The organism is Gemella sp. 27098_8_155 (genome assembly GCF_041433725.1).
Classification (GTDB): Bacteria; Bacillota; Bacilli; order Staphylococcales; family Gemellaceae; genus Gemella; species Gemella haemolysans_D.
This window is the reverse complement of the sequence record NZ_JAPWCA010000002.1, coordinates 57,672-173,014: the sequence shown is the minus strand read 5'-3', so window position 1 is coordinate 173,014 and position 115,343 is coordinate 57,672. Positions and strand designations below refer to the sequence as shown.

At 29.9% G+C, this 115,343-nt stretch carries 102 protein-coding genes, 2 tRNA genes, 5 pseudogenes, 1 riboswitch and 2 other annotated features (2 of these 112 cut by a window edge); of the genes and pseudogenes, 89 read left to right on the top strand and 20 right to left on the bottom strand.

Features of this window, described 5'->3' with window-relative positions; genetic code table 11:
* The 10 genes from O5Y44_RS01870 to O5Y44_RS01825 form a co-directional block, all read left to right on the top strand.
* Nucleotides 1-144, top strand: partial view of a helix-turn-helix domain-containing protein gene (locus O5Y44_RS01870; RefSeq protein ID WP_371465352.1) — the 3' portion only. Its footprint begins 102 nt before the window's first position; only the last 144 of its 246 coding nucleotides appear in the window; the start codon falls outside the window, past its left edge; it ends in the stop codon at nucleotides 142-144.
* A gap of 57 nt (nucleotides 145-201) precedes the next feature.
* A complete protein-coding gene (locus tag O5Y44_RS01865) occupies nucleotides 202-501 on the top strand; it encodes a hypothetical protein (protein WP_371465350.1) in 300 nt (99 codons plus the stop codon).
* A 1-nt stretch (nucleotide 502) separates the two neighbouring features.
* Nucleotides 503-2,752, top strand: coding sequence for a VapE domain-containing protein (locus O5Y44_RS01860; RefSeq protein WP_371465348.1), 2,250 nt, complete (start codon nucleotides 503-505; stop codon nucleotides 2,750-2,752).
* Nucleotides 2,753-3,272: 520 nt separating this feature from the next.
* Nucleotides 3,273-3,479: a hypothetical protein gene (locus tag O5Y44_RS01855; protein ID WP_371465346.1), complete on the top strand. Its 207-nt coding sequence runs from the start codon at nucleotides 3,273-3,275 to the stop codon at nucleotides 3,477-3,479.
* Between the two features lie 11 nt (nucleotides 3,480-3,490).
* Nucleotides 3,491-4,201 (top strand): hypothetical protein, encoded by a 711-nt coding sequence (locus O5Y44_RS01850; protein ID WP_371465344.1) that lies wholly within the window; start codon nucleotides 3,491-3,493, stop codon nucleotides 4,199-4,201.
* A gap of 97 nt (nucleotides 4,202-4,298) precedes the next feature.
* Nucleotides 4,299-4,748 (top strand): hypothetical protein, encoded by a 450-nt coding sequence (locus tag O5Y44_RS01845; RefSeq protein ID WP_371465342.1) that lies wholly within the window; start codon nucleotides 4,299-4,301, stop codon nucleotides 4,746-4,748.
* A complete protein-coding gene (locus O5Y44_RS01840; protein WP_371465340.1) occupies nucleotides 4,741-4,965 on the top strand; it encodes a hypothetical protein in 225 nt (74 codons plus the stop codon). Before O5Y44_RS01845 ends, O5Y44_RS01840 begins: the two co-directional genes overlap by 8 nt.
* Nucleotides 4,965-5,567, top strand: coding sequence for a hypothetical protein (locus O5Y44_RS01835; protein WP_371465338.1), 603 nt, complete (start codon nucleotides 4,965-4,967; stop codon nucleotides 5,565-5,567). Before O5Y44_RS01840 ends, O5Y44_RS01835 begins: the two co-directional genes overlap by 1 nt.
* A gap of 1,592 nt (nucleotides 5,568-7,159) precedes the next feature.
* A complete protein-coding gene (locus O5Y44_RS01830) occupies nucleotides 7,160-7,681 on the top strand; it encodes a PBECR4 domain-containing protein (RefSeq protein WP_371465336.1) in 522 nt (173 codons plus the stop codon).
* Between the two features lie 458 nt (nucleotides 7,682-8,139).
* Nucleotides 8,140-8,487 carry a nucleotide pyrophosphohydrolase gene (locus O5Y44_RS01825; RefSeq protein ID WP_271965412.1) on the top strand — a complete coding sequence of 116 codons (348 nt, stop codon included), beginning with the start codon at nucleotides 8,140-8,142 and terminating at the stop codon, nucleotides 8,485-8,487.
* A 108-nt stretch (nucleotides 8,488-8,595) separates the two neighbouring features.
* Here the strand turns inward: O5Y44_RS01825 and O5Y44_RS01820 are convergent, their stop codons facing one another.
* Nucleotides 8,596-9,144, bottom strand: coding sequence for a cell wall-binding protein (locus tag O5Y44_RS01820; RefSeq protein WP_271987587.1), 549 nt, complete (start codon nucleotides 9,142-9,144; stop codon nucleotides 8,596-8,598).
* A gap of 374 nt (nucleotides 9,145-9,518) precedes the next feature.
* Between O5Y44_RS01820 and O5Y44_RS01815 the strand changes: the two genes are divergently transcribed.
* The 7 genes from O5Y44_RS01815 to msr(D) all read left to right on the top strand — a co-directional run bounded on the left by O5Y44_RS01815 (nucleotide 9,519) and on the right by msr(D) (nucleotide 16,830).
* Nucleotides 9,519-9,592: transfer RNA gene (locus O5Y44_RS01815), tRNA-Gly, on the top strand.
* Nucleotides 9,593-9,612: 20 nt separating this feature from the next.
* Nucleotides 9,613-9,686 (top strand) — tRNA-Asn (locus O5Y44_RS01810).
* Nucleotides 9,687-9,865: 179 nt separating this feature from the next.
* A complete protein-coding gene (gene obgE / locus O5Y44_RS01805) occupies nucleotides 9,866-11,170 on the top strand; it encodes a GTPase ObgE (RefSeq protein ID WP_271987588.1) in 1,305 nt (434 codons plus the stop codon).
* A 12-nt stretch (nucleotides 11,171-11,182) separates the two neighbouring features.
* Complete coding sequence (locus O5Y44_RS01800; RefSeq protein WP_271965415.1) at nucleotides 11,183-11,629, top strand: ACT domain-containing protein; 447 nt, start codon at nucleotides 11,183-11,185, stop codon at nucleotides 11,627-11,629.
* 91 nt (nucleotides 11,630-11,720) lie between these two features.
* Entirely contained in the window at nucleotides 11,721-13,058 is a 1,338-nt protein-coding gene (rlmD, locus tag O5Y44_RS01795; protein WP_316447148.1) for a 23S rRNA (uracil(1939)-C(5))-methyltransferase RlmD, read from the top strand.
* A gap of 1,070 nt (nucleotides 13,059-14,128) precedes the next feature.
* On the top strand, nucleotides 14,129-15,346 hold the full coding sequence (gene mef(A), locus O5Y44_RS01785; RefSeq protein WP_000417519.1) for a macrolide efflux MFS transporter Mef(A): 1,218 nt from the start codon (nucleotides 14,129-14,131) through the stop codon (nucleotides 15,344-15,346).
* A 20-nt stretch (nucleotides 15,347-15,366) separates the two neighbouring features.
* Nucleotides 15,367-16,830 carry an ABC-F type ribosomal protection protein Msr(D) gene (gene msr(D) / locus O5Y44_RS01780; protein ID WP_000420313.1) on the top strand — a complete coding sequence of 488 codons (1,464 nt, stop codon included), beginning with the start codon at nucleotides 15,367-15,369 and terminating at the stop codon, nucleotides 16,828-16,830.
* A 117-nt stretch (nucleotides 16,831-16,947) separates the two neighbouring features.
* Here the strand turns inward: msr(D) and O5Y44_RS01775 are convergent, their stop codons facing one another.
* Genes O5Y44_RS01775 through O5Y44_RS01760 form a run of 4 tightly spaced genes read right to left on the bottom strand, consistent with a single transcriptional unit; the run spans nucleotide 16,948 to nucleotide 18,192 of the window.
* The gene (locus tag O5Y44_RS01775) at nucleotides 16,948-17,247 is read right to left on the bottom strand and encodes a DUF5960 family protein (RefSeq protein WP_001072467.1); all 300 of its coding nucleotides are present in this window, start codon (nucleotides 17,245-17,247) and stop codon (nucleotides 16,948-16,950) included.
* Nucleotides 17,234-17,602 carry a hypothetical protein gene (locus O5Y44_RS01770; protein WP_316447150.1) on the bottom strand — a complete coding sequence of 123 codons (369 nt, stop codon included), beginning with the start codon at nucleotides 17,600-17,602 and terminating at the stop codon, nucleotides 17,234-17,236. The genes O5Y44_RS01775 and O5Y44_RS01770 overlap by 14 nt, the downstream gene beginning before the upstream one ends.
* A gap of 12 nt (nucleotides 17,603-17,614) precedes the next feature.
* The gene (locus O5Y44_RS01765; RefSeq protein ID WP_000806926.1) at nucleotides 17,615-17,950 is read right to left on the bottom strand and encodes a DinB/UmuC family translesion DNA polymerase; all 336 of its coding nucleotides are present in this window, start codon (nucleotides 17,948-17,950) and stop codon (nucleotides 17,615-17,617) included.
* Nucleotides 17,947-18,192, bottom strand: a complete 246-nt coding sequence (locus O5Y44_RS01760) for a hypothetical protein (RefSeq protein ID WP_001813542.1) — start codon at nucleotides 18,190-18,192, stop codon at nucleotides 17,947-17,949. Before O5Y44_RS01760 ends, O5Y44_RS01765 begins: the two co-directional genes overlap by 4 nt.
* A gap of 655 nt (nucleotides 18,193-18,847) precedes the next feature.
* Between O5Y44_RS01760 and O5Y44_RS01755 the strand changes: the two genes are divergently transcribed.
* The 14 genes and pseudogenes from O5Y44_RS01755 to O5Y44_RS01680 all read left to right on the top strand — a co-directional run bounded on the left by O5Y44_RS01755 (nucleotide 18,848) and on the right by O5Y44_RS01680 (nucleotide 31,798).
* Nucleotides 18,848-19,612, top strand: a complete 765-nt coding sequence (locus O5Y44_RS01755; RefSeq protein WP_316447151.1) for a phospholipase D-like domain-containing protein — start codon at nucleotides 18,848-18,850, stop codon at nucleotides 19,610-19,612.
* A 32-nt stretch (nucleotides 19,613-19,644) separates the two neighbouring features.
* Nucleotides 19,645-20,187, top strand: coding sequence for a GNAT family N-acetyltransferase (locus O5Y44_RS01750; protein ID WP_006703207.1), 543 nt, complete (start codon nucleotides 19,645-19,647; stop codon nucleotides 20,185-20,187).
* Between the two features lie 345 nt (nucleotides 20,188-20,532).
* Complete coding sequence (locus tag O5Y44_RS01745) at nucleotides 20,533-21,132, top strand: hypothetical protein (protein WP_316447152.1); 600 nt, start codon at nucleotides 20,533-20,535, stop codon at nucleotides 21,130-21,132.
* Between the two features lie 284 nt (nucleotides 21,133-21,416).
* A pseudogene (gene tnpA / locus O5Y44_RS01740) lies at nucleotides 21,417-21,880 on the top strand (IS200/IS605 family transposase).
* Between the two features lie 345 nt (nucleotides 21,881-22,225).
* Nucleotides 22,226-22,351: pseudogene (locus O5Y44_RS01730) on the top strand (DNA cytosine methyltransferase); the annotation flags it as partial.
* Nucleotides 22,352-22,598: 247 nt separating this feature from the next.
* Complete coding sequence (locus tag O5Y44_RS01720; protein WP_483299441.1) at nucleotides 22,599-22,745, top strand: DUF1413 domain-containing protein; 147 nt, start codon at nucleotides 22,599-22,601, stop codon at nucleotides 22,743-22,745.
* Between the two features lie 134 nt (nucleotides 22,746-22,879).
* A complete protein-coding gene (locus O5Y44_RS01715; RefSeq protein ID WP_003145044.1) occupies nucleotides 22,880-23,248 on the top strand; it encodes an ArsR/SmtB family transcription factor in 369 nt (122 codons plus the stop codon).
* A 145-nt stretch (nucleotides 23,249-23,393) separates the two neighbouring features.
* Nucleotides 23,394-25,475: pseudogene (locus tag O5Y44_RS01710) on the top strand (heavy metal translocating P-type ATPase).
* A 143-nt stretch (nucleotides 25,476-25,618) separates the two neighbouring features.
* A pseudogene (locus O5Y44_RS01705) lies at nucleotides 25,619-26,098 on the top strand (Csac_0668 family 2Fe-2S cluster-binding (seleno)protein).
* Nucleotides 26,099-26,912: 814 nt separating this feature from the next.
* Nucleotides 26,913-27,387: pseudogene (gene tnpA, locus O5Y44_RS01700) on the top strand (IS200/IS605 family transposase).
* 545 nt (nucleotides 27,388-27,932) lie between these two features.
* Entirely contained in the window at nucleotides 27,933-28,547 is a 615-nt protein-coding gene (locus O5Y44_RS01695; protein WP_483299440.1) for an SAP domain-containing protein, read from the top strand.
* Nucleotides 28,548-28,608: 61 nt separating this feature from the next.
* Nucleotides 28,609-29,373, top strand: a complete 765-nt coding sequence (locus O5Y44_RS01690) for a class I SAM-dependent methyltransferase (protein ID WP_316447154.1) — start codon at nucleotides 28,609-28,611, stop codon at nucleotides 29,371-29,373.
* Between the two features lie 313 nt (nucleotides 29,374-29,686).
* Nucleotides 29,687-29,998, top strand: a complete 312-nt coding sequence (locus tag O5Y44_RS01685) for a hypothetical protein (protein ID WP_316447155.1) — start codon at nucleotides 29,687-29,689, stop codon at nucleotides 29,996-29,998.
* Nucleotides 29,999-30,205: 207 nt separating this feature from the next.
* Entirely contained in the window at nucleotides 30,206-31,798 is a 1,593-nt protein-coding gene (locus tag O5Y44_RS01680; protein ID WP_371465331.1) for a YSIRK-type signal peptide-containing protein, read from the top strand.
* 69 nt (nucleotides 31,799-31,867) lie between these two features.
* Here O5Y44_RS01680 and O5Y44_RS01675 read toward each other — a convergent pair whose 3' ends face one another.
* The 5 genes from O5Y44_RS01675 to O5Y44_RS01655 all read right to left on the bottom strand — a co-directional run bounded on the left by O5Y44_RS01675 (nucleotide 31,868) and on the right by O5Y44_RS01655 (nucleotide 35,824).
* The gene (locus tag O5Y44_RS01675; protein WP_271987927.1) at nucleotides 31,868-32,158 is read right to left on the bottom strand and encodes a DUF5960 family protein; all 291 of its coding nucleotides are present in this window, start codon (nucleotides 32,156-32,158) and stop codon (nucleotides 31,868-31,870) included.
* Nucleotides 32,151-32,507 (bottom strand): hypothetical protein, encoded by a 357-nt coding sequence (locus O5Y44_RS01670; RefSeq protein WP_271987926.1) that lies wholly within the window; start codon nucleotides 32,505-32,507, stop codon nucleotides 32,151-32,153. The genes O5Y44_RS01675 and O5Y44_RS01670 overlap by 8 nt, the downstream gene beginning before the upstream one ends.
* Nucleotides 32,504-33,916 (bottom strand): Y-family DNA polymerase, encoded by a 1,413-nt coding sequence (locus O5Y44_RS01665; RefSeq protein WP_271987924.1) that lies wholly within the window; start codon nucleotides 33,914-33,916, stop codon nucleotides 32,504-32,506. The genes O5Y44_RS01670 and O5Y44_RS01665 overlap by 4 nt, the downstream gene beginning before the upstream one ends.
* Nucleotides 33,917-33,920: 4 nt before the next feature.
* On the bottom strand, nucleotides 33,921-34,577 hold the full coding sequence (locus O5Y44_RS01660) for a LexA family transcriptional regulator (protein WP_271964995.1): 657 nt from the start codon (nucleotides 34,575-34,577) through the stop codon (nucleotides 33,921-33,923).
* Nucleotides 34,578-34,732: 155 nt separating this feature from the next.
* Nucleotides 34,733-35,824 (bottom strand): serine hydrolase, encoded by a 1,092-nt coding sequence (locus O5Y44_RS01655; protein WP_316447157.1) that lies wholly within the window; start codon nucleotides 35,822-35,824, stop codon nucleotides 34,733-34,735.
* A gap of 363 nt (nucleotides 35,825-36,187) precedes the next feature.
* On the opposite strand from O5Y44_RS01655, the gene O5Y44_RS01650 reads away from it, so the two are divergent.
* From O5Y44_RS01650 to O5Y44_RS01585, 14 genes are all read left to right on the top strand, one after another.
* A complete protein-coding gene (locus tag O5Y44_RS01650) occupies nucleotides 36,188-36,790 on the top strand; it encodes a phosphatase PAP2 family protein (RefSeq protein ID WP_316447158.1) in 603 nt (200 codons plus the stop codon).
* Nucleotides 36,791-36,801: 11 nt separating this feature from the next.
* Complete coding sequence (locus O5Y44_RS01645) at nucleotides 36,802-37,896, top strand: MGDG synthase family glycosyltransferase (RefSeq protein WP_316447159.1); 1,095 nt, start codon at nucleotides 36,802-36,804, stop codon at nucleotides 37,894-37,896.
* Between the two features lie 156 nt (nucleotides 37,897-38,052).
* Nucleotides 38,053-38,742, top strand: coding sequence for a pentapeptide repeat-containing protein (locus tag O5Y44_RS01640; protein WP_316447160.1), 690 nt, complete (start codon nucleotides 38,053-38,055; stop codon nucleotides 38,740-38,742).
* 24 nt (nucleotides 38,743-38,766) lie between these two features.
* Nucleotides 38,767-39,564 (top strand): tRNA pseudouridine(38-40) synthase TruA, encoded by a 798-nt coding sequence (truA, locus tag O5Y44_RS01635; RefSeq protein ID WP_316447161.1) that lies wholly within the window; start codon nucleotides 38,767-38,769, stop codon nucleotides 39,562-39,564.
* A gap of 247 nt (nucleotides 39,565-39,811) precedes the next feature.
* Nucleotides 39,812-40,633, top strand: coding sequence for an energy-coupling factor transporter ATPase (locus tag O5Y44_RS01630; protein WP_316447162.1), 822 nt, complete (start codon nucleotides 39,812-39,814; stop codon nucleotides 40,631-40,633).
* Nucleotides 40,618-41,505, top strand: coding sequence for an energy-coupling factor transporter ATPase (locus tag O5Y44_RS01625; RefSeq protein WP_316447163.1), 888 nt, complete (start codon nucleotides 40,618-40,620; stop codon nucleotides 41,503-41,505). The genes O5Y44_RS01630 and O5Y44_RS01625 overlap by 16 nt, the downstream gene beginning before the upstream one ends.
* A complete protein-coding gene (locus O5Y44_RS01620; RefSeq protein ID WP_271965004.1) occupies nucleotides 41,498-42,283 on the top strand; it encodes an energy-coupling factor transporter transmembrane component T family protein in 786 nt (261 codons plus the stop codon). Before O5Y44_RS01625 ends, O5Y44_RS01620 begins: the two co-directional genes overlap by 8 nt.
* Nucleotides 42,284-42,308: 25 nt before the next feature.
* On the top strand, nucleotides 42,309-43,340 hold the full coding sequence (locus O5Y44_RS01615; protein WP_316447164.1) for an L-threonylcarbamoyladenylate synthase: 1,032 nt from the start codon (nucleotides 42,309-42,311) through the stop codon (nucleotides 43,338-43,340).
* A gap of 15 nt (nucleotides 43,341-43,355) precedes the next feature.
* Nucleotides 43,356-44,318, top strand: coding sequence for a glycosyltransferase family 2 protein (locus O5Y44_RS01610; protein ID WP_048803463.1), 963 nt, complete (start codon nucleotides 43,356-43,358; stop codon nucleotides 44,316-44,318).
* Between the two features lie 6 nt (nucleotides 44,319-44,324).
* Complete coding sequence (locus O5Y44_RS01605; RefSeq protein WP_316447187.1) at nucleotides 44,325-45,893, top strand: hypothetical protein; 1,569 nt, start codon at nucleotides 44,325-44,327, stop codon at nucleotides 45,891-45,893.
* Entirely contained in the window at nucleotides 45,874-47,073 is a 1,200-nt protein-coding gene (locus tag O5Y44_RS01600; protein WP_316447165.1) for a leucine-rich repeat domain-containing protein, read from the top strand. The genes O5Y44_RS01605 and O5Y44_RS01600 overlap by 20 nt, the downstream gene beginning before the upstream one ends.
* A 339-nt stretch (nucleotides 47,074-47,412) precedes the next feature.
* Nucleotides 47,413-49,356 carry a threonine--tRNA ligase gene (gene thrS / locus O5Y44_RS01595; RefSeq protein WP_316447166.1) on the top strand — a complete coding sequence of 648 codons (1,944 nt, stop codon included), beginning with the start codon at nucleotides 47,413-47,415 and terminating at the stop codon, nucleotides 49,354-49,356.
* A gap of 57 nt (nucleotides 49,357-49,413) precedes the next feature.
* A complete protein-coding gene (locus O5Y44_RS01590; protein WP_314990948.1) occupies nucleotides 49,414-49,998 on the top strand; it encodes a peptidylprolyl isomerase in 585 nt (194 codons plus the stop codon).
* A gap of 256 nt (nucleotides 49,999-50,254) precedes the next feature.
* Nucleotides 50,255-51,535, top strand: coding sequence for a solute carrier family 23 protein (locus O5Y44_RS01585; RefSeq protein ID WP_271965010.1), 1,281 nt, complete (start codon nucleotides 50,255-50,257; stop codon nucleotides 51,533-51,535).
* Nucleotides 51,536-51,627: 92 nt separating this feature from the next.
* Here the strand turns inward: O5Y44_RS01585 and O5Y44_RS01580 are convergent, their stop codons facing one another.
* Both O5Y44_RS01580 and O5Y44_RS01575 read right to left on the bottom strand, forming a co-directional pair.
* Complete coding sequence (locus O5Y44_RS01580) at nucleotides 51,628-52,857, bottom strand: MFS transporter (RefSeq protein WP_371465329.1); 1,230 nt, start codon at nucleotides 52,855-52,857, stop codon at nucleotides 51,628-51,630.
* A 71-nt stretch (nucleotides 52,858-52,928) separates the two neighbouring features.
* Nucleotides 52,929-53,363 carry an ArsR/SmtB family transcription factor gene (locus O5Y44_RS01575; RefSeq protein ID WP_316447169.1) on the bottom strand — a complete coding sequence of 145 codons (435 nt, stop codon included), beginning with the start codon at nucleotides 53,361-53,363 and terminating at the stop codon, nucleotides 52,929-52,931.
* A gap of 207 nt (nucleotides 53,364-53,570) precedes the next feature.
* Here O5Y44_RS01575 and O5Y44_RS01570 point away from each other — a divergent pair, with 207 nt between their 5' ends.
* From O5Y44_RS01570 to O5Y44_RS01500, 15 genes are all read left to right on the top strand, one after another.
* Nucleotides 53,571-54,464 (top strand): YidC/Oxa1 family membrane protein insertase, encoded by an 894-nt coding sequence (locus tag O5Y44_RS01570; RefSeq protein ID WP_371465327.1) that lies wholly within the window; start codon nucleotides 53,571-53,573, stop codon nucleotides 54,462-54,464.
* 134 nt (nucleotides 54,465-54,598) lie between these two features.
* Nucleotides 54,599-54,670, top strand: a sequence feature (ribosomal protein L21 leader region).
* 20 nt (nucleotides 54,671-54,690) lie between these two features.
* On the top strand, nucleotides 54,691-54,999 hold the full coding sequence (gene rplU / locus O5Y44_RS01565; protein WP_003144981.1) for a 50S ribosomal protein L21: 309 nt from the start codon (nucleotides 54,691-54,693) through the stop codon (nucleotides 54,997-54,999).
* Between the two features lie 2 nt (nucleotides 55,000-55,001).
* Complete coding sequence (locus tag O5Y44_RS01560) at nucleotides 55,002-55,337, top strand: ribosomal-processing cysteine protease Prp (protein ID WP_371465326.1); 336 nt, start codon at nucleotides 55,002-55,004, stop codon at nucleotides 55,335-55,337.
* Nucleotides 55,337-55,618 carry a 50S ribosomal protein L27 gene (gene rpmA / locus O5Y44_RS01555; RefSeq protein WP_003145565.1) on the top strand — a complete coding sequence of 94 codons (282 nt, stop codon included), beginning with the start codon at nucleotides 55,337-55,339 and terminating at the stop codon, nucleotides 55,616-55,618. Before O5Y44_RS01560 ends, rpmA begins: the two co-directional genes overlap by 1 nt.
* 218 nt (nucleotides 55,619-55,836) lie before the next feature.
* On the top strand, nucleotides 55,837-57,471 hold the full coding sequence (locus tag O5Y44_RS01550) for a Na/Pi cotransporter family protein (protein ID WP_371465325.1): 1,635 nt from the start codon (nucleotides 55,837-55,839) through the stop codon (nucleotides 57,469-57,471).
* A 238-nt stretch (nucleotides 57,472-57,709) separates the two neighbouring features.
* On the top strand, nucleotides 57,710-59,797 hold the full coding sequence (gene pnp / locus O5Y44_RS01545; RefSeq protein WP_371465323.1) for a polyribonucleotide nucleotidyltransferase: 2,088 nt from the start codon (nucleotides 57,710-57,712) through the stop codon (nucleotides 59,795-59,797).
* A 9-nt stretch (nucleotides 59,798-59,806) separates the two neighbouring features.
* On the top strand, nucleotides 59,807-60,073 hold the full coding sequence (locus O5Y44_RS01540) for a DUF2129 domain-containing protein (RefSeq protein WP_314990961.1): 267 nt from the start codon (nucleotides 59,807-59,809) through the stop codon (nucleotides 60,071-60,073).
* Nucleotides 60,074-60,165: 92 nt separating this feature from the next.
* Nucleotides 60,166-60,720, top strand: a complete 555-nt coding sequence (rsmD, locus tag O5Y44_RS01535; RefSeq protein ID WP_371465321.1) for a 16S rRNA (guanine(966)-N(2))-methyltransferase RsmD — start codon at nucleotides 60,166-60,168, stop codon at nucleotides 60,718-60,720.
* A gap of 1 nt (nucleotide 60,721) precedes the next feature.
* Nucleotides 60,722-61,213 carry a pantetheine-phosphate adenylyltransferase gene (gene coaD / locus O5Y44_RS01530; protein WP_371465374.1) on the top strand — a complete coding sequence of 164 codons (492 nt, stop codon included), beginning with the start codon at nucleotides 60,722-60,724 and terminating at the stop codon, nucleotides 61,211-61,213.
* A 2-nt stretch (nucleotides 61,214-61,215) separates the two neighbouring features.
* Nucleotides 61,216-62,298, top strand: coding sequence for an undecaprenyldiphospho-muramoylpentapeptide beta-N-acetylglucosaminyltransferase (locus tag O5Y44_RS01525; RefSeq protein WP_371465319.1), 1,083 nt, complete (start codon nucleotides 61,216-61,218; stop codon nucleotides 62,296-62,298).
* 1 nt (nucleotide 62,299) lies between these two features.
* Nucleotides 62,300-62,902 carry a phosphatase PAP2 family protein gene (locus O5Y44_RS01520; protein ID WP_371465317.1) on the top strand — a complete coding sequence of 201 codons (603 nt, stop codon included), beginning with the start codon at nucleotides 62,300-62,302 and terminating at the stop codon, nucleotides 62,900-62,902.
* The gene (locus O5Y44_RS01515) at nucleotides 62,895-63,140 is read left to right on the top strand and encodes a DUF997 family protein (RefSeq protein ID WP_316447175.1); all 246 of its coding nucleotides are present in this window, start codon (nucleotides 62,895-62,897) and stop codon (nucleotides 63,138-63,140) included. Before O5Y44_RS01520 ends, O5Y44_RS01515 begins: the two co-directional genes overlap by 8 nt.
* Nucleotides 63,140-64,594 carry a sodium/pantothenate symporter gene (gene panF / locus O5Y44_RS01510; protein WP_316447176.1) on the top strand — a complete coding sequence of 485 codons (1,455 nt, stop codon included), beginning with the start codon at nucleotides 63,140-63,142 and terminating at the stop codon, nucleotides 64,592-64,594. The genes O5Y44_RS01515 and panF overlap by 1 nt, the downstream gene beginning before the upstream one ends.
* A 45-nt stretch (nucleotides 64,595-64,639) precedes the next feature.
* A complete protein-coding gene (locus tag O5Y44_RS01505; protein WP_003146501.1) occupies nucleotides 64,640-64,816 on the top strand; it encodes a DUF6501 family protein in 177 nt (58 codons plus the stop codon).
* Between the two features lie 16 nt (nucleotides 64,817-64,832).
* Complete coding sequence (locus tag O5Y44_RS01500; protein WP_371465314.1) at nucleotides 64,833-65,324, top strand: LysM peptidoglycan-binding domain-containing protein; 492 nt, start codon at nucleotides 64,833-64,835, stop codon at nucleotides 65,322-65,324.
* 42 nt (nucleotides 65,325-65,366) lie between these two features.
* On the opposite strand, the gene O5Y44_RS01495 is transcribed toward O5Y44_RS01500, so the two are convergent.
* The 5 genes from O5Y44_RS01495 to O5Y44_RS01475 all read right to left on the bottom strand — a co-directional run bounded on the left by O5Y44_RS01495 (nucleotide 65,367) and on the right by O5Y44_RS01475 (nucleotide 70,430).
* Nucleotides 65,367-66,578, bottom strand: a complete 1,212-nt coding sequence (locus O5Y44_RS01495) for an L-lactate MFS transporter (protein WP_371465312.1) — start codon at nucleotides 66,576-66,578, stop codon at nucleotides 65,367-65,369.
* A gap of 111 nt (nucleotides 66,579-66,689) precedes the next feature.
* Nucleotides 66,690-67,871: an aminotransferase class I/II-fold pyridoxal phosphate-dependent enzyme gene (locus O5Y44_RS01490; RefSeq protein WP_371465310.1), complete on the bottom strand. Its 1,182-nt coding sequence runs from the start codon at nucleotides 67,869-67,871 to the stop codon at nucleotides 66,690-66,692.
* 21 nt (nucleotides 67,872-67,892) lie between these two features.
* Nucleotides 67,893-68,720 carry a MetQ/NlpA family ABC transporter substrate-binding protein gene (locus O5Y44_RS01485; RefSeq protein ID WP_316447181.1) on the bottom strand — a complete coding sequence of 276 codons (828 nt, stop codon included), beginning with the start codon at nucleotides 68,718-68,720 and terminating at the stop codon, nucleotides 67,893-67,895.
* A 20-nt stretch (nucleotides 68,721-68,740) separates the two neighbouring features.
* Nucleotides 68,741-69,421 (bottom strand): methionine ABC transporter permease, encoded by a 681-nt coding sequence (locus O5Y44_RS01480; RefSeq protein ID WP_271987873.1) that lies wholly within the window; start codon nucleotides 69,419-69,421, stop codon nucleotides 68,741-68,743.
* Nucleotides 69,411-70,430 carry a methionine ABC transporter ATP-binding protein gene (locus tag O5Y44_RS01475; protein WP_271987871.1) on the bottom strand — a complete coding sequence of 340 codons (1,020 nt, stop codon included), beginning with the start codon at nucleotides 70,428-70,430 and terminating at the stop codon, nucleotides 69,411-69,413. Before O5Y44_RS01475 ends, O5Y44_RS01480 begins: the two co-directional genes overlap by 11 nt.
* A gap of 44 nt (nucleotides 70,431-70,474) precedes the next feature.
* Nucleotides 70,475-70,688: a binding site (T-box leader), on the bottom strand.
* A 257-nt stretch (nucleotides 70,689-70,945) separates the two neighbouring features.
* Between O5Y44_RS01475 and O5Y44_RS01470 the strand changes: the two genes are divergently transcribed.
* The 3 genes from O5Y44_RS01470 to rseP are packed head-to-tail and all read left to right on the top strand — an operon-like array spanning nucleotide 70,946 to nucleotide 73,786.
* Complete coding sequence (locus O5Y44_RS01470; protein ID WP_271965029.1) at nucleotides 70,946-71,710, top strand: undecaprenyl pyrophosphate synthase; 765 nt, start codon at nucleotides 70,946-70,948, stop codon at nucleotides 71,708-71,710.
* On the top strand, nucleotides 71,700-72,473 hold the full coding sequence (locus O5Y44_RS01465; RefSeq protein WP_371465303.1) for a phosphatidate cytidylyltransferase: 774 nt from the start codon (nucleotides 71,700-71,702) through the stop codon (nucleotides 72,471-72,473). Before O5Y44_RS01470 ends, O5Y44_RS01465 begins: the two co-directional genes overlap by 11 nt.
* A gap of 20 nt (nucleotides 72,474-72,493) precedes the next feature.
* Nucleotides 72,494-73,786: an RIP metalloprotease RseP gene (gene rseP / locus O5Y44_RS01460; protein ID WP_371465301.1), complete on the top strand. Its 1,293-nt coding sequence runs from the start codon at nucleotides 72,494-72,496 to the stop codon at nucleotides 73,784-73,786.
* 619 nt (nucleotides 73,787-74,405) lie between these two features.
* Here the strand turns inward: rseP and O5Y44_RS01455 are convergent.
* Nucleotides 74,406-75,041, bottom strand: a complete 636-nt coding sequence (locus O5Y44_RS01455; protein WP_371465299.1) for a hypothetical protein — start codon at nucleotides 75,039-75,041, stop codon at nucleotides 74,406-74,408.
* Between the two features lie 534 nt (nucleotides 75,042-75,575).
* Here O5Y44_RS01455 and O5Y44_RS01450 point away from each other — a divergent pair.
* The 21 genes from O5Y44_RS01450 to O5Y44_RS01350 all read left to right on the top strand — a co-directional run bounded on the left by O5Y44_RS01450 (nucleotide 75,576) and on the right by O5Y44_RS01350 (nucleotide 106,474).
* Nucleotides 75,576-76,715, top strand: coding sequence for an exonuclease SbcCD subunit D (locus O5Y44_RS01450; protein ID WP_371465298.1), 1,140 nt, complete (start codon nucleotides 75,576-75,578; stop codon nucleotides 76,713-76,715).
* Entirely contained in the window at nucleotides 76,702-79,728 is a 3,027-nt protein-coding gene (locus tag O5Y44_RS01445; RefSeq protein WP_371465296.1) for an AAA family ATPase, read from the top strand. The genes O5Y44_RS01450 and O5Y44_RS01445 overlap by 14 nt, the downstream gene beginning before the upstream one ends.
* Nucleotides 79,729-79,756: 28 nt before the next feature.
* Complete coding sequence (locus O5Y44_RS01440; RefSeq protein WP_371465294.1) at nucleotides 79,757-83,599, top strand: PD-(D/E)XK nuclease family protein; 3,843 nt, start codon at nucleotides 79,757-79,759, stop codon at nucleotides 83,597-83,599.
* A 265-nt stretch (nucleotides 83,600-83,864) separates the two neighbouring features.
* Entirely contained in the window at nucleotides 83,865-85,367 is a 1,503-nt protein-coding gene (gene dltA / locus O5Y44_RS01435; protein ID WP_371465292.1) for a D-alanine--poly(phosphoribitol) ligase subunit DltA, read from the top strand.
* 1 nt (nucleotide 85,368) lies between these two features.
* Nucleotides 85,369-86,526: a D-alanyl-lipoteichoic acid biosynthesis protein DltB gene (gene dltB / locus O5Y44_RS01430; protein WP_271965038.1), complete on the top strand. Its 1,158-nt coding sequence runs from the start codon at nucleotides 85,369-85,371 to the stop codon at nucleotides 86,524-86,526.
* A 21-nt stretch (nucleotides 86,527-86,547) separates the two neighbouring features.
* Complete coding sequence (dltC, locus tag O5Y44_RS01425) at nucleotides 86,548-86,781, top strand: D-alanine--poly(phosphoribitol) ligase subunit DltC (RefSeq protein WP_003145008.1); 234 nt, start codon at nucleotides 86,548-86,550, stop codon at nucleotides 86,779-86,781.
* A gap of 2 nt (nucleotides 86,782-86,783) precedes the next feature.
* Nucleotides 86,784-87,950 carry a D-alanyl-lipoteichoic acid biosynthesis protein DltD gene (gene dltD, locus O5Y44_RS01420; RefSeq protein ID WP_271965040.1) on the top strand — a complete coding sequence of 389 codons (1,167 nt, stop codon included), beginning with the start codon at nucleotides 86,784-86,786 and terminating at the stop codon, nucleotides 87,948-87,950.
* A gap of 350 nt (nucleotides 87,951-88,300) precedes the next feature.
* On the top strand, nucleotides 88,301-89,131 hold the full coding sequence (locus O5Y44_RS01415) for an alpha/beta hydrolase (protein ID WP_003146474.1): 831 nt from the start codon (nucleotides 88,301-88,303) through the stop codon (nucleotides 89,129-89,131).
* Nucleotides 89,132-89,163: 32 nt separating this feature from the next.
* Nucleotides 89,164-89,904, top strand: coding sequence for an esterase family protein (locus tag O5Y44_RS01410; RefSeq protein ID WP_003146471.1), 741 nt, complete (start codon nucleotides 89,164-89,166; stop codon nucleotides 89,902-89,904).
* 21 nt (nucleotides 89,905-89,925) lie between these two features.
* Nucleotides 89,926-91,089, top strand: coding sequence for an ATP-grasp domain-containing protein (locus O5Y44_RS01405; RefSeq protein ID WP_048803430.1), 1,164 nt, complete (start codon nucleotides 89,926-89,928; stop codon nucleotides 91,087-91,089).
* Nucleotides 91,090-91,264: 175 nt separating this feature from the next.
* Nucleotides 91,265-93,208, top strand: a complete 1,944-nt coding sequence (locus O5Y44_RS01400) for a fructose-1,6-bisphosphatase (protein WP_316447465.1) — start codon at nucleotides 91,265-91,267, stop codon at nucleotides 93,206-93,208.
* Between the two features lie 210 nt (nucleotides 93,209-93,418).
* Nucleotides 93,419-93,597: riboswitch (Lysine riboswitch) on the top strand.
* A gap of 86 nt (nucleotides 93,598-93,683) precedes the next feature.
* Nucleotides 93,684-95,180, top strand: coding sequence for an amino acid permease (locus tag O5Y44_RS01395; RefSeq protein ID WP_271965043.1), 1,497 nt, complete (start codon nucleotides 93,684-93,686; stop codon nucleotides 95,178-95,180).
* A 239-nt stretch (nucleotides 95,181-95,419) separates the two neighbouring features.
* Nucleotides 95,420-97,597 (top strand): RelA/SpoT family protein, encoded by a 2,178-nt coding sequence (locus O5Y44_RS01390; RefSeq protein WP_271965044.1) that lies wholly within the window; start codon nucleotides 95,420-95,422, stop codon nucleotides 97,595-97,597.
* 8 nt (nucleotides 97,598-97,605) lie between these two features.
* The gene (dtd, locus tag O5Y44_RS01385; protein WP_371465287.1) at nucleotides 97,606-98,058 is read left to right on the top strand and encodes a D-aminoacyl-tRNA deacylase; all 453 of its coding nucleotides are present in this window, start codon (nucleotides 97,606-97,608) and stop codon (nucleotides 98,056-98,058) included.
* A 1-nt stretch (nucleotide 98,059) separates the two neighbouring features.
* On the top strand, nucleotides 98,060-99,505 hold the full coding sequence (locus O5Y44_RS01380) for an N-acetylmuramoyl-L-alanine amidase (RefSeq protein ID WP_271987839.1): 1,446 nt from the start codon (nucleotides 98,060-98,062) through the stop codon (nucleotides 99,503-99,505).
* 156 nt (nucleotides 99,506-99,661) lie between these two features.
* Entirely contained in the window at nucleotides 99,662-100,126 is a 465-nt protein-coding gene (locus tag O5Y44_RS01375; RefSeq protein WP_371465285.1) for a MarR family winged helix-turn-helix transcriptional regulator, read from the top strand.
* The gene (locus tag O5Y44_RS01370; protein ID WP_371465283.1) at nucleotides 100,113-102,266 is read left to right on the top strand and encodes an ABC transporter ATP-binding protein; all 2,154 of its coding nucleotides are present in this window, start codon (nucleotides 100,113-100,115) and stop codon (nucleotides 102,264-102,266) included. Before O5Y44_RS01375 ends, O5Y44_RS01370 begins: the two co-directional genes overlap by 14 nt.
* Nucleotides 102,259-104,049: an ABC transporter ATP-binding protein gene (locus tag O5Y44_RS01365; protein WP_271965049.1), complete on the top strand. Its 1,791-nt coding sequence runs from the start codon at nucleotides 102,259-102,261 to the stop codon at nucleotides 104,047-104,049. Before O5Y44_RS01370 ends, O5Y44_RS01365 begins: the two co-directional genes overlap by 8 nt.
* A gap of 139 nt (nucleotides 104,050-104,188) precedes the next feature.
* Nucleotides 104,189-104,596: a MarR family winged helix-turn-helix transcriptional regulator gene (locus O5Y44_RS01360; protein ID WP_271965050.1), complete on the top strand. Its 408-nt coding sequence runs from the start codon at nucleotides 104,189-104,191 to the stop codon at nucleotides 104,594-104,596.
* A 62-nt stretch (nucleotides 104,597-104,658) separates the two neighbouring features.
* Entirely contained in the window at nucleotides 104,659-105,705 is a 1,047-nt protein-coding gene (locus O5Y44_RS01355) for an LLM class flavin-dependent oxidoreductase (RefSeq protein ID WP_271965051.1), read from the top strand.
* Between the two features lie 85 nt (nucleotides 105,706-105,790).
* Nucleotides 105,791-106,474, top strand: coding sequence for a YjjG family noncanonical pyrimidine nucleotidase (locus tag O5Y44_RS01350; protein ID WP_271965052.1), 684 nt, complete (start codon nucleotides 105,791-105,793; stop codon nucleotides 106,472-106,474).
* Nucleotides 106,475-106,516: 42 nt separating this feature from the next.
* Here O5Y44_RS01350 and O5Y44_RS01345 read toward each other — a convergent pair whose 3' ends face one another.
* Nucleotides 106,517-107,422: a cation diffusion facilitator family transporter gene (locus tag O5Y44_RS01345; protein ID WP_371465279.1), complete on the bottom strand. Its 906-nt coding sequence runs from the start codon at nucleotides 107,420-107,422 to the stop codon at nucleotides 106,517-106,519.
* A gap of 170 nt (nucleotides 107,423-107,592) precedes the next feature.
* Here O5Y44_RS01345 and O5Y44_RS01340 point away from each other — a divergent pair, with 170 nt between their 5' ends.
* Nucleotides 107,593-108,240: a GDSL-type esterase/lipase family protein gene (locus O5Y44_RS01340; protein ID WP_371465278.1), complete on the top strand. Its 648-nt coding sequence runs from the start codon at nucleotides 107,593-107,595 to the stop codon at nucleotides 108,238-108,240.
* 1,185 nt (nucleotides 108,241-109,425) lie between these two features.
* Here O5Y44_RS01340 and O5Y44_RS01335 read toward each other — a convergent pair.
* Nucleotides 109,426-110,742 carry an APC family permease gene (locus tag O5Y44_RS01335; RefSeq protein WP_371465276.1) on the bottom strand — a complete coding sequence of 439 codons (1,317 nt, stop codon included), beginning with the start codon at nucleotides 110,740-110,742 and terminating at the stop codon, nucleotides 109,426-109,428.
* A 357-nt stretch (nucleotides 110,743-111,099) separates the two neighbouring features.
* Here O5Y44_RS01335 and lysS point away from each other — a divergent pair, with 357 nt between their 5' ends.
* The 4 genes from lysS to O5Y44_RS01315 all read left to right on the top strand — a co-directional run.
* A complete protein-coding gene (lysS, locus tag O5Y44_RS01330) occupies nucleotides 111,100-112,599 on the top strand; it encodes a lysine--tRNA ligase (protein ID WP_371465274.1) in 1,500 nt (499 codons plus the stop codon).
* Nucleotides 112,600-112,749: 150 nt separating this feature from the next.
* Nucleotides 112,750-113,814 carry a signal recognition particle-docking protein FtsY gene (gene ftsY / locus O5Y44_RS01325; protein ID WP_271965057.1) on the top strand — a complete coding sequence of 355 codons (1,065 nt, stop codon included), beginning with the start codon at nucleotides 112,750-112,752 and terminating at the stop codon, nucleotides 113,812-113,814.
* A gap of 283 nt (nucleotides 113,815-114,097) precedes the next feature.
* Nucleotides 114,098-114,601: a PTS sugar transporter subunit IIA gene (locus tag O5Y44_RS01320; protein WP_271965058.1), complete on the top strand. Its 504-nt coding sequence runs from the start codon at nucleotides 114,098-114,100 to the stop codon at nucleotides 114,599-114,601.
* A gap of 39 nt (nucleotides 114,602-114,640) precedes the next feature.
* On the top strand, nucleotides 114,641-115,343 hold the beginning of the coding sequence (locus tag O5Y44_RS01315; RefSeq protein WP_371465272.1) for a hypothetical protein. 734 nt of this gene lie beyond the right edge of the window; 703 of the gene's 1,437 nt are visible here — the first part of the coding sequence; its start codon is at nucleotides 114,641-114,643; its stop codon lies beyond the right edge, outside the window.

Genomic DNA, 115,343 nt, shown 5'->3' with positions numbered 1-115,343 from the left:
AAAGAACTATGTGAAACCTTAGGAATTGGAGTTGATACCTTATCAGACTTAAATAAACGTGGTTTAAGACCAACTAAAGTTGGTAGACAATATATTTATCTTGAAAGTGAAGTAAACAAGTTTTTAAGAGAAAATACAATTTAAAACAATGAATATCTAGCACATATCAAAGAAGTTAATAAATGAAAGGAGATAATAAAAATGGATAAAAATGAAATCATAAAAAGTATAGAGGAAATAGAACAAAGGTTGGCAAGTTTACAACTTTCAATGGAGTTATTAGCAACTCATACTACTGTAATAAAGGTGCTTACACCTGAGGAATTTAAAAACATAAATATACCTAATGAAGAATTATATAAGTATTGGGACAAAGTACTAGACGGGGCTAACTTACATACTTTAACTAATGCTATAGCTATAAATACATCAGAAGAATTATCTATTTTATGTTATGAAAAACTAGACAAAGTAAAACAAACATTAAAAGAGGTGGTGTAATTTGATTTACAGACAAATAGGGCTTAATACTAGTAAATTAACAGTAGTTGAGCATAAGCATAGCTCACCTTTAGAAGCCTTAGCAAATACACCATTTACCGTTATAAACAAAGATGAAGATAGCGAAAGTTATAAAAAAAATAAATCTTTGAATTTTTTAAGTGGAGATGTGAAACCTAATAAAGATGGAAGTTATACAAGAATTGATAGCAACGTAAACTCAAGAGATTTAATAGTGATCGATATAGAGAAAACGGGTTTAATATCTCAAGAGGTACAAGACATCATACAAGAGAAGTTAGCAGGCTATAAATATGTTTTATACTCAACTATCTCACATGAGCCAAATAACCCCCGTTTAAGGCTTGCATTAGAACCTAATAGAGAAATAGTCAAAGGTGAATATGAACCCACTATAAAGCACATTATGGCTCTAGTAGGTGTTAATTATGATGATAAAAGTTATGGATGGTCACAACCTCAAGGCTTACCGATTGCAGTTGAGGGAAAAGAAACAGTGAGTATTAAACAATTAGACGGCTTACCTTATCCAGTACAAGAAGCAGTTAGGGAAGAAAAAAAGGTTATTACCACTTATTCTAGTAACTCTATTCAACAATTATTACATGATGAAGCCGTTTCTATTATGGAAAGGTATATTGAAAATGAAAGGAATAACTTATTAGAAAGAAATGATAATTATATATCTTGTTTAATGGTTATAGCTAAAAGCGTGGTTACTGGCGAAATAGAATACGATACAGCCATTGTGTGTATGGAAATGTTGGCATTAGGTAATGGAGAATGGAGAGAAAACAACCTAAAAGAGTTTAACGGAGAATTAAAGCGAGCTAATGGCAATGTAAATTATTTCAAGACCCCGTACACCTTTTTAGGTAAGTTTCAAAATACTCAAAGGACGATAACAACATCTAATGTGATTAAAAACGAAACATTAGTAATTGAAACAGATGAAAATGGTAAGGTAATTCGAAGTTTAGAAAACCTAGAAAAAATGATTTTATCTATTACACCTATTGCATACAATGAGTTAAAAGAAGTTATTGAAATAACAGAAAGTAATGGCCAAGTTATACAAATAGTGAAAAGGCATAAGGAACTACTTAGGTCAGCTATTGAAAAAAAGTATAAAATCAAAGTAAATGGAATAGATATAGAAACGGCTTTAGTAGGCGCCAGTGAGCGATATAGATATCACCCTGTAAAAAGCAAAATACTTAATGCAAAGTGGGACGGAATACCTAGAGCAGAAAGCTTTTTTATAGATGTTTTTGGAGTTGAAGACAATGTTTATAATCGTGAATGTACTAGAAAATGGTTATTAGCTGGAGTATATAGAGTCTTTGAACCTGGAACTAAATTTGATGAAATGTTAATAATACATGGTGAACAAGGTTTAGGGAAGAGTACTACTTTTCTAAAATTATCATTAGGCTGTCATTTAGAAACTACTGAAGAAATCAAAGAGGAATTTATGCGGAAAGCCATACGAAGTTGGATTATAGAATTTTCTGAATTAAGTACAATTAAGCGGACTAATAATGATACTGTTAAAGCATGGTTAAGTACTCCTGTTGATTGTGTAAAAAAACTATATGATAGAGATCCTCAAGATTTTCCAAGAAATTTTATAGTTTGCGGAACTACCAATGATAAAGAAATTTTAAAGGATAGAACAGGAAACAGAAGATATTGGTTAATGTATGGAGAGGTAGCAAGAAGACAAATAGATATTAAGGATGTTAAAAAAGAATACATCTTACAGCTATGGAGTGAGGTGTATCAATGGTACGAAAATAAAGAAACGCTACTTATATCAGATGAAACAAAAATTTATATGGAAAAGCTTTCTAGTGGTGCTTTAGAGTATAACCCATTGGAAGAACGTATTAACAGCATTTTAGAAATGCAAGTACCTAATGATTGGCATACCTTATTGAGTAATAACGCTAGTCGTTTTGAGTATTATAACCATGTAAATGATTATATTTCTTTCGGTGCATACGATGATAAGTTTCCACAAGAAACCCAAATAATGGATATTACTACAGGGGAATTACATTTTCTGTTAGGTGATGGAACAAGTTTCAATAGAGATTTAAGAGGTAATACGTTAGCTAAAGAAATAAATAAGGTTATGAATAACTTAACGAACTGGAAAAAGTCAGAAAGTATAAAACGTTCATATAGTGGAAGAGGTTTGAAAGGATTCGTTAGAAAACTCAAATAACGCTTTTACTCTTTTATACGCTTTAAATTTAAAAATAAAGCGTACCTCTTAAACCCTTGATACAACTAACTTTATACACTACTATACGCTTTACTCTTTATTTAATAATAAAAAGTAATATAAGTAATAAGTATATAAATGTAAGAAGATAATTACATAAAATAATTTAACAATAGATTTTTAAAAAAAGTAACGTGTAAAGCGTAAAATATATTGTAAATGCTGTAAAATCAAGGTTTATAGAGTACGCTTTTTAAAAAATGTAAGGCGATATAAAGGGTGTAAAGCGTAAAAATAGAAGATAAATACTTTAGGTTTCCTTAATGATAAGATAATAAAAATGTATGGTGTACACGATAAAAAATCGTAATTTAAAAAAATATATCTTTTCAGTTTACGGCAATAAATTAGAAAAGAACCAAATAAATTTTAAACAAGCAAAGGGATTCTATTTCAAAGATATTAATTAAGTTTAGACAGTGATTACCAACTAATTTCAATTTTGAAAGGAATTAATTATATGTATAAAATCACTAGAATAAAAGAAATATCAATAGAATTTTCAACTATAGTTGAGGAATTAATAAATAGATACATTGATGAAGAATTACAAGAAGACGAGTTCTTGATTGATGTAAAGTATTTTAAAATAAATTATACAGCTTCAAACCTAAATTTTGAAGATCCATTCAAGGTACATTTAATAATTGGTAAGCTAATACAGTAAGGAGTGAACAAATGCAGTTATCAAAAGAAGAACAAACTAAACTAGATACCATAATCGAGCGTTATATGGACGATACGACCTCTAAAGAAGCAATAGCTATAGAAACCTATCTGAATAAAATAAACAACTTAGAACGTGAATTATTGATAGCTGTATACTTTAATTTTTCACGTAAGGCAACTGATGAAGAAAATAAGGTTATTAATGAACATAAAGTGAAATTATTTAATTTGTTATCTGATAAAGGATATATAAAAGCTAACAATAGCTTACCATTAAAGCGAACGTCTAAATCAGAAAGTGAACACAAGATTAAAAGGCTATCTCAATTCAAAAAACTAACGGAAGTGATAACACTTTTACAAAATAGGTTGTATTCACTAGAGCTAGAGTTGAAAACTTATGATAGTGTAACAACCTCAAGTGTTAATATTGAAAAGGTTAATACATCTAAACAAAGCTATAATTTTGGTAGTTTTAAAATTTCTTCTGAAATAGATGAAGTGAAAGAAATTATACAGAGTAAGACTATCGAGTGGGAGAAAGAGAGAGAGTTTTTAAAAGATGTGTTTGAACAAATTAAAGACGTGAAAGAACAGCATATTTTCTACCTTAGGTATATAAACTGTTTGTCGTGGGATGACATAGCCTTAAAGTTTGATAAATCAGAAGCATGGTGCAAGAAAGTTCACACTAGAAATATTAAGGTACTGAAATTATAGAAAGGACGATTAAAGATGAATGAACGAGAACCACCGGAACTTTGAACCGAGAACTAACCGTGAAAAAAACGTCTAAATAAAGAAAGTGGGAATTAATATGTTTGAAGCTTTCAAAACTAAAGATATAATCAAAGACGAACGCGTCAAAAAGTATTACAGGGTTGAAAAAGTACCTTGTAATTTAGGGGGATATAAATATTATATAAAGTGTTATAAATGCGATAATAAGTGTTTGAAAATGTATATAAGTGAAGATAAAAAACTAGTATGCAGAACCTGTATAGGTTTAAGGAAACAGCAATTAAATAGGAAAGTAACTGATCCTAATAGATATTATAATTTAATGCTTAAACAATGTTATAAAGTAGATAAAAATTTCAATCCTAATGATATACCGCTAAATAACTTTCTAGGGTTTCCGTTTAAACCCTCAAGAATGAAGCAAGAGAAGTATTTTGGGATGTTATCGAAATATATATATTACAGGGAGAAGTACTATTATTATTTGAAAATACAAGAAGAACAAAGAGGTGAAAATCATGATTGATAAATTAAAGCAAGAAATTATAGATGAATTAAATAAACTACATTCAGAGAGGGTTCAAAAAGAACAGCTTGAGAAAGCTAAGAATGAGCAAAGTAAAGTGAAGAAGTTAACAATTACTAGAGATGAACTGAAGAGAATGAAATATACAGAACGACTTAAGTTAAAACAAGAGAACCCAGAGGGTTATAAACAATTAGTAGAGGAGAATTTAAAATAATGGATAAAGTACTAAAAGGACACGAGAAAATAAACGAATTAGTAACAAAGTATCATGAGGTAAAAGCAAGCATTGTTGAGGCTATAGCAGAGGTAAAAGGAAAACAAGAACTATTGGTAAATGAAATAGATACGTTGAAGACAAACTCAACAAATAACGTTGCTGATAAAATTGAAGTTACAAAAGAATTAGTTAAAAAGGAAAAAGATGTTAACATATTATATGAAGTAGAAAATCAATTAAACAAGGAGTTGGAAGAGAAGACAAGACCTATTAAAGATGAATTAGCTAGAGAAATAATCACTAATTGGGACACACCAATGCATATTAACTATAGGGAAGTAAGTCAAGATTATAAGTTATTAGATGAAGAGATACAACAAAAAGTTAAGGAATTAGAGGAGAAACATAATGCTTCAGCTAAGGAGAAGACTTTAATTGTTGGTGATATGTATAAAAAAATACACGAAGTATTAACCGATGAAGATTTGATCCTTTATGAAGACGCAGAGAAAAAACTTTGGGTAACCGATGTAATTCCTATTTCAGGGGTTAACCACAAATTAGTAGATTATATAGATAGAATCAAAGAGGGATACTAATATTTTTAATAAGCTTTATTAATTTAAGGTTTATGAACAATGAAGACATCTATTAATAGGTGTCTTTTTCTTTTCACCTAGAAGTGGTAAAAGGTATAAATTACTAAGGTAGAATGTTAAGAAATGTTAAGGTTTGAAATGTATATAGAGGAAAAACAATAATAATGAACAGTGACTATTTCTTTTTCCTTATGAGCGGTAATATGCAGTTATTAGACCGTTTCTGTATGAAAATAGATATAATTACACTAAATTGAGTTGAAACACGTTAAACAGCTTTTAAACAGCAGTAAGAAAAAGCTACTTTTTACTAACAAAAACTACCATTTTTAGAGGTGAAAATAACGTTATTTTACATAAGATATCGGAAAATATCGGAAAAATAACCTATATATAGAATGTTGAGATAGTAGCTTTTAGTTACATAAAATTCTATAAGGTATAGTGTAAAATACTGGAAAATACGGGAATAAAACTCTATATATAGATAAAATTTAAGAAATATGAGTGTTATTCATGTTGTACGGAATGTTGGTAAATGTTGGTATAAAAACATATATAGATAAAAAAACTTGTCAAAACTTGACAAATAAAACCTATAAATGTTGGCAAATGTTGGCATAAAAATCTATATATCTTTAAAATCGGTAGTTTCGGCAGTCTTAAAGGAGTTTTCAAAAACCTTATAAAACCTTAGATAAAATCCTATATAGATCAAAAAGAAGTTTTAAAAGGGGGGATAGTACCTCTCTACCATGTTGTTCGACCTTCACGCCGTCACTGTACATATTTTTTCGTGCGAAAGTAAAATTGTTGGAAAATGTTGGAATAAAATTCTGTATAAGTGAAAATGTTGGAAAATGTGAGTATAAAACCTATATATAATTACTACAAATTACTACATTGAAAACTATATAGATATTAGTGGCAATTAGTGGCATTTAAAGATATATAGCATTAAAAACCTCAGAAAACCTCAGATTAATTTATATATAGGGGATTGATCTATATTGATATTTGTAATAAGAAGATACTACAAATTACTACATTTATTTTTAAAAGATGAAATAACATACAAAACTTGAAAAAACTTGAAATTTATAACCTATAAAGTAATACCATGAATACCGCTTCTTAATGCAGTAAACATATATAAGTGTTTATTTGCTTTGTAAGAGGTCAAGGGGTATAATTACAAGGGAAAGCAACATCAGAACGCTTAGAACGTAAAATACTGAGAGAGTACAAAAGGGCACAAAAATATTAAGACGTAATAAGGAAAGTTGACAAAAGTATAATGTTGATATAAAATAAATATAGAGACAGTAGGTTATTGATGGATATTCCATCAAATTAGCAATTTTAAGAAATCGTCTCGTCCCATTAACGTTAATTAATCTATAGTGATATAGAGGTGTAATAGAAGCACGTTACACCGCTTGGCAGAGCTTAAGAACTGTTCCCTTGCGACAAGCCTAAGAAGCACAACAGTAGGGAGTTAGTTGTTCCACTATCAACAACTAATCGATTGTCCCGTACGGAGACTACTTCCGTTCCGTGCTTATTTTTTTTATCTTTATAAAGGAGGTTGTATGGATAGTGATGCAACATTACAAAGCACATTAGAAGATTATCAAGAAAAATTCTGTAATAAAAAATGTTTATTAGAGTTGAATTATAAAAAGATGAATGATGTAATGGTTATATTTAATGAAACTGATTTACATCATCTACTAGGACTTCATTATGTTTTACCTAAAGATATTTATGCTAATAAAAGTATAGAAATGATAAAAAATAACGAATTATTAATTTCTGATTTATCTGGACATCAAAATTTTTTCAAGATGTTTTCTAGATTCAAAAATTATAATTTTATTGAGAAAGTATTTTATGGTAAAGAAATAAATATATGTGTCGTAGATAAAGATATACCTAAAAACGGTATGAAATTAAATCTAGTGGTATATGAAACAACTGGAAGAACCGCTATAGTATTAGGGTTAAGAAAAGTAAATAATTCTTATAAACTGGTTACTTTACACGAAAGTGATTCTAGAAAATATAATAAAACTCGCAGAACGACAATTAAAAATATAAAATGGTTAGACTAAGTTGTTATTCTTAGTCTTTTTTTCATCTTAAAAGACGGTTAAAAAACCGTCCCTTAATTCCTTTGATATGTGCTAGATAAATAATAAAAATAATCTTGAGTTGACCCACACTTGACCCACAAATTGAAATATTTACCAACAATATGGATAAATAACTAAATATAAAAATGTTGATATAACAACGTTTAGAGAGTGTTGGGAATTTATAGAAATTATCAAATCAAACAGAGAAACTAAATAATAAAGTAAGAGAAGCCTTAAAGTATCAACGTTTAAGGCTTTTTGTTTTGCCTTTTGACAATGTTTTGACTGTGTTTTGATATTCCTTTGATAGTATAAAGGTACACTTGAATAATATATTTTAATTGTGAGTTGACCCGCACTTGACCCACACATTATAAATATGGATAATGAAATTATCTAAATATAATGTTATAATGAATTCGAGGTGAAGGATAATGAAAGAGACTATAGGAAAAATTAATAAGTTTAGAGATGAGAGAAATTGGAGACAATTCCATAATGAAAAAGATTTAGCAATATCAATATCTCTAGAAGCTAGTGAATTATTAGAACTATTTCAATGGAAAACATCAGAGGTAACTGTATCAGAAAAATTACCACAAATTAAAGAAGAATTGGCAGATGTTTTTATTTATGCTTTTATGCTTGCAGACAATTTAAATCTTGATGTAGAAAAAATTATTACAGATAAGTTAATTAGTAATTCTAATAAGTATCCTATTAAAGAAAGTTTTGGATCAAATAAAAAATATACAGAACTAGAAGTGAAAGAAAAAAACTAGATAAATTTTAACACTTTTTCTTTATTATTAAAAATATTGATAAACTATTAATAAAAAAAGGTTTGATAGATGTAAAATCAAATTACTATATCAAACCTTTTTATTTTATCATTTAGTTACTGGGACTTCGAAAGTGGCATTTTCCATTTTTTTACCATCCTTATCGAATTGTGTAAAAGAAATTTTAATTTTGTCACTTTCTACACTTAAACCGTATCCCATAGCAGATTCTGAAATTGCACCAATTGGAGTAGATTCGGGATATTTTGAAGAATTAACTGGATAAATTCTAGCCTCATTTTCTGCTCCATCAATAACTGTTCTAGGAGCTAAAAATAGATCTTGATATTCATTTTTAAAACCTAAGTTCTCATAAGTATATTTTATGATAACTACTTGTGCTATTTTATCTTTGATATGTTTACTTCTATCTTGAGTAGTTTTAACCTCTGTTATTTTTAATCTCCATTGACCATCTACAATCCATTCTTCATTAAGTCCGTATACTTTATCTGACGAATTTTCATTTTTTGTTGTTGTCGTTTTATTTTCTGCTGTAGATTTACTTTGTCTAATTAGATCTCTTTTAAATAATGAACACCCACTTAGAATTACAGAAGCTGATAATAAAACTGTAAATAGTAATTTAGATTTCATATTTCCTTCTCCTAATCGATAATGTTTAATTTTTATAAAATATCTTGAATTACCTCTATATAAAAAAATTATATAATACTAGAATAGGCTGGTCAATATATGTTAATTACATTTTAAAATTTTAGTGTTGGGATAAAATTTATAGCTTATTGCAAAAATACCTTTACAAATTAAAAGAAAAATATTATACTATATATTATCAATTGAAAAAATTGTTAATTTTTCTATAGATGTTTCTTGTTTTTCAAAATAATTCTTTAGTAAAGCTAACAAAATTAGAAAATTTTAAAAAAATAAAAAAAAATTAAAAAAGTTGTTGACAAACTATAATATCTATTATATAATTAATACATAAGTTAATAACAAATATTTATGCGGGTGTAGTTTAGTGGTAAAACCTCAGTCTTCCAAACTGATGTTGTGAGTTCGATTCTCATCACCCGCTCCATTTTTTTATTTAGAGATTTTTCCACAGTAGCTCAGTTGGTAGTAGCATCTGACTGTTAATCAGAGGGTCGCAGGTTCGAGTCCTGCCTGTGGAGTAAAGTACGGCTGTGTATGCAGCCGTATATTTTTTTGTTTAAAATCTCGCTAAATATTATTATTAAAGGAAAAATTATGTTATAATAGTTCATGGTATATGAACTTTTATCATGTTGAATTTTATATAGTTTAAAAGTTGAAATTTAAGAAAATAAAGAGAATTGTATAGGAGATTTTTATGTTTTTAGATGAGGTAAAAATATTCGTCCGATCAGGTGATGGTGGGAATGGATTAGTAGCATTTAGAAGAGAAAAGTATGTTCCAAAAGGTGGTCCAGCAGGTGGTGACGGTGGACGTGGAGCAAATGTTGTATTTATAGTTGATGAAGGTTTAAGAACTTTCATGGATTATCGTTACCAAAAGAAATTCGTAGCACCTAATGGTGAGAACGGAATGAGTAAAGGTATGCACGGTAGAAAATCTAAAGATTTATACTTAAAAGTACCACCTGGGACTGTAATTCGTGATACAGATACTGGAGAGGTATTAGCAGACTTAGTAGAACACGAGCAAGAAGTAGTAGTAGCTCGTGGAGGACGTGGTGGACGCGGAAACTGTCGTTTCGCAACACCTTCAAACCCAGCGCCAGAAATCGCTGAAAATGGTGAACCAGGAGAAGAAAGAAATCTGACTTTAGAATTAAAACTTATGGCGGATGTAGGTCTTGTTGGATTCCCTTCTGTTGGTAAATCAACATTATTATCAATAACATCAAAAGCAAAACCAAAAATTGCTGATTATCATTTTACAACATTAGCGCCAAATCTTGGAGTAGTAGAAACAAAAGACCACAGAAGTTTTGTTATGGCTGACCTTCCAGGATTAATCGAAGGGGCTAGCCAAGGTGTAGGTCTTGGTCACCAATTTTTACGTCACATCGAAAGAACGAAAGTTATTGTTCACGTAGTAGATATGTCAGCAACTGATGGACGTGATCCATATGAAGATTATAAAATTATTAACCAAGAGTTAGCAGAGTACAACATGAGACTTTTAGAAAGACCTCAAGTAGTGGTAGCTAACAAGATGGATATTCCAGTTGCGAGTGAAAATCTTAAAGAATTTAAAAAACAATTAGAAAATGACGGTGAAGATGTAGATATCGTTGAAATTTCTGCATTTACACGTAGTAATATAGATAATTTACTTTATAAAGTAAGTGATATTCTAGATAACACAGATCCAAATACGTTATATGAACTTGATACTGAAGAAGAAAGTATGGAAAACAGAGTTCTTTATAAACATAAACCTAAGGATGAAACATTCAAGATTACTCGTGATGACACAGGTGCTTATGTAGTAAGTGGACCTGGTATCGAACGTGCATTCTTAATGACTGACTTTAACCGTGATGCTTCTGTTAGACGTTTTGCTCAACAAATGCGTTCTATGGGTGTAGATGATGCTTTACGTGAAAGAGGATGTAAAAACGGTGATACGGTTAAAATTCTTAAAGGTGAGTTTGAATTCGTAGAGTAGGAGATAACCACTGTGGATAAAGAAAAAGTTTATTATATAATTAGAGAAGATGTATTGCCAGAAGCTGTAAAGAAGACGTTGGCGATGAAAAAAGCTTTAGAAGAAGATTCGAAATTATCAATTTTAGAAGCTTCTAAAAGATTTGATTTAAGTAGAAGTGCATTTTATAAATATAAAGATACAATTTTTCCAATTCAAGATGTGAAAAGACAATCAATTCTATCGTTGTCTATTGATGTTGATGATATTCCAGGAATATTAGGTAAAATTTTAGCGGTTGTTAATGAAGAGAAGTGTAGTGTTCTTACTATTCACCAAACAGTACCGATTAATGCAAAAGCTACGATAATTATTTCTTTAGAGCTTAGCTCAGGTGATATAAATATTGAAAAATTAAATAAACGAATTAAAGATCTTGAGTTTGTTAATTCAATTAAAGTAATTGGTTTAAGCATGTAAAGATAGTTTAATAGATATTAAATGTAGGAGAACAGAGTAGGGAAGTCAGTTTCCTATAGCTGTTCTCCTTTTTATTTTAGAAAGGTGAATTATGCAAAAAAATGATATATTCGAAGGGAAAGTTATAGATTATACCCACGATGGTCTTGGTGTAGTTAAAATTGACAATTTTCCGATTTTTATTGAAGATGTTATAGAAGGTGAAGTAATTGAGTTTAAGATAATTAAATTAAAGAAAAATCTTGGTTACGGAAAAGTTCTTAATATTATTGAAAGTTCTAAAAATAGAGTAGATGGTATTCCCAAAACTTCAGGGGCGAATTTAGTTCATATGAACTATGAAGAACAGTTGAAGTTTAAAAAGAAAAAAGTTCAAAATGTTATGGATAAAGCTCTTGGAAAAGATTCTATCGAAGTATTAGATACGCTAGGAATGGAAGATGGATACCATTATCGTAATAAATCTGTGATTCCAGTACAAAAAGTTAATGGCGAGGTTAAGATGGGGTATTATAAACCACGAAGCCATGATGTTGTTAATATAGAAAAATGTTTTATTCAATATGACGAACATAATGTATTGATGAATAAATTACGTAGTCTAATCTCAGAGCTTAACTTATCTGTTTATGATGAAAACAATCACTCAGGTGCTATTAGACATATTATGTTTAGAACAAATACCCTGAAAAGTGAAATTATGGTTGGTATTGTAGCGAAGGAGAAGTTTAATAAACTAGATGAATTTGTTGAAAAAATATCTAAATTAGACGATAGAATTGTTAGTATTATGTTAAATATTAATGACAAGAAGACAAATGTAATCTTTGGTGATAAAACTGAAAAACTTTTTGGTAAAGACTACATAACTGACACGTTAGACGGAATAGAGTTCAAGATTTCACTTCGTTCATTTTATCAAGTGAATCCAGTTCAAACAGAGGTATTATATAGTAAAGCGTTGGAACTTGCAGAATTAAAAGAAACTGATACGATAATTGATGCTTACTGTGGTATTGGAACCATAAGTCTATTCGCAGCTAAGAAAGTTAAGAAAGTATATGGTATTGAAATAGTAGAAGCGGCTGTTTTAGATGCTCGTGAAAATGCTAAAAATAATAATATAACTAATGTAGAGTTTTTACTAGGTAAGAGTGAAGATGTAATTAAAAAATTAATCTCACAAAATGTGAAATTAGATGCAGTTATCGTTGATCCACCACGTAAAGGTTGTGAGGAAAGTTTCTTACGTGATCTTGCAGCTATGAATATAGAAAAAATAGTCTATGTTAGTTGTAATTCAGCAACATTAGCTAGAGATATGGAAATTATGAGAGGTCTAGGTTATAAACTAGGTGCAGTGCAACCTGTAGATATGTTCCCAGGAACGTATCATGTTGAGGCGGTAAGTTTGCTAGTCAAGGAGTAAAACGACGAAGATTAGCATTTACTTCCGCCCATGCGATAGCTGTCCATGATTGACAAGTGCTAGCACGCAGACAGAACGGAGATAGCGAACCGCTGAGTGTGTCGCTCTGCTCGTAAAAGCTTAGAAACCTTTGAACGAAAGGGATAATGAAAGCCTTGATTGCAAGGCTTTTTGCTTTATGGTGGGTAAGTATCAGAGTGAGAAAATTTTTGGAATGAGTAGAAGTGATAGCTAGAAATTATCAGTTTCTATTTCCATTTACCCTGTGGGTACGTGTTTGTTTCCATTGACAAGGAGTTTGTGGGAATAGAAATGTACCCACCTTGTTTGAATCAAGTGAAGTGTAGTTGAAGGAAATCTGTTGAAAGCAATACTTCATTTTACCGAATAAGTAATAATTTAGGCAACTTCAAATCGATTAAAAAAAACTATTTTAAAGGTTAAGAGTAGACAAAAATTGTCCACTCTTTTTTGCAAACTCAATTTATCAATAAATGAAATGAGGGAATGTAAAATGAAATATTTTGAGGTTGAGTTAGAAAATCCTGATGAATTTTTAAAACTACAAACAGAAGATTTTGTGAAAGCTAATCGCTTGCTACTAAGGAAGATAATCCAGAGCGTTACAGTCTATGAAGAAAACTTCGTCATATCCTTTAAATCTGGCATCGAATTGGAAGTATGAGTCTCATTCCATAACTTTTATATTGAACATATCATCTTGTTGTGTTATACTATAAATAGATATAAACAAAGATGTAGGAGGAACCGAAACTATGACAGCCTCAATGCGTTTAAGATAAGCTGGCAATAAAAAAAGCAGAATCTATACCCGATGATAGGCTTTTTTGTTGTGCTTATTTATACGATATTGAGCATTCATTAGTTACGGTGAGGATATTGGTTATTTAACTATACCTTTATTTAACTATGTCTTTAATATGAATGTTTCCAAATTGTATGTATGCAGACCAAAAGCCACATTGTGGGGTTTGGCCTGCATTTTTTATTGCCTAGAATGCTATTCAAAATAGAAATTCAAGCAAAATAATATGCAGGAGATAATATAAATGGAAAAATACAACAATTGGAAACGAAAATTTTATGCAATATGGGCAGGGCAAGCAGTATCATTAATCACTAGTGCCATCCTGCAAATGGCGATTATTTTTTACCTTACAGAAAAAACAGGATCTGCGATGGTCTTGTCTATGGCTTCATTAGTAGGTTTTTTACCCTATGCGATTTTGGGACCTGCCATTGGTGTGCTAGTGGATCGTCATGATAGGAAGAAGATAATGATTGGTGCCGATTTAATTATCGCAGCAGCTGGTGCAGTGCTTGCTATTGTTGCATTCTGTATGGAGCTACCTGTCTGGATGATTATGATAGTATTGTTTATCCGTAGCATTGGAACAGCTTTTCATACCCCAGCACTCAATGCGGTTACACCACTTTTAGTACCAGAAGAACAGCTAACGAAATGCGCAGGCTATAGTCAGTCTTTGCAGTCTATAAGCTATATTGTTAGTCCGGCAGTTGCAGCACTCTTATACTCCGTTTGGGATTTAAATGCTATTATTGCCATCGACGTATTGGGTGCTGTGATTGCATCTATTACGGTAGCAATTGTACGTATACCTAAGCTGGGTAATCAAGTGCAAAGTTTAGAACCAAATTTCATAAGGGAGATGAAAGAAGGAGTTGTGGTTCTGAGACAAAACAAAGGATTGTTTGCCTTATTACTCTTAGGAACACTATATACTTTTGTTTATATGCCAATCAATGCACTATTTCCTTTAATAAGCATGGAACACTTTAATGGAACGCCTGTGCATATTTCTATTACGGAAATTTCCTTTGCATTTGGGATGCTAGCAGGAGGCTTATTATTAGGAAGATTAGGGGGCTTCGAAAAGCATGTATTACTAATAACAAGTTCATTTTTTATAATGGGGACCAGTTTAGCCGTTTCGGGAATACTTCCTCCAAATGGATTTGTAATATTCGTAGTTTGCTGTGCAATAATGGGGCTTTCGGTGCCATTTTATAGCGGTGTGCAAACAGCTCTTTTTCAGGAGAAAATTAAGCCTGAATATTTAGGACGTGTATTTTCTTTGATCGGAAGTATCATGTCACTTGCTATGCCAATTGGGTTAATTCTTTCTGGATTCTTTGCTGATAAAATCGGTGTAAATCATTGGTTTTTACTATCAGGTATTTTAATTATTGGCATTGCTATAGTTTGCCAAATGATAACTGAGGTTAGAAAATTAGATTTAAAATAAACAATATTGGAGGAAATGTTATGGAATTAATATTAAAAGCAAAAGACATTCGTGTGGAATTCAAAGGACGCGATGTTTTAGATATAAATGAATTAGAAGTATATGATTATGACCGTATTGGTTTAGTAGGAGCAAATGGTGCTGGAAAAAGCACTTTACTCAGGGTACTTTTAGGAGAATTAACTCCCCCAGGATGTAAAATGAATCGTCTGGGTGAACTTGCCTATATTCCCCAGTTGGACGAAGTAACTCTGCAGGAGGAAAAAGATTTTGCACTTGTAGGCAAGCTAGGTGTTGAGCAATTAAATATACAGACTATGAGCGGTGGTGAAGAAACAAGGCTTAAAATAGCACAGGCCTTATCGGCACAGGTTCATGGTATTTTAGCGGATGAACCTACGAGCCATTTAGACCGTGAAGGAATTGATTTTCTAATAGGACAGCTAAAATATTTTACAGGTGCACTGTTAGTTATTAGCCATGACCGCTATTTTCTTGATGAAATAGTAGATAAAATATGGGAACTGAAAGATGGCAAAATCACTGAGTATTGGGGAAACTATTCTGATTATCTTCGTCAGAAAGAGGAAGAACGTAAGAGCCAAGCTGCAGAATACGAACAATTTATTGCGGAACGTGCCCGATTGGAAAGGGCTGCGGAGGAAAAGCGAAAACAGGCTCGTAAAATAGAACAGAAGGCAAAAGGTTCTTCAAAGAAAAAAAGTACTGAAGACGGAGGGCGTTTAGCTCATCAAAAATCAATAGGAAGTAAGGAAAAAAAGATGTATAATGCTGCTAAAACCCTAGAGCACAGGATTGCGGCCTTAGGAAAAGTAGAAGCTCCGGAAGGCATTCGCAGAATTCGTTTCAGGCAAAGTAAAGCATTGGAGCTCCATAATCCATACCCTATAGTCGGTGCAGAAATTAATAAAGTATTTGGGGATAAGGCTCTGTTTGAAAATGCATCTTTTCAAATTCCGTTAGGAGCAAAAGTGGCGTTAACTGGTGGTAATGGAATCGGAAAAACAACTTTAATCCAAATGATCTTAAACCATGAAGAAGGAATTTCTATTTCGCCTAAGGCAAAAATAGGTTACTTTGCACAGAATGGTTACAAGTACAACAGTAATCAGAATGTTATGGAGTTTATGCAGAAGGATTGTGACTACAATATATCAGAAATTCGTTCAGTGCTAGCATCTATGGGGTTCAAACAGAACGATATTGGAAAAAGTTTATCTGTTTTAAGCGGTGGAGAAATTATAAAATTGTTGCTTGCTAAAATGCTCATGGGTAGATATAACATCCTAATAATGGATGAACCCAGTAACTTCCTTGACATACCAAGTTTAGAGGCTTTGGAAATACTAATGAAGGAGTACACCGGAACTATCGTGTTTATCACCCACGATAAACGATTACTCGAAAATGTAGCAGATGTAGTTTATGAAATTAGAGATAAGAAAATAAATCTGAAACATTAAATTTAAGGTAGTCGCTGGTCAGTATAGTCTGTTCTGGTTGGCGACTCCATTGTTAAAGAGTATAAAGACTTTAGATTTTATGAATATTAAAAATAGGAACAGTCAATTGAACTGCTCCTATTTTTCTGCTAAATATATTGTAGTTTTCTTATATGTATAATGATAGATTAGCGGATTCTCATCTACGGTACTTACTTCAAATATGAAGAAGTGATCGCGGTTATCTCTGGACTTTTCCTTATTGAGGACAAAGTAATTCTTACGTGAAGTCGCCATTGTTTTTAGGATATCATCAGTTAGGAAGGTCAATGGAATATTCATGTTAGAGTAGCGGTAGAAGTCACGTTCAAAATCTTGGTAGCTCTCGCTATAATAGTCCATTTGTAGGTGATTACGCTGAAACTCAAGCTGATTCATAGAGCACCTCCTCGACAAGTTCAATACTAATAATGTCTTTTAATTTCAAATTGATGTGACCTGTTGTAGTTTTTATCAAAATGAAATCTTTGGTCAGACTTGGTATTGTTCCAGTGTAGGAAACACGCTTGTTTTTTTCAATCACTTGAATGCGTGTGCGTAGCTGCCCGGCGTATACTTGACTGAGGAGTAATAATTTCTTCTCTAGTGATAAGTCAGACATGTACGTTACTTTGTTTGTATCATCAGAGAGTGCTAATGCATGTTCAGATAGGAAAAAGCCCATCCATTTTTGCATCTTTGTATCCTGGTACTCTCTTGCTGATTGAAATGGTAAATATGAACGGTCAATCATATCAAATCCTTTCTATGCAGAGGCAAGGGTATTTTTATCAAATTGAATCGTAAAACCTTGAATTCCCCCACCTGTGTAACATTCTTTAAAGCGATTGATTACCTCAGTATAGATTATCACAGATGAGCTTGTTGGCTTAATGCTAAATGTAAATTCCAATGGTAATCGGTTTTCAGATTTAGCATGTACTAGTCGTATCGATATTTCAGTTGTTTTGAGTTTTCTCTGACGAAGTTTTGAAGTTGCTGTTTCAACGATTCCATGTAAAAATCTTTCAAGCATTTCAATATCATTACATCCTTTGCTACGGATTTCTGAAAATTGTACTGTATTTTTTTCTTGTTTCATTTTAATCCCTCCAATCCACCCGCGGAATGACCACCGATAAGTTTACTGCGTTCAATATTTCTGGAACCTTCAGTTAGGACGGTTCCTTTTTGTATGGCTAAAAAACCAAACTGTTCTCTGACAACATCAATAGCTGTCTGAAGTCTATTATCTTTTTCAATTTGTTCTACATCATCAAAGAGTGATAGTAGAGTATAGCTTTCATCTACGAAGCCACTATAAGATACACCAATTTGTCTCACTGCACCAGAGGTGTATTTTTTCGGAATAATACAAGTACATGACTCACCATTGTTTTGGGGAGATTTGCGGGTTCAATTTTATTCTGAGCATTTATAGATTTTTTCATCTCAGTCCTAGAATAGCCAATATGAATAGAAACGACAGTAGTCAATACTAGGGCTACTGTTCCGTTCCACAGTATCATTTAAAAATCATTTTCACACCCTTTCGTCTATTAGTATAGAAGAAAGCTCTCAGCACATGTTGAGTGTGTAGTATTGATGTCAAGAGTTGCACCCGCTAAGTAAATAAAATATAGAAAATAAAGGCTTATTCTAGGCTATCGTTAAAAGGTATCGATAGCTTAGAGTAAGCCTTATTATTTGAGAGAAAATAAGGTTGAGCGGGAACATATCCATAGCCTAGAGTTGACACTAGAGAATGGATAATAAGAAAAAATGCACCCACTGGCACCCAGCTATAAATTTGACAATTGTAAAATAGCCTAATTAACATTATAATATAACTAAGAAACAAGTATACTAATCCTCTGCATATAGGGATGTGTACCTGGTGCCATAAAGATTGGATTATATTGGGATATTCCTGCAGACGCTGAAAAACCAAATGATAAAAGAACTAAGAGTGGTAAATATATAAAGAGAGGTGATATTAATGGATAGAAGTGCTTTCATTAAGACTCTGATAGAAGTATTGAAATATGATAGAAAATACAGAACAATTGAATCAAGAGACCAACTGTTGAGGTTAATAGGTAGAGCAAGAGTAAATTTTGTTCCACAATATGAATTTGCAAATCATGGGCGTTCCTATCAACATTGGGAGATTGTGGAATTACGAGTTCCGGTTCCTTTGTTAGAAATCGCAGAAGAAAATGAGAAGATTCTAGAAGAGTTAGTAGAGTATGTATATGAGGAGTCTGATGATTATGCTTTACATCACGTTGAAATACGTCCACAGGTAATTGATACACCAGATGAAGTAACAGAGCATAATGTAGTTTTTGATGCAATTCAAGATGAAGTAATTCAGGGAATTAGAGATGCTAAATTTATAATTTGGGCAGCTGTTGCATGGTTTTCTAATGAAGCTATTTATCAAGAGTTATTAGCGAAAAAGAAGCAAGGATTAAATGTAAGAATAATAGTTTCGCAGGAAGACTCAAATATAAATATGATTTCAAAACTGAGAGAGAATAAGTTCGATGTTGTGGTCATTCCGAGATGGGGAAATAAAGGATATAACCGTATGCATGATAAGTTTTGTATCATAGATATGGACTATGTAATGCACGGATCATATAATTGGACACCAACAGCTAATAAAAATGTAGAAACTTTAGTAACTGCACTTGATCATGAACTTGTCAAAAAGTTTGCTAAAGAGTTTATGGAATTATATAATAGGATTTATTTTTAAACAAAGACAAATTTGAATTTAAGGAGGACAAAATGATTTTAGAAACGGAAAGATTGATTCTTCGTCCATGGGAAGAAAGTGATGCAAATGATTTATTTCAGTATGCCAGTAATCCAGAGGTTGGTCCGATTGCAGGTTGGCCTGTACATACCAGTGTTGAAAATAGCAAGGAGATTATAAAAAGTGTTTTTTCAGCACCTGAGACATACGCCATAGTTTTAAAAGAAACGATGCAGCCAGTGGGTAGCATAGGATTGATGATCGGCTCTGTAAGTGATAAAGGTATTCCTGATACTGAGGCGGAGATTGGTTACTGGATAGGAGTTCCGTATTGGGGTCAGGGTCTGATACCAGAAGCAGTTCGTGAGATTATGAGACATGGATTTGATGACCTGAATCTGGAGAAAATGTGGTGCGGTTATTTTGACGGCAATACAAAGTCAAAGAGAGTTCAGGAAAAATGTGGTTTCCGTTATCATCATACAAAAGAAAACGTTCTATGTGCATTTGAAGGTATTCTTCGCACAGAACACATAACCTGTCTATCAAAGGGAGAGTGGCTGTCGACTAAGTAAATCCCAGTTTGTCTAGGTAATACCTTTTAACGATAACCCTACTTATCGTTAAAAGGTTTATAGATATGTTCCCACATACGAACGCAACTACTTGACATACTTAGTGTTCACTCGTTTCATGTTGAGTGTGTAAGCTTGTTAGAGAAACGTTCCTAATAGCTATGAATAAATTATTGAAATGCTTCTTTTACTACCAATATTTTCTGTTCTGAATGTAGTTCAGCATAAGGAACTGAGGTAGATTTATAAGAGACTGTGGCAGGGAAGTTATAGTCTTTTTGAGGTTTTAATGGTATAATAAGATTATAAATGTGTATAATGTTTAAATTATCTGGAGGACGCATAATGTTGAATTTAGTAAAAGGTCACCGAGTTAGCTTGGTAGAAAACCTGTTTGAGTCATTTACAAAGTTAACTGAACATCATTTGATGGCGAATGTACACGCAGAAAAAATATTAGAGGTTTTTCAACACTTTATTGCGATTCATGACGAGCCCTTGTTTTTTATTTTGGAATTGCCTGTTAGTATTGATAGAGAAAAAGTAATAGCAAAGAATATTATCAATGAATCCCATATGGATGTTTATTACATTGATGGTTGTTCAATAGAGGAATGCCTTGTACTGTTGATTAGATACGGTGATTTGCTTGTTAATGATGGATTAAGTAAGTTTGGATTTGGTGGGCATAAAAGTCATGATGAAATTATGCTTGATAGCTATAATGTTATGACAATTTATAGTAAAGAACTATCGAAATTTAATGACTTTTTTGAACCTCATAATATTCAATTTGTAGAAGAACTAGTGACAGCTTGGGAAACTTTTTCTGAGACTTCACCAGGAATTTCTGAAATCTATGAAAGTAACGGTAAAACTGTTTATGATTTGCCTGAAGAATTAGCTGAATGGGGAATATATTTAGCTGAAACTCGAACAGAATAGGCATTTCTATAGATTAGAAAGAAAATATTTCAATCCCTCTGATACTCCAAATTTAACTTTAGTAAATTTTTAGAAGTAACAGAAGTAAATCTGTGTTTAACTGCAACTAGTATGTTGCAGTTTTTTATTAAAGGCTTTAGCCAGTTGAGGAGGCGAAGTCTCCGAAACAAAAAACCACCCGCTATGCGGGTGCGAGATAAAAGTTAAACAATTGAAAAATCATCCTTTCTTGATAAAATAAGAGTAGTTCAAGCTCTAAAATAAAGAAAGGATGATTTTTAATTATGGCAAATAAACATAATAGTTTATTGCATACAAAGTGGTTGTGTAAATACCATATTGTTTTTACACCAAGTATAGACGAAAAATAGAATTTAATCAATACAAACGAAATATAGTAAATATAATAAAAAGGTTATGTAAGTATAAAGGAGTGGAAATAATAGAAGGACATATAATGCCAGATCATATACATTTGCTACTATCAATACCGCCAAAATATAGTGTATCAAGTTTTATAGGATATCTGAAAGGAAAAAGTTCATTAATGATATTTGATATGCATTCAAACTTGAAATACAGATACGGAAATAGAAAGTTTTGGGCAGAAGGATACTATGTAAGTACTGTAGGATTGAATGAAAGTACAATAAGAAAATTTATCAGAGAACAAGAATCGCATGACATTGCGATAGACAAACTGACAACAAAAGAATATAAAAATCCATTTGGAGATAAGAAAAAATAGATAAACCCGTTTAACGGGTAGCGGGCGTTAAAATACAATAGGGCTTGAACGAATGTGAAAGCCAGCGCCTTGAGGTGCGTGTTAGTAACAAAGGGTTATACCCGAAGAAAAAACCACTTAAAGAAAAATAAATATTAGATAATCTTAGACGATAGAAATTAAAAACTCTATTGTCTATTTTTATACTCAAAAGTTGGAGGGTATGATAATGAGGAAAAAATTCTATATTAGGTCAAATAAAAAGCTTTAAGATAGATGACAAAACTAAGTCTAATAAGAAAGACCATAGCAAAGGTGCAGAGAGATAAATATCGGTAGTCTCCGGACTGCCTTTATTTTTTTGAGGTAGTTAGTGTTGTTAGACCGAAGTATTTTGTGCTAGAAAATGTACCCAACATATTAACTGCAAATAACGGACATTTTAAAGACGAAATTTATAGCTTATGTTCCAGTAATGGTTACACGTTATGATGATACCCTAGTAAGGAAGATTATCCAGAATGTTAGTGTTTATGATGACCACTTTGTAATATGCTTTAAATCTGGAATTGAAATGGAAGTATGATTTAATACTAATATAAACCGTCAATTAAGAGTTAGGTTCTCTTGATTGGCGGTTTTTGCATTGACTTTTACATGATTTATACATGTGATATTATCAAAAATGTTGTTTATAAGGTTATTGATAAGGAGTTGACCACATGAGTGATGTAATAAGCTGTTAGATGAAGCTATTAAAGAAACCGAAAACTTGTACGAAGGAGAAGTCTTTATTTTTAAGGAATTGTTTAAAGGATATGTATGGAACAGGATACCGAGAAGGGACTGTACTAATGTCTTAGTAGATGTTTTTGAGATATTTTAAATAATATAAAAAAACACTTGAATAAATGCTCATATAACTATTGACACAAGAGAAAAATAATAATATAATAAATATACAACGTATGAATGATTATTCAAGTAATTAGATGAAATGATTTAAAAAGAGGTAATAATATGACTAAAAAATTTAATTCAATTGAAAGATGTGACTGCAATGTAATTCATGAGGATATTGTAAATCAAGTTAGAGATAAAATGCCTCAAGAAGAAAGCCTTTATGATCTAGCAGAATTATTTAAAGTATTTGGAGATTCAACACGAATCAGGATATTATGGGCTTTACATGAAGCTGAAATGTGTGTTTGTGATATCGCTGTATTACTTAACATGACACAATCAGCAATTTCCCATCAGCTGAGAGTCTTAAAACAAGCTAATTTAGTGAAAAACAGAAAAGAAGGCAAAGTAGTATATTATTCATTAGTTGATGATCATGTAAGAGAAATATTTGACCAAGGTTTAATTCATATCAACGAGAAGTAGTAATGCGGTAGAATAGAATATTTTTTGAAGATATTTGGGCATATATTTAAGTCTTCATTTCAAATGAGCAATGCTTCAAGAAAATTTGAAAAAGACTTGTAGTATTCAAAATAAAATTACAAATAATATTTAGGAGGATTTAATAATGAAAAAGAAATTTATACTTGAAGGTTTAGATTGTGCAAATTGCGCGGCAAAAATGGAAAAGGCTATTAATGAGCTTGATGGAGTGAAAGAAGCTACTGTTAACTTTATGACCACAAAACTCGTTATTGATGGTGAGGATGAAAAAATGCCAACAATAATAGCAGAGGCCGAAAAAATAGTTAAAAAAATCGAACCCGATACAACTATGAAAAAGGCTTAAAGGAGGCTATTTAGTATGACAAAACGACTATGGCGAATAATTATTGGTGCAGCCGTGTTAGCTACAGCAGTATTGCTTAGTTTAAATAACGAATGGTTACAGATTGCTCTCTTTATAATAAGTTACATTATTGTAGGTGGAGATGTTGTAAAAAGAGCTGTAAAAAATATTTTTAAAGGTCAAGTTTTCGATGAAAATTTTTTAATGAGTATTGCAACAATTGGTGCATTTTTTATTGGTGAGTATCCTGAAGGTGTTGCAGTTATGCTGTTTTATCAAGTTGGAGAACTGTTTCAAAGCTATGCAGTTGGCAAGTCGAGAAAGTCAATTGCAAGCCTTATGGATATTCGACCAGATTATGCAAATGTTAAAAAAGGTGATGAACTTGTCAAAGTTGACCCAGATGAAGTACAAATTGGAGATATTATTGTAATTAAAGCAGGAGAAAAAATTCCTCTTGATGGCAAGGTAATTGAGGGAAGTTCAATGATTGATACATCGGCACTAACAGGCGAATCTATTCCTCGTGAAGTAGAAGTTGGAAGTGATATCCTAAGTGGGTGCATCAACATTAATGGGGTTATTACAGCAGAGGTTACCAAGGAATTTGGAGAATCTACTGTAAGTAAAATTCTTGATTTAGTTGAAAATGCAAGTAGTAAAAAATCCAATTCAGAACAATTTATTACGAAGTTTGCGAGATATTATACACCGGTTGTGGTTATAATTGCAGTTTTTCTAGCTATTATACCACCTCTTGTTATAGACGGGGCGACTTTTAGTGATTGGATATATAGAGCACTAGCATTCCTTGTGGTATCCTGTCCGTGTGCTTTAGTTATTTCAATTCCTTTGAGTTTCTTCGGTGGAATAGGTGGAGCCTCAAAAAAAGGTGTTTTAGTCAAGGGTAGTAATTATTTAGAGGCATTAGCAGAAACTGAAATTGTTGTTTTTGATAAAACTGGAACACTAACGAAAGGTGTATTTAATGTACAGGAAATTCATCCAGAAGGAGTTTCCAAAGAAGAGCTATTAGAATTAACTGCACATGCGGAAAGCTATTCCAATCATCCGATTTCACTTTCACTGAAACGTGCATATAGCAAAGAAATAGACAATGGACGTATTTCAGATGTAGAAGAGATATCAGGTCATGGTGTTATTGCAACAGTAGATGGCAAAAAGGTTATGGTAGGAAATATCAAACTTATGAAAATGATGGATATCCCTTATTTCAAGGGAGAGCTGATCGGTACTATTGTACATGTTGCTGTTAATAACAAATATATAGGTTACATTGTAATTGCCGATGAGGTAAAGGAAGATTCAGCACAAGCAATCAAGGAACTTAAGGCAGCTAATATTAAACAAACAGTTATGTTGACAGGTGATAATAAAAGTATTGGTTCAAAAGTTGCTAAAGAGCTTGGTCTTGATAAGGTTTATGCAGAACTGTTGCCAGCAGACAAAGTTGAAAAACTAGAAGAATTATTTTCGCAAAAATCTAAAAAAGGTAAACTTGCCTTTGTTGGTGACGGAATCAATGATGCACCTGTATTAGCTCGTGCAGACATTGGAATAGCAATGGGTGGTTTAGGTTCTGATGCGGCCATTGAAGCTGCTGATGTTGTAATTATGACTGATGAGCCATCGAAAATTGCTACTACAATGAAGATTTCTAAAAAGACACTAAAAATTGCACATCAAAACATAGTATTTGCAATTGGAATAAAAATAATTGTTCTTATTTTGAGTGCTTTTGGAATAACTACTATGTGGGCAGCTATATTTGCAGATGTAGGTGTAACTATCATCGCAGTATTAAATGCTTTTAGAGCTTTGAATGTAAAGAATCTATAAACTATTTTTCCTATTCACCCCTTGAATGATACCGATAATTGACGATACAATCAAGGGGTATTTTTTAATTTAAAAACTATAAATGAAAATTGGTTGGGATTTACCTTGAATTAAATGGTTTTAAAGATATGGAGGTTATGTAATTGAAAGTTATTGATGAATGTTGCTGTGAATGTATCAAATAAAATTTAAATAGAACAAAGGAGAGTTGCCCTGTCTGTAATAATGAAGGAGTAACAGTTAGTAGGATAACCGTTGAACACTTGGTGACAGATGATTATCGTAATGCCGTTGATGGAGATCAATATAAGATATGCATGAATGAGGACTGCGACGTTATTTACTATAACTTAGATAAAGAAATAAAATTCTTAAAAGACCAAGTTAGGGTTCCTATCTAGTTTAAGAAAGATGCAGATCCTAAGTATGCTTGTTATTGCAGAAAAGTCACAGAAGATCAGGTAATTGAAGCAGTTGTAAAGCATGGTGCGAAAACCGTTAAAGAAGTAAATGCCATAACTGGAGCAATGAAAAATTCGCTTTGTAAGGAAAACAATCCTTTGGGGGTATATTGTCATAAGATTATTCAGGAAGCCATTGATAAGGGATTAACTATGAAATGATTTGAGTTGATATGTTCTCACAAACAGACAAAACCGTTGATATCTTCCCACAAACGAGAGCCAATGTTGGATATGTTTCCAACTACTAGTGTGGATATGTTCCCCTTAACCATAGGGGTTGAAGCAGTTGTTTTAATGACAAGAGCGTAGACCGAAGCCGTTAATTACGAATGCTTTATGTGATAGCTGTCGTAGAGGAGTAGTAATACAGTAACAGAGAACCGCTGAGTGCATGGTATTGCTACAGCGAACAAGAGGGTGAAAATCCTGATTTTAAGCTATTTTACAAGCATTTTGTATTTGTAGATAAAGGCGATTTTGACGTTAAAAAAGTCCTAAAAAGGCACATAGATGTAAATGTATTTGTAGATGTCGTTTGCGTATCGAAAAAATGAATACAACAATAAATATTTATCTTAAGAGGGAGTGACTCAAAAATCGTGATTTCAGAGAAATCGATTTTTTTAGAGTCACCCCCGCACAGTTTATTAGATATCTAAAAAGCTTTTATAAAGCGAATTTAGATATCAATAAACCACTGCACCTATGAGTTTTCATATGAACTTTGTTAAATTTTAGGACTTTTGGATCAGCCCCTTTTTTTTATTGGCTGTATAATAAATCCGGGGCATGGAAAAAACCATGCTCCAGATTTTAATTAAGGGCTTTAGCCAGTTGAGGAGGCGAAGTCTCCGAAACAAAAAACCACCCGCTATGCGGGTGCGAGACAAAAGTTAAACAATTGAAAAATCATCCTTTCTTGATAAAATAAGAGTAGTTCAAGCTCTAAAATAAAGAAAGGATGATTTTAATTATGACAAATAAACATAATAGTTTATCGAATACAAAGTGGTTATGTAAATACCATATTGTATTTACACCTAAGTATAGACGAAAAATAGAATTTAATCAATACAAACGAGATATAGTAGATATAATAAAAAGGTTATGTAAGTATAAAGGAGTGGAAATAATAGAAGGACACATAATGCCAGATCATATACATTTGCTACTATCAATACCGCCAAAATATAGTGTATCAAGTTTTATGGGGATTTGAAAGGGAAAAATTCACTGATGATATTTGATATTCATAAAACCTGGAATATAAGTATTGGAATAGAAAGTTTTGAGTAGAAGGATACTATGTAAGTACTGTAGTATTAAATGAAAGTACAATAAGAAAATATATCAGAGAACGATAATCGCATGAGATTACAATAGACAAACTGATAACGAAAGTATATACAAATCCATTTGGAAATAAAAAAATAGATAAACTCGTTTAACGGGTAGCGGGGGTTAAAATACAATAGGGCTTGAACGAATGTGAAAGCCAGCGCCTTGAGGTGCGTGTTAGTAACAAAGGGTTATACTCGAAGAGAAAACCACCCCTTTTCAGGGGGCATTATTGGTATCGTTTCGATATACCCATTTTAAGGCGAAAATAGGTGTTCTACCATTCCTGTGTACAGTGGATATGAAATGCGTTACTCGTTGGAGAACCGAGCTATGTTGAAGCAGTCGTTTTAATGACAAGGGTGTAGGCTGAAGCCATTAATTACGAATACTTTATGAGATAGTTATCGCAGAGCGTTAGTGATGAGGTAACAGTGAATCGATGAGTGTGTAGTATTAATGTCAAAAGTTGTAACTAGTGAATAAATGAAGTGTAGAAAATAAAGGCTTATTCTAAGGTTATCGTTAAAGGATATTGGTAACTTGGAGTAAGTTTTTATTTTAATTTACGAAATCTAAGGAGTATTGTATAATAAAATAAATTAAGTTGATTAAGAGGGAAATATATAATTGAAGTTTCGGAGGTGAATGTGTGATAGAAATTAGACCTAGTTTTAAAGATATAGAATCATTTGAGGAATTTAACAAGTACTATTGGTATCGAGAGGAACTTTCACAAATATGTAAGTCTCTTGGACTAGAGTATAGATGTACAAAGAAAGAATTGAACTATATTATTGAACAATATTTCAAGGGAAATAGAATAGAAAAGTCTACAAGAAAAGTAAACAAAAAACATGCCGAAGTAATATCTTTAAATACACCATTGCTAGAATGTGGTTTTTCTTTTAACCAAAAATTTAGAGATTATTTTTCAGCTGTAACAGGAGTTAGCCCGTTTAAATTCAATGCTGATATGGCAACGGCTTGGAGAAAAGTAAAAAGTGATAACAATAAAGAATTTACAATTCAAGATATGATAAAAATATATTATGGAGAGTCAGATTATGCAAAGTATGATAATTCGACTTGTCAGTGGAATCAATTTCTAAAAGATTTTTGTGCAGATGAACATAGCAATAATTATTCTAACAAGTTAAAAGTTGCAGCTATCCTTTGGAAAGAAGTTAGAAATTCAAAAAATGAAAAAATTTATTCAAAACAACTTCTAAATGAATATGGATTCAAATTAGAGGGGTACCGCAAATAAAAATATATCGGATATTTTTTAACGATAGCTCACATTTGAAAAATTACGAGGAGATTATAAGATGAATAGTTATATAAAGTTAAATGAAGATAGATGGAATAATGTAAAAAATGACTATACCGAGCCGTTGACACACGAACAATTAGAAGAAGCTAGAAATAATCCAATTTCTGTTGCATTAACTGTTGGGAAAAAAGTTCCAAAAGAATGGTTTGAAAAAGCAAACGGGAAAAAGATATTAGGTTTAGCTTGTGGTGGTGGTCAGCAAGGCCCAGTTTTTGCTGTAAAAGGTTATGATGTAACTATAATGGATTTTTCTAAATCACAATTGCAAAGAGATGAAATGGTTGCTAAAAGAGAAGGCTTAAATATCAACACAGTTCAAAGCGATATGACAAAACCATTTCCATTTGAAAATGAAACATTTGATATTATTTTTAATCCAGTTTCAAATGTATATGTAGAAGATTTAGAAAATATATATAAAGAAGCCTCTCGAGTATTGAAAAAGGGTGGATTGTTAATGGTTGGATTTATGAATCCTTGGATATACATGTATGATGTTGACATTGTATGGGACAAACCCGATGAAGAATTACTTTTAAAATTCTCAATACCTTTTAATTCGAGAGAGCTTGAAGAGGAAGGCAAGATAACTATAAACCCAGAATATGGATATGAATTTAGCCATACCTTAGAAACTCAGATTAGAGGACAACTTAAAAATGGTCTTGCTATGTTAGATTTTTATGAATCGTGTGACAAAAGACAAAGACTATCACGTTATGGAAACGACTATATAGCTACACTTTGCATTAAACTATAATGGTATAGAAAATACTTCAGGATAGCAGCCCTTGTTATTTTCCATAAGAGTTAAAATCTAAATCCTAGTCTGTCTAACTCAAATAATCAAATAAAACGCTATAATACAGCAATTTATTAAACGATAAATCAAAAAGATTTACTGTTCAAATTATATAATTTCATATAAAAAATCATTATTTTTAAAATCTAAGTAGTTATTAGTAGATAATATTATAATATTGATAATCTCTATCAGTAGAATATATTTGTTGTTTCCTAACTCTTAGTATATAATCTTTAATTAAGAGATATACATATTTAGGAGAACAAGAATGAAGTTAGAAGATTTTACAGAACAGGAACAAAAACAGATAAAGAAAGGTCTTACTTTTTCGGTAATTAGTGATAAAGAAACTGCTGATAGAATACTTTCATTAGTTCCAGAAGAATTAAAGAAGAAGATTCCATTTTTCGTAAGAAAACATGCTAACACACGTACAGTAAAGAGAATTTCTGTCGAGTATCCAGAACTTTATGCAGCAGCTCAACAAGAAGGTGAATGGCCAGAAAAAGAAAAAGAAGAGCTACGTAAAGTTATTACAAATATTTTTCAAGAGAAAATGAATAAACATCAAATTAGATAATATAGGATTTGAAAATTATAGATATTATTATTATGTACCAGAATCAAAAGAGTAAAGTAGAATACTAAGCTTTTGATTCTGGTATTTTAATATTATAAGTTATTAAAATAGGTTCATACTTGCTCAATTTTAATAGATATAATATAATTATAAAGATAGTATAATGAGTGAATTGTAATTTTTAAACAATTTGATAAGGAGAAAATTATGTTTAGTAAGAGAAAATATTCGATAAGAAAGGTTTCAGTAGGTATTGCTAGTGTATTAATAGGTATTACTGCAGGATCTTTTGGAACAGCTTATGCACACGAAGATGTAAACAATATTGTTGTAAATACTGAAGTTACTCACGATGTTAATTTAGAACATGTAAACAAACCTGTTTTAGAAAAAACAGAAAAAATAAAAACTAAAGCTGACTTAGCTCAAAGTTCTACAGAATCTAATGCACTTAATGTGTGCGAAGATTGTAAACAGGAAGGGAAAATTATAGAACATCATAGTGTAGGTGTAACAGATAAAACTGTTTCAGTTAAATCTAAAACAGAAGAAATTTCTCTTGAAAAAACTTCAAAAACTACAGAACCTGTGGTAACTACACCGACTCCAGTGGTAAAAGTTCACAAAGAAGAGAAATTAGTTGAATCTATTTTAGAAGATAAGGTTGATTGGAATTCAATTGATGAAAAAGAATTTGTAAATTATCTATTAGCTGGTATTAAAGTTGATAAAAAGAAAGAACAGGAAATAAAAACTGTCTGGTTAGTTAAAGTTAAAGAATTGTTAGCAGTTAATCCTAATAATGAAAATCTTAAAAAAGTGAAATCTATTTTAGAAAATACTTTAAAGAATGAACCTTCAGTTGAAAAAGAAGCCAGAAAAGACAACCCTAAAGAAGAAAAAGTTACTGATGATAAAAAAGAAAATAAAGAAGTGACTAAAGAGACTGATAAGAAGGAAACTCCTAAAGAAAACAAAGTTTCTGAGAACAAGAAAGAAAAAAACGAAGTAAAAGAAGATAAAAAAGAAACTCCTAAAGAGCAAGCTCTTCCTGGAGAGAAGAAAGAAGCTCCTAGCAAAGAAACTTCAAAAGTGATTCCAAGTAAACAAGAAGCAACTAATGATAAGAAACAAGAAACTTCAACAAATACTGCTAAGGTAGAAAACCATGTTTTATCAGCGAAACTTTCAGGACGTGATGTAGCTGTATTATTTGATAAAGATAAAATAAAAGCTGATAATGTTTTTGTAGGGTCAATTAATGATGAAAATCTAAATAAAACTATTATCGAAAAATTAGGTAGTGAATATAAAGTTGTGGAAGTATTTGAAATTCATTTTGAAAAAGATGGGAAAAAGCTAGATAGTGATGCAGAACGTACAGTTAAAATGTCTGTTGTAAAAAATGATAATGCAGAACTAGAAGTATATCATATTGCGGAAAATAATGAACTAGAAAAAGTTGAAAGTAGTTTTAGTGAAGGATCTATACAATTTAAAATAAATCATTTTAGTAAATTTACTATTCTAGAGAGAATCAGAGTAGGTGCTAAGGATTTAGAAAGTCGTGTTCAAATAGTGACACCGGTAAAAGCTGAATATAAGCCTGAGAACAAAAAAGAAGAGTCTGATAATAGTAATAAAACGAATAGTAATAAAACTAATAGTGATACAAAAGAAAATAATACAAAAGAAAATGAACAACTACCGAAAACTGGTTTAGAAACAGGACAAACTGTTACTTTTGCGTTATTAGCTTTAGGGGCTGCAATAGCAATTAGAAGGAAACAAAATCAATAAAATCTAAGAAATTATCACACTTAGATATAGAAAATAAACTCGAATTAGGAGCTTATCCTAGTTTCGAGTTTATTTTTGGTTTATAAATTTATGTCCAGTATATTGAAAGATTCTCACCATCTTGTTTTCTAAAGGAGTTTGAACTTTAAAAAAGAAGTAGTGGTCTCTTTTATCTTTTGATTTATTAGCGGTTAATCTGAAAAAATTGCTATTGTTATTTACCATTAAACTTAAAATATCATCTGTTAAAAATGTTAGAGGAATATTTAATGCGGAATATTTATAGAAATCTTTTTCAAATTGATCATAGTTACTGCTAAAATAATCGAATTGTACTTCGTGTTGATTAAGTTTATTCATAGTCTAATTCCTCTGCTAGTGAAACTTTTAGAATATCATTAATTGAAACTTGTAATATGTTTTGTTTAGTAGAAAAATAAATAGTATCTTTGCCACAATCAACAACTTTCCCTAGATATGGTTCACGTTGATTGAGGATATATAAATATGCTAGTCCTTTAAAGAAATATAGCTGATTTAGTAATAATCTTTTTTCATCTTTATCCATATTATTGGAAAAGTCTATGGTGTCACCTTGTGTATTGATTGCGGTAGTATGCTCTGAGATGAAAAATCCCATCCATTTTGCCATACCACGATCAGCATATTCTCTTGCGGATTTATAAGGGAGATAATTTCTGTTTATCATATTATTCCATCCATGCCACCGGCATGTCCTCCTACTAATTTACTTCTTTCTTTAACACGTGAACCTTCCATCAACATACTTCCGTTTTGTACAGAGAGAAATCCATATTTATCACGTATGCTATCTAATGTTTTATCTATTTTTCTTTGTTTTTCAATAGCTTCAATATCATCGAATAGAGAGTATATTGTAAGATTATCATCTACTAAGTTATCGTATCTAACTGCGATAGAACGTACAGCACCACCATCATATTTACTTCTAAAGAGTTCTAAAACATAATCGGTTAGTTGCTTTGTGCTTTGAGTAGGATTAATCTTTTTAGATGCGTTAATAGATTTTTTATTTTCAATTCTACTGTAACTAATATGAATATGTACGGATTTTGCGTTCTTCTTAATTCTTCTTAGTCTTATGGCGACTTGTTCAGCCATTTCAGATAAAACTAATTCTATTTGTGATTTTATTTTATAGTCTTTAGGAAGGACTTGGGAGTTACCTAAACCTTTTGATTTTGGCTTATAAGGTTTTGAGGGCTTACTTTCATCTATACCATTTGCGTGGAACCATAGCTGAACTCCGATAATTCCAAATTCTTTTTTTAGTATATCAGGATTAGCATTTGCTAAATCTTTAACAGAATCTATTTTTAATTTATTTAATCTTTTTTCTGTTCTTTTTCCTATACCCCAAAAATCAGTAAGAGTTGGTATACTCCACACTTTTGTTTCAACATCTTCGTATGACCAATTTGCTCGCATAGTAGGAGTTTTCTTAGCTTCATTATCTAAAGCAAGTTTTGCTAGAAGTGGATTAGAATTGCTCATGCCCACAGTTGAGTATACTCCTGTTTTTTTCCATATATCATGTTGGATTTTCGCACAAATTATGTCCAATTTTTCTTTTCTTGTTTTAGTAGAATCTTTTATGAAGTAATTAAGGGACTGAGTTAAATCGATAAAACCTTCATCAATCGAGTAGGGATGGATATCTTCGTCTGGAACATAATTTTTTAGTACGTTGAGTATTTGTATATTTTTCTCAATATATAGAGTCATTCTTGGGGGGACTATTAATGTTTTCTTAGCCCAAGATTCAATGTGTTTAATATATTCTGGAGTTATTTTAAGCCCTTGTCTTTTTGCATTATAAAACGAAAAACGTCGTGTATTGATATCAAAAGGCAGATCGTAACTTCTTCCAACATTATTTTTTCCGAAAACTTCTTTAAATATAGGAGAGCTGGCTAAGATTAGACCATTAGAATTATCACTTCTACTCATTACACAAAGTGAGGTAGTTAGCGGATTAAGTCCACGTTCTACACATTCGACACTAGCGTAAAAAGATTTCATGTCTATAAACGCTATGTCAGAATGAGGTTCTAATGTGTAGTCAATTATTCCCATGGATTTACACCTCTGTTATTGGTTTGAACGAATCTGTGACTATTCCTACAATATGTACTTCTTCTATAGGAGCCATTATGTCTTTATAACTATCGTTGATAGAAACTAAGCGAACAATATTGCCCTCCAAATAAACTTTTTTTATGTATGTTTCTTCATTGTAGACTACAGCGTAAACTAATCCGTCAAAATCATACCCAGTTTTCTTAATTAGGGCGACATTTCCGCTATGGTATTTAGGTTCCATAGAATCCCCATCAATCCATGAAGCTATATCATAAGGGATATCTTTATCAAAATAAACTGTATCGAAATCATAGTTTTCATAGTAGAAATTTCCTAGTCCAGCTGATAATTTTGCGTGAACTTGATATTTATGTAATTGAGAAATATATAGTTTATTCGCTATAGTCAAAAGTTTCTTTTGATTTATATCGTTTAACTGTAGATATTTATTAACTATTTCGTATTCTGATTCAAAATAGGTAGTTTCTACATTGAAATAAAGAGCTAGTTCTTCTAAATTTTTCTTATTAGGAACATATTTACCTTTTTCCCAACTATTGTAGGCAGCACGAGTAACACCAAGATATTCAGCTACTGCAGTTTGAGAAACTTTTCTTTTAGTACGCAAAGATTTTAATCTATTATTGCAAAACATAACTACCTCCGTTTATAATATTTGTAAAGTTATAACTTTACAAATATTATAAATTAAAAAATAGAATTTGTCAAAGTATAAATAAAAAGAATTGGCTCAGAAATTTTTATTTCTGGCCAATTCTAGATAATTAATTAGCATTAAATATTATTTGATTACATATTCATATTAACACGGTGCCATTCGTTTATAACATATGAAAGTTGTCCAATTTGGTTTAAACCAACAAGATTAATTTCTTGGGTAGCAGGAGTTGTTCCACCTAAACCAGCCGTATATAGAGCAATAATATAAGGTGTTTTTTCATAAACTATTGCATCAACGTTTAGTGCATCATTAACATAACCTGGTTTTTGTTCAATTTGGAGATTTGGTAAATATCGTTTATAGTACTCACCTGGGAATGATTCTCCAATATACCGACGAAGATCCTTATATTTTTCTTTACCATCCCATAGATGTTGAAGAACTTGGATGTAATAATTAGTTGTAGTTTTGTTATCAGTACTGAAAGTTTTTAGTTCTCCTTTAGACTCTCCGTATCTATTATACATTTTATATACTTCACTCATACCGCCTAAGCGGTCACCAAGAGCATATGCTGGAGTATTTTCTGAATAAACTAATGAATACTGTTGCATTTCTGGAATAGTCATAGCCCCATTAAAAGCTCTAACATATGCATCGTGCTCTCCGATATATTCATACTCTGTCTTAGTTATATCATATCGTTCGGTCATTGATAAATTATATTTATCAAAATCATCGACAATTATCATATTAAGTGGAAGTTTGTAAGTTGAACCAGCAGTCATTGGTTGAGTCTCATTCATTTCTATTAGTTCCCCAGTGTTTAAGTTTTTATATGAGAAAGCTACTTGAGAATTTTTAATTCCATTTGCTTTTAGGTAAGCTTGGACAACTTCAGGTAGAGTCATATTTACATAATCAAAATTTAAACCTAGTGATTTTATAGTTGCCGCATCAGCAGCCATCGTAGCTTGTTTTTCTTCTAAAGATTTAACTTTTTTCTCTGGTTCTTTTGCTTCGTCTTTATTATCATTTTGTTCAGCATTAGCTTGTTCGTTTGTATTATCTGTTTTATTAGCATGCCAATAAGATATTATATTATTTAAATTTACAATATGCTTTTTATTTAAATAATAAAGAGCAGCTATGGATATTAAAAATAGAGAAGATAATAATATTATAATTTTTTTAATTTTCGACATAGGTTCCTTCGACATAAATTCTCCTGTTTATATTTATTTCGTTAACCTAATAATTATAAATGATAAAATGCGAAATTTCAAGTAATATCTAAGGGGAATTAGGGTGGATTTTTAAAAATTAAATGTAGTCAAATTTGATAGAGTTATAGAAAAAGAGTAATAAATTATAGCATAATATTAATGTTGAAATAGTTAACGGAAACACATTAATTTTAAAATTTTGAGGAGAATATTATTAGTGGATTGTGTTCGTGTGGAAATTCGAAATGAATTTTATAGAGTTTAAGAGAAAGAGAGAATTTTATTTTACTATCTATATGTATTAAATTATGGTATTATTATAGGAATTATAAAGTAAATTATTTTATAGGTGATAAAATGACAAAAAGAAAACAGGTGAACTTAGTTATATTTTTTATTGGAATATTTATTTTAATGGCTAGTGGGTACAATAGTTTCTTAAAACCTTTAGATAATGCAATTATTAATTTTATTCAAGGATTAGAGAATTCAGTACTTACTAGTATATATTTAAATATGACCAATATAGCAGATATGAAACAAAGTGCAATAATAACAGTTATGATAGTTATAATACTATTCGCAAGAAAGTTTAAAAGAGAGGCTTTATTTTTAACTCTTACAATGGGAACATGTGGTATAGTGATGGCTTTTATTAAAACAATATTTAATCGTCCACACCCGAATATACATCGATTAGTAGAGTTGAATAGTTTAAGTTTTCCTAGTGGGCATTCAACTTCAGCCACAATATTGTATTTATCGTTAGCCTTAATATACATAAAATTGATGAAGAAAACTACATATACTCCAATTCTTGTAGCTACAGCTGGAATTTTATTTATTGTAAGCTCTAGAATTTATTTAGGAGTTCATTATCCAACTGATACGATAGCGGGGGTATCTTTAGGAAGTGCAATAGTGCTAATTTACAATCTAATTTATTATAGTAGGAAGTAAGGTGAAACAGTATGAAGAGAATCTTATTGATAACAGGCTCATTTGGGAACGGGCATCTGCAAGTTTCAAAAAACGTTAGAGAAATATTTGAAAAGTACTATGGTGATAAAGTGACAGTAATAGAGTCTGATTTATTTTTACAGGCACATCCGAATTTAACGTCTGTTTTGAAAAAGTTGTATCTATATAGCTTTTCGTATTTTAGAGATATCTATGGCTATTTATATTATGCTGGTAGGAATCAAAGTGATATCTCTGTCTACAGGTATTTTAGTTATGAGTATTTAAAAAGATTAATGAAAGAAGTTAAACCAGACATTATTATATCTACATTTCCGACACCAGCATTATCTCTGTTAAAAAATAAAAAGATACCAATAGTAAATATAATAACAGATTATCATTTTCATAAAAGTTGGCTAACAAAAGGAGCGTTTCGATACTACGTTGCGACTAATGATACTGAAAAAGAGTTGTTGAAATTAGGGGTAGAAAAAAACAAGATTAAAAAATTTGGTATACCGATTGCAGAAAAATTTGATGATATTCTTGATGTTGATAGTTGGTTAAAAGATAACGGTCTAAGTACTACAAAAAATACAGTTTTATTATCTGCCGGAGCTTTCGGGGTATCTACTGACTTTGCAATGCTTATCGAGCAATTGAAAAAGAAAAGTAACGATGTTCAAGTAGTAGTAATTTGTGGTAAAAATAAGAAGTTGAAAAACGAGTTAGATTATAAATACAGTAGAGATAAAGATGTTAAGATTTTCGGATATACAGAGAATATGTGTGAGTGGATGAAATCTTCTAGTGTACTTATAACAAAGGCTGGGGGAGTAACTATATCTGAAGCGTTAGCGAGTAATATTCCATTAATTCTTTTTAATCCAGTACCAGGTCAGGAGATGGAGAATGCTAGATACTTCAAGAAACATAATATGGCCAAAATTGCTAAAAATCAAGAGGAAGTACTGAAATATGTAGAACAATTATTATCGAAAGATAACATTGAAAAAATGAAGTCCAATATGAGGGGGAATTATTTACCCAAGGCTAGTTACAATATATGTGAAGATATAATGAGTTATTTAGACTCAATATAAAATTATATTTTAGATAATTATAAATATTTAGATACCGACTTAAAAGTTAGAAGAGAATCTAATTTTTGAATCGGTATTTTTTTAAAATATTTTATTCAGATAAAATTTATAGAAAGTCACTGTATATGCTATAATATCATATAGAGGTGTTAATATATGAAAAAAATTTCGTATGAGGAATTTAGTGAACGATTAAAACACGGGGAAAAGAATTTTAATGACTTGATTTTTGAAGATATGAATTTAAAAGGGTTTAATTTATCGAGATTAGATTTTTCTTCTTCAAATTTTATCAATGTAGATTTTGGTAATGTAGATTTTACAGATAGTAATCTAGAAAATTGTCTTCTAGATGATTGTAATATGAAAAATGCTCTTTTTGTTAATTCGAATCTAAAAAAAGCATCGATGAGAAGGGTGAATTTACAAAATGCCAATATTAAGGGTGCCAAGTTATATGCAGCTGTTTTAGAAGGTGCAAATTTAAAAAATATTATTTTTGATAATAAAACGGAGTATTTTAAATTATATTGTCCCGAACAAGGAGCGTTTATTGCTTATAAAAAAGGACTTAATAATAGAATTATAAAGCTTTTGATACCAAGTGATTCAAAAAGAGTATCTTCAACTAGAAACTGTTGCAGATGTGATAAGGCTAAGGTATTAGAAATAAAAAATTTTGAAGGTACTATTTTTTATGACGAAGCATGGTCAACTGTTGCTGAGGACTTTTGTTATAAACTTGGAGAGTGGGTTTATGCAGGAAATTTCAATGAAGATCGATGGTATGATTCAACCGGAGGTATTCATTTTTGGATGACAGAAGAAGAGGCAAAAAAATATTAAAAATAAAAGATGTAGGAGATAAAAGTGAGAATAGCTTTACTTTGTAGATATGATGGTAGCAATTACCATGGATTTCAAATACAACCAAATAATAATACAATTCAAGAAGAAATTGAGAAGAGTTTAAAGAAAATTAATAAAAAAGATGTGCGACTTTATATGAGTGGAAGAACGGACAGTGGTGTTCATGCCTATGGGCAGGTATTACATTTTGATACTGATTTAAATATTCCAGATGTTGCCTGGGTTAAGGCTTTAAATGCTACTATTCCAAAAGATATTAGAATAGTAGGAGCAACGACAGTTTCAGAGGATTTCCATGTTAGATATAATAGTACACAAAAAACATATTATTATAAATTATACATCGGAAGAGAAGTTGATCCATTTTTATTAAATTATGTAGGTAAACATAGTTTTGATTTTAATTTTGAAAAGGCTCAAGAAGCACTGAAGTATTTTATAGGAGAACATGACTTTTCATCATTTTGTTCGAAAAACTCTAGTGTTGAGGATAAGGTTAGGACGATATATAGTTTAACTATGGAAAAAGATCCGATTAATCCTAATATTGTAAACTTTGAAATTACAGGGAATGGTTTCTTATATAACATGGTTAGGATAATTATTGGAACTATACAAAATGTAGCTGCTGGTAAGTATGAAGCGGACTATATAAAAGAAATACTAGATAAAAGAGAACGTCAATTTGCTGGCCCTAAGGCAGATGCTGCTGGATTATACCTAAAAGAGGTAGTATATGATGATGATAAAGTAAATGAGTTTATTAAAAATAGTTTACAGAGTTATTGTAATAAATAACAGATAGGAGTGACTTGAAAATCGTGATTTCATAGAAATCGATTTTTCAGAGTCACCCTCGCACAGTTTATTAGATATCTAAAAAGCTTTTATAAAGTGAATTTAGATATCAATAAACCGCTGCGTCTATGAATTCTCATATGAACTTTGTTAAAATTTAGGACTTTTGGATTAGCCCCATTTAGATTGAGAAAAATCGGGATATTTGATATAATAAAAAGATATTCTATAGAAATTAGGTAATAAAATGATAAAATTTGAAGATGTTTTTTTTCAGTATTCTAGTTCTAAAAAGACTGCATTATCAAATATAAATTTAGAAATAAAAGAAGGGCATTGGTTAAGTGTCTTAGGAAAAAATGGAAGTGGAAAATCAACGTTAATGAAGTTGATTTATGGTCAAAATTTAGCAACTTCTGGGAAGGTCCTATTTAATAATAAAGAATACAGTAAAGAAATTTATGACGATATAAAAAATAAAATAGCTATAGTATTTCAAAATCCTGACAACCAATTTGTAGGTTCTACTGTAGAAGAAGACATTGCTTTTGGTCTTGAAAATAGGAATGTACCACAAGAAGATATGGATAAAATAATAGATGAGGTTTTAGAGATTGTAGATATGAGAGACTACAGAAAATATGAGCCATCATCACTATCAGGAGGACAAAAACAAAGGGTTGCAATAGCATCTTCTCTTGCTTTAAATCCTGAGATTTTAATACTCGATGAGGCGACAAGTATGCTTGATCCGAAGGCAAGAAAGTCCATTTTAGGGTATATAAAAAAAATTAATAGAGAAAAAGGAATAACTATAATATCAATTACTCATGATGCAGAAGAGAGTATTTATCCGGATGACATTGTTATATTAGAGAGTGGAGAAATAGTTTATCATGGAGACTACACTACACTATACTCTGATACGACAACACTGGAAAAATATAGTTTAGAAGTTCCTTTTGTAGAAAGAGTAAAAAAAGATCTAAATAATTACCTAAATCAAGATATATTTGAAATAGAAGAAGATGAGGAGAGTGTAGTGAAAAAAATATGCAAATTAGTTTAAAAAATGTAAGCTATACTTATAATTATAAAACCCCTTATGCAAGAGAAGTGTTGAAAGATATTAACTTGAATGTAGAAGAAGGAAGTTATACAGTTATAATAGGTAAGACTGGGAGTGGAAAATCTACTCTTATAGAGCATATTAATGGTTTATTATTACCTACACATGGAGAAGTATTAGTAAATAATGTACTAATTACTAATCCGAAAAGTAAAAAAGAAAAGCGTGAACTGGCTAAAAAATTAAAAGTATTAAGACAAGATGTTGCCGTATTATTCCAATTTTCTGAACAACAATTATTTGAAACAAGTGTATTAAAAGATATTATCTTTGCACCGCTAAACTACGGTATATCAGCAGAAAGAGCCATTTCTAAAGCTAAAGAATTAATAAAGTTAGTCGGATTAGATGAGAGTTACTTGGATAAATCACCATTTGAACTTTCTGGTGGAGAGATGAGAAAAGTCGCCCTATGTGGAGTGCTTGCTCTTGAACCGAAAGTATTGATATTAGATGAGCCAACAGTAGCTTTAGATTATAAGAGTCGTGAAGAAATCATGACCATGGTGAAAAAACTTAAAGACGAACTTAATATGACAATAGTTCTTATATCTCATAATATGAACTACGTATTAGAGTATGCAGATAAGGTTTTTGTTTTAAAAAATGGAAAAATTAATTTTGAAGGAACGGTGGAGGAACTTTTTGCTGATGAAAAACTGCTTAAAGAAAATTCACTGGAACAACCAGAATTACTAAAATTTTATAATAATCTGCAAGAAAATAATATTAAACTAGATGTATTTCCTAGGAAATACGAAGATTTAATAGATGCTTTAAAAAATAAGATAGGAAGTAGTATAAATGAATAATTCATTAATAAGTAAATATATTCCATTGAATACAATTATTCATAATCTAGATCCTAGAGCGAAAATATTTTTTGTAATTTTGTACTTAATAGATGTCTTTATTGCTTATAATGTTCTAGAGTTTTCTATCTTGTTTTTAATGTTGATAATGATAGTTATATTATCAAAAACAAGTCCAGCATTTTTAATAAATAGTGTAAAAGCAATTAGTATATTAATTATATTTACTTCTTTTATTCATCTTGTTTTTAATAAAAAAGGTGAAGTATTGTTAGAGGTGTTGGGCTGGAAAATTTATAGTGGAGCACTTTTTGGAATAGCATTGATAACTGTTAGATTTATCTTAGTCGTTATGATAATGGTAGTTTTTATGGCTACTACTTCACCAACTGAGATAACGAATGCTATAGAAAAGAGTCTTGGATTCTTACAGAAAGTAGGAATTCCAATTTCAACTTTTGCATTAGTATTATCAATTTCACTAAGATTTATTCCAACTATATTAGAAGAAACTAATAGAATAATAAATGCACAGGTTTCTCGTGGTTCAGATTTTAATGAGGGGAATCTAGCGCAGAAAGTAAGAAAGTTTATTCCAATATTAATCCCCCTATTTATAGCTACTCTAAAAAGAGCTGATGAACTTGCTACTGCAATGGAAGTAAGAGGGTATTCTACAACTGGAATAAGAAGTAAGTATAAAGTATTGAAATATAGTAATCTAGATTATTTAAGTTATATATTAATAATAGTCATTACAATATTAATAATACTGTAGTGTTAAATTAAAGAAAGGAGATAGGATGGAAACAGAAATAATTAATATTTCTAAAAGTGAAAATAAAGAAGAAATATATAGTAAATTAACTACATATTATAAAGAAGGGAAGTTAGTAGCTATTCCAACAGAAACGGTATACGGACTTAGTGCTAATGCTATGGACGATGAAGCGGTAAGTAAAATATATGAAGCTAAAGGACGTCCTAGTGACAATCCATTAATTGTTCATTTTTATGAAATGAACCAATTGGATAGTATAGTCGATTATAACGATGAAAATGTAAAAAAACTAATAAATAATTTTTGGCCAGGACCTATGACGTTAATTTTAAATGCTAAAGATAACAATGGTGTTTCTAAAAAGGTTACTGCAGGATTAAATACATTAGCTGTTAGGATGCCCTCTAATATTACTGCTCGAGAAATATTAAAGGAAACTGAAGTTTTATTAGCAGCACCAAGTGCTAATACAAGTGGTAAACCATCTCCAACAAAATTTGAACATGTTTACCATGATTTGAATGGGAAAATTGATGTAATAATCGAAGATGAGCAATCTGATATTGGTTTGGAAAGTACAGTTATTGATTGTACGAGATATCCTCTTGTTATTGCACGTCCTGGAGAAATTACAAAAGAAGATATAGAAGGTGTGCTAGGAGAAGGTAGTGTAAAATATAATGAAGAAATATTAACAAAAAACGAGACTCCTATCGCCCCTGGAATGAAATATAGACATTATTCTCCAGAAGCGGAATTAGTGTTGTTTAATGATTCGTTTGAGAAATTAATAAGTATTTTAAAAGAAAGAGATAAAAAAACTGGCTTTATTACATATAAAGAAATGGAATCAGAAGTTGACTTTTTAAATGTTTCTGTAAAATATTTAGCGGATAATGAGAAAAGTGTTGAACAATCTAATAAAAATTTATATAATATTCTAAGGGAGTTTGATGAAGAAGAGATAGAAGAGATTTTTATACTACCGATTGAAGAGACAAAAGAGAATAAAGCTTTATTAAATAGACTTAATAAAGCAATAAGTAAAAAATAAAATAGGAGATTTGTAATGAAAAAGTTATACGTAGTTATACCTTGTTACAATGAAGAAGAGGTATTAAACGAAACTGCAAAAAGATTAGAAGTTAAAATGAATTCTATGATAGAAGAAGATTTAATTTCAAAAGATAGCCGTGTTGTTTTAGTGAACGATGGTTCAAAAGATAAAACATGGAAGATGATAGAAGAACTTCATAAAAAAAATCCATTATTCAGTGGTATTAACTTAAGTAGAAATAGAGGTCACCAAAATGCTCTATTAGCAGGACTTATGACTGTTAAGGATCACTGTGATGTAAGTATTTCAATGGATGCTGATTTACAAGATGATATTAACGCTATGGATGAAATGATGAAAAAATATCTTGAAGGTGCTGATGTAGTTTACGGTGTTCGTTCAGCAAGGACTACAGATACATTCTTTAAACGTTTCACAGCAGAGGCATTCTATAAAGTAATGGAAAAACTAGGAGCTAATACAGTATTTAACCATGCAGACTATCGTTTAATGAGTAAACGTGCATTAGAAGGATTAGCTCAATTTAAAGAAGTAAACTTATTCCTACGTGGTATTGTTCCTATGATAGGATATCCAAGTGATATTGTAACATACGAACGTGCAGAAAGATTTGCTGGAGAAAGTAAATATCCATTATCTAAGATGTTAGCATTTGCTTTTGAAGGAATTACTTCTTTATCTGTAAAATTAATTAGATTTATTACTATAGGTGGAGCATTGATGATATTTATTGCTGCGATAGTATTTTTCTACACTTTATATAGTTACTTTGCAGGATTTGCAAGACCGGGGTGGTCAAGCTTAATGATATCGATGTGGTTCATCGGTGGAATGATTATGATTTCATTAGGTATTGTAGGTGAATATGTAGGTAAAATTTACTTAGAAACAAAAGGTCGCCCAAGATTCATTGTTGAACAATTTTTAAACGAAGAAAAAAACGAAGAGGAATAATTGGCAATGAATAAGGAAATATTAAATAAATTTTCTAATTTTTTAGTAAAAGTCATAGCTGTGATTTTTATGGTGCTTATGGGGATTAATTCACTATTAGTATTAACAAAAACAGCGATATTTCCGAAAGATTATCAAGAAACTTTATATTATGAAAATGATAGTGCTATACTGAATATTATATTTCTTATAATATTTAGTATAGTTATCTTAATATTAGCAAGATATTTGAAAAAAATAATAAGTGTTCAAAGATTAGTTTTAGTTGTAATGATTTACACATTTATTATTAGTATATTATTTGCGATATTGAGACGTGATTATGTGCAATTTGATCCATTTAATGTAATAGATCAAGCTAACAATTTCATAAGAGAAAACTATAGTGGTCTTGATAAAGGAAATAACTATTTATATATATATTCACACCAAATTACAACAGTATTTCTTTTCCAAATAATACTGTCATTATTTGGTAGGGCAACATTTATTTTATATATAATGCAAAGTTTTTCGATAAGTTATATAATTTTTATGTTATATAAAATATCTAATATAATGTTTGAGGATGAAGATACAAACTATTTAGTTGTAATTCTTAGTGGACTATGTTTCCCGTTAGTATTTTATGTTGCATTTGTATACGGATTGCTGCCAGGTATGTTTTTAACATTAGTCGCTTATTATTATTTTATAAAATATACTAAATATAAAAAATGGTATACGTTGGTAATAAGTGCTTTAAGCATTAATATTGCAATTCTATTTATAGGTAATAACTTAATACATATGCTAGCAATATTCTCAGCAGCCATAATTTATCTTATTAGAGTTAGAGATAAAAAGGTAATAGCTTTTATAGTCAGCTGTTTATTTTTAATGAGTGCGTCTAAGAGTCTAATTTATAATTATTATGAAGTTAAGAGCCAAAAGACAATCGCCGAGGGTGTTCCGAAAATTACATGGATAGCGATGGGGATGCAAGAAGGAGATCGTGAAGCAGGTTGGTGGAATAGATTCAATTATGACATAATGCCAGAAGAAGATTATGATGCAAAACGTATAACTGATATTTCAAAAGATTCTATAAAACAAAGAGTAGAGGTATTTAAGAAAAATCCTAGATATGCTGTAGATTTTTATCAAAGAAAATATGAAAATCAATTTATAGAACCAACATTCCAAAGTTTATTGGTCACAGCACCTCAAAGAAACTTTGATAATGAAACTAAGTTAGAGAAAGTAAAAGACTTTTTTATAAAACAAATTTACTTTGATGGAACTCATGATGTAATTTCATTTATTATGAAGGTATTTCAAGTATTTGTGTATGTATTTTCTGTAGTTTTTGCAGTGAATGTCTATAAAAAGAAAAAAGAAATATTAACGATAATCCCAGTTGCATTTATTGGTGGAACATTATTTCATATGATTTGGGAAGCGAAAAGTAGATATGTATTCCCGTATTTCGTATTTTTAATTCCACTTGCTGCATATGGATTAACAATTGTGCGAAATAAAATAACTGAGTATAGAAAAAATAAAGAGGAAAAAGATGAAAAAGGTAATATATAAAGCTTTTGTCGTAACATTATTGGGACTAGCTGTATCTACTCCAACGATAAAAGCTAATGATGTTTATGTACCCTTTGGAGAAAAGAAATTTACAGAAATTGAAAATAGTCAAAAAATAGATTTCGATGATCTTAATCTTAAAGAAGCGTTACTAGAATATTATAAGTTTCATATTAATAAAGACTATAAAGGTGAAGAAGTAACGATAGGAATGATGGAACAATTTACAAGTTTATCATTACCTTGGAAAAATATTTTTTCTCTAAAAGGTTTAGAATATGCTGTTAATTTGAAAAATTTAAATCTATCAAATAACTTTATTGAAGATATTACACCTTTAGAAAAACTAGTAGAATTGGAAGATTTAAATCTAACAAATAATAAAATAAAAGATCCAAAAAGTTTGGCAAAATTAACAAAATTAAGACAATTAGTGCTTAGAAAAAATCTAATGAATAACTTAGATTTTCTAAATGATTTAAAAGTAGAATCATTAGATGTTTCGATGAACAGTGTTTTGAAAGACTATATTCCGAATAATTTAAAACTTGAAAACCTAAGGAGTTTAAATATTTCTGGTATAGGTTTAGATAATATTTCATTTATAAAAAATGCTACAAAACTTGAGAGTCTAGTTGCTGAAGAAAATGCTATTAAAGATATAACACCATTAACTGAATTAAAGTCGTTAAGGGTATTGTATTTAGATAGAAACAGTATAAGTGATATCTCAGCACTTAAAAATTTATCAAGTTTAGAAGAATTACTATTATATAAAAACAATATTGAAAATATAGATGCATTGAAAGATAAAAAGTATTTATATCGATTGATGCTGAACGAAAATATAGGTCTGAGAAATATAGATGCGTTAAAAGATGTACCGAATATTTCTAGTGTAGATATATCTGATACAGCGGTCTCTGATATTTCAGCATTAAAGGATGCAAAATATCTTTATTATATAGCTTTAAAAAATACTAAAGTAAGTGAAACTGACATAACTACATTCGAAAAAAATAACTTAGAAGTTAAAAAATCTAATAATATAGATAAAAAACTAGAGGTAGTAAAAACAGAAGCTGCGAAATATTTCAGTGTAAAAAATTATATTTTCATGTTGTTAATATTAATTTTTACTTTTAGTGGGATAAGAAGTTATTGGAAAAAAAATAAATAAAATGAAAAAGATAGATGAGTTTCCCTTGAAATTCATCTATCTTTGTGCTAGAATTACATTAATGAAATAAATCAACGTATACTTAGGATAAGATATATATTTAACTTATTTAAGAGAGGGTATGGTGCTGAAAATACCTATAAGCAATATATGTTACTACCTAGCTAATAGTATTAACATAGTTAGTGAGCTATATTCACAAAGAGGAAGTAAAATTACTTCGAATTTGGGTGGTACCACGAAAAGATTCGTCCCTTCTTTAGTTTCGGCTAGAGAAGGGGCTTTTTTAATTTCTAAGTAAGTTAGACTAAGTATATTAAGAAAGAAGGAGACCTTAAAATGGCTAAATTAGTTTTTCCAGATGGAAATGTAAGAGAATATGATAATAAAACACCTTTAGAAATTGCAGAAAGTATCAGCGTTAGTCTTAAGAAAAAAGTTATTTCTGCAAAATTAGATGAGGATTACATCGAAGTTAACAAACCAATAACAAAAGATGGTCATTTAAAACTTATCGTAGCAGATGACGAAGATAAAGATAGTTTATACGTATTACGTCACACTTGCGCACACGTATTAGCACAAGCATTAAGAAGATTATACGGTAAAGATGTACACTTCGGAGTTGGTCCAGCTATCGATGGTGGATTCTACTATGACTTTGATGCTGAATATAAAGTTTCAGAAGAAGACTTCAAAGCAATTGAAAAAGAAGTTAAGAAAATTATTAGCGAAAATTATGCAATTGAAGGTCGTGAAGTAAGTAAAGAAGAAGCTTTAGAAATCTTCAAAGAAGATCCATATAAAGTAGAATTAATTAATGATCTTCCAGCTGATGAAGTAATTACAGTTTACACACAAGGTGAATTTACTGACCTTTGTCGTGGAGGACACGTAAGTTCAACTTCAAAAATTAAAGAATTTAAATTATTATCTGTAGCTGGTGCATACTGGAGAGGTAATAGTGATAATAAAATGTTACAACGTATTTACGGAACAGCTTACTTCACTAAAGATCATATGGAGCAACACTTAGTGAGATTACAAGAAGCACGTGAACGTGACCACAGAAAACTAGGTAAAGAACTAGGAATCTTCACAACAAGTCAAAAAGTTGGTGCTGGATTACCATTATGGTTACCAAATGGTGCTACTATCCGTCGTACAATCGAAAGATATATCGTAGACAAAGAAGTTGAATTAGGATATGATCACGTTTATACTCCAATTATGGGATCTAAAGATCTATATATTACAAGTGGACACTGGGACCATTATCAAGAAGATATGTTCCCACCAATGGAGATGGACCACGAAACAATGGTACTACGTCCAATGAACTGTCCTCACCACATGATGGTTTATAAAAATGAACGTCACTCATACCGTGAACTTCCAATTCGTATCGCTGAACTTGGAATGATGCACCGTTATGAAGCAAGTGGAGCTGTAAGTGGATTACAACGTGTTCGTGGTATGACTCTAAACGATGCTCACATTTTCGTTCGTCCAGACCAACTTAAAGATGAATTCAAACTTACTGTAGGTCTTATCGAAGAAGCATACAAAGATTTAGGTATTAAAAACTTCAGCTACCGTCTATCTTACAGAGATCCAGAAAATACTGAAAAATACTTCGATGATGATGCAATGTGGAACAACGCTCAACAAATGTTAAAAGAAACTGCTGATGAATTAGGTTTAGACTATGTTGAAGCTGAAGGAGAAGCAGCATTCTACGGACCAAAACTTGACGTTCAAGTAGAAACAGCAATTGGAAAACAAGAAACATTATCTACAATTCAATTAGACTTCCTATTACCAGAAAGATTCGAATTAGAATACATTGGTGAAGATGGAAAAGCTCACCGTCCAGTAGTTATCCACCGTGGTATTGTATCAACTATGGAAAGAATGGTTGCCTTCTTATTAGAAGAGTACAAAGGGGATTTACCAACATGGTTATCACCAAACCAAGTACGTATCATTCCAGTAAACAATGACTACCACTATGACTATTCTAAAGAAATCATGCAAGAACTTAAAAAAGCTGGTGTTAAAGTAGCTATCGATGATAGAGATGAAAAATTAGGATATAAAATCCGTGAAGCAGCAAGCAAAAAAATTCCATATACTTTAGTAATTGGAGATAAAGAAGTTGAAAACAGAAATGTTAACGTAAGAACATTTGGTTCACACGATCAAAAAGAAGAAAGCTTTGCTGAATTTAAAGAAAATATCTTAAGAGAAATTAACGAAAGATTAATCGAGAAAAACGCATAGTAAAATAAAAAGAGAAGGGGTGGAAGTTCATCCCTTCTTATAATAAGGAGAGATATAATGTTAACTCAATTAACAAAAAATGTAAAAAAAGGTCAAGTTAGAGTAAAAATTAAAACTACTCATGGAGATATGACTTTCAAATTATTTGAAAAAGATATTCCAAAAGCAGTAGAAAACTTTTTAACTCATGCAAGAAATGGATACTATAAAGGTATTATTTTCCACCGTGTAATTAAAGACTTTATGATTCAAGGTGGAGACCCAACTGGAACAGGTATGGGAGGAGAATCAATATGGGGACGTAGTTTCGAAGATGAATTCTCAATGGATTATTTCCACTTCTATGGTGCGTTAAGTATGGCGAATGCTGGACCAAACACAAATGGAAGTCAATTCTTTATAGTTCAAAATTCTCATGTAGATGCTAGAACTTTACAAGCACTTGAACAAGGTGGTTGGCCAAAAGAGGCTGTTGAAGGTTATGCTAAACTAGGAGGAACTCCTCACTTAGATCACCGTCACACAGTGTTTGGACAACTTATTGCAGGTGCGAAAACTTTAGAAAAAATTGCAGCTGTAAAAACTGGAGCTCAAGATAAACCAGTTGAAGAAGTTGTAATTCTTGATGTAGAAGTTAAATAAATATAAGAAAACAAGATTAATGAGAGATTAATCTTGTTTTTTATATATTATATGAAGAAATAATAATTATATAATTTTAGAATTTAGATAATGAAAATTAATATAAACTAAAGAACAGAGGAAACTTTTTTCCAACAATAAAATATTATTAATTATTTTAAATTTCTTCTCGAAAAAAATAAAAAAAAACACTTTCAAATTGACTATTCATGTGATATAATTATGAAAGTTTGAATATAAAAAAAGGAGAAAAAGAATGGCAGAAAAAACAAGAGTAAAACCAATTCTTGATGTTCATGAAAAGCCTAACTTAGCTCTATGGGTAACGTTAAGCTTACAACACTTATTCGCAATGTTTGGAGCGACTGTGTTAGTACCAATTTTAACAGGATTACCAGCAAGTACAGCTTTAACAACATCAGGTATTGGAACACTTACGTATTTATTAATAACTAGAGGTAAAATTCCTGCATACTTAGGATCTTCATTTGCCTTTATTAATCCTATTATTGTATTATCAACAACACACAATGTTGAAACAGCAATGCTTGGTGCATTTTTAGCCAGCTTAGTTTATGGTGTTGTAGCAATGTTAATTTACAAATTCGGTGTAAATTGGTTGCTTAAACTTTTACCACCGGTAGTAGTTGGACCTATTATCATTGTTATTGGACTTGGAATTGCTCCTACAGCAATTAACATGGCGATGTATAAAACAGTAGATGGAGCTAAAGTTTATGATTTGAAATACTTCTTAGTAGCTCTTATCACATTGGCAGCAACTATTTTCTGTTGCGTAGCTTTAAGAGGATTTGCTAAACAAATTCCTGTATTATTAGGGATTGTTTTCGGTTATATCGTAGCAGTATTCGCAGGATTAGTAGATTTCCAACCAGTTATCGATGCTCCTTGGTTTAGTTTACCGAAGTTCACAATTCCTTTTGTGACATATACACCACATTGGAATGTAGCAGCATTAGCGATGGTACCTATCGCTATAGTTACTATTAACGAACACATAGGTCACCAAATGGTATTATCTGAAGTTGTAGGAAGAAACTTCCTAAAAGATCCAGGTCTACATCGTTCAATTTTAGCTGATGGAACAGCGATGATGTTCGCATCACTTTTAGGTGGGCCACCAAGTACAACATATGGTGAAAACATTGGGGTTCTTGCTATTACACGTATCTTCTCTGTATTCGTATTAGGAGGAGCAGCGGTATTCGCACTTATCTTAAGTTTTGTAGGTAAGTTCTCAGCTCTAATCTCTACGATTCCATCACCAGTTATGGGTGGTGTATCGATTTTACTATTCGGTATAATCGCTTCGAGTGGACTTAGAATGTTAGTAGATGAAAAAGTAGACTTAAGTATTAATAGAAACTTAGTAATTTCATCAGTAATCATCGTTTTAGGTGTAGGTGGAGCAATGCTTAAATTCGAAAGCATTAACTTCGAACTTCCAGCGATGGCACTTGCAGCAATCAGCGGTGTGTTATTAAATGCATTCTTACCAAAAGAAGATAAAAAATAGTATTTAACAAAATAGCTAGTAACTTTTAAAACAAGTTACTAGCTATTTTTGTTTTGAGATAATCTAATAAATAAACTTCGTTATAGATGGGATTATCGATTATTATCTTCCTTTGTTAAGTTAGAAAAACTAGGTAATTTCCTAATATTATTATTGAATAACCAAAATAGAAAAACACAGAAAATTAATAGCGAAGTAATAATTATAATAGTCTTCGTATTGTATTTTATACTTAATATTCCAGCTATTAGAGCACCTAGAGGACTAAAAGCTATGGATAAACCAATCATAGTAGACATAGCAACATCTAATTTATCTTTATTTACAATGCATTGAATCATTGTTTGAGAATATGTATTCAAAATTCCTATTAGTATCCAACCAAATAAAAATAATGAGAAATTGATTATTTTATTTGTGATAGAGTTATTGTTAAGTATGCTAAGTAGCCCCCAAGAAACAGCGATACCAAATGCAAAAGTAATATATAAAGTACCTAACCTTATATTTTTTAGTATTTTCTTGTTAGAAAGAAAGGCTCCTATTAAGATACCAAGTCCAGAGGCACTAAGTAAAATTCCATAAAAATAGCTAGTTTCTGAATACTCAGGAAGTACCGTTAGTAAAGAGCTGGTAGAAAAATTAATTATTATTATTCCAATTAACAATGGTTTTAATAATGGTGTATTCCAAATTTTTATACCATTACTTAATTTTGAAAGGTAGTTTTCTTGTGTGGTTATAGTTTTTTCATTTTTAGATAAGTCGCTTGACAGAAAAATAAATAATACACTATTGATGAAAAAAGTAAGACTATTTATTATGAAAGCAAATATTGTTCCAAAAACTGTAATAATAAATCCACCTATTGAATTAAAGAGAGCGTCACTTCCTTGATAAGCTATAGAAAATAATGAATTTGCTTTAACTAACTCCTGTTGTTTAACTATTTTTGGAAGTAAACCAAGTTGAATAGGATAAACAATTTGATTAATGAAACTGATACAAACGATAAAAATTATCAGTGTAGTAATATGTAGCTTATTAATGAAGATTAGATAAGTGATAACTAATAATATTATCGCCTGAATTAGCTGTGAAATAATTAAAAATTTCTTTACATCAAATTTACTGATTATCGGTGAGATAAATATTTGTAATATAGCGGTAAATGAGATTAAAAACAAGGTAATACCACTATAAAAAGTAGATTTAGTTAAAGAGTAGATTAAAGTTAAAGTAGCTATTGAATATATGCTATCGCCAAAGTTAGTGATTAATCTACCAAATAGTAAAATTGAAAAGTTCTTATTTTTGAACATAGTGTCCACATCCTTTATAAAAATTTTAACGATAAAAAATATTTGACAGTTAATATATTATTTAACAGCTCTTAACGAGCTGTAGAAATAATATTAATACTAACACCATCGTTATCTTTTGAGGAGAATTTTTTTTCTAGTTTTTTAACTTCATCCCAGAAATCTTTCACATCTTCTTTCTTTACATTAAAGTTAATTGAAGTATTATTAAATAAGTCGTTAAAAATACTAGGTGAAGGCACAAATGCTTGTGCTGTTGGTAAATAATATTTTTGTATTATTCCGTTTATTGAATCTGTATCAACTACTTCGATAAAATTATTTTCCTCTAGGATATTAAGGTGATAGTGTATTTTAGTTCTATTAATTTTTAACAGTTTAGCAAGTTGTCTTGAGTTCTTTTTTTCTGTTCCAAGAGTTGTAAGGATACTTATTCTTAAAGGATCAGAAATAACTTTTAGCTTCTCGATGTCTGTAATGTATTGTATATCTTTGATAGTAATCAACCCTTTCTTATTTATATTATATAGTAGTCACCTTAAACTGTCAATAAAATTTGAACGTTATAAAATAATTTTCTTAACTTCTTTAAAATTAACTGAAGTTTTGATTAAACAATAGTTTGACTACCACTTTTATATTTGATATAATTTACTAGGTATAATATTAGTAGAAATACTAAAACTACAAAGAAGAAATAAAATTTAAGGAGAATGAAATTGAAAAAACTATCAGCAATTTTATTAGGTTTGCTTGGGATGGTAACATTGTCAGGCTGTTCAGCATATGACAGATCTGGAACGTTTTATGAAACATTCGTAAAACCGATGGATATATTCTTAGCGAAAATTTATGAGTATACAGGAAGTTGGGGATGGTCAATTGTAATTATTACGTTGATTATCAGATTATTAGTACTTCCGTTTATGTTAAATAATTATAAAATACAAAATAAATCAAGAAAAGGACAAGAATTAGCTCGTCCAGAATTAGAAGTAGTTCAGAAGAAACAACAAGCGGCTAAAGAAAAAGAAGCTAGAGCAATTTCTAATGAAGAAAAAATGCAAGCGCGTAGTGAACTTATGGAATTACAAAGAGAACAAATGGCTATCATGAAAAAATATGATGCAATGCCATTAAGTTTAGGTGGATGTTTACCAATGCTTATTCCACTTCCATTCTTAACTGGTTTGTTCTATACACTATCTAATCCATTATACTCTGCTGGAATTATTGATTCTACATTCCTTGGAGTATTCAGTCTTGGTACTCGTTCATATACATTACCATTAATCGCGTTTGCTGTATATGCTATCCAAACAAAATTACAAATGAGTTTAATGCCGACACCAACTCAACCAGGTCAAGAACAAATGCAAAGTCAAATGCAAATGATGCAATGGTTATCTCCGATAATGATTACAGCATTTTCATTCTGGGTAGCTGGTGCAGTAGCTGTGTACTATATCGTAGGGGGATTATTCATGATATTCCAAACTTACTTAGGACACGCACTATATCCACCATATAAACCGGAAAAACAAAAGAAACAAGCTTTTGATCCGGAAAAAGTTACATTAGTTTCTAACAAGAAAAAACGTAAATAATTAAACGAGGTCAGTGAACTTTAGAAATATAGTTTACTGACCTAATTTTTTTAAAAAAAAGTAAGAAAAGTTATCAATATAGTTGACGTTATGATATATATGTGTTAGAATTGTATTGTTGTGTAGCTCCTAAATAGCTACTACAACCGCACGTATAAGGTAAATAAGAGAGAAATCCACCTTGTATGGCGAGTCTTAGTAAAAAAATATTTAAGGAGGTGCAGATATGTACGCAGTAATTAAAACAGGTGGGAAACAACTACGTGTTGAAGAAGGACAAACAATCTTAGTTGAGAAGTTAGCAGCTGAAGTAGATTCTACAGTTACTTTTGACGAAGTAGTATTAGTAGGTGGAGAAACTACAAAAGTTGGTGCTCCTTTAGTAGCTGGTGCGACAGTAACAGCTAAAGTAGTTGCTCAAGGTAAAGGTAAAAAAATCACAGTATTTAAATACAAACCTAAAAAGAACAATCACCGTAAATTAGGTCATCGTCAACCTTTCACTAAATTAGTAGTTGAAAAAATTAACGCTTAATCATGATTAAGGTGGAAATCGTAAAAGAAGTTGAAATTATTAAACAAGTGACAGTCGATGGGCATGCTGATTATGCTGAACATGGTTCAGATATAGTTTGTGCAGGTGTATCCGCTGTAATATTCGGTTTAATAAATGCAGTAGACGAACTAGATGAAGATGTACAGTTCGATATCTCCGCTAGCGAAGATGAAACTGGACATTTAACGTATAGATCATTGAAATCTACAGATAAAGAGCAACTTCTACTAAATGCAATGTTAGTTGCATTAAAAACAATTGAAGAAAATTATTCAGATTATATAACTATTGAAGTAAGAGAGGTGAAATTGACATGATGTTACAATTAAATTTACAATTCTTCGCATCTAAAAAAGGGGTAGGTTCTACTAAAAACGGACGTGACTCTGAATCAAAACGTTTAGGTGCTAAAAGAGCTGACGGTCAGTACGTAACTGCAGGTTCTATCTTATACAGACAACGTGGGACAAAAATTTGGCCAGGAACTAACGTAGGAAAAGGTGGAGATGATACACTATTCTCACTAGTTGACGGAGTTGTACGTTTCGAAAGATACGGACGTAGCCGTAAAAAAGTTTCTGTTTATCCACAAGCTTAATAAGCACAAAAAAGGTATTTACAAATTTGTAGATACCTTTTTTTATTTTGGAAAAATATTAATGTGTTATCTACAAATATTATGTAATTAATGTAAAAATTTGTAATTATATTTTAATATTTCTAGTTTTAGATTTTTGTTGTACTTTTAAAATATATATGGTAAAATTTATTTGTGTGTTTAAAGATACACGCAACATATACTAGGAGGACAAAAAAGTGTCAGCACTTTGGCAAGAAATTTTATTTTCTTTTTTAGGAGGTCTGGGATTATTCCTATTCAGTATTAAGTACATGGGGGACGGACTTCAATTAATAGCCGGGGAGAAAATGCGATATGTTTTAGATAAATACACATCTAAACCACTTATGGCTGTCTTAGCCGGGATTATTGTTACGATACTTATTCAATCAAGTACAGGAACTATCGTAATTACTATCAGTTTAGTAGGAGCAGGATTATTAAAAACGAAACAAGCAATTGCTATTGTTATGGGTTCTAATATTGGAACTACATTAACATCATTCATTATCGGGTTTAATATTTCTAAATATGCACTTCCTTTAATTTTCTTAGGAGCAGCGTTTTTATTCTTTACTCGTGCTAAATTAGTAAATAATATAGGTCGTGTAATATTTGGTTTTGGTGGAATTTTTTATGCTCTTAAAATGATGTCTACAGCTATGGGACCTATGAAAGATATGTCTTGGTTCCAAAATGTATTAGAGCACATTAATGATAGTGCAGTAGTAGGGGTAGGAGTAGGTACATTTTTAACATTACTAATTCAATCCTCAGCAGCAACTATAGCTATCTTACAAAACTTATATGCAGATGGTGCTTTAAGTTTAACGGGAGCTTTACCTGTATTATTCGGGGATAATATCGGAACAGCGATTACAACTGCAGCATTAGCGATGATAGGAAGTAATATTGCTGCAAAACGTGTTGCAGCTTCTCACGTATTATTTAATGTTATTGGTACGATTATCTGTTTAATCGCTCTAGTACCTTATGGAGCATTTATTCAATATTTAGAAACAACTTTAGGTTTAGAACCTAAGATGACTATTGCTTCTGCTCACGGTACATTTAACATACTAAATACAGTACTACAATTCCCATTTATTAGTTTATTAGTTGTGATTGTAACTAAGCTTATTCCAGGTGAAGACGAGCAAATCAAATATAGTACACAATATCTTGATAAATCACTTATTACAAGTGCACCAGCAGTTGCTTTAGGTCAAGTTCAAAAAGAGTTTGTGGAAATGTTAATCTTATCTAATAAAAGTTTACGTAACGCTGTAGAGTACTTTATGAATCGCGATGAACAATTACGTGAAAAAGGTGAAACTTATGAAGATGCGATAAATAATTTTGATGAACAAATGACTGATTACCTGACTTTATTATTTAGGGAAAAACTAAGTCCTAAAGAAGGGTTAATAGCTTCAACATTATTAGATGGAACTCGTGATGTAGAAAGAATCGGAGACCATGCTAGAGATATCGTATTATCAGTAGATTATCAAATTAGAAAAAAATTGAAATTCTCTGATGGAGCAAAAGAAGAAGTACAAGAAATGTTCGATCTTTGTAATGATATTATTTTAAAAACTATTAAGTCATTAGAAGAAAACAATATAGCTCTTGCAGGAGCAGCGTTAGCAGCATGTGAGAATATATATGCAATGGAAAAAGCTGCTCGTAAAAAACATACTCAACGTATGAAAGATGGGGATTGTGAAATTCCAGCAGGAGTTGTTTATATGGACTTAATTCAACACTTTACTCGTGTATGTGAACATACAAGAAACATACTTGAAAAAGAGATTCAAGGGAACATGTAATTATGTCTAATAAACAAAAGATACTTATAATTCTATTTATTATTATGTTATTAATAATATTAGTTTTATATAAATTATATCAAATACAATTAGGATAAAAATTATAAACGAAAATGTAGAGAAATCAATGTTATTTCTACTATGTTTTCGTTTTTTTCTTTGTAAATGATAGTATTCGTGATATAATAAGGTAGTCGATTTATATAAAGTTTAAGAAAAATATTGAAAGGAAATAAACATGTTTCAAGATAAAAAAGTTTATACAACGCAATGGGCTGGAAAAACATTAACAGTTGAATTAGGTGAAATGGCTCGCCAAGCTAATGCAGCAGTAGTAGTAAAATACGGAGATACTGTTGTATTAACAACTGCAGTTGCTTCAAAAGAAGCTAAAGATGTTGATTTCTTCCCACTAACAGTTAACTATGAAGAAAAAATGTATGCAGTAGGGAAAATACCAGGAGGATTCTTACGTAGAGAAGGTCGTCCAGGAACTGAAGCTACTTTAGCAGCTCGTCTTATCGACAGACCGATTAGACCATTATTCGAAGACGGATTTAGAAACGAAGTACAAGTTATCTCAACTGTATTATCAGTTGAGTATGATTGTGATCCTGTAATGGCGGCAATGCTAGGAAGTTCACTATCATTATCAGTATCAAATATTCCATTCAAAGGACCAATCGCTGGTGTTACTGTAGGATATGTTGATGGAGAATACGTAATTAACCCAACAGTTGAACAAATGGAACGTTCTACAGTTGACTTAAAAGTAGCTGGAACAATTGATGCGATCAACATGGTTGAAGCAGGTGCAAAAGAAGTATCTGAAGAAATTATGTTAAATGCAATTATGTTCGGACACGAAGAAATCAAACGCTTAATTGCGTTCCAACAACAAATTGTTGATGAAATTGGTCAAGAAAAAATGGCTGTAGAGTTAAAAGTTATTGATGAAACAATCTATAACGAAGTTCTTTCAATGGCATTATCTCAAATGAAAGAAGCGATTGCTATTAAAGATAAACAAGAACGTGATGAAGCTATTTCAGCTGTTAAAGAAAAAGTTCTTGAAGTATTTGAAGAAAGAGCAAGTGACGAAGATGAGCTTGATATTGTAAAAGAAGCAAAATTATCATTAGATAAAATTGTAAAAGATGAAGTTCGTCGTGAAATCACTGAAGATAAAATTAGACCTGATGGACGTGCTTTAACAGAAATTAGACCATTAGCTTCAAGAGTTGATGTACTACCAAGAACACATGGATCTGCATTATTCACTCGTGGACAAACTCAGTCTTTAGGTGTTGTAACATTAGGTAACTTATCAGATGAACAAATCATTGATGATTTAACTCAAGAAGAAAACAAGAGATTTATGTTACATTATAATTTCCCGGCATTCTCAGTTGGTGAAGTTGGATTTAGTCGTGCGCCAGGACGTCGTGAAATTGGTCACGGTGCCTTAGGCGAGCGTGCATTAGCACAAGTAATTCCATCTAAAGAAGATTTCCCATATACAATTCGTATTGTATCAGAAATTTTAGAATCTAATGGATCTAGTTCACAAGCTACAATTTGTTCTGGATCAATGGCTCTTATGGCAGCAGGAGTTCCAATTAAAGCTCAAGTAGCTGGTATTGCAATGGGATTAGTTAAAAAAGATGAACACTATACTATTTTAACTGATATTCAGGGTATGGAAGATCACCTTGGAGATATGGATTTCAAAGTTGCAGGTACATCAGAAGGTATTACAGCACTTCAAATGGATATTAAAATCGATGGTCTAAGTGAACAAATTTTAAAAGAATCATTAGAACAAGCACGTATTGGAAGATTACAAATTTTAGAGCACATGAATAGTATTATTTCTGAACCTCGTCAAGAAGTTTCAACATTTGCACCAAAAATTAAAATTATTAAAATTAAACCTGAAAAAATTAAAGATGTTATTGGATCAGGTGGTAAAGTTATCAATGAAATCATTGAGAAAACTGGTGTTAAAATTGATATCGAGCAAAATGGAGATGTATTTATTTCTTCACCTGAAATCGAAGGTATCAATAAAGCTATCGAAATTATCGAAAACATCACACGCGAAGCAGAAGTTGGTGAAATCTATCTTGCTGAAGTTAAACGTATTGAAAAATTCGGTGCATTCGTTGAATTATTCCCAGGAGTAGATGCGTTAGTACATATTTCTAAATTAGCTGAAGAGAGAGTAAATAAAGTTGAAGATGTTGTAAAAGTTGGAGACACTCTTAAAGTTAAAGTAATTAAAATTGATGAGAAAGGTCGCGTAGACGCAGCAGCTCATTTCTAGGAGAAACTTATGGAGTTATTTGAAAAAGAAAGACGTGGAATCTATGTCTATTTTAAAAGTTTTAAAGACTTAAATAAATTAGAAAAATATGGGAACTTTATTTCTTATTCTAAAAGAGGTAGGTATGCATGCATTTATGTAGATGAAACTAGAATAGATAGTATTGTTGCCGATCTTAAGAAGAAGAAATTCGTAAAAAAAGTAGAGTTATCAGAAATGTCAAATTTACATTTATGTTTTGAGCATTTAGATAGTAATTTACAAACAAAACAATAACATTATAATAAGGGGGAAGCGAAAGCTATATTCTCCCTTATTTTAAAGAAATCATTAATAAGTAAGATATTAGATATTTATTGTGAGGAAACATGAGAGTTATAGCAGGAAAATATAGATCTATAAAATTAAATGCTGTTGACGGTATGAATACAAGACCAACAACAGATAAAATAAAAGAAAATTTATTTAATATGATAGATTGCTATGATTGTAAAGTACTAGATCTTTTCGGTGGAACTGGTGGTTTAGGAATTGAGGCTTTAAGTCGTGGTGCTAAACATGCTACTTTCATTGACGGTAGTAATAATGCGATTAAGGTTATTAAAAGTAATATTGAAAAATGTAGAATTAGTAATAATGATTATTCTTTATATAGAAATGATTTCAAACGTGCTTTGAAGATTTTCGGGAAGAAGGAAGAAAAATTTGATTTGATTTTTCTAGATCCACCATATGATAAAGGATTAATAGATGATGCATTGAAAAATATTTTTGATAATCAATTATGTAATGATGGTGCTTTAATTGTCTGTGAGAAGAGTAATACAGAAGAAATCACCATTATAAATGAAAATATCGAAGTAATAAAAGAAAAACAGTATGGAATTACAGACATAGTAATTTTTGAATATATGGAGAAATAAAATGAAAAGAAAAATAGCGATTGTACCAGGTAGTTTTGATCCTATTACCTATGGGCATATTGATATAATAAACAGAAGTGCTGAATTATTTGATGAAGTAATAGTAGCTATTTTGGTAAATCCTGACAAGAAATATTTATTTTCACTTGATGAAAGAGTGGAGATGATAAATGAAACAATTAAAGGAATTCCAAACGTTAAGGTTGATTCATTCTCAGGATTATTAGTAAATTATGCAAAGCAGGTAGGCTCAAATGTCATTGTTAGAGGATTAAGGGCGGTATCTGATTTTGAGTATGAGATGCAGTTAACGTTTATGAATAAGGCGTTAGACGAAAACATTGAAACATTTTATATGATGGCTAATAAACAATATTCATTTATTAGTTCTAGTATTGTAAAAGGTGTTTCAGGTTTTGGTGCAGATTTGTCGAAATTTGTACCTAAACATGTTGAAGAACGCTTAGAAAAAAAGACGAAAGAGAGAGGATAAAGGTGAAAAAAATCCTGTTTACTGGAGGGGGTTCAGCAGGTCATGTATCTGTTAATGTTGCCTTAATTCCAGAATTCAAAAAAAATGGATATGAAATCTCGTATATTGGTAGCAAAACTGGTATAGAAAATGAGATGATTGGTAAAATTCCAGAGGTAAAGTATTATAAAATAAGTTCAGGAAAGTTACGAAGATATTTTTCATGGGAGAATTTTATTGATCCATTTAAAGTACTAAAAGGAATAGTAGATTCTTTATTAGTTTTAAAAAAAGAGAAACCAAATTTTGTATTTTCAAAAGGTGGATTTGTGAGTGTTCCAGTTTGTATTGCAGCTAGATTACTTAAAATCCCAGTCGTATTACATGAGTCGGATCTTACTCCAGGACTTGCAAACAAAATAAACATAAAGTTCTGTAATCATATATTTACAACATTCGAAGATACACAAAAGTTCTTACCCAAAGGGAAAGCTAGCCTAATAGGTGCTATTGTAAGAGATGATATTTATACTGGTGATGCTAATCTAGCTTATGAACTAACTGGATTTATATCAGAAAAACCTGTGATGCTTGTTATGGGTGGATCATTAGGATCAAAAGTTCTAAATGATTATATTTGGAATAATATTGATGACCTTACTAAAAAGTATCAGATAGTTCACCTTGTAGGTAAAGGATTATTAAATGATAGTGTTGAAAAAGAAGGTTATAAGCAATATGAATTTTTAGCTAAAGAACTATTTGATGTACTGAAAATTACAGATTTTGCAGTTTCGAGAGCTGGAGCTAATGCCTTGTATGAATTTTTAGCTTTAGATTTACCTCCAATCTTAGTGCCACTTGGAACTAATCAGAGTAGAGGAGATCAAATAGAAAATGCGAAATTCTTTGAAAAAAATGGTTTCGCGAAAGTTGTTGCTGAAGAAGATTTTACCAATTTACCTGTTGATCAAATCTTTGATTTTTATGATAAACTTGATGATTATAAAAATTCAATGAAAGATTATAAAAAGGAAAAACGTGTTATTAATGACGTAAGTGAATTTTATAATAAAATAATTGAAAAAATAGGAGGTGAAAAATAGTATGAACAGATTTAAAATTACTTTTTACTTGAAACTTCTGATTTTGATTCTTTTAGCATTTGTAGCAATTAAATTCCCGAATAACGATATAGATAGAATTATTGCTGATTTAATTGAAATTAAATCCTTGGCAGCATTAGCGAAAATAATCTCATTAGTTTTTAATGATAAACTATTATTATTAATAATGGTTCTTTTGTCAGTATTTCTAGTATGGATAAAAGAACTGAAAAAGGCTGTGTTTATTTTCTTTAGTGCTGGATTAGGTGGATTCTTCTTATCTGCATTAAAATATAGCATCCAAAGGGTTAGACCTCTTCCTGAGATTCATGATGGTTTTAGTTTCCCAAGTGGACATTCTACTTTTGTAGCATTATTTTTCTTAGCATTACTTTTTGTAATAAATAAAAAAGAAATTTTAAAAGTAATTGCTACTTTTGCAATAATTGCAATACCAATTTCAAGAATGGTTTTAGGTGCACACTTTTTAAGTGATGTTATTGCAGGATTATTACTTGGAAGTTTAGTAGTAGACTTTATGAAAGTTTATTATGTAAATATTTATGAATTAATAATGAGGGTTTTAGGAAAAACAAATGAATAGATTAAAAAATAAAGAGGGTATAGTTGCAATCATTATTGCAATAATTCATTTTGCTCTATGGTATTATTTCGCATATGTCAGATTTGATGTAAACAATGTGAAATCTTATAAGTATATTTTAGGATTACCAGAATGGTTTTTTTACAGTTCGATAGTAGTAAGTATCTTAATAATAATAGTAGTTATTATTTGTACAAATCTTTTACTTAATGATGAAATAAAAGAGGAGGAAAAATAATGGCGAATACATTAGATTACAAAATACTAATTTTATTTGCAACAATATTTTTAGCGATAATTTTATTACCGCTAATGATGAACCGTATGAGTAAAGCAGAACAACATGGTGGTTTTTTCGAAAAGTACTATTTAGCAGATAGAAAAGTAAGTGGAATAGTACTTGCGATAACATTAATGTCAACTTACGGATCAGCTTCAACGTTTTTAGGTGGTCCAGGAGTAGCGTATAAACTTGGTTATGGTTGGGTTCTTCTAGCTGTAATCCAAGTTGTAACTGGCTATTTTGTACTATTAGTCTTGGCGAAAAAATTTAAAAATGCTGCACAAAAAATTAATGCGATAACTATAAGCGATTATTTAAGAAATAGATATAATTCAAAATTAGTTGCGTTTATTTCTACTTTAGCTATGATAGTATTTCTAATTGCTGCGATGAGTGCCCAATGGGTTGGAGGAGCAAAATTATTAGCAGCATTTATGGGGATTGAATATAAAACCGGTATAGTTCTAATCTCAGTAATTATTATATTTTGTGTAGTATTCGGTGGATTAAAGAATATTTTAATTACCGATATGATTCAAGGTTTAATAATGATATTTTCTACAATAATTTTACTATTTGCAGTAATTAATTATGGTGGAGGAATTGATCAGATTACAGCGAACTTGGTTAATATTAATGAAAAGATATTAACTCCTTTTGGAGCTAATGGAAGTTTAACACCTAGTTATGTTAGTTCGTTTTGGGTATTAGTTGGAGTTGGGGTTATAGGTATCCCGCAGATTGCTATCAATTCAATGTTATATAAGAATAAAAGAAGTTTAAAACAATCTATTATCGTTGGATCAATAGTAATATTTATCGTAATGTTTGGAGTTCATCTAATTGGAGTTATGGCTAGAGGAGTTTTCCCAGACATAAAAGACTATGATTCAGTAATTCCAATAATTACATTAAAAGTACTTCCATGGTATCTTGCTGCGTTAGTACTTGCGGCACCTATGGCAGCTATAATAACAACAGTAAATGCTCAATTCTTATTAATATCATCAGCCTTGATAAAGGATTTATTATTTAATAACAAGTCTATAAAAGAAAAAATTACTGGTAAAAAAGTTCCTATATTTGTTTATGGGGTAAATATTTTAGTAATTTTACTTATAATGTTATTAAGTATGAGACCACCTAGTCTAATAGTTAATGTAAATCTATTTGCATTTGGTGGATTAGAAGCGACATTCTTATGGCCTATATTATTAGGATTATACTGGAAAAAAGCTGAAAAATATGGAGCATTAAGTTCGATAGTAGTAGGTCTACTTAGTTATATACTAATAAAAACAGTTTATGTAATTAAATTTATTGAACCTGTTGTGATATCATTATTAATCTCACTTGTGGTATTTATGATGGTTTCATTAATAGCTGGTAAAAAACAATTGAAAAAATAGTTATATTGTAATAAAATAAAAATGATAGAGTAAGGAGGTAGAACAATGTCAAAAAAAGTTATTGTAAAACATACAGATGCCGAAAAATTTACTGTAAGTAATATGCTTACTGTAGGAAAAGAATATGAAGTAGTAAATGAAACAGAAGAATATGTATTTGTAGTAGATAATAGCGGTAAAGTTGGTGGTTATTACCACGATTATTTCGAAGAAGTAAAATAATATAAGGGGTAATATTATGAAAAATAATACTATAAAGAATACAGTTCTAGTTGTTTTATTTATAATATTAGCACCACTTATTCTTGTAGGGGTAACAACCGTAGGAAATTCACTTAGTGGAAAATCTAAAGATAAGGTAGTTCAAACTACAGAACAACAAACGGCTAAAGTTCCAGAAGAAACTAAAGCTGAAAGTAATAATAATATACCTAAGGCTAGTAATTCTAAAGTAACAGAAGGAACTACTTCTAAAAAAGAGTCAACAAATTATAATAATAACAATACTGATACTAATACTGAAAAGAGTGAATCTTCAGGTGTAGTAAGTACAACTCCTGTAGCAGGTCAAGATTATATGATCAAATCAGGTGATTCATTATTTGTTATCGCCTCTAAAGCATATGGGGAAGCGAATGCTCAAAATGGTGTAGAAAAAATAAAAGAAGCTAATAATATTAGTAATAATAATATTGCAGCTGGACAAAAAATTCAAATACCGAAAATATAAAAAAGAAATCATCTCATTATTTTTTGAGATGATTTCTTTTTGTTAAAATGCTTTGCGTTTTGAAAAAATAGAATATATCACACTAATCACTAATCCAACAAGAACTAGAGCTATTGCTACATAAAATGCATCTGTAAAGTCACCGTTATGCTTTGCTGCAATTCCTGCAGCGTATTTTGGAGCAAAAAATGCAGCAGTAGAGAATCCTATAAATACAATTCCATAGTTTACCCCTTGGTTAATTGGACCAAATGTTTTCATTACTAATGGTGCGAAGACTCCCATAGTTCCTCCAAAACATAAACCAAGGAGAACAAGTCCAACTGTAAGACCAAGAGTAGTTCTTATATTAACTAGAATTAATAAAGATATAGCGATTACTGAGTAGATAGCAATAAGAGTTTTTTCATGACCTATTTTATCCGAAACTATTCCCCAGACGATACGTCCTAAACAGTTTGATAATGCATATATACTAACAAATGTTGCAGCAACAGAAGCAGTTAGTCCAAACATAGTTTGACTAATAACTGATGCATTTGATGCTACCATAAGACCAGAGAATGCACCGATAGCAAACATTGAGATTATGAAGTAAAATGATAAACTCATTAGCATCTGTTTCCAGTTTTTATTAACAGCTTCTTGCTTAATTTCAGCCACAGGTTGAACCCAGCCTTCAGGTTGATAATTTGCAGGAGCAACTTTAATTAAGAATAGAGCAACGATAATAATTAATAAGTATGCTGTTCCTAAGTAAATAAATGCACTATGAACCCCAAAATTTGCTATAAGACTATGAGCTATTGGGGCAGCAATAACACTAGCACCACCCATAGCACCAGTTATTAGACCTGCAGCTAATCCTCTTTTATCTGGGAAGAATCTAAGAGCGTTACTTATACATCCAGAATAGGCGAATGCTTGTCCAACACCTGATAATACTCCATAGCTAAAATATAGCATTCCTTTTGTAGTAGCAAATCCAGTAAGAATAAATCCGACAGCAAATAGTATTCCTCCTAGAATTATAGAAATATTTGCTTTTCCTTTATCTGTAATAAAACCTCCAAGAATAGTAGGGATAGGAGCGATAGCAGCATTAATAGTAAATGCTAACATAACATCTGGCATACTCCATCCTTTTGAAACACTTAGAGGTTTTGCAAAAACACTAAAAGAATATAGTGATCCTGCACACAACAAAACTGCCATTGAGGCGAATAAGACAGTCCATCTCGTATTATTTTTCATTTAATCATCCTTTCAAAAATATTTATGTAAACTTAAAAGTGAACATTAAAAATTCGGCTAATCAATAGATTAGTCGAATATTAATGAAATTTAATAATGATATCAATATTTCTAATTATTCTTGAAATCATTATTTAGTATTTCTAATTTTTTTATTAATATGTCAATTTGTTCATCTGAAAGACTCAGACTTAATCTAATATAGTTTTCACCACCTTGACCAAATACATGTCCAGGCATAGTAACAATTCTATATTTTTTTAGTAATAATTCAAAGAAACTTTGGCTGTCATATCCATTCTTAACTTTTAACCAAATAAAAATTCCACCTTCTGGTTTAAAATATGAATATCCTAATTCATCAAGTTTAGAAGTTATTTTATCAATTCTTTTTGAATAAGTTTCTTTTATATGACTAGTTAAGGTTTTATAATTTTTTAACGCAGTTATAACTGTATCCTGAATTGCTCCATAGATATTAGCGTGAAAAATTGTATTATATTCTTTTAGGCCACGAATAATTTCTTTATTCCCAACAGCAAAACCAATTCTTAGACCTGAAATTGAGAAGTTCTTAGAAAATGAGAAAAATTCAATTCCTACTTCTTTAGCTCCTTCAGTTTGTATAAATGCTGGAGAGTATCCTTCTTTGTAATAGAAATCAGAATATGCATGATCTTGAAGAACTACTATATTATTTTCTTCTGCCCATTTCACTGTTTCTTCGTAAAACTCTTTCGTAGCTACTGCTCCAATGGGATTAGAAGGATAGTTTAAAAATATAAGTTTAGCATCTCTAAGCACTTCTTCCGAAATATCAGAATAATTTAGTAAATAATTATTTTCTTGTTTCAATTCTATCTCTTCATATTTAGCTTGGGCTAATGCAATTCCTTGAATGTAGTCAGGATAACTTGGTACTGGTAATAAGACCGTATCATTTGGATTTAGTAGTACTGAAGGAATACTTGATAATCCAGATTTAGTACCAAATACTAAAGCAATTTCACTTTTAGGATCTGCGTCAATATTATAGTTTTCTTTTAACCACTGAGATATTTCATTTAATAATGTTACTTTCCCATCAAATGCTCCATATCGCATATTTTCAGGTTTTCTTACAGCTGTTTCCAATTCTTTAAGTAAAAGTTCAGGGGTATCAGAGTCTGGAACTCCGATACCCGCATTTAATAATGGATTACCATTTGAACTTTCCTCAGAGATTAATTTGAAAATAGGGTAGAATACATTTTCAGGAATATTTTTAATTGTATTTGATAATTCAATTTTCATAATTAATCACGTCCTTGTTAATTATTTTCCAGGTTTGTCAAATCCTTTGAAATCTTTATTGATGATTTCATCAAATTCTTTAGATTGAACGATTTCTACTAAATCTTTAGCAAATTGTTTGTCTTTGTTTGCAGTAGTTACAACAACATTGTTACGGTTGTTTTCGTTCATTTTTTCTAAGATTAATGCTTTTGTTAAATCAAATTTAGCAGCAAGTGCGAAGTTTCCTGGTACTGCAGCAAGTGTAGTACTACTTAATGATCTAGCAAGTTGACCAGCTTCTAATTCTGTAAATTTAAGTTTTTTAGGATTTTCTACTACATCGTTTTTAGTGATTTTTAGTACATCAGTGTTAGGTTTGATTTTGATTAAATCAGCAGCAGCTAATAATGCATAAGCACGAGCAGCGTTTGAAGGATCATTTGGAAGAGTTACTTCAGCACCTTCTGGTAAATCTTTAAGATCTTTAACTTTATCAGAATATAATCCCATTGGTGCAGTTGGAACAGGAACAAGTGCTGTTAGGTCCATTCCATTTTGTTCAGCAAATTTTTTCATGTAAATTTTGTGTTGGAATAAGTTTGCATCTAATTCACCGCTGTTTAAAGCTTTGTTAGGTTGGATGTAATCTGAGAATTCAGTTACTTTAACTGTATATCCTTTTTTCTCAAGAAGAGGTTTAAGTGCTTTGTTTACCATATCAGCATAAGGACCAGATGTTGCACCTATTTTTATTTCTTTTTTCTCTCCACCACCATTATTGTTTGAGCTTGTAGCTCCACAAGCAGCTAGAGTAATAGCTAAAAACGCTGTGAAAACAACTGTCAATAATTTTTTTAGTTTGTTCATAAATATAAATCTCCTTTAAATTAATTTTTTTTGAATTTTTTTGAAATTGAATTTCCTATATATTGTGTAATTTGGACTAAGATAATTAATAGAATTACTGTAATCCACATTGTGAAATTATCAAAACGATAATAACCATATCTAATCGCAAGGTCTCCAATTCCGCCGCCACCAACAACACCAGCCATTGCTGAAAAAGCAATTAGGTTGATTAAAGTTAGTGTAATAGATTGGATAATTCCGAACATAGCTTCAGGTATTAAAACTTCTTTAACTATTAATTTTAGAGAAGCTCCAGAAGCAACTGCTGATTCGATAACACCATAGTCTATTTCATTTAGTGAAGTATCAACTAATCTCGTAAATAGAGGTATAGCTGCAACTGTAAGTGGAACTATTGCTCCAGTAGGTCCAGTTGACTTTCCTAATAAAAATAGAGTAAATGGTATCAAGAATACTAAAAGAATAATAAATGGAATAGAACGAATTGTATTAACTAGAAAATCTACCGTTTTATAAATAATAACATTTTTGAACAGAAGTCTATTACTAGTTAAGAATAAAACTACTCCTAAAAATAATCCGACAATTACTGTAATTATTATTGAAACACTTATCATGTATAATGAATCGGCAAATGATTTAATTAATTCTGGTTGAAGATTTTTCCATTGTTCTATTAGACTTAGATTATTTTCCATATACATTCACCTCCACATCATTAACTTGATCAATTAAGTAATTTACAAATTTCTCTGTGTTATCAGGTTCACCAACTACTGAAAAAGTTAAGCTTCCTAATTGTTTGTTTTGAATGTATTCAATTCGACCAGCAAGTATGTTAGTAGTAACATTATATTTATTTGCTAATGTCTGAATCAAAGGCTCTTTAGTTGCTTCACCTTTAAAAATAACCCTTATTACAGTTTCATTTTTATAATGTTCAGCTAGATGTTCTTCAAAATCTTCATCATTGTGTAGATTAGCTATAAATTCTTGCATCAATTTTGTTTTTGGATTTGAAAAAATCTCGTAAACAGAATTTAATTCGATAATTTCACCATTTTCCATTACTGCTACATTATCACAAATTTGTTTTATTACTTCCATTTCATGAGTAACAAGAATAATTGTGATTCCTAATTTACGATTAATTTCTTTTAATAAAGACAATATTTGTTTAGTTGTAACAGGGTCTAATGCACTTGTTGCTTCATCACAAAGTAATAATTTTGGATTATTTGCAAGGGCTTTTGCAATACCGACACGTTGTTTTTGACCACCAGAAAGTTGACTTGGATAAACATTCTTTTTATCAGAAAGTCCTACAAGTTCTAACAATTCATCTATTCTTTTAGGAATATCTTTTGGATCAACATCTCCAGCTTTCAAGTTGAATGCAATATTTTCACCTACAGTTTTAGAACTAAGAAGATTAAATTGTTGGAATATCATTCCAATTTTTTGCCTGTATGATCGTAAATCCTTTCTGTTTAGTTTGTTAACAACTTGGTTATCTACAATTACTTCTCCTTCAGAAGGAGTTTCTAATAGGTTAAGACATCGTAGAAGGGTACTTTTTCCAGCACCTGAGTAACCGATAATTCCAAAAATTTCACCAGCTTTTACATGAAGATTAGTAGGTTTTAACGCCTTAATTTCTTTACCTTTTTGATAAAAGGTTTTGCTAACATTATTTAGATTAATCATATATTTCTCCTTTCTTATAATAAAAAGACGTACTCTAGCTTTTGCTAAAGGACGTCTTAACGTGTTACCACCTTTATTTATACAATAATCACTTATTGTACCTCAGTAAGTTACAAACATAACTTTTGCTATAACGGGCAATACCGTAGTAAAAACTATATGCTCAAAGTCCATTTCTCTTACATCTAACTATTCTCTTTCACCAACCGAGAACTCTCTAAAAGTAGATTGTAAGATTCTACTTATCAACGCATAAAATTGTTAATGAATATATTCTAGCATAAATTTTCTGACAATGCAACAAAAAAATTCAAAAGCTTACATAAAGAATGTTAATTTTCGGGATAATAACTATCTCTAACTAAAAAAAATAAAACTGATTTTAACTGTTTTAAAAGATTAATATCATATGTTAACTAATAAATGGATGCAATATTTTAAAATTCATATTCTATTAAAAGTTTGTTGCATTAGGTCTTTTATGATATAATGAAGGATGTTACATAGGAGGAATTATGTTTAAATTTTTTAGAAAAACTGAACAAGTACAAAAAACTGAAAAACAACAATTAAAAAAAATTCCGACACACGTTGCTATAATAATGGATGGTAATGGACGTTGGGCTAAAAAAAGAAATATGCCTAGAATTAAAGGACACTATGAAGGAATGCAAACTGTAAAAAAAATCACAAAGTATGCTTCAAAATTAGGTGTTAAATATTTGACGTTATATGCATTTTCTACGGAAAACTGGGCTAGACCGAAGGAAGAAGTGAGTTATTTAATGGATCTTCCAGAGAAGATGTTTAGTAGTTTTATGCCAGAACTTATGGAAAATAATGTAAAAGTTGAAGTTATAGGTGTGGTAGAAAAACTTCCAGAAAATACTAGAAAAGCTGTTAATGATGCAATTGAACAAACAAAAAATAATACAGGATTAAAATTAATTTTTGCCTTGAATTATGGTTCTAAAGACGAAATGTTAAGAGCAATTAAACAAATTGCTAAAGATGTTCAAGATAATAAATATAGTGCAGAAGAAATTTCTGAAGAGCATGTTAGTGCAAATCTATTTACTTCTAATACACCAGATCCTGATTTATTAATTAGAACATCAGGAGAACAAAGAATTTCAAACTTTTTACTGTGGCAAATTGCTTATAGTGAGTTTTTATTCACAAAAGTAGCTTGGCCTGATTTTAATGAAGATGAATTCTATCAAGCTTTATTAGAATATCAAAGTAGAGATAGAAGGTTTGGAGGTTTAAATGAAGACTAGAATAATAACGGCTATAGTAGCATTAATTGTTTTCTTACCTTTATTATTTTTAGGTGGAGATTATTTCAAATTTACGACTTTTGCACTTGGTGTGATGGCTATGTATGAAATTGTTAGAATGACTTTTAAGAAAACTAACATCGTAGTTTTAAGTTTATCATCATTAGCGGGAGCACTATTATTTTTACATAATGAAGTTTCAACATTGGTACAGTACTCTATAATTTATTTAATATTAATTGGTATGTTAGGTACTGTTGTTATGACTGGACACAAGATTAAATTAGTTGAAATTGGTTCGATTATATTCGTGACTGCCTATATATTTGTAGGGTTTTATTGTTTATTTATGTTGAGAAATTTAAGTTTAAGCCATGTAGCTTATTTATTACTTACAATTTGGTTCACAGATAGTTTTGCATACTTTGGCGGTATGAAATTTGGGAAAAATAAACTTTCTCCGAATATAAGCCCGAATAAATCAATTGAGGGTTCAGTTATAGGAAGTGTATCATCAATAGCGATAGCATTATTGTTTTTCTTTACAACAAATATCTTTTCAAATTTATTAGTTGCAATTGTTGTAACAATAATAGTAAGTGTAATCGGACAATTTGGTGATTTAATTGAATCAGCATATAAGAGAGAATATCAAGTTAAAGATAGTAGTAATTTATTACCAGGTCATGGTGGTATATTTGACAGATTTGATTCTGTAATATTATCAGCTCCATGCTTAATATTATTACTTAGTTTATTTTAGGATATAGAAAGGGGTATTAGATGCAAGGTATTATAGCATTTATATTAATATTTTTTGTAGTAGTAACTATTCATGAATTTGGACATTTTATAGTTGCAAAAAGATCTGGAATATTATGCCAGGAATTCGCAATAGGAATGGGACCCAAAATCTTCCATAAAAAAATAGGAGAAACTAATTTTACTATCAGACTTCTACCTGTTGGTGGATATGTAAAAATGCCTGACAATGTTTTTGATTTTAACAATGATATGTCAGTATATGATCTTAAAAAAGGAATGAAAGTTAGTTTAAAACTAGATGAAAATGATAAAGTAGAAAAAATTGTTTTAGATAAAACTAATGATATGGATTTACTTCCATTAGAGTTAAATGAATTTGATTTAACAGAAAAACTTTTTGTTGAAGGATTCGTTGGAGATAAGATAGAACGTTATGAAGTAAGAAAAGATGCATGTGTTGCATTTGGTGGTATGGAAGAACAAATTGCTCCAGTTGATAGAATGTTTTCTTCACATTCATGGAGGAAAAAATTCTGGACATTATTCGCGGGACCATTGATGAACTTTATTTTAGCTTTAGCTATTTTCTTAGGTATTTCAATCTATAGTGGTGTTCCATCAAATACTACGCGTTTAGGTGAACTAGCTTCTAACTATCCGGCTTACTCATCAGGATTAAAACAAGGTGATGTAGTTGAGCAGGTAAATGGTAAGAGTGTAGGTACATGGAATGAAATGACTAAAGAAATCGTTGCTTCTAATGGTTCTGAACTTACTTTAAAAGTTTCTCGTGATGGTTCGCAACAAGAGATTAAAGTAACTCCAAAAGAAGAGATTTCAGTGAAAAAAGGAAAAGAAGTTAAAACTTATAAACTTGGAATAAATCAAGCTTATGAAAAAGACTTAGCAGGTTCTATTAAGAATGGTTTTGAACAAACTCTATTCTACGGAACAGGGATTTTCATGGGAATTATTAATCTGTTTGCTTCATTATTTACTGGTGGATTTAGTTTAAATCAACTTGGAGGACCTGTAGCGATTTATGAAATGTCTTCTGCAGCTGCACAGAGTGGTTTAATTACAACATTAAAATGGACAGGAATTTTAAGTGTAAACTTAGGACTAATGAACTTAATCCCTATCCCAGTCCTTGATGGTGGTCGTATAATATTCGTAATTTATGAAGCGATCTTCAAGAAACCAATTAATAAAAAAGCTCAGTACTACTTAACAGTAGCATTTGGTTTATTAATGGTAGCATTAATGTTAGCTGTAACGTGGAACGATGTTCAAAGATTATTTGGAAAATAGATAGATATGAAGAGGAGTTTAGATTAACTCCTCTTCGTTTTTTATTATATTGATAAAAGAGATTTAGTAATAGGAAATCGCTTTTAATTTTAATGAATTTAATATATAATATCGATAGGTATTAAATACCTATTAAACTATTTGTATATAAAGGGAGTGACTCAAAAATCGTAATTTTGGAGAAAACAAGATTTTGTCGAGTCACCCCCGCAAAGTTTATTTGATAGCTAAAAAGTTTTTATAGAGCTAATTTAGATATCAATAAACTACTGCGTCTACGAGTTCTCATATGCACTTTGTTAAAATTTAGGACTTTTGGGTAGCTTCTTTATCAGGTTGTTGATAAATGTAAAATATGCATGAGTCAATAGCCTGTAAAAAAGACGACCAATTAGTCATCTTTTTTTAATCTATTTATTCTTTTTATTCTTTTTATTTTTTTTATTTTTAATTTTTTCATATGAATTTTGAATAATTATAGTTAGGATTATTATTGAGTATAGTATAACAAAGGTTTTTATATGTTCTTGATTTATGTTTATCTTTAATGTGTTTTTTATATAAGAAAAGTATAAAATAGGAAAAATTATTAAAAATATTATATCGTAATATTTATTATTCATGATTGAATCACAACATAAGATACATAGTTTAAGCTCATTATACTTCTACTTATATGATAATATACGTCAATACCTTTACCTTGCCAATATGCATGTTGTATAGCTTGTTCAAATGCACTTGGACTACTGAAAGATTGAATTAATCCTAAAGCTCCTAATCCCCAACCATAAGGGCCTCCAATTAGTCTATCCGTAATGAAACTAATTATTGTACCTAAACCTTTAGATTTACGTAGTGCATTATTATACATTTCTTTTACACCCCAATTATTTATATATGCAACTTTTCTAGCTGGATAATAAGGTCCGTAAGCACGTGGAGCTGCTCTAAATTTATCTTGACTGTTTATATTATTAATTTCAGGTTTTAATATTGATTTAATTATTTTATATTCTTCTTGTGTTATTTTTTTTTCTTTCAGTAATTGTTTAGCTTTAAGTAATTCATTTTCGACATTAATCTTAGATAAGTCTATTGTTGTTGTAAATGTATTGTTTTCTTTTATATTTTTATTTTGTATTTTTGTTTTAGCATTAGCAATATTAGAATTATTAGTTAAAGTAGAGATAGGAGTAATTAATATTGCTAAAGACATAATTGAAGTAGCTATTTTTAATTTTTTGTTTTTCATAAGAATAACCTCCTTTATGAAGTAAAACTTAAATATGTATTTGCGACTACATATTAATTTAACAAGTATATACTTACAATTATCTTATATATACCATAAAAGTTTGATGAAAACAATATGAAATTAATGATAATATATTTTCTAAAAAATACGTTAAAAGTATGATATAATAAAGTGGTTAGAATCTTTTTATTTCAATTATTTTAGTTATAATAAAAAAGAGGAACTATTACTTTATTATATCTTAGACTTCTGTTTACATAGGTATGGATGGAAGATAAGATATCCTCTGAAAAAATTTTTAAAGTATTTTCTATGTTTTTGATAAAGATTTGTATTATAATGTTCATAAGAGTAAATTCCTTTTTTTGATTTATCGTAATTTCATTATACAGGATTTACTCTTCTTTTTTTATATTTTGTCTCACATTAATTGTAACACTATAAGTCATTCCTAGTTAATTGTGCTCTGTTATTTTATTTCGTTTTAAGCTATAATATAATAGAGATAATTTATAGAAAAAAGGTGATTATATGGTTAAGTTTTTACATACTGCAGATTGGCATATTGGAAGAAAATTACAAGGAAAAGATTTATTAGAAGATCAACAATATGTAATGAATAATTTGATCAGTAAAATTGATGAGACTAAACCTGACTTTTTAATAATTGCAGGTGATTTATATGATAGAAGTGTGCCTAGTAAAGAAGCTACAATACTTTTACAGAAACTTCTAGTGAAAATTAATATAGAATGCAATATACCAATTTTTGCAATTAGTGGTAATCATGATAGTAGAGAGAGATTAGCTATAGGAGAAGCTTGGTTTAGCAAGCATAAATTCTATCTTCACACAAGATTAGATCAAAGTTTTGATAAGATTACTTTTGAAGATACGGATATATATTTATTACCATATTTTGAACCTTTTGAAGCAAGAGAATATTTTGAGGATGATACACTTACAACTCATAATTCTGCGACAAAAAGAGTAATTGATGAAATTTATAAAAATATAGATATGAGTAAAACTAATATTTTAGTAGCTCATACTTTTGTATCTGGAGGGCTAGAAACTGATTCTGAAAGAGAAATTTCTGTAGGAACTGTTGAAAATGTAGCAGTTGAAATTTTTGAAAAATTTGATTATGTAGCTCTAGGTCATCTTCATAATCCGAATGCTATAAAAGAAGAACGTATAAAATATAGTGGTAGTCCAATGGCTTATTCATTCTCTGAAGCAACACAGACAAAAGGTATGAGGTTAGTAGAATTAACAAAAGAAATTTTTACTGAAGAGTTTATTTCCTTGGAACAAAAACGTAAATTACATAATATTAGTGCAACATATGAAGAGGTATTTACAAAAGTATTTCAACAAAATTTTGATTGTAAAAATGATTATTTCAGTATGGAATTAAGTGGCATGGAAGGTGTAACAGATCCTTTACCACGAATTAAAGAGTATTATCCAAATACTTTGATACTTAAACAAAAAAGAAATGATAATAGTGATAGTGAAATTAAATTTGATAAAGAAATGTTGACTAAAAGTCCACTAGAATTGATAGAAGGATTTTATAATGAACAAACAGGAAGCGAGTTAACGGTAGGGCAAAAACGAGTGCTGGTAAATATTATAGACAAGGTGAATCAAGATGAAACCAATTAGATTAGAATTAAAAGAATTTGGTCCATATAAAGATGAAATAATAGAATGGGATAGAATAATAAATGAACCTATATTTTTAATAACCGGAAAAACAGGTTCGGGAAAATCTACACTTTTTGATGCTATTACTTATGCATTATACAATAAGACAACAGGTGGTAAAGATATATCTTCTTTAAGGACGAAAACCGCTAGTGATAAAGATAAAACACAGGTGAACTTTGACTTTGAATTAAGCGGAAAGAGATATAGAATTGAAAGAACTTTAGCTTATCTGAAAACTGGTAATAAAAATTTAACTTCTGGGAAAGTTGCTTTAATGAAATATAATGATGCAGGGTTAGAAGTTATTGCAACAAAAGAGCAAGAAGTTAAAGAAAAAGTAGAAGAGTTAATAGGTTTAGATGATAAACAATTTTGTCAAATTATCATATTACCTCAAGGTAAGTTTAAAGAATTCCTATTATCAAAATCAAGTGAGAAGAAAGAAACTTTAAGGTCGTTATTTAATACTTATTTTTATCAAAAATTTGTAGATCAATTACAAGAACAAGCAAAAAAATTAGATAGTAATAACAAACAAAAAGAAAAAGAATTAATTACAAGATTTGAACAGTTTGATATAGATGGAGAATTAACAAAGTTTGAGTTTTTAAAAGATGAGAATTTTAAAGAAATTAATGAAATAATTTTCTCTCAAGAAAACGAGATAGAAACAGAAAAAAAAGAATTAGCTAAATTAGAAAAAGATCTTATAAAATCAAAAGAGAATTTTATAGAATTAAGTAAACTGAACGATAAATTTTTAAAACTTGAAGATAATAAGGTGAAAATTGATGAATTAAATAATAAAGATGATTACTTCAATAAACTAAAAGCGGAGGTAGAAAAGTTATCGGAGTTACAAAAAAGCAAAGATAAAATAACAGAATATGTAAGTTTATTAGATAAACAACTTCAATTAACAAAACAGGGGAAATCTCTGCTAGATGAAAAAGAGCGATATAAGAAAGATTTAGCTGAGAATACTGAGTTAGAAACTAAACTTACTTCAATGAAAGACAAAATTGAATCACTTAGAAAAGAAACATCAGATTTAAAATTCTTTTATAACAATATTGATGAACTGATAGTGGCTAAAAGTGATATAAATATATTTACTAATAAACTTGAAGAACTAAATCTAAAAAAAGAATCGATAAAAGAAATAGAAGATAGTTTAAAAATTGAAAAAGAAAACTATTTTGAATCGAATGAAGAAAAGAATATTCTTGATGGTAGTATAGGAAAGTTAAAACTAGAGATTTTGAAGAAAGAACAAGAAGTAGAAAAACTAAAAGAGTTTGAAAAAAAATCATCAGAATTAAATGATAAAAAATTTAATTATGAAGCTTCAAAAAAACATTTAGAAGAGTTGCAGGTAAGTAAAGAAGAAATTGAAAGAGATGTGTTATTACTAAAAAGTAATAAAGAACAAGAAGTATTGAATAGCTTTTTAGTGAAGTTGCATGAGGGTGACGATTGCCCACTTTGTAAACAGAAGATCGAGCATCTTCCAGAGATAACTACACTTGTAGAAGTAGATGATAATATAGAAAAATCACTAAAAGATGTTACTGAAAAAGTAATAAAATTAGAAACTCTTTTACAAAAAGATGAACAAGATATTCAAAAGCTAACGACAACAGTAAAGGATTTAGGAGATTTTATTAATTTAAAAGCCGTAGAACAATTAACTGAATTAGAAGCTGAATTAAAACATGAAACTATTAATTTAACAGAAGTGGTTGACGGATTAAAAAAATCGGAAGTTAAAATAAAAAACTTTGAAAAAGAGATAGAAAATCTGTTGATTTTATTAAAAGATGAGGATCAGTTAAAACAAAAACAATTGGAAGCTAAAAATAAAATTGATCAATTTGAAAATAATGTAAATATTGAGTTAGAAGACTTTAAAGATTATTATGAAAATAAAATAGTTAAAATTAATGAATTTGATAATAATTATAATAAATTCCGGGAAAATAATAACGAGTTGCAAATCAGGAAAATAAAAATAGAAACTGAACAGAAGAATAATGCAGATAATTTATTAGAAGTTACAAAAGGGATTGAATTTATAATATCGAATTTTATGAATTCTAAACTTAGTAAATACTATAGTTCTTTAGAACAAGCTAAAGAAAATATTACAGAATTAGAAAAATTAGAACAATATCAAACTCAAATTGATGAATTTGAAGATACTAAGAAGATATTACTAAGTTCTTTAAAACAACTTGAAGAAGAATTAATGAACGTAGTAAAACCTGATTTAGAAGAAGAACACGAGAAAATGCAAAATATAGAAGATGAGGTTTCTAATTTTATAGAAAAAATGGCAATTCTTACAACGAGATTATCTAATAATAAAAAATTATACGAAAAAATTCATAGTGAGTATCTTAAATTATTAGAAACGTCTAAAGATGCACGAGAAATAATAGCATTAAGTGATGTTGTTAGTGGAAAAACAGAAAATAGAAAATCATTAGAAACGTATGTTCAAGGATATTATTTAGACTTGATACTTGTTGCTGGAACGAAAAGATTGCTACAAATGACAAATGATCGTTACAGATTTATTAGGCGTGAAGAAAAATCTAAAGGTGGAGGGCTGCAAGGTCTAGAAATAGAGATACATGACATTTATCTAAATAGTACACGTATTATAAGTTCTTTATCTGGAGGAGAATTATTCTTAGCTTCCTTAGCATTGGCACTAGGTTTAGCTGAAGTAATACAAAATGAGAGTGGTGGAATCTCTCTAGAGACTATTTTTATCGATGAAGGGTTTGGTTCATTGGATGCTGAAACTTTAGACATTGCATTAACAACATTAATAGATCTTCAGTCTTATGGAAGAAATATAGGTATAATATCTCATGTTAGTGAACTTAAAGAACGAATTAGACCGAAAATTGAGGTATACACTAAAGATAATTATGCAAAAGTCAAAATGACAGGAATATAAGTTAAAATAATATAAGAAAGGAGAAACGATGAATTTAGAATTATTAGTAGGACCAAGTGGTGTTGGAAAAACTAACTATATATTAGAGGATATAGATTTAAATAGAAAAGACAATAAAATAATAGTATTGACTCCGGAACAAAACAGTTTTAATTTTGAAAAAATCTTATGTGATAAATTCGGTGGAACGTTTAATATTGATGTTATGAATTTCTCGAGCTTAACTAGAAGACTAGCTAAACAACTTGGAATAGATAATCTTAAGAGATTAGGTGACAATATTAAACCATTTTATTTCTATAGAGCTGCAAAAAACTTAGATAATAGTGAGAATTTTTTAGTGAAAAGAATTCTACAAGATGTGAGTTTTATAGAAGTTGTAGAAGAAATTATAAATGAGTTAAAGGAATATACTGTAAGTATAAATACTTTAGAAGAGTATTTAGAAAAAAATACTCTTCTAGAAAAGAGTCATCGTGAAAAACTAGAGGCAATTTTAGAAATATATGTAGAATACACAAGGTTATTAAAAGAACAAAGTACATTTGATAAAGTAGATTATATAACTGAATTGTTATTATATTTAGAATATGTTGACTTAAGTGATTATATATTTTATGTGGATGCTTATTATAACTTTACAGCTCAAGAGTATAATTATATAGAGAAATTAGCTAAGAAATCTAAAAAATTAATAATAAGTGTAATTTGTGATGCGAATAGATATTTTAACTTCGACCTTTTGCAGTTGATTCAAGGATATGAATTAGAAAAAATGAAATATAATAGTTTTTATCTTTCAGATTTATTTAGTAAAGAAAAATATAAACTAGATATATTCAGAAAGTCTCATGAAATTATTGCTAGTATGAATGAAATCGTGAAAAACAACAAAGATGTTAATTTTTCATTAGTAGCCTTTATCAAAAATAAAGATGTTAGTGTATTAAAATTTGATATAAAGGATAGTATAGTAGAGAATTATAGTATACTAGAAGATAAAAATGGACGATTCACGGGGATTTCTAATAGTATTCTTGCTGAGAAATATTATAAAAATTTTACTGCACAATATGAGACTGATGATAGCATTGAAATTATTTGTGCTAAGAATAAAGAATTAGAAGTTAAACAAGTAGCACGTGAAATAGTAAAATTAAAAGAAGAAAAAAGTGTTGATCATAATGATATAGCAATTCTTTATCGTGATAATACATATGAAAACTATATAAATATATTTAAAGATTATAATCTAGAGGTCCATTTAGATAAAAATATAGAGACAAGTAATCATCGTTTAGTTAAATTTATTCAGGAAGTACTAAATTTCAATGATGGAAACTTTAAAACTAGATTATTAAACTTACTAAAAACTAGGTTAACAAACTTTGAGAATATTTATCGTCAAAAAGTTATTTCTCATATACTATTAGATGATACAAGCATTAATGAAAAACAATTAGAAAAGTTAATAACAGAATTAGACGTGGATACGATCAAAGAAAGAATTTCTAAGAACAAGCTAGTTGTATCATCAACTACTAAGTTTAGTTATAATGATTTGTTAGAAAAAGTTAGAGTAATTTCTGTAGATGATGTTGAAAACATACTAAATGAGAAATTAGTAAATTCTTCTAATGATATTTTAAAAGATTATTTTGTTGAAAAAACAATTAAATATTCAACAGAGCAACTACGAATTTGTAAAGAAGTACTATTAGAACTCTCTGCTAAGGTTTCTGAAGTATCTATGAAAGATAACCTACAAGTTAAACGTTATGTGAAAAAACTAGTTGATGTATTTGATTATTGTAAAATCAGAATGTATCTCGATAAAGAAGATGGAGATTATGATGATATAGAAGAGTTGAAAGTCGACAGTATCGATAGACAGGTTTATAAAAAAATCTTGGAATATATAAATGATATAAATGAGAATTTTGGTAATGATAAGTTTGAATATCAAAAGTTTGTAACACTATTTAATGCTGGATTAACTACTATTAAGTACCGTTCTATACCTGAGATAAATAATTCTATAATTATGTCTACAATGGATTTAGCTAAGGTGGAAAATAAAAAAGTTGTTTTTGTTATTGGATTTAACAAAGATGTATTACCAGTATCGAAGAGTACAGGATTAATAGACGATAAAGATAAGGAAGAACTAATTTTAAGGGATATCTTCTTATCTCCAACTAAAGAAGCGGCTCTTATTGATGAAGAATTTGTAGCATATGTGGCTTTAACTCGTGCTAAAGAGAAAACATTTATATGTTATAGTTTATTGGATAAAAGTTTTAAAGAAAACTTTGCTTCTCCATATTTGAGTACAGTAAAATCATTGTTTCCACAATTAGAAGAAAAACAAACTTCAAAAATATTAGAATTTTCTATTTCAGATTATAGTTATTATTTAGAAAATTTCTCAGAAATTGTTTCGGAGAAAGAATTTAATTACTTGTTTTCAAAAGTCTATCGAAGATTTATGGAAGTAAAAGATAGTAAGACTAAAGAAGTAGAAGTGTTAGTAGAGTTAATGATTAAATTTTTAGAAAATTATCAAATGTCTCTTCCTTCAGAAAATTTTGAAAGCTATGAAGTACTTGATGAGTTAAATGACAGAATATTCTTTTCTAAGGATAATAGTATTAAAAATTATTTAGCTAAAATAATTAGAGATTACAAGTTTGAACTTAATTCAAAAACAGTTAATGAATTTTTAGAAGAAAAAAAAGAGACTTTCTCTAAGTTTAGTATTTCTAAAATTTCTGATTTTGAGAGAAATCCATATCAGTTCTTTATTAAGCGAGTTCTTGGAATAGCAGAAGAAAGAGATATAGATATTGATAATCTTGTTTCAGGAAGATTCTTCCATGCAGTGATGGCAGATGAAAGAATTGTTAATTTTATTGCTGAATGTGGAAGTAAGATTGATATAGACATTCAAGAAGATGAAGATATTGCAAGGAGATTTAAAATAAAAGAAATTGTAAGAGAAGTTGTTTATAATAGTGACAATAAAGATATATTAGAAACTCTAAAATTAATAGAATTATTAAATACTTATAAATATCTATTAATTAATATGCTTCAAAGGTTAGAAATAGCTATAGCAATCGAAATAAAATATTTTGCTTTAACAAAATTTATGCCGACATTCTTAGAAAAATCATTTGTTTTAGAGATAGAAGACAATATTATTACGTGTGAAAATATTGAAACTGGTGAGATTAATAAGAAAGAGTTACTTCAACAATATAATATTCCACCTATTAGATTTGTCGGTGTAATAGATAGGGTTGATGTTCTGGATAAAAATATTTCTATAATTGACTATAAGAGTAGTCAAACAGATTTTACACTAGATAGTATAGAACTAGGATTTATTTCTCAAATTTTAACATACTCGTTAGCATGTGAATTGATGTTTGATAAAAAATCTGAGGATATTCTTGGAATTTTTTATAGAGAAATTGCCAAGTTAGGAAAGGATTTAAAAACATATAGGTTAAGAGGTTTAGCAAATAGTGATTTAATATTAAAAGAAGACTTTTTAGAAATTGCACCAGAAGTTATGTATGTTAGAACTACGAAGAAAGGCGCTATTCATGGAGCAGATGCACACAAAGCATATACTAGTCCAGAATTAGAAAGATTGGTTAATAAAAATCTTCACAATGTGATGTGTTTATTAGAGAAGATATTTTCATTTGATTACTCACTAAAAAATTATGAAGTAGATAATCAGTATCTTTCTGAAAAACAAACTTTATTTAAATTTGCATCTAATAGCGATACAAGATTAGATTATAAAAATAAGGTTAGTCTTAAACCAAAAGAATTAAAAGAAAAGTTGTTGAAAGAATAGATTTTTAATCGATTATTAGAATCTTTTAAAGAAAAAAATATTATATTAGAGATAATTCGATAAAATGTTTACTAAAATACATGCATTAATTGGATTATCTCTATTTTTTTTTTTTATTTTTTTATTAAATTTTAATTACATTTGATAAGATTTATATTATAATAGTATAAGTGAAATAGTAGCTTCTTTTCATATATGTTTTCGTAGAAGTAAGAGATTGTATTAGATAATAAATAATAACGATAAAGGCAAGGATAAGATAAATATGAAATTAACTTTTTTTGAAAAATTAGAACAGTATCAAAATAGTTCTAAAGAAGTATATATTAATAATATATATCAGGATGAAAATTTAACATACAAAAATTTAATAGAATATTCGGATAAACTTGCGTTTTATCTAGAAGAAAAACAAGGAGAAGATAAAAATCCTATAGTAGTGTATGGGCATAAACATCCGTTTATGTTAGTGTACTTTTTAGCGTGTGTGAAATCAGGAAGAGCATTTTGCCCAGTAGATATAAACACACCTAAAGACAGAGTGGAAGAAATAGTAGAAACAGTAGAATCAAAACTAGTACTTGTCACGGAAAAAATAGAACTGACTAGAAAAATGCTAGATGTTAAGTCAGCTAAAGAAATAATCTCGAGTACTCAAAATACTATTTCAAAAGAACACTATGTAAAAGATGAAGATTTGTTCTATATTATATTTACATCAGGAAGTACAGGAAAGCCAAAAGGTGTGTGTATTACATACAATAACTTGAATAATTTCTTACATTGGTATACAGGATATTATGATGAAAAAGAAGAACTAGTATTTTTAGGACATCCACCATTCTCATTTGATCTATCGGTAATGTCATTGTGGCCAAGTATTTATTTAGGAGCATCTTTAGTACAAATAGATAAAAAACATCAAGAAAACTTCAAATTAATGTTTGAAGAACTAAATAAATCAAATGCTACAATATGGATTTCAACACCATCATTTATAGAAATGTGTTTTATAGATAAAAACTTCAATCAAAGTTTAATGCCAAAAGTAAAACAATTTGTATTTTGTGGAGAAAAACTATTTAGTACAACAGTAGAAAAAATCCATGAAAACTTTGAAAATGCTCAAGTTATAAATACATATGGACCAACAGAATCTACTGTAATGGTCACATGGGTAGAAATAACAAAAGAAGTGAATAAAAAATACTATGAGAACCTACCGGTTGGAGAAGTGAAATGGGGGACCAAAGTACATTTAGCTGATCCTGATAAAGAAGGTAAAGGTGAGATAGTAATTACAGGAAATACTGTCGCAAAAGGTTATTTCAAAAATGATGCTATAACAAATGAAAAATTTGGCGTAGGAGAAGTAGATGGAAAAGAAGAACGAAGTTATCTTACTGGTGATTTAGGATATTTCAAAGATGGTATGCTATTTTGTGAAGGACGCATAGACTTCCAAGTAAAACTTCATGGGCATAGAATAGAACTTGAAGATATAGACAACAATCTACTTAAAAACAAAAAAATACGACAAGCGGCGACGGTACCAAGTTATGAAGATGGAAAAGTAAAATCACTAACATCATTTATAGTATATAACGAAGAGATAGAAAAACGCTTCGAAGTAACTAAACAGATAAAACAAGAACTAAAAAAATTAGTACCGGAATATATGATACCTAAAAAAATAGTATTTCTAGAAGAAATGCCACTAAACAATAATGGGAAAATAGATAAGAAAAAGTTAAAGGAGTTAGTATAAAATGAGCTACTTTGAAGGAATAGAATTCTTCTTTTTCTTAGCTATAGCACTAATTATAGGATTTATAATAAACTATTTAGGTAGAAGAATAGAGTATTACATCTTAGCGTTGTCGATTATCTTTGCCGTAGTTATATATGGAAAAAGTACAATAATGATAGTGTACCTAATAGGTTTTATCCTATATGAATACATATTGGTATTAATAGCACAAAAAACAGAAAGTAAAAAGAACCTAAAAACCTTAGTTGTATTATCAATATTACCACTAGCAATAAATAAAATATTTGCGGTAACGAATTTACATTTATTAGCTTTTATTGGAATATCATATATGTCATTTAAGACAATACAAATTATGATAGAAATATCAGATGGTTTAATAAAAGAAAAAATCAATGCTGTAGAATATGTACAATTCCTATTATTCTTCCCAACAGTAAGCTCGGGTCCGATAGATAGAAGTAGAAGATTCATGAGTGATATAAAAGAAAAGATGCCAAGAGCTGAATACTTAGAACTAGCAGGAGAAGGAATATATAGATTAATATTGGGGTTACTATATAAAGTAGTATTCTCAACACTGAGTTATCATTATCTAGTAGGTTTAACAAACCACGGTGCCTTTATGTATTCGATAAAATACATGTATCTATATACACTTTATCTATTCTTCGACTTTGCAGGATACAGTTTAATGGCAGTAGGAAGTAGTAATATCTTAGGGATAAAAACACCTATGAACTTTGATAAACCATTTTTAAGTATAGACATAAAAGATTTCTGGAATAGATGGCACATAACACTATCAACATGGTTAAGAGACTTCGTATTCTCAAGAGTCTTTATGGAAGCAACAAAGAAGAAAAGATTTAAGAAGAGACTAAATACAGCGATGTATGCTTACATGGTGAATATGGTGCTTATGGGATTCTGGCATGGTCTAACTATAAGTTATATAATATATGGATTCTACCACGGTTTATTAATGGCAGGATTTGAATATTACCAAAAGAAAAGTAAATTTTACAAGAAGAATAAAAATGAAACATGGTATAAAGTTCTTAGTTGGTTCGTAACGATAAATCTAGTAATAATAGGATTATATATCTTTTCAGGAGAACCATATAAACTAATAAGCCATGTATTAAAAAAATAATATAGAGTTAGGAGAACAAGCGTGATAAAAGAACAAGTATTAGAAATGTTAGAAGAAATTTGTGAAGATGAAGTTGTAAGAGAAGATTTAGACATAAATATGAAAGAAGAAGGTCTAATGGACTCATTAGCTTTTGTAGAAATGTTGGTTAAAATTGAAGAAATATTTGGACTAAGTATAGCACCGACTGAAGTAACATACGAAGAAATCGATACACCAAATAAAGTGATTTCTTACATAGAAAATAGGAAGTAACGATGATAAGATTAAAAGCTTTTTTAATATCAATACTATTGGTATTAATTACACTTGTAATTTTAAATAAGACGTATATAAAAAAGATAGAAGACTATTATAAAGTAAATGATAATAGTGTTAGATATAGTACTGCTTTTGAGAAATATAAGAGTAAGGATATAATCCTTGAGAATATTACTCCTAAAACATTAGTATTATTAGGTTCATCAGAATTAACTACAACAATAAATGAAGACTATCATCCAAAGAAAATCTTTAACTATGAAGATTTTAACATTATGCAAATAGGAGTAGGTAATTCTCAAAATATTATACATGCAGCAACGATTGGTTCTATAGGAAATGATATAAGAAATAATGAAATTGTCATGATTCAATCAATTCAGTGGTTCGATAATAAAAATGGTATTTTAAAAGATGCATTTTTATCAAGAATTTCTAGTGAGCATGTTTATAACACTATGGCTAATGATAAAATTAGTAAAGAAACGAAAGAAAAATTTATCAATAGAGTAATTGAACTTTCATCAACTAATAAAGTTCTTAATAAGAAATATAGGAGTTATAAAAAATATTTTGTAGAGGAACAAGGGAACTTTATCACAGGGGAATTTTTAAAACTAGATAATTACTTTTACAAATTGAAGAATAAGTATGAGTTTTTCAAAAATAAAGGAAGGGAAAATTATCCCTTAAGTGGTGAAAAAACACCTGATTATAACTGGAAAGAGTTAGATGAAAAGGTAACTGAACAAGCTAAAGAAAGAACTAATAACAACGATTATCAAATTGATAATACTTATTATGATAAGTATATTAAAACAAAATATGATCAATTGAAAAATAGTTCTAAAAATACAAAATATGATGAGTCTAAGGAATATGATGATTTAGATATACTTTTATCAATAGTTAAAGACTTGAATCTAAATATGAAATTCGCTATACTTCCTGCTAATGGTAAGTGGAGTGATTATATAGGAATAGATAGTGAAAAAAGACGGGTTGCGTATAATAACTTGAAAGAAATTGCTAAAAAGAATAATATAGAAGTAATGGATTATTCTAGTAAAGAATATGAGGAATATTATATGTACGATGCAATGCATTTAGGTTGGAGAGGATGGATTGATTTTGAAAGAGATCTTTACAAGCTTAAAAAATAGAATGAATGAAAATCAGAAATTAATGATATGGATATTTTTCTTTTATATTATAATAATGGGAATAATAATATATTCATTTGTCACGGATTTTTCTAATGTTCAAGAATATGTATACAGTGAATTTTAAGGTGAAAATAACGGGTTGTTTTATGCAATCCGTTTTTGTTTTATTTAGCAATTTATAATAAATTTATATTCAAAATGCATATTCTGTTATGATTTATTATGAAAATAATATGTTAAAATTAATTTTTCAGAAAAATTACAGAAAATAACACTCAATTGATTGATTTTATATGAGAAATATTGTAGAATTATAGCTATAATAATAATTTAAAAGGAAAAAATTAATGAATAGAGATGCGTATTTTTATTTAGAGATGAAGGAGCATGAGTTAAAAGTTCCTTATACGGGGAAAAATCGTCGTATTAGAGTTCTTTTGCCAAAAGGGTATGCTCAAGATGAACATAAACATTATCCAGTAGTTTATATGAATGATGGTCAAAATGTTTTTTATAGTGGAGAATCTTTTAGTGGACACTCATGGAAAGTAATTCCGGCGATAAAAAGAAACCCAGATATGCCAAAAATGATAATAGTTGGTATTGATAATGATAATGAAGGAAGAATGAATGAATATGCACCTTGGAAATTCTCAAGTTTACCTATATTAAATTTTGGCTTAACATTAGGTGGATTAGGATCTGAGTATGCAGACTTTTTTGTAAATGTTGTTAAACCATTTATTGATAGTACATATCGTACAAAACCACAGCGTGAATACACAGCGATGATTGGTAGTTCTTTAGGAGCTAATATTTCACAATATATAGGATTAGAACACAAAGATGTAGTAGGATGTCTAGGAGTATTTTCATCAGCAAACTGGTTAAATAAACCTGAATTTGATAGATATATATCAAAACATAAAGTTTCTGATCAGAGAGTATATATTGAAGTAGGAACAAATGAAGGTGATGATACAGATAAACAATTGGCAAATGGTAATTTAAAACAACTATATATAGATGCAAGTTTAGACTATTATAGACAACTAATTGATGCTGGTTTATCAACCAGTGAGCTTAAGTTAAATGTAGTAGCTAATGGTGAACATAGTGAAGAATGTTGGGCTAAATATTTACCGGAATGTTTAAGGTTTATTAGTGAAAACTGGTAAAAGTATTTTATAGAAAATGGAGGTTATTTAATTTGAATATAGAGAATCTAAGTCATTATAGTGGAAATTTAGGAAGAGAAATGGTTCTTAATAGATATGGACATGCAGGATTACCGATTGTTGTTTTTCCATCATCTGGGGGAACACACAATGAGTATTATGATTTTGGTATGATACATGCTTGTGAAAGATTTATCAATGAAGGGAAAGTACAATTTTTCACATTATCAAGTGTCGATAGCGAATCATGGCTATGTGATTGGAAAAATGGTCATGATAGAGCATTAGCACATACACAATATGAAAAGTATGTAATTGAAGAAGCCATACCATTTATTAAGCATAAAACAGGTTGGTTTGGTCAAATGATGGCTACAGGTTGTAGTATGGGGGGATATCATTCTTTTAATATCTTCTTACAGCATCCGGATGTATTTGGAAAAGTCATTGCTCTAAGTGGAGTTTATGATGCTAGATATTTCGTAGGTGAATATGGTAATGATGAGTTAATCTACAGAAATTCACCTAGTGATAATATTTGGAATCAAAATGATGGATGGTTTATAGATCACTATAGAAATGCAGATATTATTGTTTGTACTGGTTTAGGGCCGTGGGAACAAGATGGCTTGCCATCATTTTACAGTTTAAAAAAAGCATTTGAAGAAAAAAATATTCCAGCATGGTTTGATGTTTGGGGCGATGATGTTGCACACGACTGGCCTTGGTGGAGAATCCAAATGCCATACTTTTTAGATAAATTAAATTTATAATAATAAGAGGAGAAAGTATTTATGAATTACATAGTTATATCACCATATTACCCACATAATTTTCAAAAGTTTTCTATAGAATTAAAGAATCAAGGAATAAATGTACTAGGAATTGGAGAAGAACCGTACGAACAACTTGATCAAAGATTAAAAGAAGCTCTAACTGAATATTTTAGAGTTAATAGCTTAGATGATGTTGATGAAGTTAAACGTGCAGTGGCGTTTTTATATCACAAACATGGCCATATTGATAGAATAGAATCGCAAAATGAGCACTGGATGGAACTTGATGCTGCTTTACGTACACAGTTTAATGTATTTGGTTTAAAAGAACATGATCTTAAGAAAACAAAACACAAATCAGAGATGAAAAAATACTTTGAAAAAGCTGGAGTTCCTGTTGTACCAGGTTTCTTAGTGAAAAAAGAAGGAGACATCGAAAAAGGTGTAAAAAAATTGAAACTTCCATTAATTGCTAAGCCTGATAATGGAGTAGGTGCTTCTGCAACTTATAAACTTAAAGATAAGAAAGATGTAGAAAACTTTAAAAAAGAATGGGATGGTACTACTCACTACTTCTTAGAACCTTTCGTTGATAATTCTGACATTGTAACTTTTGATGGATTAGTAGATGCTAAAGGAAATATCGTATTTTATACAAGTATTGTTTACTATCACACTCCATTAGATTTACTGAATAACAATACTCTAGATTGGGTATATTACATTGATAAAGATTTAGATCCAAAATTAGTAGAGTATGGTAAAAATTCTGTTAAAGCCTTTGGAATGAAAGAACGTTTCTTCCATATTGAATTCTTTAAAACTAAAGATGATTATATTGCAATAGAGTATAATAACCGTCCAGCAGGAGCGTTTGCTGTAGATGTTTATAACTTTGCACACTCAACAGATTATTTTAGAGTATATGCTGAAGTGGCTAATGGAACATTTAATGGTTTAAATGTTGATGAAAAATATGGGTTAGCTTCAACACGTCGTGATTATAAAGATTATGTACACTCTGATGAAGAAATTAGAGAAAAATATCAAGATAAACTGAAAGCTGTTCTAAGAATGCCAGAAGCCTTTGCTGAACTTCAAGGAAACACAATGTATGTTCTTGTAGCTGATACACTTGAAGAAATGAAAGAAATGGAAAGATTTGTAGGGAAGTTAAAATAGAATAAAATATATAAAATAGAAATTAACTCGAAGTTGATTTCTATTTTTTTGTAAAACTATTCTATTAATATACATTATTAAGTTTCAAATTACGAAATAACGTGTAATAATACTTGAATTATATTTGGAAGTATGTTAAGCTTTAACTGAAAAAAGTTAAAAAAAGGAGACCAACATGAATATATCTAGGGAACATTTAGAATTATTATCTCAAAATTTTAAAAATATTGATGAAACTACAAAGGAGATAATAAACTTAGAAGCAATATTAACATTGCCAAAAGGAACAGAACACTTTTTAAGTGATATTCACGGAGAATACGAGGCCTTTGATCATATTTTGAGAAATGGCTCAGGTATTATTAAAGAAAAACTTAAAGAAGTGTTTGGAAACAGACTACCTAAAAAAGATTTGAATTTACTGGCTACTATAATCTATTATCCAGAAGAAAAATTAAATCTTTTAAGAAAAGAATATGATGTATGTGATTATAAAGAATTCCAAAAAATAATTCTTCTTCGTTTATTAGAAGTAACACAGGTAGCCGCAAGGAAGTACACAAGATCTAAAGTAAGAAAAATCTTGCCGAAAGATTTTAAGTATATTATTGAAGAATTACTTTACAAAATGCAAAGTAGTGATAAAAATGACTACTATGATAGAATTCTTGAAAATATAATTGAATTAGGTGCTGGTGATAAATTCATTATTGAATTATCATTAAGTATTCATAAGTTAATCATAGATCATTTACATATTGTAGGTGATATTTATGATAGAGGTCCGTTTCCTGATAAAATTATGGATAGATTGCTGAATTATCATTCGCTTGATATTCAATGGGGAAATCATGATATGCTATGGATAGGGGCTTATCTTGGAGATAGAATATCATTAGCAAATGTTATAAGAATATGTGCGAGATATGATAATTTGGACATTATTGAAGATAGATACGGAATTCCACTTAGAAATTTATTAAATTTTAGTGAAACACATTATAAAGATGATAATTGTAAAGAGTTTTTACCAAAACTATCTAAAAATGATGAGTTAAAATATAGTGAACATGAAATTATGCAAATAGCAAGAATGCATAAAGCTATGGCGATAATTCAATTTAAACTAGAAAAACAAATTATCGACAAACATCCAGAATTTAAATTACAAAGACGTGCATTACTAGATAAGATAAACTTCAAAAAACAAACAGTAAAGATAAATGGTAAAGAATACCCATTAACTTCATGTAATTTTCCAACGGTTGATGAAAAAAATCCATATCTATTAACTGACGAAGAAGAGAAGATTATTAATAGATTAAAAGAATCATTCATAACAAGTGAAAAATTAAAAAAACATGTTGAATTATTCATTAACAAAGGTGGCATGTATTGTTGCTATAATGGAAACCTTCTGTTACATGGTTGTATGCCAGTTGACGAGAAAGGTAACTTCCAGGAATTTTCTTATGGAGGTCATAAATATTCTGGAAAAAAATTATTAGACTTTTTTGATAAGAAAATTCGTAGTATTTTTTATTGTGATTGTAGAGAAGATAATGGTTTATTCTTCTATCTTTGGCAAGGACAATATTCTCCACTATTTGGGAAATGTGATATGACAACTTTCGAGAGATATTTTATCGAGGATAAGGCTACTCATGAGGAAGTGAAAAATGCTTATTACAAACTTAGAGATAATGAAGAATTTTGCATTAAGTTATTAAATGAGTTTGGTCTAACTAGTGAGGGGCATATAATAAATGGACATACACCAGTTAAAGAAACAAAAGGAGAAAATCCAATAAAAGCTAATGGTAGAACGATTGTTATTGATGGTGGAATGTCTAGAGCATACCATAAAACAACAGGGCACGGTGGATATACTCTAACTTATAACTCTTATGGATTACAGATAATGAGTCACGATATATTCAAAAGTAAAGAAGAATCGATAAAAAATGAGACGGATATTATTTCAACAAAGAGAGTTGTAGATAAACTTTGTCGTAAAAAAGTTGTTGATACTGATAGTGGTGTTAAGATACTTAAACAAATTGAATTGTTAAAAATCTTGTTAGAAGAATATAGACAAGGTATGATTTGTGAGAGATAAGTTAATTAAAAGGAGGTTCTAATCTCCTTTTAATTGTATTTATAAAAATATTAGAAAATATCTAATAAAAAATTTTGGGAGTTTCCTATTTTTAGTGAGGTATATTATGTATTTGATTGGAAATATTAAAAAAATAAAATTTTTTGTTGACAATATAAGTAAATTATATTATACTATTTTTTAGTTAATTGAATATGTACCTCACAAAATAAGTGAGGTAGAGGTTGCGATTTTTATTAGTAGGGTAGTTGAAAGTGTAGGGCTTGATGAGATTACTTGAAAGGAAACGTCGCCGAAATGATATTAATCCTATGTTAATATTGTTGGGCCTATATTGAACTAAGTATAGGACTGTCATAGTCGTGAGGCTATGTTGCGCTACTAATATCTTGTTTTGGAGAGATAATGTGAAGTATAACTCCGTGCAAATATGGTAGAAGTTATGCTTTTTTATTTTATCAAGGAGGTTTTTATTATGACAAACAACAGCAATAACAATAATGCAACAGAAGTAAAAAGAAATTTACGATCACGTCATATTAGTATGATTGCTATCGGTGGATGTATCGGTAGTGGATTATTCATGACAAGTGGTCAAGCAATTCAAAGTGCAGGACCTGGAGGAGCTATAGTAGCTTATCTATGTATTGGACTTATGGTGTACTTCTTAATGACATCATTAGGGGAAATGGCAACATATCTTCCTACATCAGGATCGTTTAGTACATATGCAACACGTTATGTGGATCCATCATTAGGATTTGCTTTAGGATGGAACTATTGGTTTAACTGGGTAATTACAGTAGCAGCTGACGTAGAGTTATCTGCATTAGCAATTAGCTACTGGGAGCCTATGCGAGTACTTCCTCACTGGGCTTGGAGTTTATTATTCCTAGTTATTATTATCGCTTTAAACTCACTTAGTGTTAAAGTTTATGGTGAAAGTGAATACTGGTTCGCACTTATCAAAGTAGTAGTAGTAATCATCTTCCTAGTAGTTGGATGTTTAACTATCTTTGGTATTTTAGGTGGAGAATATATTGGATTCAAAAACTTAACAATTGGTGATGCACCATTTATCGGAGAAGATACTTCATTATCAAGCCAAATCCTTGCTACACTTGGAGTATTCTTAATTGCTGGATATTCATTCCAAGGTACTGAGTTAATCGGTATTACTGCTGGTGAAAGTGAAAATCCTGAGAAAAGTATTCCAAAAGCTGTAAAACAAGTATTCTGGAGAATTTTAATCTTCTACGTACTAGCTATCTTAGTTATTGGATTATTAATTCCTTATACTTCACCAGATTTATTAGGAGCTGCAAGCTCTGAAGAAATTGCTAAATCACCATTTACAATTGTCTTCAAAAATGCAGGATTTGCTTTAGCAGCAAGTGTTATGAATGCAGTAATTTTAACATCAATTTTATCAGCTGGTAACTCAGGAATGTATGCATCAACAAGAATGCTTTATGCGATGAGTAAAGAAAAATTAGCATTCCCAATTTTTGGTCGTGTTACTAAATACGGAACGCCAGTTATTTCGTTAATCGCAACAGCAGCGGTAGTATTCTTTATTTTCTTAATCCAACTTACAAATGCTAATGCATATACTTATATCGTAGCTGCTAGTGGATTAACTGGATTTATCGCTTGGCTAGGTATAGCGCTAAGTCACTATAGATTTAGAAGAGCATATGTTACTCAAGGTAAAGATTTAAATGATCTTAAATATAGAGCTAAATGGTTCCCAGCAGGTCCAATTATCGCTTTAGTATTATGTATCATCGTTATTATTGGACAAGATACAGAACTTATTACTAAAGGTGTGGTAAACTGGAGTGGAATGTTAACAACATATATGGGAGTTCCAATCTTCTTATTCTTCTATCTTTACCACAAAATTAGATATAAAACAAAAGTAATTCCTTTAGATAAAGTTGATTTATCTCAAGATGTAGATACTAAATAATAAAAAAGTTCTAGTTCGTGTTGAACTAGAATTTTTTTATTATAAAGTAAAAAGATACATTATAATTTTATTGTCGAGAATATCTATCAATTGAATTGCTAATATAGTTTTTAATAGCTAATTAAGTAAATTATGAAAATACTTTAAAATTGTAATATTTTTAGTTAAATCACGGGAAATTTTCCTTAATTTGTGGTATTATAAAGGGTAGATTAAATTTTGATAAAGGAGGAATTTCTGTGAATCTTGAATATCCATATAGTTATGAAAATGTAGAAGATATGGCGAGTAAATATTTATCAGAAGAGCAAATAAAAATAATAAGAAAAGCTTATGAATTTGCAAAAGTTGCTCATGAAGGACAATTTAGAAAATCAGGGGAACCATACATATTACACCCAGTTCAAGTTGCAGGAATTTTAACTGAGCTTAAATTAGATTATGCAACAATTTGTGCAGGATTTTTACATGATGTTGTGGAAGATACTAAGTATACATTTGATGATATTAAAGAAACATTTGGTGAAGATATAGCTGTAATAGTTGATGGTGTTACAAAATTAGATAAAGTAAAATTCCGCTCTAAAAAACAATCACAAGCAGAAAATCATAGAAAACTATTTGTATCTATAGCAAAGGACTTGCGTGTAATTTTCGTTAAGTTAGCAGATAGGCTACATAATATGAGAACTATGAAGTATATGAGAGAGGAAAAACAACGTGAAATTTCTAGTGAGACACTTGAAATTTATGCGCCTTTAGCTCATAGATTAGGGATTAGTGCGGTAAAATGGGAACTAGAAGATACTTCACTTAGATATTTACATCCATCTCAATATTTCTCAATAGTAGGAATGATGAAACAGAAAAGAAGTGCTAGGGAAGAAAGCATAAAAGATGCATGTTCAAGTATTACCTCGATTTTAGCTGAAAACAACATTAAAGCCCAAGTTACTGGTAGACCAAAACATATTTATAGTATTTATAAAAAAATGGTTAAACAAAATAAAACTTTTGACCAAATTTATGATCTATTAGCTGTTCGTGTGTTAGTTGATAGTGTGGCTGATTGTTATGCTACTTTGGGGTTGGTAAATAATCTTTGGGTTCCTATTCCAGGAAGAATCAAGGACTATATTGCTATGCCAAAACCTAATATGTACCAATCACTACATACTACGGTAATTGCTCCGGATGGCCAAACCTTAGAAGTTCAAATTAGAACTTATGAAATGCATGAAATTGCTGAAAAAGGGATTGCTGCACACTGGGCATATAAAGAAGGTAAGAAAGTAAATAAAAATAATAACTTTTATGAAAAATTAAATTGGTTCCAAAAAATCGCTGAAAATGACGAAACTGAAGCAACAGCAGAAAGCTTTATGGAATCATTAAAAGTAGATTTATTAAGTGATAAAATCTATGTATTCACACCAAATAGTGATATTATAGAATTACCAAAAGGATCATGTATTGTGGACTTTGCCTATGCGATTCACTCGGAAGTAGGTAATAAAATGGTAGGGGCAACAGTAAATGATAAAATAGAACCATTTGATTATGTATTATCTACTGGTGAAATTTGTGATATTCGTACTAGTAAAAATTCTACAGGGCCAAAACGCTCTTGGTTAGAAATAGCTACATCATCACAAACTAAATCAAAAATTAAAGCATTCTTCAAAAAAGCTGCTCGTGAAGAAAACTTAGTTAAAGGTGAAATATTATTAAAAGATGAGATTAAAGCAAATAACTTTGATATTGATGAAGTGTTAACAGATGAAAATATTGTAGTTGCACTTAATAAATATAAATTTGCTAATCTTGAAGAAATGTATGTTGCTATTGGTTATGGTGGAATTACGGCTAATAAAGTATTTGCTAGATTGACTGAGAAAATTAGAAAAGAAAAGATGACTCAAGAAAAAATTGAGAAACTTTTCAATGCAGAAGAAACTAAAAAAATAGTGACTGAAACAGGTGTTTATGTAAAAGGTGTTGATAATATTCTTGTTAGATTATCAAAATGTTGTCAGCCTATACCTGGAGATGAGATAGTTGGATTTATTACCAAAGGACGTGGGGTTACTGTTCACAGACATAACTGTCCTAATTTAACAGAAGAGGACAAAGCTAGACTACTTGAAGTTGAATGGGTTGAAAGCTTAAACGCTCGTCGTTATAGTGTTACATTACAAATACATGCTTTTGATAGAGATTTATTACTACAAAATGTACTATTAACATTGAGTGAGAGTAGAGTAGAAATTAAAAAATTAAATTCTGAATCTAAAGTTGATAAAACGTGTGTAATAACTATTGGAATATATGTGAAAAATGTTAGTGAATGTGAATTTATGATTAAAAAACTTAGACAGATTCCAGATGTTTATAGTGTAGAAAGAATAGTTAAATAGGTGAAAATATGAAAATTGTATTGCAGAAGGTTAAAAAAGCTAGCGTTAGTGTAGACAATAAAATTGTGGGAAGTATTGATAAAGGATACTGTCTTCTAGTAGGAGTACATAAGGAGTCTACTGAAGAAGATGCAAAGTATTTAGCTAAAAAAATTTCACAAGCTCGTTTATTTGAAGATGAAAATGATAAAATTAACCTAAGTCTAAAAGATATAGGTGGAAGTATATTATCAGTTTCACAATTTACTTTATATGCAGATACTAAGAAAGGTAATAGACCTAGTTTTACCAGTGCTGCAGGTGCAGAAAAAGCTAATGAGTTATATGAAAAATTTAATGAATATCTAAGAGAAGAAGGTGTAAAGGTAGAGACTGGAATTTTCCAAACAATGATGGAAGTGAATATTGTTAATGATGGTCCAGTAACTATTGTTTACGAAAAACTATCAGCAGGAAATTAATATGAGAATAAAAAGAAGAAATAGAAATGGAGTATTATTAGTAATTTTTGCGCTACTATTATTATTAGTAATAGGAGGGCTTATAAACTTCATTGGAGAAAAGATGAATCCTTCGGCTGATGCTCAGAATAATATTACTATTTCTAAAGAAATAGAGCTGAGAACAGGTCCGGATGATACATATCCAGTATTAAAAAAAGTAACTGCTGGGGATAATGTTGAAATGCTAAGTAAGTCGGATACTTGGTATGAGATTAAAACAAATGATAGTTTTGTTGGATGGGTGCCAGGATGGAGCATTTTGGGAAGTGGACAGAAGAGCCCTGAAGATCAGAATAAAGAAAAGTTAAAATCTTATTCAATATTATTAAATCCAGTAACGAAACAAGATGAGGATGTAGATTATAAAGGAGTACACTCTAAGTCTTATAATCTAAAAGTAGCTAAACAACTAAAAGAGTTGTTAGAAAAAGATGGTATAAAAGTGATTTTAACTAGAGATAATGATGATATTTCGCCTACAAAGGAAGAAATAACAAAAATTGCTGCTGAAAATTCAGTAGAATTGTTAATGGATATAGATACTACAAACACTAGTAATAAAGATACTTTTGGAGTGAAGATATACTACGGAACTCAACAGTCTTCAATAGTAGCAAGAAGCATCGAGAAAAATCTTTCAGATCACTATTTATCAAAAGTATCATCTTCTGAAAAACAAGGGAATTTTTCTCAACTTAGTGATAAATTACCACAAGTAAAAGTAATATCAGCAAATTTAGATAAAAAAGTTGATGTTGACTTATTAAATAATGAAACTGTGAATAAACAGTATATAGATTCATTAAAAGAGGGAATCGAAGGCTACTTATATTATCTAATAAATGTCGATAATTATAATGCTAAGAGAAAAGAACAGTTACTAAACTTACCTCAAAAAGGTCTTTCTGTTCCTATGTATTATATGAAACAAGATGCATATAAAAATATTTCATATGGATTAGATAGTAAGAAAACAATCGAAACCAATGGAGATGCTATTATTTCACTTGCTATGATTGCGAAGTATATAGGTAAAGATGAAGCAACTGTAGAAGAACTTGCGTCTTGGGCAGGAAATAAATACTATATTAAAAATCAAGGGACACAACCTACAATTGTTTCAGCTTTCGCAGATAAATATAATCTTAAGGTTGAAAGAGTTGAGACGGACAAATTAATCGAAAATATAGAAAGTGCCATAAAAGATAATAAGCCAGTTCTTGTTAGATTAAAATCTGGTGTATTTGGTGATAGAGTGACGTACAAAGTTATTAGAGGCTTTGAAGATGACAAATTCTATATAAATGATCCAAATGATGATGATGTAAAACTTACAAGTTATAATGGCTTTACAGAAAATGATCTAAAAAATAATATTGCTCAAGCTTGGGTATTTAGTAAATAAAAATAAAGATTAACTTAGATAACTTCTAGGTTAATCTTTTTTATTTAAAATCAAAATTTTTATTGACTAATAGTATAAAATAAAATATAATAGTTAACAAGGTTAACTAATTAGTTAATGTTGTGAACTAATTTATAAAATTAAAGGAGGTAGAAAATGAGTGGAAATGAAATATCATATCACGTAGCAATGGATATGATGGAAGAATTTAGATTGATAATGAAAAGATTTTATAAGAAAAGTGATACACCGTATAGAAAACCTGAATTTCAAGCAATGTTATTTTTATCTTGTAAAGGGAAAATTACTATGCAGGAGTTAGGTGAAGAACTACATGTGACAAAACCTAGAGTTACAGCACTTGTAAGTGAATTACTAGAAAAAGATTTTGTTGTTCAAAGTACAGATGAAAAAGATAAAAGGAAAAAATATCTTAGTTTATCTGAAAAAGGAGCCGCATGCATAGAATCACATAGAAGAGCTTATGAAGCTTGGTTCGAATCTATGTGGAATAAATTTGATGCTCGAGAAAAGGAAGCATTTAATATATTGCTAACAAAAACAAATCTAGTATTAAGAGAAGAACTACAAGAAAAGGAGGAAAAAAATGAAACTAATTAAATATTTAAAAGGTTTCTTAGTACCGATGATATTTTTAGTTGCGATATTAGGAGTTCGTGTTGTCGCAGAGCTTGCATTACCAACCTATACAAGTAATATTGTGGATAAAGGTATTCAACAAAGTGGTATTAAAGATTCCGTTCCTGAAAAAATCAGCAAAAAGTCATTAAATGAATTAGAATTATTCATGACAGACGATGAAATCAAGAAAGTAACATCTAAATATACAAAAGACGGTGATGTTTATAAACTTGATAGCATTAATGAGCAAGAACGTAGTGAATTAAATGATATATTAAAAAATACTATGACTGTAGTATCTGGTGCAAAATCTGAAAACCTAGACTTAGCAAAGGTTGCAGAAGGAGTAAAACTAGGTTTAGTTAAAAAAGATAGCTTAATTGAACAAAAGAATAAATCAATTAGTGACTTAGGAAATTCAGCAGATATGATTACAAAACAGGCTGGTATTCGTTATGTAAAAGAAGAATATAGAAATAATGTAGGTATCGACACTAACGAAATTAGAAAAAATTACCTTAAAGAAGTAGGAATCATGATGATAATCGTGACATTTATTTCAGGTATTGGTAGTATTATTTCGAATTTTATTGCTAGTAGAATTTCTTCGGAAATAGCATATAACTTGCGTGAGAAATTGTATAACAAGGTACTATCATTTTCTAAACAAGATATCGATAAATTTTCAACTGCTTCATTAATTACAAGAAGTACAAATGATATTCAACAAATCCAAAATGCTTTAAATATGATGTTATTTATTGCGATTTATGCACCTATGATGGCAGTATACGGAGTTTACAAAGTTACACAAACAGATACAGGTATGACTTGGATAATCGCATTAGGTGTAGGTATTCTAGGGTTAACAATAGGAATAATCTCATTCTTAGTAATGCCTAAATTCAAAATTATGCAGAAATTAATAGATAGAGTTAACTTAGTGACTCGCGAAGCATTAACTGGTATTTCTGTAATCCGAGTTTTTGGACGTGAAAAATACGAAGAAGAAAGATTTGATAAAGAAAATACTGTTCTTAAAAATGAACAACTTTTTATCAATAGAACATTGTCAGCGCTTATGCCAATGATTATATTAATAATGAATGGAATTGCATTATTAATAATTTGGGTTGGTGGAAAAAATATAGATTCTGGTAGTATTCAAGTTGGAGATATGATGGCATTTATTACATATACAATGCAAATAGTAATGTCATTCTTATTCTTCACATTCTTAATGATGCAATTACCTCGTGCAGAAGTTGCAGCAGGCCGTATTAATGAAGTACTGGAAACAGAGGTTACTGTCGTAGATAGTAAACATATTGATGATAGTAAGCTTCAAGATGTGAAGGGTACATTAAAATTTGATAATGTTAGCTTTACATTTGATGGTGCTGATAGTCCAGTATTAAGTAACATTAGCTTTGAAGCAGAAGCAGGAAAAACTACAGCAATTATAGGAAGTACGGGTAGTGGTAAATCTACATTGCTTCATTTGATTCCTAGATATTTCGATGCTAGTGAAGGTGAAATTTCAATTGATGGAGTCAATATTAGAGATATAAGTTTAAGTAAATTAAGAGACACTTTAGGATTTGTTCCTCAAAAAGGAGTATTATTTAGTGGTAATATTGAATCAAATATTAAATTTGCTGATGAAAATATTTCTGATGAGCAAATGAGAAAAGCTGCTGAAATTGCTCAAGCAATAGAATTTATCAATGAAAAAGAAGATAAATTTAATAGTGAGATTTCACAAGGTGGATCAAATGTTTCTGGTGGACAGAAACAACGTCTTTCAATTGCTCGTGCGTTAGCGAAAAATCCTAAGATACTTCTTTTCGATGATAGTTTTTCAGCACTAGACTATAAAACAGATGTTAAATTAAGGAAAACTTTAAGAGAAGAAATGGCTGGTGTAACTACTATAATAGTTGCCCAACGTATTGCAACAATTTTAAATGCAGATAAGATTATCGTAATGAATGAAGGTAAAATAGTTGGAATCGGAAAACACCAAGAACTTCTAGAAACTTGTCCAACATATTTAGAAATTGCAGAAAGCCAACTTAGTGAAGAAGAATTAAAAAAAGGAGGTAAACATCATGGCTAAAGATCAAAAAATAGAAAAAGCTAATAACTTTTCTGGAACATTAAAAAGAATTATCAAACTGATGTTTACACAGTATAAACTCTCAAGCATATTGATTGTATTCTTTGCATTAGCTAGTACTGTATTTGGTATAGTAGGGCCTAAGATTATGGGGAAAGCAACTACTGAACTTTTTGAAGGCTTAGTAGCTAAGATTAGTAATGAAGGTAGTATCAACTTTGAGAAAATAGCAGGAATTTTACTTACTGTATTAGGTTTATATATACTTTCATCATTATTCATGTTTATTCAAGGTTGGTTGATGAGTAATATTTCTCAACAAATGACTTATGACATTCGTAAAGATATAAGTAAGAAAATAAATACTTTACCTGTTGGATACTTTGAACAACGTACAGTAGGTGAAACTTTATCACGTGTAACAAATGACGTGGACACATTAGGTCAATCACTTAACCAAAGTTTTACACAAATAATTTCTAATACTGCAACAGTTTTAGGGGTATTGGTAATGATGTTTACAATAAGTCCTTTAATGACGCTTATTGCGTTAGCTTTAATCCCTGTTTCGGGAATCCTATTAGGCGTTATAACAAAATGGAGTCAAAAATATTTCAGAAGCCAACAAAAAATGCTTTCTGATGTGAATGGGCAAGTAGAAGAAAGTTTCTCAGGTCAGAATATTATTGCAGCATTCAACTATAAAGAAAAAAGTGTAAAAGAGTTCAACGATAAAAATAAACAATTATATACATCATCATGGAAAGCAAACTTCTTCTCAGGATTAATGTTCCCTGTGATTAACTTTGTTGGTAACCTAGGTTATGTTGGTATTGTTTTCTCAGGTGGATTATTAGTTTCTAAAGGAACAATTGGTGTAGGTGATATTCAAGCCTTTATCCAATATATAAGAAACTTCACTCAGCCAATTGGTCAAATAGCACAGTCTATGTCAGAAATTCAAAAGATGGCTGCGGCTGGAGAAAGAGTTTTTGAGTTCTTAGATGCTAAAGATGAAGAAGATGCAGAAGTACTTGAAACAGTTACTAATAAAGAGGGTAATGTTGTATTTGATAAAGTTAAATTCGGCTATGTAGAAGATCAGATTATTATTAAAAACTTTACTAGTGATGTTAAAAAAGGTGAAATGATTGCTATTGTAGGACCTACAGGAGCAGGTAAAACAACAATGGTTAAATTACTTTTGAGATTCTATGATATCAACGGTGGAAATATTTATATTGATGGGAAAGATATTTCTAAATTAGATAGAGCTGAGCTTCGTTCTTACTTTACAATGGTACTACAAGATACATGGTTATTTAAAGGAACAATAATGGAAAACCTTCGCTATGGTCGTTTGGATGCTACAGATGAAGAAGTAATAGAAGCGGCTAAAGCAGCTCACATTCATCACTTTATTAAAACTTTACCGGGTGGATATGATATGGAATTAAATGAAGATGCTTCAAATATCTCGCAAGGACAGAAACAATTATTAACAATTGCTCGTGCAATACTTGCTGATAAACCTATATTAATTCTTGATGAAGCAACTTCAAGTGTAGATACACGTACAGAAGTACTAATTCAAAAAGCAATGAATAAACTTATGGAAGGTCGTACTACATTCGTAATAGCCCACCGTTTATCAACAATTAGAAACGCAGATAAAATACTGGTATTAAAAGATGGAGACATTATCGAACAAGGTAACCATGACGAATTACTAGAAAAAAAAGGTTTCTATTCAGAATTATATCAAAGTCAATTTGCAGAATAGAATTAAAGGCATTTAGAGATTTCTCTCTAGATGTCTTTTAATATTATTTCTTTGACAATATAAAGTTAATGAAGTATAATTATCTCATATTCGAGATAATTATGATGTGAATATGTGTAAATAAGATAGGAGAATCCTTATGAATAATGAGTTTAAAGCTGTTATTGGAATTATGAGGGCTAGTAATTTATTAGTAGATGATTTAAAGAGAACTTTAAAGAATTATCCAATTAATGCGACTGAATTTGCTGTTATGGAATTTTTATATAGTAAAGGTGAGAAGAATATTCAAGAAATACGGGATAGAATATTACTTGCTAGTGGCAGTGCAACTTATGTTGTAGATAACCTTGAAAAAAAAGGATATGTTATTAGAAAGATTTCTCAAAAGGACAAAAGAGTAACTTATATAGGGTTGACTGAAACAGGAATGAAATTAATAGATGACATATTTCCAACCCATAAAAAAAATACTAAGAAAATTTTCGAAAAAATAAATGACAAAGAGTTAGTAATATTAAAAGAAATCTTAAAAAAAATAAACTAGAGGCTTATGCCTTTTTTAATAAATAAATATCTTGAAATTGAGATAATATAGGAGGACATAAAATGATAGAGTTAGGAATTAGTACATTTGGTGAAACTACAGAAATTGAAGGAACAGGAATAACGCCTGCACATGATGAACGTATTAGAGATATGATAGAAGAAATGAAACTTGCTGATGAAGTTGGTTTAGATCTTTATGCAATTGGTGAGCATCATAGAGAAGATTTTGCAGTATCAGCACCAGAAATTTTATTAGCAGCTGGTGCGGCTGTTACAAAAAATATAAAATTAAGTTCAGCAGTAACGGTATTATCATCATCGGACCCAGTAAGAGTTTATCAACAATATGCAACCATCGATGCTATTTCTAAAGGTAGAGCAGAAGTAATGGTAGGTCGCGGTTCTTTTACAGAATCATTTCCGTTGTTCGGCTATGATTTAGATGATTATGAAGAACTGTTTGATGAAAAATTAGCGATGTTAGAGAAAATTAAAGCTAATGAAATGTTAACATGGGAAGGAAAACATACACAAAAGGTAGAAAATAAGGGAGTATATCCGAGAAGTGTTCAAGAAGATTTTCCAATTTGGGTAGCGACAGGAGGAAATACGGAGTCCACTATTAAAATAGCTCAAAAAGGATTACCGATAGCATATGCAATAATTGGAGGTCAATATAAAGCTTTTAAAGGTTTAATTGATTATTATAGAGCTATAGGACGTAATGCGGGTTATAGTGAAGATAGATTAAAAGTTGCTTCTCATTCTTGGGGATTCGTAGCTGAAACGGATGAAGAAGCGATAAAAAAATATTTCCATCCAACAAAACAAGTAGTTGATGCAATTTCAAAAGATAGACCGTTTTGGAGACCTCTTACTTTTGAACAATATTTAAATAGCGTAGGGCCAGATGGATCTATGTTAGTAGGTAGTCCAGAAACAGTTGCCAATAAACTTATTGATATGATAGAAACATTAGGATTAGATAGATTTATGCTACATCTACCTCTTGGGTCTATGCCACATGAAGATATAATGAAAGCTATAAAACTATTTGGAGAAGAAGTAGCTCCACGAGTTCGAGAACATTTTAAGAATAAAAAATAAATTTTATGAGATAAATAAAGCTATATTTTCAAAAAAGTATTCTCTGTGTTATAATGATTAAATAATACACAAATGGAGTGAAACGATGATTTTAGATAAGTATAAGTATTTATTATTTGATTTAGATGATACATTGTTAGATTTTGGTAAAGCACAAGTTTTAGCTTTTAGAAAATTATTAGAAGATGAGAATCTAGAATATAAAGATGAGTTATTTGAACAATATGAAACGATAAATAAATCTCTATGGAGAAGTTTTGAACGTGGAGAAATATCAAATAAAGAAGTTACAAGTGAGAGATTTATAAGATTTTTTAAGTTGTTTGATAGAAAAGTTGATGGTAATGAAGTAGATAATAGGTATAGAGGATATCTTGCTGAAGGAAATCAACTTTTTGATGGAATAATTGAAATGTTAGAGAAGTTAACATCAACTCATAAATTATATGTAGCTTCTAATGGAATTGGAATTACTCAACATACAAGACTAAAAAATAATAATCTTAATAAATACTTTGAGAAAATTTTTATTTCCGAAGAAATTGGTAGCAAAAAGCCAGATAAAGAATTTTTTGATATTATCTTAAAAGAAATAGATGTAGAAAATAAGGATGGAGTTTTAATGATAGGGGATACTCTTACATCTGATATACTAGGTGCTAACAATGCTGGGATAGACAGTTGTTTAGTAGATATTCATAAAATTTCTAATCCAGAGATAGTACCTACGTATAAAATAGAGAAAACTATAGATTTATTGGAATTATAAAAAGGAGTCTAAGTTGATATTTATTCAACTTAGGCTCCTTTTTTATAAACTATGATCGTTGTATTTAATATTTTCTAAAGCAATAAAACAGTGCTCAATATCGTATTTTTCTTTAAGAAGAATTTTTACATTTTCTACTATTATATAATCTTTAGCAGTATTATACTCATTTAAAAGAATATGCATTGCTGCGTTAATTTCATTAGTATCAGTATGCCAAATGTGGAATTCATGAATATCTGCAATACCTTCTATCTCTTTAATCTTATTGTAAATTTCTTCGGTATCTAAAGTAGTAGCTTCCATTAAAATTACAAATGATGATTTAGTAATTTTATATCCACCTTTAAATAATATTATACTGATAATAATACTCATAATAACGTCAACGATTTGATAGTTTGTAAAGTAAATAATTGTTGATGAAATTATAATTCCGATTGAACTGATTAAATCACCAAGGAAATGCCATAAAGCACTTTGAATATTAAGATTATCTTCTTCTTTTAAACTTTTTGTTAAAATTATCGTTACTACAATATTGAAGATTAAACCTATTGTTGAAATTATCAGCATAGATTTGAAATCAATATCTCTCGGATTGAAGAATCTCATAAATCCTTCGAAAACTAAATAAATTGAAATACCTACTAGCATTAAACCATTAATAAAGGCTGCTAGTACTTCTAATCTCACAAAACCAAAAGTGTATTTTTTATTTGGCTTTTTTGAACTGAATAGTAAGGCTATTAAACTGAATCCTAATGCAATAACATCAGAAAACATATGGAATGAATCACCTAATAACGCTAATGAATTAGAAAGAAGTCCTCCGATATATTCTAGCAATGCAAAACTTATTGTTAAAATTAATGTTGTATAAAGTACTTTTTTTGAGTATGATTGAATTTTATAATGTTTTTTATGATGGAAATTTGTTTGTATCATTTTATCCTCCTTAAATTATAATATTGTTATTATAATTTAAGAGAGAGGATATTACAAAAATACTGCACTGATAACAATTATTAGTACTTTTATCATCTGGCTCTATTGCATTTTTTATATTAGTTTGATAAAATTAAGAAGAATTTAGAAGAAAAAAGGTGGAGAAAATTATGCGTATTTTATGTATTGGGGATAGTAACACTTGGGGATATGTCCCAGGTGAGGATGGAGTAAGAAGTGACAAACGTTGGACTAAATTACTAGCAGAATTTCGTCCTAATGATACTATTATAGAAGAAGCTCTTTGCGGAAGAACAGTTACTGCAAAAGATACAATTGTACCGGTTAGATGTGGTATTGATACACTACCAATTTTAATGTTAAGTCATGTACCTGTGGACTTGGTAATAATCATGTTAGGTACTAATGATTTGAAAAAACAATTTAATCCGAGTGCAAAACATATAGCAAGAGGAGTCGAAGAATATATTAAATATATAAGAAATCCACACTTAATCGCGGGATATAAAATTCCGAAAATTCTTATCGTTTCACCAGTTCCTTTACGTGATGAAATAGTAGAAAGACAAAGCTTATTTGGGGAATTTGACGAAAACAGTTTAAAACAATCAAAATTCTTAGCTCAAACATTTAAAGAGGTAAGTGATAAATATGAAGTAGACTTTTTAAATGCGGGGCGTGTAGCCGAGACTTCATTAATTGACTGTATTCACTTAGATGAAAAAAATCATGAAAAATTAGCGAAGTATATTGCTAGTAAAGTATCTGAAGTGTTAGATTACGAAGAAGCAAGATAAGAAGAATCCGATGATAAACTTTCTAGATATGAAAGATTATCATCGGATTTGTTTTTTATATTGTTTAAAAGATATTTTACTTATATATATAGTTAAAATAGCTAGAAGCATATATATCAAATTGAATTCTGAAATAATAAATTGATTAGTAAAAGTTATGCTAAGTATTGTAAAATATATTCCGATTATGTATGTATTACCAGATTGCTTAGTTAAAGTTCGATCGATAGTTTTAAAAATTCTATAATAGATATTTAGTAAAATAATAAAAATAACACTAATTAACCAATATCTATCCGGTGGAATATTAAGATATAAATCACTTAATACCAAAGAAAAAGTAATAAAGTTAGTCATAATAAATAAATGACTAGTTAAATGACTAAAATTAATATCTCGAACATGAATACTTCTAGATATAAAACTAGGGAATAACTGACTTATCGTAAAGGCAAGAAGTATGAACCAATAACAATAATCAATGAATATTAAACCTAAAAAGAGGGCTAATGTTCGTCCAGTGTGAATGTAACAAAATGGTTCAGTAAGCTTTTTTATCATTAATTGTTTATTATCTGTGAGGATGTACTCTGTGATGTGTTGAACACTCAATATCACGGATAAAAGCACTAACGTTGCAAGAATGAATTTAATATCAAATGTATTTCTTATTAATAAATTTAAGACAACAAAAGTTTGAAAAATTAAAAAGAAATAATTTAGAAAATTATCTTTACCATATCTATTTAAATGAACTACTTCCAGTAACCAACTATTAAAGAAAATTATAAATACCAATAAAAAATGAATGAATCCATATATTGACTTATTCATATATAAATATTCTATTGAGAATTTACTTATTAATAAAGACAATGAGATTGTATAAAAAGTAGTTAGTATTGTTTCTCTTTTTAGAATAAAATTCAAAATAAATCTCTCTCCTTATTCTTATTTAACTTCAAAAAATTTCACAAAAAAATATTGAAGTTATCCGTAGCAAAATGCTAGGGGGATAACTTCAACCCTCTTTACAAAATGAAAGAAGTTATAATCATATTTTATCAAAAAAAAAATTGAATATCAATAAAATGAATGGACCTCAAAAGACTTTCATTATTAAAGAAAGATTTTTAAGATCCATTTCTAGTTGAGTTTTAAATTGATATATTTTATTTAGAATAGTTATTTTTTGAATTTTTTATGAGTTTCTGTGTAAAACACTAAACCGAGTAATGTAATAATAACTCCACTTATAGCTAACGTAAATTGAGTTATAATAGCAGCTAGTACTATATAAGCTCCACCTATTATAGAAATCCAAGGAACTATAGGATATAGTGGTACTTTGTATGGACGTGGCATATTAGGTTCTCTTTTTCTAAGGACAAATACAGCGAAAAATGTCGCTATAAAGAAAATCCAAATTGTAAATAAAAGAAAATCTGTTAGAGTATCAAATTCTCCTGTAAACATCATCGCAATAGTTAAAACTAAAGTTACTAAGGCTGAGAAATATGGAATTGAGAATCTATTTAATTTAATCCAAAAATTCCTAAATGGAATTTGATCTTTCATTGCCATTGCATAAGGAACGCGAATAGCGGTCATAGTAAATCCATTCATAGTACCGTAAACACTAATCATAATACCAATAGTTATTATTTTTCCACCGTTTGGTCCAAATAATTTAGTAGCTACATCATTAGGAACATTACTGTTACCAGCTATTTGTTCCATAGGCATAGTAAGTAAATATGCCACATTGATAAGTAGATAAATTGCAGTTATTACTAGTAAACCATATAAAATTGCTCGTGGTAAATCTTTTTTTGGATTTTTCATTTCACCAGCAATAGTTCCAACATTACTCCAACCGTCATAACCATACATGGCAGCTAACATCGCAGTACCAAGAGCGGCTAGAGGAGTTGAACTAGTTGATGATGAACTAGTAGGAAAAAGTTCAATTGTTGTAGGATTAGGTTGTAATAACCCGAAAACAATAATTGAAATAATAGGTATAAGTTTACAAATAGTAGCAACAGTCTGAATTCGACCACTAGCCTTACTACCAAGTAAGTTTAATCCTGTTACTGTAGTAGCAGCACATGCCCCGACAAGTATTGAGTATTTTTTATCTACCCCAAAAAGATTTAGAAATTGTGTTGAAAAAATAGCGGCGGCGGCAGCTATACTGGCAGGATAGTATATTACAGCTTGAGCCCAACCAAGTAAGTATGATATTGTTTTACCATAAGCTTTTTCAACCCAAACTATCATACCACCGGTTTCCGGTATAGCAGCAGCAAGCTCAGCAGTAGTTAATCCTGCACAAATACTTATAATTCCTGCAAGAATCCAAGCAAGTAATCCAAGGCTGACATTTCCTGTAGTCTTATATATAACGGCTGCTTTGAAAAATACCCCAGATCCAATAACTACACCAACTACTGTAGAGAATGCTCCAAAAAATCCAATCTCTTTTTTTAAGTTTTCCAAAAAGAATCCCCCCTTATAATATGGAATATTTTTAAATAATATTTAATTTTTAAAATTTTTATAGTTGTTTTTTCTATTAATTTCTAGGCGTACTTATTATATCTTATTTTTCATACCTAAACAATAGTTTTAGAAGAAAAATTTAACAAATTATGTCAGAAAATTTTACATTATATTATTTATGATATTATATTAAATCAAAGATTGAAATTAGGACATTTTAATTAATAGTACAAATATTAAATGTTAAAAAATTTAGAAAAATTCTTTCTAAAGATTTAACAAAACGGATTAAAATGTGTTATAATAAGGAGTATCTGAATAAAATTACTAGATTATACTAGAAAGGAATTTAACATGACAGAAGAAATTAAAGTAGATGTACAAGATTTAAATGATCAAATGCTTGTTCGTCGTGAAAAAATGGAAGCTATGAGAGAAAGTGGTTTAGATCCATTTGGAACTAAATTTGAAAGAACACATCTTTCAGATCAAATCGTAGCAGAATATGATAAATTTAGTAAAGAAGAATTAGAAGAAAAAAATATTTCTGTAACAATTGCAGGACGTATTATGACTAAACGTGGTAAAGGTAAAGCAGGATTTGCTCATGTTCAAGACTTAGGTGGTCAAGTTCAAATTTACGTTCGTCAGGATAGAGTTGGAGATTCTTATGAATATTTCAAAACTCTTGACCTTGGAGATATCGTTGGTGTAACAGGAGTATTATTCAAAACTAATGTAGGTGAATTATCTGTAAAAGCTGATAAATTCGAAATTTTAACAAAAGCATTACGTCCACTACCAGACAAATTCCATGGACTTAAAGATGTTGAAGAACGTTATAGAAGAAGATACGTAGACTTAATTATGAATGAAGAAAGCAAAGAAACATTTATCTTACGTTCTAAAATTATTCAAATTATGCGTAGCTACTTAAATGAACGTGGATACCTAGAAGTGGAAACGCCTATGATGCACTCAGTTGCTGGTGGAGCTGCTGCTCGTCCATTCGTGACTCACCACAATGCACTTGATATGCAATTATTCATGCGTATCGCACTTGAATTACCTTTAAAACGTTTAATCGTTGGTGGATTAGAAAAAGTATATGAAATCGGTCGTGCATTCCGTAACGAAGGTGTGTCTACAAGACATAATCCAGAATTCACAATGATTGAATTATATGAAGCTTATGCAGATTACAATGATATTATGGACTTAACAGAATCTATGATTGCGTATATCTGTAATGAAATTCACGGTACTACAAAAATTATGTACGGAGAAGATGAAATTGATTTAACTCCAAAATGGCGTCGCGTACACATGGTTGATGCTATTAAAGAAGTAACAGGTGTTGACTTCTGGCCAGAAATGACAGATGAACAAGCTCATGCATTAGCTAAAGAGCACAATGTTCCAGTTAGAAAAGATATGAAAGTTGGACACATTATTAATGAATTCTTCGAAACATTTGTAGAAGAAACATTAGTTCAACCAACATTCGTTTACGGTCATCCAGTAGAAGTATCTCCATTAGCTAAAACTAATGTAGAAGACAAAAGGTTTACTGATCGTTTCGAATTGTTTATCGTTAGACGTGAACATGCTAATGCATTTAGTGAGTTAAACGACCCAATCGATCAAAAAGAGAGATTCTTAGCACAAATGGATGAAAAAGATGCTGGTAACGAAGAAGTTTATGAAATGGATGAAGACTTCGTAGAAGCATTAGAATATGGTATGCCACCAACAGGTGGATTAGGAATCGGAATTGATAGATTAGTTATGTTATTAACTAACTCAGCTTCAATCCGTGACGTGCTGTTATTCCCATACATGAAGCACAAATAAGTCGATATTGATTTATTAAAATCTGATTAGAAGAATATTATTCGAAATAACAAAAATTAAAACTCCCTAAAATTTAGGAAGCTTTAATAGGAATTAAAGGGAGCTTAGTCTCCCTTTTATTATATAAAAAAGATATATAAGGAGTATCCAATGGCAAGCTTTTTTGAAAAATTAAAAGAAAAATTTTCTGCTAAGGAAGAATTAAATGAGGAACTGATTTCACTTGACGAATATGAAGAGTTCGTCGAGAGTCAGTTTGTAACTGAAAAATTTAAAAAAGGATTAAAAAAATCTCGTGATAACTTCTCTAATGCACTTAATAATTTAATTAGCTCATATAGAGAAATTAACGAAGAGTTTTTTGAAGATTTAGAGGAATTACTTATTCAATCGGATGTTAGTTATAATACCGTATTAGAATTAGTTGATTATTTAAAAGTTGAATCACAACGACAAAATCTAAAAGAACCAAGTGAGCTTCAAAGTATGATTATTGAGAAGTTGGTAGATGTTTACATGGAAGGAACTGTAAAATCTGAATTAAACTATGCACCAGAAAAAGAACTTTCAGTGTTCTTATTCGTGGGGGTAAATGGAGTAGGAAAAACTACATCTATCGGTAAGTTAGCTCATAACCTTAAGAAAGAAGGAAAAAAAGTACTTATAGCAGCTGGAGATACATTTAGAGCAGGGGCTATTGATCAACTTGATGTTTGGGCAAAACGTAGTGGTGCAGATATTGTGAAATCACATGAGGGAGCTGATTCAGCAGCGATTATCTTTGATGCTATTCAATCTGCTAAAGCAAAAGGTTATGATGTATTACTTTGTGATACAGCAGGTCGTCTGCAAAATAAAGATCATCTTATGAAAGAGCTTGAAAAAATTGTCCGTGTAATTAAAAAAGAAGTTCCAGAAGGACCACATGAAGTACTTTTAACAATAGATGCGACAACAGGCCAAAACGGTATACTACAAGCGAAAACATTTAAAGAAGTTAGTGATGTAACAGGTGTTATCCTTACTAAACTTGATGGAACAGCTAAAGGTGGTATAGTTATCGCTATTAAGAAAGAACTAGGTATTCCAGTTAAACTTGTAGGTTTAGGGGAAAATATCGATGATTTAGAAGTGTTTGATCCTGAACAATATATTTATGGACTATTTTATCAAGAAAACTCTGAGAAAACTGAAGAACAATCGGACGCAGAATAGTAATTAAGAAATAGTTTGATTAATAAAATTTTAAAAAACTAAAAAGTTATAAGATTTTTTTAAATTTTCAGCTTTAATAAATATTTAAGAGAGATTTTTCATAAATTTGATATTCAAAATCATATTTGGAAAATCTCTCTTTTTTGTACTAATTTTAAATTAATAATTAAATAGAAATATTTTAGTATTAAATTTGAAATTATTTCCGAAAATTAATTGAAAAAATTGTAATAAAAGTATATAATATATATATTAAGAAGGTAAATATATATGGAGGATTGAGATGGGATTTTTATCTAAATTATTCGGAAAAAAAGAAGAGCAAGTAAATGAGGTTGTCTTAAGCTCATACATGAAAGGTAAAGTAGTAGATATTACAGAAGTACCGGACCCAGTATTTGCTCAAAAAATGATGGGAGATGGATTTGCTATTATTCCTGAAGAAGGGAAACTTATTTCACCAGTAGCTGGAGAAATTATCCAAGTATTCCCAACAAAACATGCTTTTGGAATTAAATCAGGAGATGTAGAAATTCTTATTCACGTAGGATTAGAAACGGTTGCTATGAAAGGTGAAGGTTTCGATGTAGCAGTATCTGCAGGAGATAGAGTTGAAGTAGGTCAAACTTTATTAACTTATGACTTAGAGTTAGTTAAAGAAAAAGCTAAAGACATTATTACTCCTTGTGTTATCACAAACATGGATGCAGTGGAAAATATCGAAGTATTAAAATTTAATGAAACTGTTGATTTCTCACAAGAAGTAGCAAAAGTAAAACTTAAATAGACCCAGGTCTATTTAAGTTTTACTATTAGTGGCGAAATTATGAATGATAAAAAATTTTGGAAGATTATATATCTGTACATAACGAAATATAATTATAGTATATTGTATTATCGTCCAGAAAAAAAAGATGTATGGCTTATTAATGAAGATAATGAATTAATAAGATTTATATACGGAGATAGTTTTAAATCAACAGAAATTGACAGTATTGTTTCTAATGTTATTAGAAATGAAGTTAGACTGAAAAAAATGTTTAAACTGAGTAGTTTAAAAATGAAAATCCTATACGTTTCTCCTGAATTTGATGATTTTATAGAAGATTACAAAAAGTATAGAATATCAAATAGCCTAATTATTGAACGTATTTTATATAATGAGAAAAACAGTAAGTTGTTTTTAAAAGAAAAAGATAAGAGTTTTATTGAAGGAACGCCTGACACTTTAAGATATAAAAATAGAGTGGTTGAATTATATAAGAGACAGACTTTAGATAGAAGTGTATTTAATGTAAAGTATAATATCTTATCAGGTCTTTATTTAATTTTATTCTTAATAAATTATTTTATAATTTATTTATCGAATAGACATAGCTCTGCATACCAATATATCGAGTATAGTTATCAGAAAATTATAAGCGGTCAATTTTATAGAGTATTTACTGGTGTTTTTACAGTAGATAACTCTATGAAATTATTAGTAATATTGGCAACACTCGGGGTGAGTTCAATACTATTTAATAAGT

Excerpts from the sequence above, each read along its gene's own strand:
- O5Y44_RS01620 (WP_271965004.1), top strand. The coding sequence starts at position 41,498 with ATGAATAATTCATTAATAAGTAAATATATTCCATTGAATACAATTATT.
- O5Y44_RS01350 (WP_271965052.1), top strand. The coding sequence starts at position 105,791 with ATGATTTTAGATAAGTATAAGTATTTATTATTTGATTTAGATGATACA.
- dltB (WP_271965038.1), top strand. The coding sequence starts at position 85,369 with ATGAGCTACTTTGAAGGAATAGAATTCTTCTTTTTCTTAGCTATAGCA.
- rseP (WP_371465301.1), top strand. The coding sequence starts at position 72,494 with ATGCAAGGTATTATAGCATTTATATTAATATTTTTTGTAGTAGTAACT.
- obgE (WP_271987588.1), top strand. The coding sequence starts at position 9,866 with ATGTTTTTAGATGAGGTAAAAATATTCGTCCGATCAGGTGATGGTGGG.
- O5Y44_RS01370 (WP_371465283.1), top strand. The coding sequence starts at position 100,113 with ATGAAACTAATTAAATATTTAAAAGGTTTCTTAGTACCGATGATATTT.
- O5Y44_RS01450 (WP_371465298.1), top strand. The coding sequence starts at position 75,576 with ATGGTTAAGTTTTTACATACTGCAGATTGGCATATTGGAAGAAAATTA.
- O5Y44_RS01690 (WP_316447154.1), top strand. The coding sequence starts at position 28,609 with ATGAATAGTTATATAAAGTTAAATGAAGATAGATGGAATAATGTAAAA.
- O5Y44_RS01340 (WP_371465278.1), top strand. The coding sequence starts at position 107,593 with ATGCGTATTTTATGTATTGGGGATAGTAACACTTGGGGATATGTCCCA.
- O5Y44_RS01750 (WP_006703207.1), top strand. The coding sequence starts at position 19,645 with ATGATTTTAGAAACGGAAAGATTGATTCTTCGTCCATGGGAAGAAAGT.
- O5Y44_RS01465 (WP_371465303.1), top strand. The coding sequence starts at position 71,700 with ATGAAGACTAGAATAATAACGGCTATAGTAGCATTAATTGTTTTCTTA.
- O5Y44_RS01775 (WP_001072467.1), bottom strand. The coding sequence starts at position 17,247 with ATGAATCAGCTTGAGTTTCAGCGTAATCACCTACAAATGGACTATTAT.
- O5Y44_RS01855 (WP_371465346.1), top strand. The coding sequence starts at position 3,273 with ATGTATAAAATCACTAGAATAAAAGAAATATCAATAGAATTTTCAACT.
- O5Y44_RS01610 (WP_048803463.1), top strand. The coding sequence starts at position 43,356 with ATGAAAAAGTTATACGTAGTTATACCTTGTTACAATGAAGAAGAGGTA.
- O5Y44_RS01590 (WP_314990948.1), top strand. The coding sequence starts at position 49,414 with ATGTTAACTCAATTAACAAAAAATGTAAAAAAAGGTCAAGTTAGAGTA.
- O5Y44_RS01715 (WP_003145044.1), top strand. The coding sequence starts at position 22,880 with ATGACTAAAAAATTTAATTCAATTGAAAGATGTGACTGCAATGTAATT.
- O5Y44_RS01480 (WP_271987873.1), bottom strand. The coding sequence starts at position 69,421 with ATGGAAAATAATCTAAGTCTAATAGAACAATGGAAAAATCTTCAACCA.
- O5Y44_RS01835 (WP_371465338.1), top strand. The coding sequence starts at position 4,965 with ATGGATAAAGTACTAAAAGGACACGAGAAAATAAACGAATTAGTAACA.
- O5Y44_RS01345 (WP_371465279.1), bottom strand. The coding sequence starts at position 107,422 with ATGATACAAACAAATTTCCATCATAAAAAACATTATAAAATTCAATCA.
- O5Y44_RS01515 (WP_316447175.1), top strand. The coding sequence starts at position 62,895 with ATGAATAGATTAAAAAATAAAGAGGGTATAGTTGCAATCATTATTGCA.
- O5Y44_RS01845 (WP_371465342.1), top strand. The coding sequence starts at position 4,299 with ATGTTTGAAGCTTTCAAAACTAAAGATATAATCAAAGACGAACGCGTC.
- O5Y44_RS01670 (WP_271987926.1), bottom strand. The coding sequence starts at position 32,507 with ATGATAAACAGAAATTATCTCCCTTATAAATCCGCAAGAGAATATGCT.
- O5Y44_RS01830 (WP_371465336.1), top strand. The coding sequence starts at position 7,160 with ATGGATAGTGATGCAACATTACAAAGCACATTAGAAGATTATCAAGAA.
- O5Y44_RS01375 (WP_371465285.1), top strand. The coding sequence starts at position 99,662 with ATGAGTGGAAATGAAATATCATATCACGTAGCAATGGATATGATGGAA.
- O5Y44_RS01505 (WP_003146501.1), top strand. The coding sequence starts at position 64,640 with ATGTCAAAAAAAGTTATTGTAAAACATACAGATGCCGAAAAATTTACT.
- O5Y44_RS01415 (WP_003146474.1), top strand. The coding sequence starts at position 88,301 with ATGAATAGAGATGCGTATTTTTATTTAGAGATGAAGGAGCATGAGTTA.
- rplU (WP_003144981.1), top strand. The coding sequence starts at position 54,691 with ATGTACGCAGTAATTAAAACAGGTGGGAAACAACTACGTGTTGAAGAA.
- O5Y44_RS01655 (WP_316447157.1), bottom strand. The coding sequence starts at position 35,824 with ATGTCGAAGGAACCTATGTCGAAAATTAAAAAAATTATAATATTATTA.
- O5Y44_RS01320 (WP_271965058.1), top strand. The coding sequence starts at position 114,098 with ATGGGATTTTTATCTAAATTATTCGGAAAAAAAGAAGAGCAAGTAAAT.
- O5Y44_RS01665 (WP_271987924.1), bottom strand. The coding sequence starts at position 33,916 with ATGGGAATAATTGACTACACATTAGAACCTCATTCTGACATAGCGTTT.
- O5Y44_RS01520 (WP_371465317.1), top strand. The coding sequence starts at position 62,300 with ATGAACAGATTTAAAATTACTTTTTACTTGAAACTTCTGATTTTGATT.
- O5Y44_RS01355 (WP_271965051.1), top strand. The coding sequence starts at position 104,659 with ATGATAGAGTTAGGAATTAGTACATTTGGTGAAACTACAGAAATTGAA.
- O5Y44_RS01585 (WP_271965010.1), top strand. The coding sequence starts at position 50,255 with ATGGCAGAAAAAACAAGAGTAAAACCAATTCTTGATGTTCATGAAAAG.
- O5Y44_RS01395 (WP_271965043.1), top strand. The coding sequence starts at position 93,684 with ATGACAAACAACAGCAATAACAATAATGCAACAGAAGTAAAAAGAAAT.
- O5Y44_RS01380 (WP_271987839.1), top strand. The coding sequence starts at position 98,060 with ATGAGAATAAAAAGAAGAAATAGAAATGGAGTATTATTAGTAATTTTT.
- O5Y44_RS01570 (WP_371465327.1), top strand. The coding sequence starts at position 53,571 with ATGAAATTGAAAAAACTATCAGCAATTTTATTAGGTTTGCTTGGGATG.
- O5Y44_RS01405 (WP_048803430.1), top strand. The coding sequence starts at position 89,926 with ATGAATTACATAGTTATATCACCATATTACCCACATAATTTTCAAAAG.
- O5Y44_RS01820 (WP_271987587.1), bottom strand. The coding sequence starts at position 9,144 with ATGAAATCTAAATTACTATTTACAGTTTTATTATCAGCTTCTGTAATT.
- O5Y44_RS01560 (WP_371465326.1), top strand. The coding sequence starts at position 55,002 with ATGATTAAGGTGGAAATCGTAAAAGAAGTTGAAATTATTAAACAAGTG.
- O5Y44_RS01645 (WP_316447159.1), top strand. The coding sequence starts at position 36,802 with ATGAAGAGAATCTTATTGATAACAGGCTCATTTGGGAACGGGCATCTG.
- O5Y44_RS01485 (WP_316447181.1), bottom strand. The coding sequence starts at position 68,720 with ATGAACAAACTAAAAAAATTATTGACAGTTGTTTTCACAGCGTTTTTA.
- O5Y44_RS01840 (WP_371465340.1), top strand. The coding sequence starts at position 4,741 with ATGATTGATAAATTAAAGCAAGAAATTATAGATGAATTAAATAAACTA.
- O5Y44_RS01650 (WP_316447158.1), top strand. The coding sequence starts at position 36,188 with ATGACAAAAAGAAAACAGGTGAACTTAGTTATATTTTTTATTGGAATA.
- O5Y44_RS01755 (WP_316447151.1), top strand. The coding sequence starts at position 18,848 with ATGGATAGAAGTGCTTTCATTAAGACTCTGATAGAAGTATTGAAATAT.
- O5Y44_RS01865 (WP_371465350.1), top strand. The coding sequence starts at position 202 with ATGGATAAAAATGAAATCATAAAAAGTATAGAGGAAATAGAACAAAGG.
- O5Y44_RS01605 (WP_316447187.1), top strand. The coding sequence starts at position 44,325 with ATGAATAAGGAAATATTAAATAAATTTTCTAATTTTTTAGTAAAAGTC.
- O5Y44_RS01660 (WP_271964995.1), bottom strand. The coding sequence starts at position 34,577 with ATGTTTTGCAATAATAGATTAAAATCTTTGCGTACTAAAAGAAAAGTT.
- ftsY (WP_271965057.1), top strand. The coding sequence starts at position 112,750 with ATGGCAAGCTTTTTTGAAAAATTAAAAGAAAAATTTTCTGCTAAGGAA.
- O5Y44_RS01850 (WP_371465344.1), top strand. The coding sequence starts at position 3,491 with ATGCAGTTATCAAAAGAAGAACAAACTAAACTAGATACCATAATCGAG.
- O5Y44_RS01680 (WP_371465331.1), top strand. The coding sequence starts at position 30,206 with ATGTTTAGTAAGAGAAAATATTCGATAAGAAAGGTTTCAGTAGGTATT.
- O5Y44_RS01365 (WP_271965049.1), top strand. The coding sequence starts at position 102,259 with ATGGCTAAAGATCAAAAAATAGAAAAAGCTAATAACTTTTCTGGAACA.
- O5Y44_RS01640 (WP_316447160.1), top strand. The coding sequence starts at position 38,053 with ATGAAAAAAATTTCGTATGAGGAATTTAGTGAACGATTAAAACACGGG.
- O5Y44_RS01770 (WP_316447150.1), bottom strand. The coding sequence starts at position 17,602 with ATGATTGACCGTTCATATTTACCATTTCAATCAGCAAGAGAGTACCAG.
- O5Y44_RS01825 (WP_271965412.1), top strand. The coding sequence starts at position 8,140 with ATGAAAGAGACTATAGGAAAAATTAATAAGTTTAGAGATGAGAGAAAT.
- O5Y44_RS01675 (WP_271987927.1), bottom strand. The coding sequence starts at position 32,158 with ATGAATAAACTTAATCAACACGAAGTACAATTCGATTATTTTAGCAGT.
- O5Y44_RS01540 (WP_314990961.1), top strand. The coding sequence starts at position 59,807 with ATGGAGTTATTTGAAAAAGAAAGACGTGGAATCTATGTCTATTTTAAA.
- O5Y44_RS01470 (WP_271965029.1), top strand. The coding sequence starts at position 70,946 with ATGTTTAAATTTTTTAGAAAAACTGAACAAGTACAAAAAACTGAAAAA.
- coaD (WP_371465374.1), top strand. The coding sequence starts at position 60,722 with ATGAAAAGAAAAATAGCGATTGTACCAGGTAGTTTTGATCCTATTACC.
- O5Y44_RS01765 (WP_000806926.1), bottom strand. The coding sequence starts at position 17,950 with ATGAAACAAGAAAAAAATACAGTACAATTTTCAGAAATCCGTAGCAAA.
- O5Y44_RS01685 (WP_316447155.1), top strand. The coding sequence starts at position 29,687 with ATGAAGTTAGAAGATTTTACAGAACAGGAACAAAAACAGATAAAGAAA.
- pnp (WP_371465323.1), top strand. The coding sequence starts at position 57,710 with ATGTTTCAAGATAAAAAAGTTTATACAACGCAATGGGCTGGAAAAACA.
- O5Y44_RS01455 (WP_371465299.1), bottom strand. The coding sequence starts at position 75,041 with ATGAAAAACAAAAAATTAAAAATAGCTACTTCAATTATGTCTTTAGCA.
- O5Y44_RS01400 (WP_316447465.1), top strand. The coding sequence starts at position 91,265 with ATGAATATATCTAGGGAACATTTAGAATTATTATCTCAAAATTTTAAA.
- O5Y44_RS01625 (WP_316447163.1), top strand. The coding sequence starts at position 40,618 with ATGCAAATTAGTTTAAAAAATGTAAGCTATACTTATAATTATAAAACC.
- dtd (WP_371465287.1), top strand. The coding sequence starts at position 97,606 with ATGAAAATTGTATTGCAGAAGGTTAAAAAAGCTAGCGTTAGTGTAGAC.
- rlmD (WP_316447148.1), top strand. The coding sequence starts at position 11,721 with ATGCAAAAAAATGATATATTCGAAGGGAAAGTTATAGATTATACCCAC.
- O5Y44_RS01600 (WP_316447165.1), top strand. The coding sequence starts at position 45,874 with ATGAAAAAGGTAATATATAAAGCTTTTGTCGTAACATTATTGGGACTA.
- O5Y44_RS01745 (WP_316447152.1), top strand. The coding sequence starts at position 20,533 with ATGTTGAATTTAGTAAAAGGTCACCGAGTTAGCTTGGTAGAAAACCTG.
- O5Y44_RS01495 (WP_371465312.1), bottom strand. The coding sequence starts at position 66,578 with ATGAAAAATAATACGAGATGGACTGTCTTATTCGCCTCAATGGCAGTT.
- panF (WP_316447176.1), top strand. The coding sequence starts at position 63,140 with ATGGCGAATACATTAGATTACAAAATACTAATTTTATTTGCAACAATA.
- O5Y44_RS01615 (WP_316447164.1), top strand. The coding sequence starts at position 42,309 with ATGGAAACAGAAATAATTAATATTTCTAAAAGTGAAAATAAAGAAGAA.
- dltD (WP_271965040.1), top strand. The coding sequence starts at position 86,784 with ATGATAAGATTAAAAGCTTTTTTAATATCAATACTATTGGTATTAATT.
- O5Y44_RS01490 (WP_371465310.1), bottom strand. The coding sequence starts at position 67,871 with ATGAAAATTGAATTATCAAATACAATTAAAAATATTCCTGAAAATGTA.
- rsmD (WP_371465321.1), top strand. The coding sequence starts at position 60,166 with ATGAGAGTTATAGCAGGAAAATATAGATCTATAAAATTAAATGCTGTT.
- dltA (WP_371465292.1), top strand. The coding sequence starts at position 83,865 with ATGAAATTAACTTTTTTTGAAAAATTAGAACAGTATCAAAATAGTTCT.
- thrS (WP_316447166.1), top strand. The coding sequence starts at position 47,413 with ATGGCTAAATTAGTTTTTCCAGATGGAAATGTAAGAGAATATGATAAT.
- O5Y44_RS01630 (WP_316447162.1), top strand. The coding sequence starts at position 39,812 with ATGATAAAATTTGAAGATGTTTTTTTTCAGTATTCTAGTTCTAAAAAG.
- rpmA (WP_003145565.1), top strand. The coding sequence starts at position 55,337 with ATGTTACAATTAAATTTACAATTCTTCGCATCTAAAAAAGGGGTAGGT.
- lysS (WP_371465274.1), top strand. The coding sequence starts at position 111,100 with ATGACAGAAGAAATTAAAGTAGATGTACAAGATTTAAATGATCAAATG.
- O5Y44_RS01445 (WP_371465296.1), top strand. The coding sequence starts at position 76,702 with ATGAAACCAATTAGATTAGAATTAAAAGAATTTGGTCCATATAAAGAT.
- O5Y44_RS01580 (WP_371465329.1), bottom strand. The coding sequence starts at position 52,857 with ATGTTCAAAAATAAGAACTTTTCAATTTTACTATTTGGTAGATTAATC.
- O5Y44_RS01500 (WP_371465314.1), top strand. The coding sequence starts at position 64,833 with ATGAAAAATAATACTATAAAGAATACAGTTCTAGTTGTTTTATTTATA.
- O5Y44_RS01360 (WP_271965050.1), top strand. The coding sequence starts at position 104,189 with ATGAATAATGAGTTTAAAGCTGTTATTGGAATTATGAGGGCTAGTAAT.
- O5Y44_RS01440 (WP_371465294.1), top strand. The coding sequence starts at position 79,757 with ATGAATTTAGAATTATTAGTAGGACCAAGTGGTGTTGGAAAAACTAAC.
- O5Y44_RS01475 (WP_271987871.1), bottom strand. The coding sequence starts at position 70,430 with ATGATTAATCTAAATAATGTTAGCAAAACCTTTTATCAAAAAGGTAAA.